Annotated in this window: 97 protein-coding genes, 2 pseudogenes and 1 riboswitch (1 of these 100 running past the window's edge); of the genes and pseudogenes, 51 read left to right on the top strand and 48 right to left on the bottom strand. The window is 72.7% G+C overall.

The window, feature by feature from the left end; genetic code table 11:
- Positions 1 to 324, top strand: partial view of a hypothetical protein gene (locus ACFVFQ_RS00995; RefSeq protein WP_383406371.1) — the end only. Its footprint begins 540 nt before the window's first position; only the last 324 of its 864 coding nucleotides appear in the window; its start codon lies beyond the left edge, outside the window; the stop codon is at positions 322 to 324.
- Here the strand turns inward: ACFVFQ_RS00995 and ACFVFQ_RS00990 are convergent.
- From ACFVFQ_RS00990 to ACFVFQ_RS00980, 3 genes are all read right to left on the bottom strand, one after another.
- A complete protein-coding gene (locus ACFVFQ_RS00990) occupies positions 314 to 970 on the bottom strand; it encodes a DUF4328 domain-containing protein (protein WP_383406368.1) in 657 nt (218 codons plus the stop codon). The genes ACFVFQ_RS00995 and ACFVFQ_RS00990 overlap by 11 nt on opposite strands.
- 197 nt (positions 971 to 1,167) lie before the next feature.
- Positions 1,168 to 1,899 carry a ScbR family autoregulator-binding transcription factor gene (locus ACFVFQ_RS00985; RefSeq protein WP_383406365.1) on the bottom strand — a complete coding sequence of 244 codons (732 nt, stop codon included), beginning with the start codon at positions 1,897 to 1,899 and terminating at the stop codon, positions 1,168 to 1,170.
- A 903-nt stretch (positions 1,900 to 2,802) separates the two neighbouring features.
- A complete protein-coding gene (locus tag ACFVFQ_RS00980) occupies positions 2,803 to 3,432 on the bottom strand; it encodes a hypothetical protein (protein WP_383406362.1) in 630 nt (209 codons plus the stop codon).
- A gap of 420 nt (positions 3,433 to 3,852) precedes the next feature.
- Between ACFVFQ_RS00980 and ACFVFQ_RS00975 the strand changes: the two genes are divergently transcribed.
- Complete coding sequence (locus ACFVFQ_RS00975) at positions 3,853 to 4,617, top strand: helix-turn-helix domain-containing protein (RefSeq protein ID WP_383406359.1); 765 nt, start codon at positions 3,853 to 3,855, stop codon at positions 4,615 to 4,617.
- 48 nt (positions 4,618 to 4,665) lie between these two features.
- Here ACFVFQ_RS00975 and ACFVFQ_RS00970 read toward each other — a convergent pair whose 3' ends face one another.
- Together ACFVFQ_RS00970 and ACFVFQ_RS00965 are read right to left on the bottom strand one after the other, a co-directional pair.
- The gene (locus tag ACFVFQ_RS00970; protein ID WP_383406356.1) at positions 4,666 to 5,310 is read right to left on the bottom strand and encodes a ScbR family autoregulator-binding transcription factor; all 645 of its coding nucleotides are present in this window, start codon (positions 5,308 to 5,310) and stop codon (positions 4,666 to 4,668) included.
- Positions 5,311 to 5,589: 279 nt separating this feature from the next.
- The gene (locus tag ACFVFQ_RS00965) at positions 5,590 to 6,807 is read right to left on the bottom strand and encodes a cytochrome P450 (RefSeq protein WP_383406353.1); all 1,218 of its coding nucleotides are present in this window, start codon (positions 6,805 to 6,807) and stop codon (positions 5,590 to 5,592) included.
- Between the two features lie 407 nt (positions 6,808 to 7,214).
- Here ACFVFQ_RS00965 and ACFVFQ_RS00960 point away from each other — a divergent pair, with 407 nt between their 5' ends.
- Positions 7,215 to 7,925: an SDR family oxidoreductase gene (locus ACFVFQ_RS00960; RefSeq protein ID WP_383406350.1), complete on the top strand. Its 711-nt coding sequence runs from the start codon at positions 7,215 to 7,217 to the stop codon at positions 7,923 to 7,925.
- Between the two features lie 104 nt (positions 7,926 to 8,029).
- On the opposite strand, the gene ACFVFQ_RS00955 is transcribed toward ACFVFQ_RS00960, so the two are convergent.
- Positions 8,030 to 8,692, bottom strand: coding sequence for a helix-turn-helix transcriptional regulator (locus tag ACFVFQ_RS00955; protein ID WP_383406347.1), 663 nt, complete (start codon positions 8,690 to 8,692; stop codon positions 8,030 to 8,032).
- 225 nt (positions 8,693 to 8,917) lie between these two features.
- On the opposite strand from ACFVFQ_RS00955, the gene ACFVFQ_RS00950 reads away from it, so the two are divergent.
- From ACFVFQ_RS00950 to ACFVFQ_RS00940, 3 genes are all read left to right on the top strand, one after another.
- Entirely contained in the window at positions 8,918 to 10,789 is a 1,872-nt protein-coding gene (locus ACFVFQ_RS00950; RefSeq protein ID WP_383406344.1) for a helix-turn-helix domain-containing protein, read from the top strand.
- Between the two features lie 52 nt (positions 10,790 to 10,841).
- A complete protein-coding gene (locus ACFVFQ_RS00945; protein ID WP_383406341.1) occupies positions 10,842 to 12,197 on the top strand; it encodes an MFS transporter in 1,356 nt (451 codons plus the stop codon).
- Between the two features lie 97 nt (positions 12,198 to 12,294).
- A complete protein-coding gene (locus ACFVFQ_RS00940) occupies positions 12,295 to 13,323 on the top strand; it encodes a S66 peptidase family protein (RefSeq protein WP_383406338.1) in 1,029 nt (342 codons plus the stop codon).
- 58 nt (positions 13,324 to 13,381) lie between these two features.
- On the opposite strand, the gene ACFVFQ_RS00935 is transcribed toward ACFVFQ_RS00940, so the two are convergent.
- Both ACFVFQ_RS00935 and ACFVFQ_RS00930 read right to left on the bottom strand, forming a co-directional pair.
- Positions 13,382 to 13,729 (bottom strand): DUF1330 domain-containing protein, encoded by a 348-nt coding sequence (locus tag ACFVFQ_RS00935; protein WP_383406335.1) that lies wholly within the window; start codon positions 13,727 to 13,729, stop codon positions 13,382 to 13,384.
- Between the two features lie 125 nt (positions 13,730 to 13,854).
- Positions 13,855 to 14,373, bottom strand: a complete 519-nt coding sequence (locus ACFVFQ_RS00930; protein WP_383406332.1) for a GNAT family N-acetyltransferase — start codon at positions 14,371 to 14,373, stop codon at positions 13,855 to 13,857.
- Between the two features lie 172 nt (positions 14,374 to 14,545).
- Between ACFVFQ_RS00930 and ACFVFQ_RS00925 the strand changes: the two genes are divergently transcribed.
- Both ACFVFQ_RS00925 and ACFVFQ_RS00920 read left to right on the top strand, forming a co-directional pair.
- Positions 14,546 to 15,310: a MerR family transcriptional regulator gene (locus tag ACFVFQ_RS00925; protein WP_383406330.1), complete on the top strand. Its 765-nt coding sequence runs from the start codon at positions 14,546 to 14,548 to the stop codon at positions 15,308 to 15,310.
- A gap of 53 nt (positions 15,311 to 15,363) precedes the next feature.
- Positions 15,364 to 15,609: a hypothetical protein gene (locus ACFVFQ_RS00920; RefSeq protein ID WP_383406325.1), complete on the top strand. Its 246-nt coding sequence runs from the start codon at positions 15,364 to 15,366 to the stop codon at positions 15,607 to 15,609.
- A 123-nt stretch (positions 15,610 to 15,732) separates the two neighbouring features.
- Here ACFVFQ_RS00920 and ACFVFQ_RS00915 read toward each other — a convergent pair whose 3' ends face one another.
- Positions 15,733 to 16,440 carry a hypothetical protein gene (locus ACFVFQ_RS00915; protein WP_383406322.1) on the bottom strand — a complete coding sequence of 236 codons (708 nt, stop codon included), beginning with the start codon at positions 16,438 to 16,440 and terminating at the stop codon, positions 15,733 to 15,735.
- A 389-nt stretch (positions 16,441 to 16,829) separates the two neighbouring features.
- On the opposite strand from ACFVFQ_RS00915, the gene ACFVFQ_RS00910 reads away from it, so the two are divergent.
- Together ACFVFQ_RS00910 and ACFVFQ_RS00905 are read left to right on the top strand one after the other, a co-directional pair.
- Complete coding sequence (locus ACFVFQ_RS00910; RefSeq protein WP_383406319.1) at positions 16,830 to 17,027, top strand: antitoxin; 198 nt, start codon at positions 16,830 to 16,832, stop codon at positions 17,025 to 17,027.
- 256 nt (positions 17,028 to 17,283) lie between these two features.
- Positions 17,284 to 18,330, top strand: a pseudogene (locus ACFVFQ_RS00905) (chitinase); the annotation flags it as partial.
- A gap of 75 nt (positions 18,331 to 18,405) precedes the next feature.
- On the opposite strand, the gene ACFVFQ_RS00900 reads toward ACFVFQ_RS00905, so the two are convergent.
- The 5 genes from ACFVFQ_RS00900 to ACFVFQ_RS00880 are packed head-to-tail and all read right to left on the bottom strand — an operon-like array spanning position 18,406 to position 23,840.
- Positions 18,406 to 19,626 carry an MFS transporter gene (locus ACFVFQ_RS00900; RefSeq protein WP_383406998.1) on the bottom strand — a complete coding sequence of 407 codons (1,221 nt, stop codon included), beginning with the start codon at positions 19,624 to 19,626 and terminating at the stop codon, positions 18,406 to 18,408.
- Positions 19,626 to 20,231, bottom strand: a complete 606-nt coding sequence (locus tag ACFVFQ_RS00895; RefSeq protein WP_383406316.1) for a GNAT family N-acetyltransferase — start codon at positions 20,229 to 20,231, stop codon at positions 19,626 to 19,628. The genes ACFVFQ_RS00900 and ACFVFQ_RS00895 overlap by 1 nt, the downstream gene beginning before the upstream one ends.
- On the bottom strand, positions 20,222 to 21,466 hold the full coding sequence (locus tag ACFVFQ_RS00890) for a type III PLP-dependent enzyme (protein ID WP_383406313.1): 1,245 nt from the start codon (positions 21,464 to 21,466) through the stop codon (positions 20,222 to 20,224). The genes ACFVFQ_RS00895 and ACFVFQ_RS00890 overlap by 10 nt, the downstream gene beginning before the upstream one ends.
- Positions 21,463 to 22,794, bottom strand: coding sequence for a DUF6271 family protein (locus ACFVFQ_RS00885; RefSeq protein WP_383406310.1), 1,332 nt, complete (start codon positions 22,792 to 22,794; stop codon positions 21,463 to 21,465). The genes ACFVFQ_RS00890 and ACFVFQ_RS00885 overlap by 4 nt, the downstream gene beginning before the upstream one ends.
- Entirely contained in the window at positions 22,776 to 23,840 is a 1,065-nt protein-coding gene (locus ACFVFQ_RS00880; protein ID WP_383406307.1) for a phytanoyl-CoA dioxygenase family protein, read from the bottom strand. Before ACFVFQ_RS00880 ends, ACFVFQ_RS00885 begins: the two co-directional genes overlap by 19 nt.
- Before the next feature lie 435 nt (positions 23,841 to 24,275).
- Between ACFVFQ_RS00880 and ACFVFQ_RS00875 the strand changes: the two genes are divergently transcribed.
- Positions 24,276 to 25,814: a glycoside hydrolase family 3 N-terminal domain-containing protein gene (locus ACFVFQ_RS00875; protein ID WP_383406304.1), complete on the top strand. Its 1,539-nt coding sequence runs from the start codon at positions 24,276 to 24,278 to the stop codon at positions 25,812 to 25,814.
- Positions 25,815 to 25,912: 98 nt separating this feature from the next.
- On the opposite strand, the gene ACFVFQ_RS00870 is transcribed toward ACFVFQ_RS00875, so the two are convergent.
- The 3 genes from ACFVFQ_RS00870 to ACFVFQ_RS00860 all read right to left on the bottom strand — a co-directional run bounded on the left by ACFVFQ_RS00870 (position 25,913) and on the right by ACFVFQ_RS00860 (position 29,630).
- On the bottom strand, positions 25,913 to 26,449 hold the full coding sequence (locus ACFVFQ_RS00870; RefSeq protein ID WP_383406301.1) for a hypothetical protein: 537 nt from the start codon (positions 26,447 to 26,449) through the stop codon (positions 25,913 to 25,915).
- Positions 26,446 to 27,999, bottom strand: a complete 1,554-nt coding sequence (locus tag ACFVFQ_RS00865) for a divalent metal cation transporter (RefSeq protein ID WP_383406995.1) — start codon at positions 27,997 to 27,999, stop codon at positions 26,446 to 26,448. Before ACFVFQ_RS00865 ends, ACFVFQ_RS00870 begins: the two co-directional genes overlap by 4 nt.
- Before the next feature lie 296 nt (positions 28,000 to 28,295).
- Entirely contained in the window at positions 28,296 to 29,630 is a 1,335-nt protein-coding gene (locus tag ACFVFQ_RS00860; protein ID WP_383406298.1) for a magnesium transporter MgtE N-terminal domain-containing protein, read from the bottom strand.
- 551 nt (positions 29,631 to 30,181) lie between these two features.
- Here ACFVFQ_RS00860 and ACFVFQ_RS00855 point away from each other — a divergent pair.
- Both ACFVFQ_RS00855 and ACFVFQ_RS00850 read left to right on the top strand, forming a co-directional pair.
- Positions 30,182 to 31,867 carry an ABC transporter permease gene (locus tag ACFVFQ_RS00855; protein WP_383406992.1) on the top strand — a complete coding sequence of 562 codons (1,686 nt, stop codon included), beginning with the start codon at positions 30,182 to 30,184 and terminating at the stop codon, positions 31,865 to 31,867.
- 53 nt (positions 31,868 to 31,920) lie between these two features.
- A complete protein-coding gene (locus tag ACFVFQ_RS00850) occupies positions 31,921 to 33,312 on the top strand; it encodes a nitrate/sulfonate/bicarbonate ABC transporter ATP-binding protein (RefSeq protein WP_383406293.1) in 1,392 nt (463 codons plus the stop codon).
- A gap of 9 nt (positions 33,313 to 33,321) precedes the next feature.
- On the opposite strand, the gene ACFVFQ_RS00845 is transcribed toward ACFVFQ_RS00850, so the two are convergent.
- The 5 genes from ACFVFQ_RS00845 to ACFVFQ_RS00825 form a co-directional block, all read right to left on the bottom strand.
- Positions 33,322 to 33,747, bottom strand: a complete 426-nt coding sequence (locus ACFVFQ_RS00845; RefSeq protein WP_383406290.1) for an ArsR/SmtB family transcription factor — start codon at positions 33,745 to 33,747, stop codon at positions 33,322 to 33,324.
- 169 nt (positions 33,748 to 33,916) lie between these two features.
- Positions 33,917 to 34,393 (bottom strand): winged helix-turn-helix domain-containing protein, encoded by a 477-nt coding sequence (locus ACFVFQ_RS00840; RefSeq protein WP_383406287.1) that lies wholly within the window; start codon positions 34,391 to 34,393, stop codon positions 33,917 to 33,919.
- Positions 34,394 to 34,449: 56 nt separating this feature from the next.
- Positions 34,450 to 34,734 carry a hypothetical protein gene (locus ACFVFQ_RS00835; RefSeq protein ID WP_383406284.1) on the bottom strand — a complete coding sequence of 95 codons (285 nt, stop codon included), beginning with the start codon at positions 34,732 to 34,734 and terminating at the stop codon, positions 34,450 to 34,452.
- 100 nt (positions 34,735 to 34,834) lie between these two features.
- Positions 34,835 to 35,173, bottom strand: coding sequence for a hypothetical protein (locus tag ACFVFQ_RS00830; protein WP_383406281.1), 339 nt, complete (start codon positions 35,171 to 35,173; stop codon positions 34,835 to 34,837).
- Between the two features lie 97 nt (positions 35,174 to 35,270).
- Positions 35,271 to 35,486 (bottom strand): hypothetical protein, encoded by a 216-nt coding sequence (locus tag ACFVFQ_RS00825; RefSeq protein WP_383406278.1) that lies wholly within the window; start codon positions 35,484 to 35,486, stop codon positions 35,271 to 35,273.
- 228 nt (positions 35,487 to 35,714) lie between these two features.
- Positions 35,715 to 35,888, bottom strand: a riboswitch (M-box (ykoK) riboswitch).
- Positions 35,889 to 36,281: 393 nt separating this feature from the next.
- Between ACFVFQ_RS00825 and ACFVFQ_RS00820 the strand changes: the two genes are divergently transcribed.
- The gene (locus ACFVFQ_RS00820) at positions 36,282 to 39,032 is read left to right on the top strand and encodes a SpoIIE family protein phosphatase (protein ID WP_383406275.1); all 2,751 of its coding nucleotides are present in this window, start codon (positions 36,282 to 36,284) and stop codon (positions 39,030 to 39,032) included.
- A 31-nt stretch (positions 39,033 to 39,063) separates the two neighbouring features.
- Here the strand turns inward: ACFVFQ_RS00820 and ACFVFQ_RS00815 are convergent, their stop codons facing one another.
- Positions 39,064 to 40,245: a serine hydrolase domain-containing protein gene (locus ACFVFQ_RS00815; protein WP_383406272.1), complete on the bottom strand. Its 1,182-nt coding sequence runs from the start codon at positions 40,243 to 40,245 to the stop codon at positions 39,064 to 39,066.
- A gap of 391 nt (positions 40,246 to 40,636) precedes the next feature.
- Here ACFVFQ_RS00815 and ACFVFQ_RS00810 point away from each other — a divergent pair, with 391 nt between their 5' ends.
- Together ACFVFQ_RS00810 and ACFVFQ_RS00805 are read left to right on the top strand one after the other, a co-directional pair.
- Complete coding sequence (locus ACFVFQ_RS00810) at positions 40,637 to 41,428, top strand: SDR family NAD(P)-dependent oxidoreductase (protein ID WP_383406269.1); 792 nt, start codon at positions 40,637 to 40,639, stop codon at positions 41,426 to 41,428.
- Positions 41,429 to 41,605: 177 nt separating this feature from the next.
- The gene (locus tag ACFVFQ_RS00805) at positions 41,606 to 42,559 is read left to right on the top strand and encodes an IS481 family transposase (RefSeq protein WP_383406266.1); all 954 of its coding nucleotides are present in this window, start codon (positions 41,606 to 41,608) and stop codon (positions 42,557 to 42,559) included.
- 27 nt (positions 42,560 to 42,586) lie between these two features.
- Here ACFVFQ_RS00805 and ACFVFQ_RS00800 read toward each other — a convergent pair whose 3' ends face one another.
- The 3 genes and pseudogenes from ACFVFQ_RS00800 to ACFVFQ_RS00790 form a co-directional block, all read right to left on the bottom strand.
- The gene (locus ACFVFQ_RS00800) at positions 42,587 to 42,778 is read right to left on the bottom strand and encodes a hypothetical protein (protein WP_383406989.1); all 192 of its coding nucleotides are present in this window, start codon (positions 42,776 to 42,778) and stop codon (positions 42,587 to 42,589) included.
- A 101-nt stretch (positions 42,779 to 42,879) separates the two neighbouring features.
- A pseudogene (locus ACFVFQ_RS00795) lies at positions 42,880 to 43,170 on the bottom strand (RimK family alpha-L-glutamate ligase); the annotation flags it as partial.
- Positions 43,171 to 43,668: 498 nt separating this feature from the next.
- Positions 43,669 to 44,835, bottom strand: a complete 1,167-nt coding sequence (locus ACFVFQ_RS00790; protein ID WP_383406263.1) for an acyl-CoA dehydrogenase family protein — start codon at positions 44,833 to 44,835, stop codon at positions 43,669 to 43,671.
- A 166-nt stretch (positions 44,836 to 45,001) separates the two neighbouring features.
- On the opposite strand from ACFVFQ_RS00790, the gene ACFVFQ_RS00785 reads away from it, so the two are divergent.
- Entirely contained in the window at positions 45,002 to 45,874 is an 873-nt protein-coding gene (locus ACFVFQ_RS00785; protein WP_383406260.1) for a hypothetical protein, read from the top strand.
- 54 nt (positions 45,875 to 45,928) lie between these two features.
- Here ACFVFQ_RS00785 and ACFVFQ_RS00780 read toward each other — a convergent pair whose 3' ends face one another.
- Positions 45,929 to 47,737: a hypothetical protein gene (locus tag ACFVFQ_RS00780; protein ID WP_383406257.1), complete on the bottom strand. Its 1,809-nt coding sequence runs from the start codon at positions 47,735 to 47,737 to the stop codon at positions 45,929 to 45,931.
- Positions 47,738 to 48,041: 304 nt separating this feature from the next.
- Here ACFVFQ_RS00780 and ACFVFQ_RS00775 point away from each other — a divergent pair, with 304 nt between their 5' ends.
- From ACFVFQ_RS00775 to ACFVFQ_RS00765, 3 genes are read left to right on the top strand one after another with little or no spacing between them, the layout of a single operon-like run.
- On the top strand, positions 48,042 to 49,079 hold the full coding sequence (locus ACFVFQ_RS00775) for an NAD-dependent epimerase/dehydratase family protein (protein WP_383406254.1): 1,038 nt from the start codon (positions 48,042 to 48,044) through the stop codon (positions 49,077 to 49,079).
- A gap of 7 nt (positions 49,080 to 49,086) precedes the next feature.
- Positions 49,087 to 49,581 (top strand): NUDIX domain-containing protein, encoded by a 495-nt coding sequence (locus ACFVFQ_RS00770; protein WP_383406251.1) that lies wholly within the window; start codon positions 49,087 to 49,089, stop codon positions 49,579 to 49,581.
- A complete protein-coding gene (locus ACFVFQ_RS00765; RefSeq protein ID WP_383406246.1) occupies positions 49,578 to 50,642 on the top strand; it encodes a mevalonate kinase in 1,065 nt (354 codons plus the stop codon). The genes ACFVFQ_RS00770 and ACFVFQ_RS00765 overlap by 4 nt, the downstream gene beginning before the upstream one ends.
- Here the strand turns inward: ACFVFQ_RS00765 and ACFVFQ_RS00760 are convergent.
- The 4 genes from ACFVFQ_RS00760 to ACFVFQ_RS00745 all read right to left on the bottom strand — a co-directional run bounded on the left by ACFVFQ_RS00760 (position 50,635) and on the right by ACFVFQ_RS00745 (position 54,996).
- Entirely contained in the window at positions 50,635 to 51,747 is a 1,113-nt protein-coding gene (locus ACFVFQ_RS00760; RefSeq protein ID WP_383406242.1) for a radical SAM protein, read from the bottom strand. The two genes, ACFVFQ_RS00765 and ACFVFQ_RS00760, sit on opposite strands and share 8 nt — an antisense overlap.
- A gap of 143 nt (positions 51,748 to 51,890) precedes the next feature.
- Positions 51,891 to 52,739, bottom strand: a complete 849-nt coding sequence (locus ACFVFQ_RS00755; protein ID WP_383406239.1) for a carbohydrate ABC transporter permease — start codon at positions 52,737 to 52,739, stop codon at positions 51,891 to 51,893.
- Positions 52,736 to 53,698: a carbohydrate ABC transporter permease gene (locus tag ACFVFQ_RS00750; RefSeq protein ID WP_383406236.1), complete on the bottom strand. Its 963-nt coding sequence runs from the start codon at positions 53,696 to 53,698 to the stop codon at positions 52,736 to 52,738. The genes ACFVFQ_RS00755 and ACFVFQ_RS00750 overlap by 4 nt, the downstream gene beginning before the upstream one ends.
- A 5-nt stretch (positions 53,699 to 53,703) precedes the next feature.
- Entirely contained in the window at positions 53,704 to 54,996 is a 1,293-nt protein-coding gene (locus tag ACFVFQ_RS00745; RefSeq protein ID WP_383406233.1) for an extracellular solute-binding protein, read from the bottom strand.
- A 295-nt stretch (positions 54,997 to 55,291) separates the two neighbouring features.
- Here ACFVFQ_RS00745 and ACFVFQ_RS00740 point away from each other — a divergent pair, with 295 nt between their 5' ends.
- Together ACFVFQ_RS00740 and ACFVFQ_RS00735 are read left to right on the top strand one after the other, a co-directional pair.
- Positions 55,292 to 56,455 carry a serine/threonine protein kinase gene (locus tag ACFVFQ_RS00740; RefSeq protein WP_383406230.1) on the top strand — a complete coding sequence of 388 codons (1,164 nt, stop codon included), beginning with the start codon at positions 55,292 to 55,294 and terminating at the stop codon, positions 56,453 to 56,455.
- 6 nt (positions 56,456 to 56,461) lie between these two features.
- On the top strand, positions 56,462 to 57,193 hold the full coding sequence (locus tag ACFVFQ_RS00735; protein ID WP_383406227.1) for an HAD family hydrolase: 732 nt from the start codon (positions 56,462 to 56,464) through the stop codon (positions 57,191 to 57,193).
- On the opposite strand, the gene ACFVFQ_RS00730 is transcribed toward ACFVFQ_RS00735, so the two are convergent.
- On the bottom strand, positions 57,177 to 58,652 hold the full coding sequence (locus ACFVFQ_RS00730) for a N,N-dimethylformamidase beta subunit family domain-containing protein (protein WP_383406224.1): 1,476 nt from the start codon (positions 58,650 to 58,652) through the stop codon (positions 57,177 to 57,179). The genes ACFVFQ_RS00735 and ACFVFQ_RS00730 overlap by 17 nt on opposite strands.
- 194 nt (positions 58,653 to 58,846) lie before the next feature.
- Here ACFVFQ_RS00730 and ACFVFQ_RS00725 point away from each other — a divergent pair, with 194 nt between their 5' ends.
- Both ACFVFQ_RS00725 and ACFVFQ_RS00720 read left to right on the top strand, forming a co-directional pair.
- Positions 58,847 to 59,719: a class I SAM-dependent methyltransferase gene (locus ACFVFQ_RS00725; RefSeq protein ID WP_383406219.1), complete on the top strand. Its 873-nt coding sequence runs from the start codon at positions 58,847 to 58,849 to the stop codon at positions 59,717 to 59,719.
- Positions 59,716 to 60,489, top strand: coding sequence for a GNAT family N-acetyltransferase (locus ACFVFQ_RS00720; protein ID WP_383406216.1), 774 nt, complete (start codon positions 59,716 to 59,718; stop codon positions 60,487 to 60,489). The genes ACFVFQ_RS00725 and ACFVFQ_RS00720 overlap by 4 nt, the downstream gene beginning before the upstream one ends.
- An 86-nt stretch (positions 60,490 to 60,575) precedes the next feature.
- On the opposite strand, the gene ACFVFQ_RS00715 is transcribed toward ACFVFQ_RS00720, so the two are convergent.
- Both ACFVFQ_RS00715 and ACFVFQ_RS00710 read right to left on the bottom strand, forming a co-directional pair.
- A complete protein-coding gene (locus tag ACFVFQ_RS00715; protein WP_383406213.1) occupies positions 60,576 to 61,709 on the bottom strand; it encodes a hypothetical protein in 1,134 nt (377 codons plus the stop codon).
- A gap of 123 nt (positions 61,710 to 61,832) precedes the next feature.
- A complete protein-coding gene (locus ACFVFQ_RS00710; protein WP_383406210.1) occupies positions 61,833 to 62,717 on the bottom strand; it encodes a hypothetical protein in 885 nt (294 codons plus the stop codon).
- Between the two features lie 166 nt (positions 62,718 to 62,883).
- On the opposite strand from ACFVFQ_RS00710, the gene ACFVFQ_RS00705 reads away from it, so the two are divergent.
- On the top strand, positions 62,884 to 63,396 hold the full coding sequence (locus tag ACFVFQ_RS00705; protein WP_383406206.1) for a hypothetical protein: 513 nt from the start codon (positions 62,884 to 62,886) through the stop codon (positions 63,394 to 63,396).
- Between the two features lie 104 nt (positions 63,397 to 63,500).
- Positions 63,501 to 65,156, top strand: a complete 1,656-nt coding sequence (locus ACFVFQ_RS00700) for a multicopper oxidase family protein (protein WP_383406203.1) — start codon at positions 63,501 to 63,503, stop codon at positions 65,154 to 65,156.
- Between the two features lie 63 nt (positions 65,157 to 65,219).
- On the opposite strand, the gene ACFVFQ_RS00695 is transcribed toward ACFVFQ_RS00700, so the two are convergent.
- Positions 65,220 to 66,833 (bottom strand): FAD-dependent monooxygenase, encoded by a 1,614-nt coding sequence (locus ACFVFQ_RS00695; protein ID WP_383406200.1) that lies wholly within the window; start codon positions 66,831 to 66,833, stop codon positions 65,220 to 65,222.
- Positions 66,834 to 66,938: 105 nt separating this feature from the next.
- Here ACFVFQ_RS00695 and ACFVFQ_RS00690 point away from each other — a divergent pair, with 105 nt between their 5' ends.
- Positions 66,939 to 67,430 carry a MerR family transcriptional regulator gene (locus tag ACFVFQ_RS00690; protein ID WP_383406198.1) on the top strand — a complete coding sequence of 164 codons (492 nt, stop codon included), beginning with the start codon at positions 66,939 to 66,941 and terminating at the stop codon, positions 67,428 to 67,430.
- Here the strand turns inward: ACFVFQ_RS00690 and ACFVFQ_RS00685 are convergent.
- Positions 67,360 to 67,872, bottom strand: a complete 513-nt coding sequence (locus tag ACFVFQ_RS00685; protein WP_383406196.1) for a MarR family winged helix-turn-helix transcriptional regulator — start codon at positions 67,870 to 67,872, stop codon at positions 67,360 to 67,362. The genes ACFVFQ_RS00690 and ACFVFQ_RS00685 overlap by 71 nt on opposite strands.
- Before the next feature lie 128 nt (positions 67,873 to 68,000).
- Here ACFVFQ_RS00685 and ACFVFQ_RS00680 point away from each other — a divergent pair, with 128 nt between their 5' ends.
- From ACFVFQ_RS00680 to ACFVFQ_RS00670, 3 genes are all read left to right on the top strand, one after another.
- On the top strand, positions 68,001 to 69,689 hold the full coding sequence (locus ACFVFQ_RS00680; RefSeq protein ID WP_383406194.1) for an alpha-keto acid decarboxylase family protein: 1,689 nt from the start codon (positions 68,001 to 68,003) through the stop codon (positions 69,687 to 69,689).
- A 149-nt stretch (positions 69,690 to 69,838) separates the two neighbouring features.
- Positions 69,839 to 70,486: an RraA family protein gene (locus ACFVFQ_RS00675; protein ID WP_383406192.1), complete on the top strand. Its 648-nt coding sequence runs from the start codon at positions 69,839 to 69,841 to the stop codon at positions 70,484 to 70,486.
- A gap of 320 nt (positions 70,487 to 70,806) precedes the next feature.
- On the top strand, positions 70,807 to 71,853 hold the full coding sequence (locus tag ACFVFQ_RS00670; protein WP_383406189.1) for a methyltransferase: 1,047 nt from the start codon (positions 70,807 to 70,809) through the stop codon (positions 71,851 to 71,853).
- On the opposite strand, the gene ACFVFQ_RS00665 is transcribed toward ACFVFQ_RS00670, so the two are convergent.
- A complete protein-coding gene (locus ACFVFQ_RS00665; protein WP_383406186.1) occupies positions 71,850 to 74,693 on the bottom strand; it encodes an ATP-binding protein in 2,844 nt (947 codons plus the stop codon). The two genes, ACFVFQ_RS00670 and ACFVFQ_RS00665, sit on opposite strands and share 4 nt — an antisense overlap.
- 215 nt (positions 74,694 to 74,908) lie before the next feature.
- Here ACFVFQ_RS00665 and ACFVFQ_RS00660 point away from each other — a divergent pair, with 215 nt between their 5' ends.
- Positions 74,909 to 75,754: an alpha/beta fold hydrolase gene (locus ACFVFQ_RS00660; RefSeq protein ID WP_383406183.1), complete on the top strand. Its 846-nt coding sequence runs from the start codon at positions 74,909 to 74,911 to the stop codon at positions 75,752 to 75,754.
- A 169-nt stretch (positions 75,755 to 75,923) separates the two neighbouring features.
- Here ACFVFQ_RS00660 and ACFVFQ_RS00655 read toward each other — a convergent pair whose 3' ends face one another.
- Positions 75,924 to 78,065, bottom strand: a complete 2,142-nt coding sequence (locus ACFVFQ_RS00655) for an ArnT family glycosyltransferase (protein ID WP_383406181.1) — start codon at positions 78,063 to 78,065, stop codon at positions 75,924 to 75,926.
- Between the two features lie 270 nt (positions 78,066 to 78,335).
- On the opposite strand from ACFVFQ_RS00655, the gene ACFVFQ_RS00650 reads away from it, so the two are divergent.
- Complete coding sequence (locus ACFVFQ_RS00650) at positions 78,336 to 78,785, top strand: SRPBCC domain-containing protein (protein ID WP_383406178.1); 450 nt, start codon at positions 78,336 to 78,338, stop codon at positions 78,783 to 78,785.
- Positions 78,786 to 78,966: 181 nt separating this feature from the next.
- Positions 78,967 to 79,866, top strand: coding sequence for an RNA polymerase sigma factor SigF (locus ACFVFQ_RS00645; RefSeq protein ID WP_383406175.1), 900 nt, complete (start codon positions 78,967 to 78,969; stop codon positions 79,864 to 79,866).
- 9 nt (positions 79,867 to 79,875) lie between these two features.
- Here ACFVFQ_RS00645 and ACFVFQ_RS00640 read toward each other — a convergent pair whose 3' ends face one another.
- Entirely contained in the window at positions 79,876 to 81,249 is a 1,374-nt protein-coding gene (locus tag ACFVFQ_RS00640; protein WP_383406172.1) for a cryptochrome/photolyase family protein, read from the bottom strand.
- 206 nt (positions 81,250 to 81,455) lie between these two features.
- On the opposite strand from ACFVFQ_RS00640, the gene ACFVFQ_RS00635 reads away from it, so the two are divergent.
- The 3 genes from ACFVFQ_RS00635 to xylB are packed head-to-tail and all read left to right on the top strand — an operon-like array spanning position 81,456 to position 84,755.
- On the top strand, positions 81,456 to 82,253 hold the full coding sequence (locus ACFVFQ_RS00635) for a DeoR/GlpR family DNA-binding transcription regulator (RefSeq protein ID WP_383406169.1): 798 nt from the start codon (positions 81,456 to 81,458) through the stop codon (positions 82,251 to 82,253).
- A 59-nt stretch (positions 82,254 to 82,312) separates the two neighbouring features.
- Positions 82,313 to 83,311: a zinc-dependent alcohol dehydrogenase family protein gene (locus tag ACFVFQ_RS00630; RefSeq protein WP_383406166.1), complete on the top strand. Its 999-nt coding sequence runs from the start codon at positions 82,313 to 82,315 to the stop codon at positions 83,309 to 83,311.
- A gap of 43 nt (positions 83,312 to 83,354) precedes the next feature.
- Positions 83,355 to 84,755 carry a xylulokinase gene (gene xylB, locus ACFVFQ_RS00625; RefSeq protein ID WP_383406163.1) on the top strand — a complete coding sequence of 467 codons (1,401 nt, stop codon included), beginning with the start codon at positions 83,355 to 83,357 and terminating at the stop codon, positions 84,753 to 84,755.
- A gap of 25 nt (positions 84,756 to 84,780) precedes the next feature.
- On the opposite strand, the gene ACFVFQ_RS00620 is transcribed toward xylB, so the two are convergent.
- A complete protein-coding gene (locus tag ACFVFQ_RS00620; RefSeq protein WP_383406159.1) occupies positions 84,781 to 85,764 on the bottom strand; it encodes a helix-turn-helix transcriptional regulator in 984 nt (327 codons plus the stop codon).
- A gap of 107 nt (positions 85,765 to 85,871) precedes the next feature.
- Here ACFVFQ_RS00620 and ACFVFQ_RS00615 point away from each other — a divergent pair, with 107 nt between their 5' ends.
- Positions 85,872 to 86,279, top strand: a complete 408-nt coding sequence (locus ACFVFQ_RS00615) for a DUF3224 domain-containing protein (RefSeq protein ID WP_383406156.1) — start codon at positions 85,872 to 85,874, stop codon at positions 86,277 to 86,279.
- A gap of 54 nt (positions 86,280 to 86,333) precedes the next feature.
- On the opposite strand, the gene ACFVFQ_RS00610 is transcribed toward ACFVFQ_RS00615, so the two are convergent.
- Positions 86,334 to 87,248 (bottom strand): NAD(P)-dependent oxidoreductase, encoded by a 915-nt coding sequence (locus tag ACFVFQ_RS00610; RefSeq protein ID WP_383406153.1) that lies wholly within the window; start codon positions 87,246 to 87,248, stop codon positions 86,334 to 86,336.
- Positions 87,249 to 87,377: 129 nt separating this feature from the next.
- Between ACFVFQ_RS00610 and ACFVFQ_RS00605 the strand changes: the two genes are divergently transcribed.
- Positions 87,378 to 87,728, top strand: a complete 351-nt coding sequence (locus ACFVFQ_RS00605; RefSeq protein WP_383406150.1) for a winged helix-turn-helix transcriptional regulator — start codon at positions 87,378 to 87,380, stop codon at positions 87,726 to 87,728.
- Positions 87,729 to 87,872: 144 nt separating this feature from the next.
- On the opposite strand, the gene ACFVFQ_RS00600 is transcribed toward ACFVFQ_RS00605, so the two are convergent.
- From ACFVFQ_RS00600 to ACFVFQ_RS00585, 4 genes are all read right to left on the bottom strand, one after another.
- The gene (locus tag ACFVFQ_RS00600) at positions 87,873 to 89,675 is read right to left on the bottom strand and encodes a coagulation factor 5/8 type domain-containing protein (RefSeq protein WP_383406147.1); all 1,803 of its coding nucleotides are present in this window, start codon (positions 89,673 to 89,675) and stop codon (positions 87,873 to 87,875) included.
- Positions 89,676 to 89,909: 234 nt separating this feature from the next.
- Positions 89,910 to 90,461, bottom strand: coding sequence for a hypothetical protein (locus ACFVFQ_RS00595; RefSeq protein ID WP_383406144.1), 552 nt, complete (start codon positions 90,459 to 90,461; stop codon positions 89,910 to 89,912).
- A gap of 14 nt (positions 90,462 to 90,475) precedes the next feature.
- Entirely contained in the window at positions 90,476 to 91,096 is a 621-nt protein-coding gene (locus ACFVFQ_RS00590; protein ID WP_383406141.1) for an L-threonylcarbamoyladenylate synthase, read from the bottom strand.
- A gap of 76 nt (positions 91,097 to 91,172) precedes the next feature.
- Positions 91,173 to 92,021: an endo alpha-1,4 polygalactosaminidase gene (locus ACFVFQ_RS00585; protein WP_383406987.1), complete on the bottom strand. Its 849-nt coding sequence runs from the start codon at positions 92,019 to 92,021 to the stop codon at positions 91,173 to 91,175.
- A 244-nt stretch (positions 92,022 to 92,265) separates the two neighbouring features.
- On the opposite strand from ACFVFQ_RS00585, the gene ACFVFQ_RS00580 reads away from it, so the two are divergent.
- From ACFVFQ_RS00580 to thiI, 13 genes are all read left to right on the top strand, one after another.
- On the top strand, positions 92,266 to 93,030 hold the full coding sequence (locus ACFVFQ_RS00580) for a trypsin-like peptidase domain-containing protein (protein WP_383406138.1): 765 nt from the start codon (positions 92,266 to 92,268) through the stop codon (positions 93,028 to 93,030).
- Between the two features lie 170 nt (positions 93,031 to 93,200).
- Complete coding sequence (locus ACFVFQ_RS00575; RefSeq protein ID WP_383406135.1) at positions 93,201 to 94,433, top strand: chitinase; 1,233 nt, start codon at positions 93,201 to 93,203, stop codon at positions 94,431 to 94,433.
- A gap of 114 nt (positions 94,434 to 94,547) precedes the next feature.
- Complete coding sequence (locus tag ACFVFQ_RS00570; protein ID WP_383406132.1) at positions 94,548 to 95,492, top strand: ornithine cyclodeaminase family protein; 945 nt, start codon at positions 94,548 to 94,550, stop codon at positions 95,490 to 95,492.
- 183 nt (positions 95,493 to 95,675) lie between these two features.
- Positions 95,676 to 97,859, top strand: coding sequence for an FUSC family protein (locus ACFVFQ_RS00565; RefSeq protein WP_383406984.1), 2,184 nt, complete (start codon positions 95,676 to 95,678; stop codon positions 97,857 to 97,859).
- Positions 97,860 to 98,307: 448 nt separating this feature from the next.
- Positions 98,308 to 100,152 carry an asparagine synthase (glutamine-hydrolyzing) gene (asnB, locus tag ACFVFQ_RS00560; protein ID WP_383406129.1) on the top strand — a complete coding sequence of 615 codons (1,845 nt, stop codon included), beginning with the start codon at positions 98,308 to 98,310 and terminating at the stop codon, positions 100,150 to 100,152.
- A gap of 68 nt (positions 100,153 to 100,220) precedes the next feature.
- The gene (locus ACFVFQ_RS00555) at positions 100,221 to 100,649 is read left to right on the top strand and encodes a MarR family winged helix-turn-helix transcriptional regulator (protein ID WP_383406126.1); all 429 of its coding nucleotides are present in this window, start codon (positions 100,221 to 100,223) and stop codon (positions 100,647 to 100,649) included.
- 276 nt (positions 100,650 to 100,925) lie between these two features.
- Positions 100,926 to 101,936 carry a DUF1259 domain-containing protein gene (locus tag ACFVFQ_RS00550; RefSeq protein WP_383406124.1) on the top strand — a complete coding sequence of 337 codons (1,011 nt, stop codon included), beginning with the start codon at positions 100,926 to 100,928 and terminating at the stop codon, positions 101,934 to 101,936.
- Between the two features lie 124 nt (positions 101,937 to 102,060).
- Positions 102,061 to 102,963, top strand: a complete 903-nt coding sequence (locus ACFVFQ_RS00545) for an ornithine cyclodeaminase family protein (RefSeq protein ID WP_383406121.1) — start codon at positions 102,061 to 102,063, stop codon at positions 102,961 to 102,963.
- A gap of 244 nt (positions 102,964 to 103,207) precedes the next feature.
- Complete coding sequence (locus tag ACFVFQ_RS00540; protein WP_383406118.1) at positions 103,208 to 104,152, top strand: GNAT family N-acetyltransferase; 945 nt, start codon at positions 103,208 to 103,210, stop codon at positions 104,150 to 104,152.
- Between the two features lie 111 nt (positions 104,153 to 104,263).
- Positions 104,264 to 105,013: a class I SAM-dependent DNA methyltransferase gene (locus tag ACFVFQ_RS00535; protein WP_383406115.1), complete on the top strand. Its 750-nt coding sequence runs from the start codon at positions 104,264 to 104,266 to the stop codon at positions 105,011 to 105,013.
- Positions 105,014 to 105,264: 251 nt separating this feature from the next.
- The gene (locus ACFVFQ_RS00530) at positions 105,265 to 106,884 is read left to right on the top strand and encodes an ABC-F family ATP-binding cassette domain-containing protein (RefSeq protein ID WP_383406112.1); all 1,620 of its coding nucleotides are present in this window, start codon (positions 105,265 to 105,267) and stop codon (positions 106,882 to 106,884) included.
- A gap of 675 nt (positions 106,885 to 107,559) precedes the next feature.
- Entirely contained in the window at positions 107,560 to 108,462 is a 903-nt protein-coding gene (locus ACFVFQ_RS00525; protein WP_383406109.1) for a glycosyltransferase family 2 protein, read from the top strand.
- Positions 108,463 to 108,674: 212 nt separating this feature from the next.
- A complete protein-coding gene (gene thiI, locus ACFVFQ_RS00520; RefSeq protein ID WP_383406106.1) occupies positions 108,675 to 110,054 on the top strand; it encodes a tRNA uracil 4-sulfurtransferase ThiI in 1,380 nt (459 codons plus the stop codon).
- Here thiI and ACFVFQ_RS00515 read toward each other — a convergent pair.
- From ACFVFQ_RS00515 to ACFVFQ_RS00505, 3 genes are all read right to left on the bottom strand, one after another.
- A complete protein-coding gene (locus ACFVFQ_RS00515; protein ID WP_383406103.1) occupies positions 109,987 to 110,799 on the bottom strand; it encodes an ArsR/SmtB family transcription factor in 813 nt (270 codons plus the stop codon). The genes thiI and ACFVFQ_RS00515 overlap by 68 nt on opposite strands.
- 121 nt (positions 110,800 to 110,920) lie before the next feature.
- Positions 110,921 to 111,403 carry an Hsp20/alpha crystallin family protein gene (locus tag ACFVFQ_RS00510; protein WP_383406100.1) on the bottom strand — a complete coding sequence of 161 codons (483 nt, stop codon included), beginning with the start codon at positions 111,401 to 111,403 and terminating at the stop codon, positions 110,921 to 110,923.
- Positions 111,404 to 111,856: 453 nt separating this feature from the next.
- Complete coding sequence (locus ACFVFQ_RS00505) at positions 111,857 to 112,084, bottom strand: DUF1918 domain-containing protein (protein WP_383406097.1); 228 nt, start codon at positions 112,082 to 112,084, stop codon at positions 111,857 to 111,859.
- Positions 112,085 to 112,173: the final 89 nt, after the last annotated feature.

Here is a 112,173-nt window from a genome sequence, read left to right as displayed (position 1 = left end):
CACGCGCTGCCGCTGGCCTGGGGACTGGGACTCACCTTCGGCGGGCCGGCCCTGCTGTGGTTCGGATGCCTGACGCGCCGCTACGCCCCGGACAACCCTCCGCGCGACGTCCCGCTCCCCGACATTCTCCCGCCGACGGTCCTGGTGCTCGTCGCGGTGAGCACCGGGGCGATCGCCAACCAGGGCGACCCGGTGCCCGACACGTTGCAGCAGGTCGGCGTCATCGCGCTCGGGGGCCTGCTGCTCGCCCCGCTGCTCACCTGGTACGCGGCGCCCCGCCGGCGCAAGGCGGGGCGGCGGAAGGACCAGTTGCTCAGTCGTTGACGCGCCGCTGCTGCGCGGCGGTGAGGGCACGGACGACGAAGATGCCGGCCACCGCGGCCGCCACGGTGGCCGCGTCGCTGGCGAGGAGCCACTTGACGCCCGTGTAGGCGCGGTTGATGGTGTCGTCCCGGGAACCGCTGGCCGCCAGCCCGGCCCCGCACCAGAACGCGACGAGCCACAGACCCCACCACCAGTTCACGACGCGCGGCAGCCGCTTGCCCGGTGCGAGCGCGTGATGGGCATCGGCGATGATGCCCCGGGGCATCCACAGGTTCACGATGGGGATGATCCACCCCAGGTAGACCCACGGCCAGGCAAGGTGCGGCGGCCGACCGGAGAGCGTCTGGGCGTTGTCCCGGACCCGGAACAGCCACAGCAGGAACGCGACCGCGCAGAGCACGACGCACGCATCGCCGAGCGCGCTGACGAAGTGGTACGAGTCCTCCAGTGCGGTCAACGGGCGGTGCTGGCCGTTGCCTTGGTCCGGCGGCCCCGAGGCCGGCATCCCTGCCGCGGCGAGCCGGATTTCCCATATCGCCCGGACCACCCAGGCGATGCCCGCGAGGGCGAGCGTGACGACGGTGCAGTGAGCCGCGGTGCGGGTCGGCCGCAGGGACGAGGTTGCGGTGGGGGTGTGCGCATTCACCTCGCCATCCTGTCCGCTCGCGGGCCACGCACGCCAGTCGCGCCACCGCACCGCCTCAGGCCCGCACCAGCGCGAACGACGACGCCACCTCCGGCAGCGCTCCGACCCCGGACGCGAACGCCCTTACGGAGCAGGCTCGTTGCGCCGAACCACCCGGGGGGCCCTGTCGGTCGCCGGCCCACGAGGCGCCCGGTGGGTCAACCCGCCAGGCGGTGAACGACGGAGAGGACCGTGACCTGCTTCGACTGCCTGTGCTGCCGGGCCTCCCAGACCTGGCGTCCGCGATCGGGCCTGGTGTTGAGCAGCGGGATGATGCCGCTGATGGCGAGCGCGGGCAGCCAGGAGGCGTACATGTGCGCCGTCCACCGCTCCATGTTGGCGTGACTCACGTCGTCGGCACTGCCGTCGTCGCGGGCATGGCGTTCGTCCAGTGCCGGGCTGAGCGCCGCGATGCCGGCCCATGCCTGGGCGACCATTCGGCCGTAGTCCTCGATTTTGACGCCGGGGAGGAGCTCCTTCTGGCTGCGGGCGGCGGCCAGTTGGCGAGTGGTGTGCTGGATCCAGGCCGGCCAGGGAGTCCGCAGGCTCTGCTGCACCACGGGCTCCATGGAGAGGCGCAGCGCCGCACGCAGCAGCGTGTCACGGGGTAACCGGTAGGCGAGGACCATGCCGGTGTCGATCCACTCCTGCAGCTTCAACTCCTGGGGCTCGACCGCCCCGGTGAGGCCCGGTTTGGTCGCATCGAGAACTCCTTGTACGAGTGCGTCCTTGTTCTCGAAGTGGTAGTAGACGCCGCCTTTGGTGAGTTGTGACTTGCTGACGACGTCGTCGATGGAGGCCGAGTAGCCGCGTTCGTCGAACGCGGCGGCGGCCGCTTCGAGGACCTGCTGACGGGTTTTTCGTGCCCGGTCTTGCTTGAGGTGTGTCATCCGGTGTGGCTTCCTTCTTGCTCGTCAGCAGTTCCACGGTGAAGGCGCCCTGCGAGCTGCGACGGCCCGACTCAGAGCAGTTGAATGATGAATTTACCGAACGCGGGTGAGTTCCCCGTGACGTTAGAGCGAAAGGGGTCAAGAACCCGCCCATTTCCGACAGCGGGGCGAAGCGTGTCGGAAGGATCGTCGAGGGCGGCCGCGGGCGGGGCACAACGGCCGCGCCCTGCCCGTTTCGTCGGGCGGGCGGCGCATGCCCGCCCGAACCCCGCTCCGCCGAGGGCGCGTTGAGATTCCTGATGAGGTATCGGCGGAACTCCTCACCGGGGATACGGTGCAGGGCTCGCCGCGGGCCGCGGATTCGGACGTCCCCCACAAGTCGCCCCGCCACAAGCCGTTCTGCCGCATACCCGTCTGTCACATGCCACTCCGCCACACACCGCTCCCTCCCACCTCGCTCCATCGATTCCCCCACGAGCATCGAGACAACGGCACGCCTCACCGTTTCGTCGTTTCCCACTCCGTTGCACCGTTTTGTCGTTTTGCCGTTTCCGAAGGCAGCACCCGCACGCCACCGCGCGGCTGACACAACTACGAAGGCGATCAGTATGTTCCCGGTTGCTCCTTGCCGCTCTCGAATACTCCTTGCCGTTACGGGCGTTGTGGTGAGTGTGAGCGGGCGCGGATTGGCCGAAAGAGCGCCGACCGGGTGCCGTAAAGGGCAACGCCCGGCCAGCCGGCCGGGTCGGCGCTCCGCTCGGGGTGCGTCGCGCCGACGACGGAAGTGCAACCCAAGAACCAGCCCGAGGCAACCTCGAACCGGCCTGGGGACCAGGCGGATTGCACAGCGTGGAATGACGGCCCCGGGCGTTTCACAGCGTGGAATACGCGCGCCGTCCAGCGTCATCGAGGAGAGGCGTCGCCGGAGCGGAGGAACGCGATCTGCCGGATGCCTGGGTGGAGGGAGGTGACCAGGATTCTGCTGTTTTGGTCCGGAAATGTGTAGGAGGCGGAGCCGCGGTAGAGGGGGGCGATGGTGGGGTTCCGTAACGCGTCCGCGTGCAGTTGCCGGAGGTCGGGATCGTTCGGGTGCAGGGCGACGGCCTCGATGAGTTCGGCGGCCAGGGGAGCGTGCCATATCCCCGTGTCCGGGTGGCCGGTTCGCGCGGAATCGTCGAGCAGCAGCCGCCGCATCAGGTTCGTATGGGATGGCTGATCGGCCGTCAACGAGCCGAACGCCGCGACCCATTCCGCATTGTGGTCGAGGAGATTGAATGCGGTGTCGGTGAGGCAGGCGGCGTGCGGTTTCAGCACGTTTGCCCACCAGGCGTCCGCGTGGGGCGAGTTGGCGGACTTTGGGCCGGGAAGGGGATGCGGGTCACATCCCAGGGCCCGCCGGAAGAGGGCCACGCGGGCCCGCCAGGTCATTCCGAGCCGATCCGCGATCCGGTCAAGTTCCCCTGTCGTGAAGGGTTTTACCCCGTTCTCGCGTTGCCGGTACCACAGGGCCTCCCGACCGAAGAGGCGCGCCATGGTCCCCTGATCGACCCCGGTGACGGGGCGCCCCCGCCCATCGCTCCGCTCCTGCGGCCGCCAGCCGAATTCCGCGCGGTCCCCGAGCGCGCGATGAGCCCGAAGTAGGGCCCTGAGCAACGACTTTCGGTCTATGCCCGCCACACGACCTATGCGCTCCATCCGGCCTATGCGCTCCATCCGGCCTATGCGCTCCATCCGGCCTGTGCGGTCAGTCCGGTCTATGTGGTCCATGGCGAACGGCTTTCCCTGCGGGGTGGACGGCTGGCCGCGGACGAATTTAAGCGATGCGTTTCGCATCCCCAAATACCCGATGGGAAATTTTTCTGCATGGTCATCGCCCGACCTTCGCACGAGAATCGGTGCTCGGACGCGCAGCGCTGCGGGAGCGCCCGTCCGGCAACCTCAAGGGGGAACCACGTGCTCGACAACAGTCCTGACGGAGCGTCGGACAAAAGCGGCAAGGTCGTGCGTCGCGTCGTCGACGTCCTGCGGGCGTTGGAGCGGTTGCAGGGCGAGTTGGGGCGCCCGGTGTACTTGCGGGAGGTCGCCGCGGAGACCGGCCTGGCCAGCGCCACCGCCTGTCGCTATCTACAGTCCCTTGAGAAGACCGGCATCGTGGGCCGGCCGTCGGACGGTCCGCGCGGCACCTATTGGTTGGACCGGCCGCCCACACCGACGAACCCCCGGCCGGCCGTCCCCTCGCCGTGGGTTCGGGCGCGCCTGGTCGCACTCGGCAGCCGCACCGGGCAGATCGCGCTCCTCTACGCGCCCTACCACCTCGGCGAAACCCCGCAACGCATCTGCACGGACCAGGTCTGGGGCGTGCACGAGCCCCTCCAAGAGGCCCTGGACCCCGCCCCGCTCGGCGCCGATGGCCCGGGGTTGGTGATCGCCGCGGCGCTGCACGAACGCCTGGCGGGCGACCCCAGGGCGAGCGAGCTGCGGCGCATCCGCGAGCTCGGATACACCGTCGGCCCCGCCGCGTTCGGCGGGGGCCACTACGACACGATCGCCGCCCCGGTCTGGCGCGGACCGGCGGTGGCCGGCGCGGTGGCACTGATGCCGCTGCGCAGCCAGATGCGGTCGCCGCGCAAGCACGCGCGCTTCGTGAGCGCGGTCATGGAGACCGCCGGCGAGATGAGCAACCACCTCACCCGCCGGGCCCTCACCCGGGCCGCCTGACCGCGGACGCGCGCCGCCCCCAACGACCGCGAGGCGTCGCGTCCCGCCTCACGCACCAGTCCGGCTCAGCCGCTCGATCTGGAGCCGGAGGCGCGGGAGGACGTGCGGGGCCGCGACGGTCGGCAGCGTGTGCTCGAAGAAGACCGCCAACTGGTGCGGCAGACCTGCCCGATCGTGCCCCTCCGAGGAGACATCGGCGAGCAGCTGGATGCCGGCGAACGCGCCGACGTACATCTCGGCGACCTTGCGGATCCGCTCGGGGTTGTTGACCGACGGCAGCAGCTCGTGCCGTCGACCGGCCTCGACCAGCAGCGCCTCGACGTACTCGGTCCACAGGGACATCGCCTGCTTGCGGTCGAGTTGGTTGGAGCCCTCCTCCAACGTGAGGCGGGCCGCGGCCCGCTGCACCGCGTCGCGCTGCAGCCCCTCGACCAGCCGCTGGCCCTTCACGACGAGTTCGAGGAGCTTGACCTCCTGGGGCTCGACCGCGATGTCGCCGACGTGCTGTTGGAGCAGGGCGTCGGCGATCTCCTGCTTGGACTTGTAGTGGTGGTACAACGCGCCCTTGGTGACGCCCGCCGCCGTCAGGATCTGTTCGATCTTCGCCCCGTCGTAGCCGTGCTCGAAGAAGACTTGGGCGGCCGCTTCCATGATCTTGTACTTGGTCCGCTTCGACCGTTCTTGTTCCCCCACAGCTGGCCTCCCTTCGCCACCGAACCGTCGCGCTCCGTAAGGCGACAGAGTCAAACAGTCACGACCCGTTGTCGATCCTGTACCGAGCCGTATCGAACGAATCCGAAAAATACCGGCTGGTTTGAATCGTATACAGGTCGAGCCGCCAGTGGTGAGCGGGGCTGCGGTGGGCTGGTGCTACGGGTGGGAGGAACCCGGTCATCGGCGCGACGCCCCGGCCTGCGACAGCCGGCATCAACCACCCGTCACAGTGGTACCGACCACGCCCGTCCTGCCGGCTCAGCGGCCGAGCACGACGGGCAGCTCGCGCGTGGAGTTCGAGACCAGGGACGGGTTGGGCCGCAGGGCCGACTCCGGCACGGCCAACGCCAGGCGGGGGTAGCGGCGAAACAGCGCCGGCAGCGCAACGGATGCCTGTAGGCGAGCCAGCGCGGCCCCCGGACAGGCATGCGGCCCCGCCCCGAAGGACCGGTGGGGCGTCGTGTGTCCGATGTCGAACCGCCCGGCGTCCGGACCGTGCGCGGACGGGCAACGGCCCAGCGCGGTGTAGGGAACGATGATGGCGTCGCCGGCGGGGACGGTGGTGCCCGCGATCACGAGGTCGGTGCGGGCGTAGCGCGCCAGGAACTTCGCGACCGGCGAGTCCCACCGCAGCGTCTCCTCCACCACCGCCCGCCAGGTCGCCGCGTCGCCGCCGACCGCGAGCGCGCGTTGGGCGTCGTGCGTGAGCAGCGCCCGGACCGCGTTGACGAGCAGGCCGCAGGTGGTCTCGAAGCCCGCGGTGAGCAGGAGCCACAGCGTGTGCCGCAGTTCGTCCTCGGTGAGCTCCCCGCACCGCTGCCGGTGGATCAGGGCGGTGGTGAGGTCCTCGCCGGGGTGCGCGCGCCGGTGCGCCACCAGGGCGCCCATGAGCGGGGCTATGGCGTCCTGGGTTGCCCGTACCTCGTCGGGCGTCACCGTGTGGTCGAAGATGCTGGCGGTCATCGCCATCAGCCGGCCACGCAACTCCTCGGGCGCGCCGACCAGTTCACAGATCACCCGGAGCGGCAGCGGGCCGGCCAGGTGCGCCCGCAGATCGACCACGCCGGCGGAGTCCGCGTGCGCGGGCAGGCCGTCCAACAACGCGCCGACACTCGCGACGATGCGCGGCCGCATCCGCAGCACGCGTCCCGGTGTGAGGAAGCGCGTGACCGGGCGGCGCAGGCGTTGATGCTCCGGGCCGTCCGCCGTCACCATGTTGGTGACCTCCACCATGCCCCGCAGCGGCCAGCCCTCGGGGAGTTCGACCCGCCAGTCCGCCGGGTCCTTGCTGAGCTGTTGGGCCTGGTTGACCAGGAGGTCGGTGACGAGGTCCTGGTGGGTGACGACCCAGCCGACGACGCCGTCCGGGAGTTGGACCCGGACGACGGGCCCGGCGGCCCGCAGTCGGGCGTCCTCCCCGTGGTGGTCCGCTCCGGTGGGATCGAGTGCGAAGGCGGGCCGGTGCACACCAGTCATCTGTCGCTCCTCCACGTCCCTGCGCGCTCGTCGATAGCCGAGGGCCACTCCCGCCCGGGGAAAACCGGCCAGCCAACCTCCCGTTGCCCCGCTCCCCTCGGCTCAGCGCCCCACCCGGGGCCCCACCCCTCACACCCTCGCTCTCCTCATCCTTTCCCCCGCTCCTCCCCCGCATCCGGCGAACAATCAGCCCCGCGACGCGTCCGCCATAGTTGGCCTGAAAGTATCTACGTGACCGCCGCCGACGGGCCGCCGTCCGCACCGTCACGTTGCCGCAACGGCGAGGGGCCGCGGGGCAGTCGGCAGCCATGGGCTCGCGGCACCCACGAGCGGTCGCGTCGCCAGGCAACCGGCGAGGCACGCCCCGACCGCACCACCACCGAACATCCACACCAAGGAGCGCACCCATGTCCCGAACCGTTCTGGTGACCGGGGGAAACCGAGGCATCGGCAGAGCCATAGCCGAACGCCTGATGAAGGAGGGCGACCGCGTCGCGATCACCTTCCGCAAGGAGGACCCGGAAATACCCGGCGCCTACGCCGTGCAGTGCGATGTGACGGACAGCCACCAGGTCGACGCGGCCTTCGACGAGGTGGAGCGGGAGCTCGGCCCGGTCGAGGTCCTGATCGCCAACGCCGGCACGACCAGCGACAACCTGCTGCTCGACATGACCGACGAGCAGTTCCGTCAGGTCATGGACACCAACGTCTTCGGCGCCTTCGCGGCGGCGCGGCGGGCCCACCGGACCATGCCCAACGACGGCTCCATCATCGTGATCTCCTCGGCCATCGCCCCCTTCGGCGCCTTCGGTCAGGCCAACTACGCGGCCTCCAAGGGCGCGCTGGTCTCCCTCACCAGGTCGCTGATGCGGGAGTTCGCCGATCGGGGCATCCGCGCCAACGCCGTGATGCCCGGCCCGATCCACACCGACATGTTCTACGAGCTGAGCGAGGAACAGCGCGCGGCCGTGGTCTCGAAGGTGCCGCTCGGCCGCGCCGGGACCCCCGAGGAGATCGCCGGCGCGGTCGCCTTCCTCCGCTCGTCGGACGCCAGCTTCGTCAACGGCACGGTCCTCACGGTCGACGGCGGGGCCTTGGGGGGCATCGCGGCGCCCTGATGCGCGATGTCGTTGGCGGCCCAGCGGCGATGAGACGGGCCGCCAACGGCGCATTCCTGAACGCGCCTTGACTCCGCGTCATCTTACAGCCCGTCACCAACACCTCACGCATCGCCACCCACCCGGAGGTCCCACTGCGCGAGCGGGCGAGCGCACCCGGCGCACCCCAACCGCCGGAGCTCCCAGACCACCCAGTCCCGGCAGGGCGCCCGCAGCCCCTCCTCGACCGTGCTCAGCGCGCGCCGCATCTCCTCGGTTCCGGCCCCCGAGGGCACGGCGGAGAAGGCCGACGCCAGGCAGCGCGCGGTGAGCCGGACGGTATGCGGATTGGCGTCGGAAGCGGCGTCGCCGTCCAGCAGGGCGCTGATCGCGCGCAGCGCGGCGGCCCGCAACCCGGGGAGCGCATCGGGCGCTCCGCCCCCTCCCCCGTCGGCGAGGGCGAGGTCGCGCAACTCGTCCGGGAGCCGCAGGCCGACCAGGTCCGAGACGCGCGGGAAGGGGCGCCCCAAGCTGACCTTCCACAACCGGTCCAGGGTGCCTTCATCGCGAATGCCGCATATTTTCCCGAACGTCAGCAACAACTCCATCGACGGCGCTTTCAGGCCCCGTTCGACCCCTTCGTAGGTGCCACTCGAAACGCCGAGCAGATACGCCATGTCGGACTGGCTCAGGGACTTCTTGGTGTGCAGGAAGTCCGTCCAGAGGCCGTCCCTCAGCTCGTGCCGCCGAGCGCTGAGCTGTTGGACGTCGACGGACTTCCGCAGCATCGAAAAGAGGGACCGGCACGCCTCCCGACGGTCCTTTTCGGCCGAACTCACCGATTTCCACGCTCACTTCGCTCGACGACTCGAACATCATGGTAACGACCGTCTCCTCAACCGCCTCCGACGAAGCACAATGCCGCAATCCTCCTCTCTCCGAGCAGCCTGGGCATTTCCACATCCACCCGTCATGACAGATCGACTCGGTCATGACAGAAGGCACAGAGACTCATGACCGCACCCCATGACGCGGAGCGTCGGAGTGCCACGGCGCCGATCACCACGTCCGACCTGTTACGTCACCACCGCGAACTCCTCGGCTACACCCAGGAGGAATTCGCGCTCCAACACGGCTTCTCGATCCGTGCGTACAACGAAATGGAGAACGGCGGGAAGGTCAGCCTGAGCCATATGCGTGCGCTTCGGGACGCCCTCCAGATGGGGCCGCAGGCGCGGGCCCAGTTCTTTCGCCTGGTGACCGGCGATGCGCCGTCCCTCAAGGGCCTGAACATCTCGTCGGGCGTGGACCCCACCACCGCGAACTGGTGCGCTTCCCACCTCGTCGTCCAGGACGGTCCCGCGGTATTGCTGGACGGCGGCTGGAACGCCGTCCGTTTCAACGAGGCGTGGGCGGAGCTCTTCAGCGGGGCGGACGAGGTGGGCGAGGGGGCAGCCCATCCCCTCGACCATCCGCTCAACAACCCCATGCGCTTCTGCCTCTTCCACCCGGCGGCCCCCCGCATGCTCCTCGACTACGAGGAGAGTTGGCTGATCACCGCGATGTGTCAATTCGTGCACCATTTCCAGCTATACCCGCAGAATCACCAACTGCTGGAGATCCGACGGCGGATCGCCGCCGATGCCTACCTCCATGAGGTCTATCGGAACCGCGTGCGCGAGGAGTTCACCGAGCGCGGGGTGGGCTGCGTCATCGAACGGGACGTGGAGGAGCGGGCGTTGCTCGTCGACGGCCGCCGGCAGACCATTCTGTTCACGATCGTCATTCCCTGGCACGCTCGCGAGTACGGGTACCAGATGTTGACCCTGACCCCGGTAGACAACGACGAGTCACGGCGGCAGCGACAGCGTCAACCGGTGGAACACCACGCCCCTTCCCGGGCCCGCACCGCCTCCGACGCGATCCCGCCGGCACCCGCTCCCGGCGCCCCCGGTCCGGCGACAACCGCCAGCGAGGAAGCCATCCAACCGGCGGCGGAACGCGTCCAAACCGTCGGCGAGTTGCTGTTCCGCTACCGGTCCCGCCTCGGCGTTTCCCAGGAGGTCCTCTCCCGCCGGCCGGGCTTTCCGGTTTCACCGCGCACCTACCGGGATTGGGAAACCGGGCGGAGCCTGCCGCGCAAGAAATACCTCCCGGCCCTGGCGGCCGCGCTGCACATGCCCGATGCGGTGAAGGGTCTCCTGCATTTCCTCATCACCAGGGGCGACCCGCCGACTTCGGGCATTCGAGGCGGCCCGGCGATCGCGGCCCGCTCCCGACGGTGGGTGCGGGAACACGTCGACGATCGGCGACAGCCGGCACCCTTCGCCCTCATGGACGGCACGTGGGACGTCATCGCCTGCAACAACGCATATCGACGGCTCTTCGGCCATCTCCCGGAACCCGACCCCAACCATCCGGCCACCAACGGATTCCGCTATGTCATGTTCCACCCGGACGCCAGGGAAACCCTCGCCGGCTGGTACGAGGAGTGGATGATTCCGTGGATGGTCGAATTCGGGGCCACGCTGCTGCGCCACCACGACCGACTTCACCCCGAGCACGCCGCCCTCCTGGAAGAGGTCGAGTCATACCCGGAGTTGTGGGATGCCTATACGGGTCCGGTCCGTCGCGCACTCCAGGGAAGGGGGCGGGCGATCCGCTTCGAGGGCGACGGCGACGGCCGGGGCCTCTGGCTCCCGGGGCCCGACGGCGACCCCGCACACCGGGTGTACCAGCCCATCCGTCTGACCTCCGGAATACCGCTGCACGGCCTGTCGTACGGATACAACTTCGCCTGCCTGAGACCGTACGGCGAACCGACCGCGGGCCCCGGCAAGCCACCCGCCAAGCCCGGCCCGGCGCCTGCCGGGTGGGGCGCGTGACGGTCGTCCGAGCCCGTTCCGCGCGGCGCGCTTCGGGGACATGCTGAGGGGCATGACGACCTCCACTGACGCGTCGCACCGGGCAGCCCGCCGGCGCCTTTCCGTGCCCCGGGCGGTGGCCGCGGGCGCGATCGGCAACTTCATCGAGTGGTACGAGTTCGGCGTCTACGCCTACTTCGCCACCGTCATCGCGGCCGCCTTCTTCACGCCGCACGGCGGCGGCGCCACGGAAGCCCTGGTCAAAGCGTATGCGTCGTTCGCCTTGGCCTTCTTCTTCCGCCCCGTCGGAGCGTTCCTCCTCGGCCGGGCGGGCGACCGCTTCGGGCGGCGGCCGGTGTTGTTGGCCGCGGTGACGACGATGAGTTGCGCGACGGCGCTGATCGGTGTGTTGCCGACCTACGCCTCGGTGGGCGCCGCCGCGCCATGGTTGCTCACGGCGCTGCGGATCGTGCAGGGCCTGTCCGCCGGCGGGGAGTTCGGCGGTGCGGTCGCCCTGATGACCGAGAGCGCGCCGCCCGGCAAGCGGGGGCGGTACGGCGCCTGGCAGTCCCTCACCGTGGCCCTCGGACTGCTCGCCGGCGCCGGGGCGGCGACCTCGGTGACGACGCTCCTGACGGCTCCTCAACTGGCCTCATGGGGCTGGCGTTTGCCCTTCCTGGCCGCCCTCCCCATGGGCGCGATCGCCCTGTGGCTGCGCCTGCGCCTGGCGGAGTCCCCGGCTTTCCGCCGCGCGCAGGAGGCACGGGGACAGGAGCCCTGCGCCCCGGCCGTGGTCGCTGCATCGCCTCCGGCGGCGGCCAGGCAACGGCAGACACAGACGCCGTGGGCCGTCATCGTCGGGTGCGGACGGCTGATGGCCTGGGCGGCGGCCGGCTACACGTTCCTCGTGGTCCTGCCGTCCTACCTCCAGAACACGGTGGGTGCCAGTCCGCAACAGGCGCTACTGGCCACGGTCATCGCCAACCTGGGCTTCGCCGCCACCATCCTCCCGGCCGGCGCGCTCAGCGACCGGCTGGGCCGGCGGACCGTCACGGTCACCGGGGCGGTCCTGATCGCGGTGTCGGCGCTGCCCCTGCTCCACGTGGTGCAGGACCGGCACTCCCCGGCGTGGTTGGCGTACGGCGCGGTGGCTCTCGCGGGGGCCCTGGTCGGCCTGTTGGCCGGCCCGGGGCCGGCGATGCTGGCCGAGATGTTCCCCACGGCGGTGCGCTACACCGGCCTGGGCGTGGCCTACGCACTGGCGAACGCGGTCTTCTCCGGCTGCGCGGGCCTGCTCATCACGGAGTTGATCCGACGCACCGGCGACCCGGATGTCCCCGCCTACTACGTCCTGGTCACCTGCGGCCTGGGCGCCCTGGCCCTGGCGACCCTGCGGGGCGACGACCACCACAGGACACTGCGCGACTAGGCCAGTCACCGCCGGCCTCCCCACCCGCCCTCGCACAACCACCCAACGCACCATGTTTTCGGGAGCGTTGGCGCCCACACCGTGCCACAATCCCCCCATGTCGATCCGCTATCCGCAACCCCTGCGTCCGGGTGACCGCGTGGCCATCACGTCTCCTTCGAGCGGCGTCGCCCCGGAGATGCGGGCGCGCCTGGAGGTGGCGATCGAGTCGGTGCGGGCCCGTGGTTACGAGGTGGTGGTCGGTCGCTGCATGGACGGGGCGGGGCACCTCAGCGCCCCCGCGGCGGAGCGCGCGGCCGAGCTGACGGCGATGCTGACGGACCCCGCCGTCAAGGCGATCGTGCCGCCGTGGGGCGGGGAGACCGCCATCGATCTGCTGCCGTTGCTCGACTGGGACCGCCTCCGCACCGCCGAACCGACCTGGCTGGTGGGGTACTCCGACATGTCCACCCTCCTCACCCCGCTCACCCTCCTGACCGGCCTCGCGACCCTGCACGGCACCAATCTCATGGACACGCCCTACCAGGTGCCCGAGGGCCTGTTGTCGTGGCTGGACGTGGTGGGCGTACCGGAGGGGGGCCGGTTCGCCCAGAGCTCGCCGGGCCGCCATCGGGCCGGCGGCTGGGCCGACTTCCGCACCTTCCCGGACGTCACCACGTACGAGTTGGACGGCGTCGGCACCTGGACCCGACTGGATGCCGACGGCGACGTGGACGTCGAGGGTCGCCTCATCGGCGGCTGCATCGAAACGCTCTGCAACGTGGCCGGAACGCCCTACGGCGATGTCGCGACGTTCGCCCGCACCCACGCGCCCGAGGGGCTACTCGTCTACGTAGAGGCGTGCGAGGACGACGCGTTCACCATCTGCCGCAATCTGCACGGGATGCGTCTGGCCGGCTTCTTCGACTCCGCCAACGCCGTACTCATCGGCCGCACCACAGCGCCCGACCGGGGCTCCCTGACGCAGCACGAGGCCGTGTTGGACGCACTCGGCCCCCTCGGCATCCCCCTCCTCGCCGACGTCGAGTGCGGCCACGTCCCACCGCAGCTCTCCCTGGTCAACGGCGCCCGCGCCCGGGTCCTCCACAACGCGGACCGACAGGAGGTGGTGCAGTGGTTGGACTGAGGGGCTTGCGCTTGGGGAACGACCCCGCCCGGGTTCCGCGGCGGAGGGGAGCCGCGGCCTACCCGGTGGGCAGGGAGTCGCGGAGGGATTGGGCGGTGGTGGTCGCGTCGTAGGCGTCGGGGACGCCGGCGACCAGGATGATGTCGCCGGCAATGTGGCGCGAGCGTAGCGGGGCGATCTCCTGGTACTGGGGCGAGTCCCACCACGCGCGTGCCTGGGCGATGGTGGGGAAGCCGATCACCACGACGTTCCCGGGCCAGCTGCCCTCCTTCACCTCGTGTGGCATGGCGTGGACGAGGAAGCGGCCGCCGTAGGGCTCGAAGGTGCCGGTGATGCGCTCGATGTACTCGGCGATCTCCGGGTGCGGGGCGGCATCCCGGAGATGGGCTATGGCGTAGGCGGGCATGGCGCGTCCTTCCGGTCGGGCGGGAGCGGGGGAATCCTCCGTATGCCGGTGATCCTGGCAGGCGGGGTCGCGGGAAGGCGATTACCTGCCAGGTAAGTGGGAGGGGTGGGCGCGAACACCGGGCGTCAAGTGGGGAGTTGCGGTGCAGCCTTGCTCTCGTCCATGGGCGCGCGGCGCTTCATGGCGAATTCCAGTCGGCTGTCGCCCTCGCGTACGGGTTGGACGCGGCCGGTGCGTTGGAAGCCATGTCGGGCGTAGAGGCGCTCCGCGCGGTCGTTGCCCTGGGTGACCCAGAGTTCCAGGTGGACGATTCCGCCGGTGTCCGCCCCTCGCAGGGCCTCCCCCACCAGGCGGTTCGCGATCCCTCGGCCGCGGGCGGTGGGGGCGACCCACATGGACACCAACTGGGCGGTGCTGGGCCCGGTGGGGACGATGCCGACCAGTCCGCATGCCTGGCCGTCGTCCTCGGCGAGGAACTGGTCGCGCCCGGCCAGGCGCTGCCGCCACGTCTCCGCCGTGAAGGCTTGCTCGCGCTCCAGGGTGGAGCCGAACGCCTCGGGCGCATCGGCCAGGGCCGCCAGGCGAACGGCACGGTAGCGCGCCCAGTCACCGGGTTCGAGGGGCCGCACGGAGATCCTTCCCATGGGTCCAGACCTTGGCCCGCGCAACACGTCGCGCGCAAGGGGATGGGGGTCTGTCCGATGGGGCAGCAGAGCGCTGCTCGGACCGCCGGGTGAGCCCGTGGAGATCAGTCGGGCGCGCGGCCGCGGGCGGTGGACTTGAACCTCACGCGGCGTCAGGAGGCATCGTGGGGGCATGAGCTTCGAACAGACCTGGAAGGTCGGAGCGCTCGCCTCGGCGAGCGGTGTGACCGTCCGCACCCTGCACCACTGGGACCAGATCGGGCTGCTGAGCCCGTCCCGCCGCACGGCCTCCGGGCATCGCGAGTACACCGAGCAGGACGTGGCCCGCCTGTACCAGGTGCTCGCGCTGCGCCGCCTGGGGCTGGGGTTGGAGACCATCGCCACCTGCCTGGACGTCGGCGTGGACCCGGTGCGGTTGGTGGCCGAGCAACTCTCCGACGTCGAGGCCGCCCTCGCGGCCCTGGACGTCCTGCGGCAGCGGTTGACCCATATCCACGGGGAACTCACCGCGGCCCGCGCGCCGGAGGCCGCCACGTTGATCGGCGTGCTCCAGGCGATGCGGGGCACTGGCCCGGCCGCCGACCAGGCCCTGCGCCGGCACGTCGACGAGGACCAGCTCCGGGCGCTGGAGGACCGGGCCCGGGCCCTCGGGCCCGCCGCCCACTATCTGTTGGAGATCGAGTGGCCCGAGCTGTACCGCCGGGCCGAGGCGCTCCGCGTGGCCGGGACCGATCCGGGGGCACCGCAGGTGCAGCGCATCGTGGCCCGCATGGACGAGCTCGGCGCGCTGTTCAGCGGCGGCGATCAGACGCTGTCGGCCGCGGTCAAGGGTGCCTGGCAGCAGGAGCCGGCCGCGATGTCCGGCGACCCGGCCGCCTCGGCCGATGCCTGGCAGGAGCTGACCGCCTACCTCGACCGCGCCCGCGCCGCCTCCTGACCAACTCCCTACCCGTCCGACCGTTTCCCTCCGAGCCGTCCCGAGGACCCGTCATGCCCCGCGCCGTCCGCCTCCGTATCGCCCTGTCCGCCGCCCTGCCCACCCTCGTACCGGCCCTGGTCGTCCTCTCCGCGTTGGCGCTCGCCGGCGTGGTGACCTGGACGGTCGTCCCCTCGGTGGTGTTCGCCCTGGCCGTCCATTCACTCATCACGTTCGTCCGCCTCGGCCGCATCCCGGCGGGCACCGTGGCCACCACCGCCGGCACCGTCGACACCGACGGCCCCGGTGACCGGACTTGACGGAGGTCGCACGCGCCGGTCGGTGTCGACGAGGAGGTGCCATCGGCGTAGGGCGAGAGCCGCACCCGTGCCCGTATCCGCACCCGTGCCCGTTCTCGTCGGGTCCAAGGGCCGCGGGCTGGATCAGGGGCCTGCTTCCGCGGCCCCGTTCTGCCCCTCGTCCGCGCGGCGGCGGCGCAGGGTGACCACGAAGACGTGGCTGCTGACGGCCAACATCCAGAGCGGGAAGACGAGTTCGAGATGGCTCGTGGAGCCGACCGCGAACAGCAGCACCAGTCCCACCAGGTAGCCCAGCCAGGCCAGCCAGCGCGGGAAGACGCCCAGTCGGTGCCCGATGGTGGTGGTCGACACCACGAACACCGCGGCCATCCGCGTGGCGTAGTTGGTCAGCAACTCCAGGACCAGGTGGCGGCCGAACTGCCAGAGTCCCCGCTGTCCCGCGGAGGAGGCGGCGGACACGTCCGTAACGGCCAGCAGGCTGCCGGCCGTTGCCGCCATGACGAACAGCATCGCCACGAAGAGCACTCCGCTGCCCAGGAAGAGCGTGGCGAAGAACCGGTCCTCGGCCGCGCCGACGTAGTCCCGGACGACGCCCATGAACCACAGGAAGAAGATCCCGGCGAACGGCAGCAGGGCCAACGCCGCGTGCAGCGAGTCGCGCTGGGACGTCTGTCGGGTCCAGTCGGTGGCGTCCTGGGGGTGTTCAGGTACCGCCAGGTGCACCAGCAGGATGGCGGCGCCCAGCAGCAGTGCGGAGACGACGCCGGCCGCCGCCGCGGCGCGCGGCATCCGCACCGGCCGGTCCGCGGGCCGGTCGACCGGGCGCCTCATGCGCCACCGTCCGTGTGCCGGGCGGGCGGTGGGGTGGGGAGCCATGCCCGGTGTGGCCCCGGCGAGGGCGGTGCGCTCCGGTCGTCAAACGTTGCGTTGGGTGACATGCCGTCAGTTTTACGACGTGCGGTTCGGCGGCGTCGGGATTGGCCGCGGTCAGTCGAGTGAACCAGGGGGCACGCCTCGTGGACGACGGGAGGGGGTAGCCCGCCGCCCGTCATCGGCCGGCAGCGCGCCCCCGCGCCCCTCGCCACCGCCGCGCGCGCCGGTGGCGTTCCGTGCGTCGGGTGCGCGTCCACAGGCCGTCGCCGCCGCCCCTTCGTCCATGGGATCATGTCCTGACCAGGCAATTTCGCCGCCAGACAAGGCACCGAAGGAGACCAGCCCGGATGTTTGACGCCCTGAAGAACCTCAAGGAGAAGGCCGAGGAGATCGCCGAGGCGCACGGCGACAAGATCTCCGGTGGGCTGGAGAAGGTCGGCGGGTTCATCGACGACCGGACCGAGCACAAGCACAGCGACAAGATCGACACCGCCGTCGACAAGGCCCAGGACTTCGTCGAGAAGCTGGGCGACAAGAAGTCCTGACGCGCGGGCGGCCAACCGGTCCGGGCGCCACTGCGGTTGGGGCCCGGACCGCGGACGGGTGCGCGCCGTAGGGCGGGTGAGTGGTCCAACGCGCCGCGGGCGTGCTGGACAGCACCATGGTCCACCGCACCGCGGATTGGTCTAGTCCTGAATTGGTCCAGTCCATTGACATGCTCCTGACGTCCGGGTTATCCCAGAGTCAATACCGCTGCGCGCAAGGGGAATTGACGGTCCACCTCCGACCTCTGGGACTGACATGAGACGCAGGCGCTCCCTCCGCACCGCCCTCACCGCTACCGTCACCGCCGTCGCCACGGCCGGCCTGACCGCCCTGGGTGGTGGCGCCGCCCACGCGGCGACCCCGCTCCCGACCCATGTGTTCGCGCCCTACTTCGAGTCGTGGACGGGCGAGAGCCCCGCCGCGCTCTCCGCCCAGTCCGGTGCCAAGCACCTGACGATGGCGTTCCTCCAGACCGAGTCCAAGGGTTCCTGCACGCCCTACTGGAACGGGAGCACCGATACGCCGGTCTCCTCGTCCTCCTTCGGCAGCGACATCAAGACCATCCAGGGCAAGGGGGGCGATGTCATCCCCTCCTTCGGCGGCTACACCGCGGACACCACCGGCACCGAGATCGCGGACAGTTGTACCGACGTCCAGAAGATCGCCGCCGCCTACGAGAAGGTGATCACCACCTACGACGTGTCGCGGCTCGACATGGACATCGAGGCGGACTCATTGGACGACTCGGCCGCGGTCGACCGGCGAAACAAGGCCATCAAGCTGGTCGAGGACTGGGCGGCGAACAACGGGCGGAAGGTGGAGATCTCCTACACCCTTCCGACGACGACACAGGGCCCGGCCGACAGCGGAACCGCCCTGTTGCAGAACGCGGTCAGCAACGGTGCACGGGTGGACGTCGTCAACATCATGACGTTCGACTACTACGACAACGCCAGTCACGACATGGCCAACGACACCCAGACCGCCGCCCAGGGACTGTACGACCAGCTCAAGCAGCTCTACCCGGACAGGTCGCCGGCCCAGTTGTGGAGCATGGTCGGCATCATCGAGATGCCCGGCGTCGACGACTTCGGGCCGGCCGAGACGTTCAGCCTCGACAACGCCAGGCAGGTCTACAAGTGGGCGGTGGACAAGGGCATCAACACCCTGTCGTTCTGGGCCCTCCAGCGGGACAACGGCAGCTGCCCCGGCGGGGCGTCGGCCGACAACTGCTCCAGCATTCCGCAGCAGACCTGGGACTTCACCCATATCTTCGCGCCGTTCACCGGCGGCGGGACCGCGGGGCCAACGGCCTCCCGGTGACCGCGGCGGCCGCACGCCTCCGGGCGTGCGGCCGCACGGTGGCGCCGAGGGCCCCTACGGCGCCAACCGGGCCCCGTCGTGCGCCGGTTGGTCGGCGTTGACACCGGTGGGGGCCGCCGGTGGCGTCCAGCGGATGCGCGTGCCGCACAGCGAGACCACCAGCGCACAGGCGGCGACGGCGGCCATGCCCCAGACCAGTCCGGCGGCGTTGGCGAGGAAGCCGATGCAGGGTGGCCCGGCGAGCAGGCCGGTGGTGCCCATGGCGGCGACCAGCGTGAGCGCCTGGGGGCCCTGTCCGGCCGCGGCCACGTAGACGCAGGGGGTGACGGCCGCGATGCCCAGGCCGACGCAGGCGAACCCGATCAGGGCCGGCAGCACGCCGCCGCTCAACAGGGCGAGCGCCAGGCCCACTCCGGCCAACGCGCTGCCGACGCGGACGATCCTCCCGTCGCCCCAACGGCTGCGCCAACCATCGGCGAACAGCCGGGACAGCACCATCACGCCGGAGACGACGGCGATGCCCATGGGCGCCAGTTCCGCGGACGCCTGGGCGACGTCCCTGAGGTAGAGGGCCGACCAGTCGTTCATCGCGCCCTCGGTCACCGTGCCGAACGCCATGGCGCAGCACATCCACAGCGTCAGGCGCGAGGGCAACGCCCAGCGACGGGCGGTGCGTTGACGCTCCCGACTCGTCGCCGGTTGCCCGTCGGTGAGCAGCCCGGGCCGGGCGCAGCCGAGCAACAGCAGCAGCACCGCAGCGGCCGCCGCGAAGTGCACGACGACGGTCGTGGTCAGCGCGGTCACTCCGGAGGCCAACACGGCGGCGGCCAACGACCCGGCGCTGAACGTGGCGTGCAGCTTGGACATGGCGTTGCGCCCGTGCCTGGATTCGAGGGCGGCGCCCTGGGCGTTCATGGCGACGTTCAGGCAGCCCACGAGCAAGCCGTCGCCGCACATCACCACCAGCGCGGTCGGGTAGTTGGGCGCCGCGGCCAGCGCGAACAGCAGCAGGGTCAGGCAGAGCGCGGACCACAGCGCCAGGCGCCTGGCGCCCAGCCGGGTCATCAACAGCGTCACCAGCGGGAACGAGGCCGCCGCGCCGACGCCGGTGGCCATCAGCAACACGCCCACCTCCGCCGCGGACAGGCCGAGTTGGGCCTTGAGGGCGGGGAGCCGGGACGCCCAGGTGGCGTACTGGAACCCCAGAGTGAAGAACAGGGCCGCGATCGCCAACAGCGCGCGCAGGAATGGGTCGGGTATCCGGAACGCCGGCATCATGCCCCTTCTCGGAGGTCGGCCTCGTGGTCGTGTCCGTCGTTGTCGTTGTGGTGTGGTGTCGTTGGACTCGGCAGCGGTCGGGACATGTAGAGGGCGTGCGGGCCGTACGCGTCCGGGGTGACCACTGCGCGATGGGAGTGGAATCCGTTGGCCGCCCAGAAGGGTTCGCTGCCGGCGACGGCGATCAAGGAGATCTGCTCGTAGCCGTGGAGCGTCGCCATGGTCGTGAGGTGGTGCAGGAGGTGACTGGCCAGTCCCCGGCGGCGGAGCGGTTCGGCGATGACCAGGTCGTGCAGGTGGAGGTTGCGGGAGGAGAACGAGCGGCGTTCCGCGCGGGCCAGGTCCGGGGAGTGGAACGCCGGGTAGGGCAGGGCCAACAGGTAGCCCGCCAGCCGTCGTTGGAGGTCGAGGGCGAAGCAGGTGTCCGGCGAGGCGTGGGCGCGGGAGGCGAGTGCGGCCGGCTCCTCGGACAGTCCGAGGGCGGCGTAGGCACGGGACTCCAGCGCGGTGACGGCGTCCCAGTCGTCCGACGCGATGGGGCGGATGCGTGGGGTGGCGTGCAGGATCTCGGTGGCGTCGGTGGCGTCGCGATTCATCGGCATGCGCAGCACACCTCCGCGACCGGTTGGGGGTGTTGGCGGTGTCGTGGGGCGTGGTGCCTGGTGCCCGTGGCGTGGATCCAGGTATGTGGGGGCGGGCGGAAGCCGTTGAAGCCCCGGGTCAGATAGCTGAGGGCGTAGGCGCCGCAGGAGAGCACCCAGACCGGGTCGCCGGAGGCGAGGCCCGCAGGCACCTGGACCGGGCCGCGTTCGGGCGCGAAGGCGTCGTCGCTGTCGCAGGTGGGGCCCGCTACGAAGGCGGGGACGGTCGGGCCGGCCGGGTGCGTGGGGAAGACCATCTGGTACGTCAACTGGTCCATTTCGTAAAGGCCGTTGAACTTGCCTACGCCGAGGTACAGCCAGCGTTGTCGCTCGCCGTGGGGTTGCCGGCGGGTGGTGAGGCGGGTCACGTGGGTACGGATGGCGCCGTGGTCCGCGACGAGGTAGCGGCCCGGTTCGATGCGGAAGTCCAGGGGGTGTCCGCAGGCGTCGGTGAGGCGCGCCATGCCCTCGCGGATGACGGCGAAGATCTTGTCCAGCGGCGGGTCGAGGGGCCTCCCGCGCGCGTCCACGTAGCCGAGGGCCGGCAGGCCGCCGCCGAGGTTGACGTGGTCCACGCGGATGCCGCGCCGGTGCAGGGCGACCAGGGTCTCGGCGGTGAGGTCGAGGGCGCGGCGCCAGGCATCGGCCGTCATCTGTTGGGAACCGACGTGGAAGGAGAGCCCGGACGGGGCCAGTTGGGCGTCCCGGGCCGCGGCCAGGACGCGGACCGCGTCGGCTAAGGAGCAGCCGTGCTTGTGGGTCAGTCCCCACAGCGCGCCGCCGCCGTCGGTGGCCAGGCGGCAGAACACCCGGGCGCCCGGGGCGTGGGCGGCGAGGGCCGCGACGTCCTCCAGGCTGTCCGTGGCGAAGTCCCGCACGCCGAGCCGGTGCGCCTCGGCGATGTCCCGGTCGGACTTGACGGTGTTGCCGTAGTGGATCCGGTCGCGGGGGATGCCGGCGCCGAGTGCCTGGGCGATCTCGCGGGGACTGGCCGCGTCGGCGCCCGCGCCCCGCCGCGCCAGGCAGGCGAGGACGGCGTCCATCGGGCAGGACTTCAGGGCGAAGCGGACGGCGGCGCCGGGCAGTTCGCGTTGCAGGGTCGCGTGGTTCTCGGCGATGCCGGCCAGGTCGTAGACGATCTGGTCGTGGTCCGCGGCCGCCAGGGCGGCGCGCAGGGCGGGGTGGTCGGTGGTCATCGGCGGTCCCGGTCCGGCTGTTGGGTCAACGGGTACGGGCCGGTGGCACGGCTGGCGTCGATCAGCGCCGCCCATGCCTCGATGAGCAGGGCGAAGTCCGCCATGTCCTGCCCGGCCTCGTGGAGCAGGCGTTCCCGGCGCGGGGCGAGGGTGTCGGCGAACGCGGCGTATTTTCCGCCGAGTTGACGGTAGGAGGCGTCGAGGACGTCCAGTCGCTCGACGTTCTCGGTCCGGTCCAGTGCGGTGCTCTCGCGGACCAGCGCGGCGACGGCGGGGGCGCGTACCTGGTGGTGGTCGTCGAGGAGCGCGTCGCCCGCGGCGGCCATCCGGTCGTAGAGGAAGTTGAGGTAGAGCATGGAGAGGAGGAACTTGGCGAACCGGGTCTGGTAGGCGGGGAATCCGGGGTCGGTGCGGCGCTCGCCGGTGTAGAAGTTCACGATGTTGCGGTTGTGGAGGACGCCCGGCAGGCCGGCGTCGTGCACCAGGTGGATGAGGAAGTAGTCGCTGCCGATGGTGTTGGTGGCGGGCGGCAGCGGCACGCGCTCGTGCACCCGGTGGAAGCTGATGTTGCACATGTCCACCCGCATCGGGTCGACCAGGCCCAGGGTGGAGTGGTCGCGGGTGAACGGTTTTGTGCCGGCGCCCCGGAACGACTCGGCGACGAGTTCCCGCTTGGCCTGCTCCGTCCAGTGACCGGGTGCCCACAGGCCGACCACGTCGGCGTAGATCTGCGGGTCCAGGCGGTGGATCTCGGCGAGGTCCACGGAGGGTTCGCCGACGAAGGAACTGCCCACCATCGTCACGGGTTTGGGCGCGTGTCGCGGGTCCAGGGTGGTTGCGGAGACGTGGCGCGCCGCGTCTTTGGCGGGCCGGCCGAGGGAGCGGAGCTCGTGGTGGATGGGGAAGACCGGGGCGCCGTTGCTGGTCTGGTAGCGGCTGTCCGAGTCCCGGCGGTGGATTGACTGGCAGCCAAGGGCGGCGGCGATCAGGAACGCCCGGTTGGTGCAGGCGCCGTAGGAGGGCTCCGCCGGGAGCATGAGGTCCAGCATCAGGTCGGGCTTGGCGAGGTCGGCGTCCCGGATCACCCGGCGCAGGAAGGCGCGTTGGGCGGGTTCGTCGAGGTGGTGTGCGAGGACGTTCGGTGGACGGGGGGTTTCCCACACGGCCCGGGCGTGGGCGGCGAACGCCTCGCCGTCGCAGGAGTCCAGGACCAGCAGGTGGACCACGACGTCGAAGTGCTCGGCGGCGTACACGGCCTCCTCGCCGAGGGCCCTGATCGCCGGGGCGCAGGGCCGGTTGGTGGGCAGGGTCAGGCAGATGGTGCGCATGCGCCCGCCCCCATGAGTGCGGCGGCGTCCTGCCCGGTCCAGGAGTCGAGGCCGAGCAGCCTGGCGCCCAGTCCGTCGAGGACCGCCGGGCCGTAGCGGAGGGATTCGTGGCGCCTGGCGTCGCCGACCAGGGTGGCGTTCCAGTCCGGCGTCCGCCGGTGCCGCCAGGAGTCGATCCGGGAGGTGCGCAGTGCCTGGTGTTCTTCGAGGGCCGGCATCATGGAGAGGTACTGGACGGCGCGCACGCCGTCCCGGGAGGTGTTGGCCGCGACGCCGTGCGCCAGCAGGCCGTTCCAGATCAGCAGGTCGCCGGCGGCCAACTCGGGTCGGATGACGGGGAGTTCGTCGCGATCGAAGGCGGGGCGGAGCGGGTCCCGGTCGGCTGGTTGGCGCGCCTTCCACTGGTCGAACCGGCGGAACAGTTCGGGCGCGCACTGGAATCCGCCGCAGTCCGGGCGGGTGTCGTTCAGGGCGATGATGCCCTGGACGCGCTGCGGCGGCACGCCGAGGGTGGTGTCGATGTCCCAGTGGAGTTCGATGTCGAAGCCGCGCGCGGTCGGGGCGATGAGCGCGCGGTCGCGGTTGTGGATGTTGGGCGGGTTGAGGTTGAGCCGGTCCAGGGTGACCCACAGCTCCGGGCAGTCCCAGACATCGACGAACGCGTCGTAGACCCGCTGTGTCTGGCGGCTGTCCCAGAGGTACTGGTGGTGGTACGCCTCGACGAATCCGTAGATGTGCAGTTCCCGGTCGAGGTCCGAGCGGAAGGGGCGGTCCTGGTACCAGGTGTCGGGGCGGGCCGGGTCGAGTCCCTGGAAGTCCCAGGCGAAGTCCAGCAGTTGCCCGGCGGCGGAGGGCGGGATCGCCTCCTTGACCACGACATAGCCGTAGGTCTGCCAGAAGGCGAAGTCCGCCTCGGACAGCACCCGCAGCCCGCGCGTCTTGCGCAGTTGGTGCAGTGGGGTGCGGGCCAGGTAGGTCTCGCCGTCCGAGCTGAAGTAGGGGATATCGGAGGCGGCTCGGTAGAGGTATACGTCGGTCGCCGGCATGCAGCGCTCCAAGGTTTCGAGGGATTGCGGGCCGTGCGGATGCCTCTCGGGCGGGGCACCGGGCCGTGGCGGGTGCCCCGTTGGGCCGTCGGGCTGCTCGGGACGTCGCGGGGAGGGCGATCCGCTGGGCGGTGGATGTCGTGGCCGAAGGTGAGCGGGGTGCGCAGCAGGGTCCGGCGGGCCGGCTCGCCCGCCGGGGGCGATCAGACCCGCCCCGTATGCAACTTACGTCCCTTGCTTCACTCGCTCACCAACAAAGTGGACTAGACCAACTCGCGCTGTCAAGAGCGGAGTTGACGGCAGGGGCACGGATGCGACGAACACGGGACGGGGTGTCCGATCCCTTGACACTGCGGATTGGACTAGGCCAATATCCGCTGGTCTGTACCAACAACCTCTGATCGATGCCTCGCCCCACAACGGAAGGCCCCGTCGATGTCCTCCACCTCGCACCGCAAGGAGTTGCGACGACTCGCTCTCTCCGTCCTCCAACCGGGCTTCGTGGGCACCGAGGCGCCGGACTGGGTCCTGCGCGCCATCGGTGACGGCCTGTCATCCGTCGTGCTCTTCGCCCGGAACATCGCCTCGGCCGAGCAGGTCGCCCGCCTGACCGCTCAACTCCGCGCCGAGAACCCGGCATTGATCATCGCGATCGACGAGGAGGCCGGGGACGTCACCCGGCTCGAATCCGCGACCGGCGCCACCCGGCCCGGCAACCTCGCCCTCGGCACCGTCGACGACCCGGAACTGACCGAGGCCGTCGCCCGCGACCTGGGGCGCCAACTGCGCGCCGTCGGCGTGAGCCTGGACTACGCGCCCAGCGTGGACGTCAACTCCAACCCCGACAACCCCATCATCGGCGTCCGCTCGTTCGGCGCCGATCCCGCGCGGGTCTCCCGCCACGCCACGGCCTGGATCCGGGGCCTGCAGTCGGCCGGCGTGGCCGCCTGCGCCAAGCACTTCCCCGGGCACGGGGACGTCGCCGTCGACTCCCACCACGGCCTGCCCAGTTACGACGCCGGCCCGGACGAGATCGCCGCGCAGGCCCTGCCGCCCTTCCGGGCTGCGGTGGCGGCGGGCGTGGGCGCCGTGATGAGCGGCCACCTCCTGGTACCCGCCCACGACCCCGACCTCCCGGCCACCCTGAGCCCCCGGCTCCTGGGCGACCTGCTCCGCAAGGAGCTCGGCTTCGAGGGGCTGATCGTCACCGACGCCATCGAGATGGGCGCCGTCGCGGACCGCTACGGCATCGGCGGCGCCGCGGTCCGGGCCGTCGCCGCCGGCGCCGATGCGGTCTGCGTCGGCGGCGAGAGGGCCGACGAGGCCACCGTGGCTCGCCTGGTCGACGCGCTCACCACCGCCGCATCCGACGGCGAACGCGCCGCGGAGCGCCTCGAAGAGGCCGCCGAGCGGGTCCGGGCGTTCGCCGCGTGGTCGCGGATGCTGGGCCGGGGCATCCCGGTGGACCCCGTCAACGGCGACATCGGCTTCGTCGCCGCCCGCCGCGCCGTCCGGCTGCGCGGCGCCGCGGATGCCGTCCTCCCGCTGGCCGCTCCCCCGCACGTGGTGGAGCTGGTGCCCTCGACCAACCTCGCCATCGGCAAGGAGACGCCGTGGGGCGTCGGCGCACCGCTGCGGGAACGGCTGCCCGGCACCACCTTCGTCCGGGTGCCGCATCAGCAACTCCTGGACCGACCGGCGGTGTTGACCGACCATGCGCTGGCCCCCGCCGCCGGGCGCCCGCTGGTCGTCGTCGTCCGGGACGCCACCCGGCACGCGTGGATGGGCCGCGCGCTGGCCGAGCTCACCGCGGCCCGCCCGGATGCCGTCGTTGTCGAGATGGGCCTGCCGGGCGACTCGCTCCCCGGGGCCGTGCAGCTCCTCACGCACGGCGCGACGGCCGCCTCCGGCGTCGCCGCGGCGGAGGTGCTGGCGGGCGCTCGCCCGGGACGGGCCTCGACGGTCTCCGGTTAGCGGCGGCCGTGGGGGCGCGGGGTGCACGTCGGCTCCATAGCCAGCGACCGCGGCGCCGCTGCGTCCAACCACCCCTCGCCCGGGCCGGTTCGTCGGCTTCAGGCGTCGCACCGTTGGGCGGCGTCGGTGAGGACCTGGAGGACGGCCGGGGGCAGGCCCAGGTGGTGGCCGACCCAGGCGGGGTCGCGCCCGTGCTCCAGCAGGATCCAGGCGGTGTGCAGTTGCTCCAGGTCGGGGGCGCCGGGAGCGGCGAGCAGGGGGCGGAGTTCCTGGAGGGGGAAGCCCTCCAGGGCCGTCGCGTCGAACCAGCCCCCGGGCCCGGTCGTTGGGAGCGGAGGGTGGTGGACCTCGTGGGTGGGGGCGTGCCGCCACTGCCACAGGGCGCGGAAGAGCACCAGCGCTACGACCACGACGGCGACCAGCGCGCCGCAGAGGGCCGGTTGCACCTGCGGCGGCGCCAGGCGCAGCACGGTGAGCACGGCCGCTCCGCCGGCGATGACGACCAGCGCCGCGGTGAGCTCGGGGCTCCAACGGCGCGGCGCCGCCCGCTGGTTCGGCGGCGTCCGCGCGGGGCCGCCCCCCTCGGCGCGGGTGCCCGGGCGGTGGCGGAGGCGGGGTGCGGGCATGTCGTTCATCCGATCTGGATGGCCTTGACCAACAGCAGCAGGGCGGCGATCACCAGATAGCCGCGGAGCAGTCCCATGCCGAGCTTCAGGCCCGGCGACCAGACGACGGGTTCGAGCAGGGCGAGCGGCGGCATCCGCCAACTCTCGCGGTCGGCGCGGGAGAGCGCGGCGGCGGGCGGCCGTCGCCGGTGGGTGAGGCGGAGCCAGACGGCGGCGCCAAGGAGCCCGACGACGAGGGCGCCGGCCCCCCACAGGCCGACCTTCAGGGCGTTCAGGGACGGGAAGAGGGTGGTGGCGACGAGGATGCCGGAGAGCGCCAGCAGCACCACGATGATCAAAGCGGCCACCGCGTTGAGCCAGCGCGGGTTGGTCCACGGGCCCAGCACGGCGCGGTCGTTGCAGAGCAGCAGCAGGAAGGTGCTGGCCGAGGGCAGCAGCAGGCCGGCCAGGGCCTGGACGGCGGTGGTGATCAGGCCCAGGGGTGCGCCGGGCAACAGCACGACGGCGGCGGCGACCAGCACCATGCCGGTGTAGCTGGCGTAGAACGCCTTGGCCTCGCGGAAGCTGCGGTGCAGGGAGTGGCTGCGGTTGAAGACGTCGCCGAAGGCATAGCTGGTGGCCAGTGTGACGGCGGCCGCACCGATGATCGAGGCGTCCAGCAGCACGATGGCGAACAGTGCGCCCAGCACGCGGCTGTGCGCGCCCAGGGCGTTGGCGACGCCGAGCGCGTCGGTGAAGTGGCCGGCGGCGCCGGTGCCACGGACCGCGTAGTCGGCGACGATGACGAGGGCGAGGGCGCCGCCGACCACGAAGAGCGAGCCGAGGACGGTGTCGGCGCGCTCGTGGCCGATGAACCGCGGGGTGATGCGCTTGTCGATGATGTTGGACTGCTGGAAGAACAGTTGCCAGGGGGCCACCGTGGTGCCGACGATCGCGATGATCAGCAGGACCGCGAGCGGGGTGAAGCCGCCTTGGACACCGGGCACCACCAGGTGGTAGGCGGCGTCCCCGAAGCGCGGGTGGGACAGCAGGGCCAGCGGCACCAGCAGCAGGCTGACGGTGATGAAGGCCAGCATCGCCCGCTCCCAGCGGCGGAAGCTGCCGGTCGCGGTGATCCCCACCAGGAGGCAGGCGGAGACCGGCACCGCGACGTACTTGCTGATGCCGAAGTAGCCGAGGGCCAGGGAGACTCCGATGAACTCGGTGACGAGGGTGAGGACGTTCAGCACGAACAGGTCGATGACGCTGAACCAGCCCCAGAACCTGCCGAACCGCTCCATGATCAGCCGCGCGTGGCCGACCCCGGTGACGGCGCCGAGCCGCACCACCATCTCCTGATTGACGATCAGCACCGGGACGAGCAGCAGCAGGACCCACAGCAGGCTGTACCCGTGGTTCTGGCCGGCCTGGGCGTAAGTGGCGACGCCGCCCGCGTCGTTGTCGCCGACCATCACCACGAGTCCGGGGCCGACGATCGCCAGGAAGGTGAGCAGGCGGCGCTTGAGGCTGCGCCCGAGGTCGGCGTCGTCGGCACGGATGCGACCGAGGGCGCCTTCGATGTCGTTGTCGCGGGTGGGGCGCGGGGCGCGCGCGGTCGCGTGGGCGGGGGCGGCGGTGGGCGGGCGCGGCCGTCGGGACGCGTCGGCCCTGGTCCGGGTCGGCGGTGGGCGGGATGCGGGCGCGGGAGCGGGGCGGCCGGGGTGCGGGCCCGGGGCCGGGGCCGGGGCGCCGCGTTCGGGCGGTGGGGCCTGCGGCTTGGCGGGCGGGGGTGGTTCGGGCGCTTGGTGCGGTCCGGGCCGTGGGGCCGGTCCCGTCGGGCGCGGTGGCCGTTCGGGCCGCCGCGGCGTTCCGCCCGTCACGGCCGGTCCCGCTGCTGGGGCGCGATCGCGGTGCGGTGCACGGCCGGCGCCGGCGCCGGCTCCCGACGCCGCCAGTCCTCCGGCAGCATCGCTTCCAGGACGTCGTCGACGGTGATCAGGCCCAGCAGGACCTCGTCCTCGTCCACGACGGGCAGGGTGGTCAGGTTGTAGTCGGCCATCAGCAGCGCGACGTCCACCAGGTCGGTGTCGGGCCGCACCCGGACCGGATCGGGCTCGCTCACCTCGCCCAACGCCGCCTGCGGATCGGCCTGGAGCAGCTCCACCACGCGCACCGCGGCGACCAGCCGCCCCTCGTCGTCCGTCGCGTAGGCACTGGTCAGGGCCTCGGGTTGGAGGTGGCGGGAGGTGCGCAGCGCGGTGACGGCCGCGGCGACGCGGGTCCCTACGGGCAGCGCCAGGAAGTCCATCGCCATCAGCCCGCCCGCGGTGTCGGGGTTGAAGCCGAGCAGGGTCTTGACCTTGGTGCGCTGGGCCGGCGGCAGCAGTTCCAACACGCGGCGCCGGCGGGGCTGCGGCAGGTCCTCCAGCGCGTCGGCGGCGTCGTCGGCCCGCATCCGGCCGAGCACCGCGGCGATCTCCTGGTCGCTGCGGGTGCCGAGGAGCCGGGTGGCCCGCTCCTCCTCCAACTCCTCGAAGACGTCCGCCTCCAGCTCCGGGTCCTGGTGGACGCGGCCGAGGATCTCGCGCTCCTCGTCCTTGGAGGCGTCTTCGAGCAGATCGGCGATCTCCGCGGGGCGCAGACCGCGGATGCGGGCCGTCGGGCGGCGGACCAGGACGCTGCCGCGGTGTCCGATCAGCGGCTCGAAGCCCTTCCAGTCCCGGCAGCGGTGCTCGCGGCGGTGGCCGGCCAGGCGCCCCAACAGGCCGCGGGGGCGGCGGGTGTCGAGCCCGGAGAGCAGCCAACGGCCGTTGCGACGGGCCAGCTCGACGTCCCAGGCGCGCACCAGCCGGGCCTCGGCCACGTCGATCAGCCGGTGGCCGAGCACGTCGGCGCGCAGCAGCACCTCCCCCTCGCGGCGACGGAACGGCCGCAGGTCCAACTTGGCGCTCTCCAGCAGGACCTGGCCTCCCCCGTCGAACGATGTCAACTGCTCGACGGGGACGAACAGCTCGCGGCGGTCGACCCGGACGACCAACCCGGTCACCTCCGGGTAGTCGGTGCCGCGCAGCCGCACGATGACATCGGCCAGCCGCCCGAGCGTCCGCCCCTGGCGATCGGCGACGGGGCGCCGCACCAGCGCGGAGAGGCGCAGCGGCGCCGGCCGTTGCTCGGCGGGCGACGGTCTGGGGGAAAGGGGGCTGACGGCCATGGCTCTGCCCTGCCCTGGGTGCGGTCGGGGCGGCGTCGCCGCCGTTCGCGTCAACGGCACACCACGACGCCTCCCCCCTCCATCTTGCGAGGTGTCCGGGCCCGGCGCGAGACCTCTCGGTGCGGCACCGCCGCCGCGTGCACGCAGCGGCGTCCAGCGGTGACTCCCCGCTAGGGTCGGTCCGATGTCCCCCGCCCACTCCCTGCGTTTATTTGCTTACGAATGCAACAAGCGGCAGACTTTGCGCGGCATTTCCGTGGCACGCGCACGAGGAAGGGAGGCGGCCGTGAGCGGCGAACCTCATAGTCCCGGCTGCCTTCCGGGCAGCGTCTGAGCTGTCTGTCTGCCGTCTGTCCCGTTCTCCAACTCTTCGTCCGCGCAGCCGGCGCCGACGTGCTCGCGCACGCCGGTGAGCGCTCCGTCGTGACCCGGCTGTGCCATCGTCGGTCCGCAGACCGTCGTGCACCGGGGGGTGTCCCGTGACGTTTCCGTCGTTGTCCGCCGTGTCCCGCGCCTCGTTGCCCGCCCGGGTGGCCGGGCGGCTGGTCCGCATGCCGTGGATGGACGTGGCGGTGGCCGCGGCGGTGTTGGTGGGGATGTATCTGCTGCTGCGGGTCGGCGGCACGGGGACGCCGGTGTCGTTCGCCCCGTCCCATGTCGCCGCGGTGGACACCGATCCCGCGAAGCTGCCGTACTACGCGGCGCGCAGCCTGTTGCGGATGTTCGCCGCGCTGGCGGCCGCGGTCACCTTCGCCGTCGGCTACGCCTATGCCGCGGCGCGCAGTAGGCGGCTGGAGCGGGTGCTGATCCCGGCGTTGGACATTCTCCAGTCCATACCGGTGCTCGGCTTCCTGACGGTGGCGGTGACCGGATTCGTCTCGCTCTTCCCGGGCTCGGCCTTCGGCCTGGAGTGCGCCTCGGTCTTCGCGATCTTCACCTCGCAGGCGTGGAACATGGCCTTCGGCTTCTACCACGCGCTGATCACGCTGCCGCGCGAGTGGGACGAGGTCTCCCGCTCGCTCCGCTTCACCCGCTGGATGCGGTTCTGGCGGATCGAGTTGCCGTCCGGCGCGATCGGCCTGGTGTGGAACGGCATGATGAGCTTCGGCGGCGGCTGGTTCTTCCTGGTCGCGTCCGAGGGCATCAGCGTCGCCGGTCACAGCTACCCGCTGCCCGGCGTGGGCTCGTTCGCCGGCACCGCCATCGCCGACGGGGACGTGGGCAGGGTCGGCTGGGCGGTGGCCACCATGGCGGTCATGGTGACGGGGGTGAACTTCGTCTTCTGGCGCCCGCTGACCGCCTGGGCCGAGCGGTTCAAGAACGAGCAGTCCGAGGCCACCGACGTGCACCGCTCGCTGGTGCTGGACCTGCTGCGCCGCTCGCCCTGGCCGCGCCGGTGGGGCCGACTGCTGCGCCCAGTGGGCGAGTTGCTGGGCCGGGCGGGACGGCTCCTGGGCACCGACGATCCGCCGCTGGCCAACGGCCGGGCGGGGCGGCGCACCGGCGACGTGGTGTTCGCGGTGGTGGCCGGCGGGCTGCTCGTCTGGGGGCTGGCCGAGCTGCTGGGCTATCTCCACCACCGCACCGGCCTCGGGGTCTTCGTCGAGCCGCTGCTGTTGGGGCTGGCCACGCTGGCCCGCGTGGTGCTGCTGCTCGCGGTGGCCACCGTGGTGTGGGTGCCGATCGGCGTGAAGATCGGCTTCTCGCCGCGGCTGGCCCGGATCGCCCAACCGCTGGTCCAACTGCTGGCCAGCTTCCCCGCCAACTTCCTCTTCCCGCTGGCGACGTGGTTCTTCCTACGGACCGGGCTGTCCCTGAACGTCGGCGGGGTGCTGCTGATGGCGCTGGGCGCCCAGTGGTACATCCTCTTCAACACCATCGCGGGCGCCGCCGCGATCCCCGCCGACCTCCGCGAGGCCATGGACGACCTCGGCGTCCGCGGCTGGCAGCGCTGGCGCCGGCTGATCGTCCCGGGCATCTTCCCGTCCTATGTCACCGGCGCGCTCACCGCCTCCGGCGGCGCCTGGAACGCCTCGATCGTCTCCGAGGTCGTCACCTTCGGCGGCACCTCGCTGACCGCCACCGGCCTGGGCGCCTACGTCTTCCGGGCCACCGCCGAGGGCAACTACCCGCATCTGCTCGCCGGCGTCGCGGTGATGGCCGGCTATGTCATCGCCCTCAACCGGCTGCTGTGGCGCAGGCTCTACCGCCTCGCCGAGACCCGCTACGCGCTCTGACCCCCGTCCGACGAGACACCCGCCCGACGTAACCCGACGAAAGGAGCCGCGCCGTGGACCCGAGCACCCTCCGGGACGCACCCGCCCGCCCGACCGGCGACGAGGTCCTCCTCGCCGCCCGCGCCCTCACCAAGTCCTACGCCGGTGCCGGCGGCGAACTCCCCGTCCTGGCCGGCATCGACCTGGAGATCCGCACCGGCGAGATCGTCGCCCTGCTCGGCCGCTCCGGCTCCGGCAAGTCGACCCTGCTGCGCTGCCTGGCCGGCCTGATCCCGCCCAGCTCCGGCAGCGTGGTCTACCGGGGCGAGCCGCTGGCCGGCGCCAACCCGGGCAGCGCCATGGTCTTCCAGACGTTCGCCCTGCTGCCGTGGCTGACGGTGCAACAGAACGTCGAACTCGGCCTGGAGGCACGGGGGTTGCGGCGCGCCGAACGAGCCGCCGCGGCCCTCCAGGCGATCGACCTGATCGGGCTGGACGGCTTCGCTTCCGCCTACCCCAAGGAGCTGTCCGGCGGAATGCGGCAGCGCGTCGGCTTCGCCCGCGCACTGGTCGTCGAGCCCGATGTCTTGATGATGGACGAGCCGTTCTCCGCCCTCGACGTGCTCACCGCCGAGAACCTCCGTGGCGAGCTGCTGGAGCTGTGGGAGTCGGGCCAGTTCCCCACCCGCGCCGTCGTCCTGGTCACCCACAACATCGAGGAGGCCGTGCTGATGGCCGACCGCGTGGTCGTCCTCGACGCCCGGCCCGGCACGCTCAAGGCCGCCTTCGACATACCGTTGGCGCGCCCCCGCGACCGCGCCGCGCCCGAGTTCGACGCGTTGGTCGACCGGCTGTACCGGGTGATGACCGGCCGCGACAAGGAGCCGGGCCTCGCCCGCCTGGGCCGTCCCGAGACATGCGACGCCGGGCGCCGCACCCCGGCCAACACCCCGCTGCCGCACGCCAGCGTCGACGGACTGGCCGGCCTCGCCGAGATCCTGGCCCGGCGCGGCGACCGCTGCGACCTGGCCGACCTCGCCGACGAACTCGGGCTGGAGGTCGACGACTTGCTGCCCATGGTCGACGCCCTGGACCTGCTCGGCTTCGCCGTCGTCCACGGCGGCGAGCTCCAACTCACCCCGGAGGGCAGCGGGTTCGCCGGTGCGGACGTCCAGGACTCCAAGAAGATCTTCGCCCGCGCGGTGCTCGACTCGGCGCCCCTGGTCCGGCTGATCGTCACCAGTCTCCAGCGCCGGGACGGCACCCTGCGCGCCGGGTTCTTCCGCGATCTGCTGGCCCACCACTACACCGGCGAACAGATCGCCAGGCAGTTGGAGACCGCCACCGACTGGGGCCGCTACGCCGCGCTGTTCGGCTACGACGCCGGCCCGGAGCAGTACACCCTCGACGAGGGCGGCGCCGGCCTCGACGTCCGGTCGCCCGACGCACATTCCCCCACCGGCTGACCGGCCTCCTCAGCCGCCCGGCGCCGGCCGCGGGCGGAGCCGGCCGCGCACCGCGCCACGCGCCACCGCCGCCTCGCCGGCCGCCACGGCACCCGTCGCCGCCGTCGGGGCCGGGTCCGTCGCGCCGGCCGGCGGTGCCTGGGACGCCACCACGGCGCCCTCCAGCAGCGTGCGCACATGGTCGCCCGCGACGCGGTAGAAGATCCTGGTGCCCTCCCGGCGCGACACCACCAGCCCCGCCGCCCGCAGCCGCGCCAGATGCTGCGACACCGCCGCGACATGCGCCCCGACCAGCTCGGCCAACTGCCCCACGGCGTGCTCGCGTTGGGTCAACGCCCAGAGCACCTGGAAACGCGTGGTGTCGGCCACTGCCTTCAACACGGCAACGGCCTGCTCGAACCTCGGGTCCGCATCGGGTGGGGCTTGCGCATCCATGAAGGGAGTCTAACGACTGGCGGCCCCGAACGGCACGCACCGAATGCGCCCCGCACCGGCCGGGGCGGACCGCGCAACTCGGCCGGGCCAGCGGGGCGTTCCGGGGCGGGGCAGCCCGGCTCCGTCCCCGGCCACGGCGCGGGCACCGGGCGACGGCGGCGCAACGGTCTCATGCGGCGCCACCCGGGCCGCACACCTCCCCGCGGCTGGCCGGGGCCGCCGCCGGATCGAGGGCGTAACCGACCTGCCGGACGGTCCTGATGAGCGCCTGGTAGCCGGGCCCCAGCTTGCGCCGCAGCCGGGCCACATGGACGTCGACGGTGCGGGTGCCGCTGACGGCCTGATGCCCCCACAGCGTCGTCAGCAGATGACGCCGGGAGTGCACCCGCCGGGGGTGGGCGACGAAACGGGCCAACAGCTCGAACTCCATATAGGTCAGGACGAGAGCGCGCCCGCCCGCGCGGGCGGTGCGCTGCTCGGTGTCCACCGTCAGGCCGGCCACCCGGTGTCGCGGTCCGCTCGGGACGGGCCCCGCGTCGGCGGTGGCGGACCCACGGTCCGCGGCGTGCGCGGGTCCGGCGTCTTCCGGTATCCCGAATCGGCAGTTCCCACGGGCGTGGTGGAGGCGTGCGTAGCGCAGGGACATGGCGGTTCCTGATCTTCCGGGCAACGGTTGGGGAGGGAGTCGCTGGTGGGGCGCGTTCACACCTCGGGCCGCCAGTCGGCCTCCAGCCGGCGCCGGCCGTCGGGGCCGACGACGGAACGCCAGTGGGCGCGCGGGCGTCGGCGGGCGCGGTCCCCCGACGGCCGCCGCACGGTCGGCGGCTCCAACACGCGCAGGACGGGGCTGTCGACGGCGCCCCGGGCGAGCCGCTCGACGACCCCGCCCAGGACGGTCCTGACGGCGGGGGCGGACGGGACGGTCGGGGTGGTCGGGGCCGCGGGCGATCGCAGCGGACGGATGTGGATCACGGACAGAACGGACATGGCGCACTCACCTCCGTGCGGATGGCGGATGACGGAAGGGGGAAGGAGGAGAGGGAAGGGAGGGGTCAAGTCAGGGAAGAGTGGCGGGAGTTGGGTAACGTCAGACGCGGTCCCGCGGGGTGGCCGCCGCCTCGGTGAGGCGATCGGCCGCGGCGAGCGGGAGATCGGCGAAGTCGGCCAGCCAGTGGGCGTCGTGGCCCTGCCGGGCGAGGAGGTAGGCCAGGTGGACCCGCGGCTCGTAGCAGGTCTGCGGTCCCGGGCAGTCGGTGCAGTTGTCCGGCGTTTCCAGCAGGTAGGTGCGCTCGGTCCCGTCGTGCAGGGCCAGCCGGACCCGCGGGCAGCGGTGGCCGCGGACGGCGGGCCGGTCGCGGTGCCGGTCGGATTCGGTGCGGGGGCGCGGGAGTTGGTGCAGTCGGTTCGGTTGGTTCAGGAGGCGCATGACTGCCGCCCTCCCCTCTCTCGGTTCGGTGGAGGTGTGCATTGCTTGCCGGTACGGGTGCGGCTGACTGGCCGGCGTCCGGGGCCGCGGACGGCAGTCACGCCACCCCGGGCACCGCGGGCCACAACGCCCAATGCCCCAGGGCGAATTGAACGATGCGGACGGCGACCAGGATCGTCGCGGCCAGCAGACAGGCCCGCAGGGCCGTGCGACCCACCACGCGGCCGGTGGAGAGGGCCGCCGTGAGCAGGTGGCCGAACGGCCGCATCCGCCAGCCCTCCTTGCCCGTGCGGTCCACACGCACGGCCAGCACCCACCCCTTACGGCGCCGACGGGCCTCGGCCTGGCCGAGGGCGGGCGGGAGCGGGCGTGGGAAGAAGGGGTGTTACCGCGTGCCGGAGGTCAACGAGGACATGCGGATGCGGGGCCGACTGTGGCCCGGACTACTGCAATGGCCGTCCATGTCTCTCGCCTCCTCCCGACCGGGGCGCCCGCGGGCGCCATGACGGACACGGCAAAGGAGCGGACCGGCGCACGGGCCGGCTCACCCCTACTCGTCAGAGCTTTGGCACTCCACGGCGTAATCCCCTTGCCGGGGCAGCCACTTGGGGTCACCCCTTAACCCGGGGAGACCTGTCCTGAACCTGGGCGTCTCTCGACGTCGTGGGGTCAGTGGCCTGTGTCCGTGCAGACGCCTCACCGAACGAGGTGCCTTCGACGTTCTCGAACGCCCAGCAGCATACCGGTCTACTTGCGCATGGACGCAACTACTTGACCGAACCTTGACGGCGGACGCGTCGATGAACCCGGCGCGGCCACCCGGCGGTTGGGGCGAGGGGCACGGAAACTGTGCGCCGAATGCGCGGAGTTGAGCGACGCCTCAGCCCCTGTGAGCAGGCAGGACCCGCGGCTGCGCCAACCGCGCATCGCCCACCGGCCCCTCCCCCGCGCCCCCATCGGACCCGGCCCAGCCCCGCGCCTCGCCGGCCGAGACTCCCCCTCCCGCCGACTCCGGGGAGTGCGCAAGCCGACCCCCTCGATCACGTTCCGTAACAGACCGCCGCGCATCCATGGGCAGGCCCGCCCCGGGAGTGTTAGAAATAGCAGCATGGCCGCAGGGTCCGGCCGATATCGGCGCGCAACGGTACGGTCACTGACCGAACGACGCCCGCAGAGCGTCGCGGGGCAGGTCTTCCTGCTCCAACTCATCGTTGGTCTCCTCATCGTGCTGGGCGTACTCGCGGCACTGCTGCTGACCTCCCGGCACGACGCCGAGCAGGAGGCGCGCAACCGCTCGGTGGCCGTCGCGGAGACCTTCGCGCACTCCCCTGGCCTGCCGGCCGTGCTCCGTTCCCCGGACCCGACGAAGACCCTGCAACCCCTCACCGAGTCCGCCCGGAACCGCGCGGGGGTCGACTTCATCGTCGTGATGAACACCCACGGCATCCGCTACACCCACCCCAAGCCCCAGGACATCGGGAAACGCTTCGTCGGCGACATCCGGCCCTCGCTGGCCGGCAAGGTGGCGGTCGAGAGCGTGAACGGCCCGCTCGGGCACGAGGTGCAGGCCGTGGTCCCGGTGACCGACGCCCACGGCTCGGTGGTGGGCCTGGTGTCCGCGGGCATGAAGGTGGCGAGCGTCAGCCGCGCCATCGCCGCCCACCTACCGACGGTCTTCAGCATCAGCGCCGCGGCGCTGGTGATCGCCACCGCCGCCACCGGCGTCATCGCCACCAGGCTGCGACGCCAGACCCGCGGGCTGGGGTCGGTCGAGATGGGCCGCATGTACGAGCACCACGAGGCGGTGCTGCACGCCGTCCGGGAGGGCGTGGTCATCGTCAGCGGCGAGGGGCGGCTGCTGCTGGCCAACGACGAGGCCAGACGACTGCTGACGCTGCCCGAGGACGCCGAGGGGCAGGAGGTGGCCCGGCTGCCGGACCTCGCCCCGGGGCTGGCCGAGCTGCTGTCCTCGGGCCGCCTGGCCACCGACGAGATCCACCAGGCCGGCGGCCGGCTGCTGGCGGTGAACCAGCGGCCCACCGACCGGCACGCCGCCGGCATGGGAACGGTCGCCACCATCCGCGACTCCACGGAGCTGCGGCTGCTCTCCGGCCGGGCCGAGGTCGCCCACGAGCGGCTGCGGCTGCTGTACGAGGCCGGGGTGAGCGTCGGCACCACCCTGGACGTCGCACGCACCGCCGAGGAGCTGGCGGAGGTCGCGGTGCCGGGCTTCGCCGACTTCGTCACCGTCGACCTGGCGGCGCCCGTCCTGCACGGCGACGAGCCGGCCGTCGGCGGCGCCCACCAGATGCTGCGCGCCGCGACGCACGGCATCCGCCCCGACCACCCCTTCCGCCCCTCCGGCACCCCGCTCACGTTGGTGGGCGGCACCCCGCAGGCGCGCGGCATGGTCGGCGGACGCTCCGAGGTCGTGCCCGACCTGTCGACGGCCCGCGACTGGCACTTGCAGGACCCGGAGCAGGGCGACCGCATCATGGCGTACGGCGTCCACTCGCTGATCGCCACGCCGCTCAAGGCCCGCGGCAACATCCTGGGCGTGGCCAACTTCTGGCGCTCGGAACGCCCGGAGCCGTTCGACGACGAGGACCGGTCGCTGGCCGAGGAGCTGGTGGCGCGCGCCGCGCTGAGCATCGACAACGCCCGGCGGTACACCCGGGAGCACGCGCTGGCGGTGACCCTGCAGCGCAGTCTGCTGCCGCGCACCCTGCCCGAGCAGAGCGCGATGGAGGTGGCGCACCGCTATCTGCCCGCCCAGTCAGGGGTGAGCGGTGACTGGTTCGATCTGATCCCGCTGTCCGGGAGCCGGGTGGCGCTGGTGGTCGGCGATGTCGTCGGCCACGGGTTGCACGCCGCGGCCACCATGGGGCGGCTCCGCACCGCGGTGCACACCTTCTCCACCCTCGACCTCACCCCCGACGAGCTGCTGGGCCACGTCAACGACCTCGTCGAGCAGATCGACCAGGAGGAGGCGGACACCGGCAGCGGCACCGGCATCACCGGCGCCACCTGCCTGTACGCGATCTACGACCCGGTCACCCGACGCTGCGACATGGCGCGGGCCGGGCACCCGCCGCCGGCGCTCGTCCACCCCGACGGCACCGTGGAGTTCCCCGACCTGCCGGCCTGCCCGCCCCTGGGGCTGGGCGGCGTGCCCTTCGAGACCACGGAGCTGCGGCTGCCCGAGGGCACCCAGATCGTGCTCTACACCGACGGGCTGGTCGAGGAGCGCACCCGGGACTTCGACGAGGGCATGGAGCTACTGCGCGGGGCGCTGTCCCACCCGGGCCGGTCCCCGGAGCAGAACTGCCAGGCGGTGCTGGCCCGCCTGCTCCCGGACCGCCCGCGGGACGACGTGGCGCTGCTGATCGCCCGTACCCGGGTGCTCGGCCCGGACCGGGTCGCCGCGTGGGAGGTGCCCTTCGACCCCGCCGCGGTCGGGGAGATGCGCTCCCGGATTGCGGAGAAGCTGACCGAGTGGGACCTCGCCGAGGCCGTCTTCGCCATGGAGTTGGTGGTCAGCGAGCTGATCACCAACGCGATCCGCTACGGCTCACCGCCGGTGACCGCGCGGCTGCTGCGGGACCGCAGTCTGGTCTGCGAGGTGGCCGACGGCAGCAACACCTCGCCGCACCTGCGGTACGCGGCGATCACCGACGAGGGCGGCCGCGGTCTGTTCCTGGTGGCCCAGCTCACCGACCGCTGGGGCACCCGCTACACCCCGCAGGGCAAGGTCATCTGGGCCGAACAGCCGCTGCCGCCGACGGCCGACTCATCCGACGCGTCCGACGCGTCCGACGCGTCCGACGCGTCCGACGACGAGGGCGCCGGTGCGCCCTAGGGTCTGACCGATGGGTCAGGGCCAGTGGTGCTCACCGGCACAAGGCGGTGTTCAGGAGTGCCTGGGCGTGGTCGGGGGCGTCCTTGGTGGGTGTGGGGTCGGCGGTGACGGCGACCGTGAGGGCGCGGCCGTCGTCGGTGGCGCCCGAGCGGGTGCGGTAGCCGGGGATGTCGCCGCCGTGGCCCCACATCCGGCCGCCGCAGCTCAGCGGCGTGCTGATCACGCCGAGTCCGTACCGGGCGCCGGGCCACAGGCCGGCGGCGGCCGGGACCGTGGTGCGCATCTGGGCGAGCTGCGCGGGAGCCAGCAGCTCGCCGCCGAACAGCGCGGTGAAGAACCGGTTCAAGTCGCCCGGGGTGGAGACGAGTTGCCCGGCCGCCCACGCCCAGCCGGGGTCCAGCTCCGTGACGTCCGTCAACGGCCCGCCGGGGCGCTTGGGGAAGTACCCCTCGGGGTGGGGCGCTCGGATCCGCTCGTCTCCGACGCCCGGGAAGTAGGTGTGGTGCAGCCCGATACGGTCGATGACCCGCCGGGTGATCTGTTCGGCCAGTGGGCGGCCGGTGACCTTCTCGACGAGCAGGCCGGCCAGCACGTAGTTGGTGTTGCTGTAGGACCAACGGGTCCCGGGGGCGAAGAGCGGCTTGTGCGCCAGCGCCAGGTCGAGCAGCGTGCGGGGTTGGAGGTAGCGGTGGCGGTAGGCGGGGAAGTCGCCCAGGAAATCGACGTAGTTGGGCAGTCCGCTGGTGTGTTGGAGGAGCTGGCGCACCGTGATGCGGCGCCCGTCGTTGCCCTTGCCCCGCACCAGTCCCGGCAGGTAGCGCTCGATGGGCGCGTCCAGTGCGACCTTGCCCTCGCCGACGAGTTGGAGCACGACCGTGGCGGTGAACGGCTTGGTGTTGCTGCCCACCCGCACCTGTCCGTCGAGGGGCACTTTCGCCCCGGTCCGCAGGTCGGCGACGCCGGCGGTGTAGTGGTGGGTGCGCCCGTTCCGGTCCCTGGTGGCGGCCAGCGCGGCGGGGAACCGGTCGTCGTGCACCAGGCGTTGGAGCCCCTGCCGCACGGTGTCGCCGGTGCCGTGCTCCTGCACCGCGGTCGCGGGCCGTACCGCGCCCACGGCCAACGAGGCGGCCAACACCGCGACCATCACCCCCAGCCGACATCCCGTCGTGGGAGCAACTCCACGGCGCACGGCCCGATGAGAACGCTCGGTCATGGCAAACCCTCCTGGCGCACGCGGCGGCCACTGCGGAAATCCGGACCCTCCCAGAGTGCGCGACGCGGTCCCGCCGCTCCATCCGGGCAGCCGGCGCATACGAGGTGGGGTTAGCCGCACCCCCAGGGTCTCTCCGTGGGGCGCACGACCGGGGGTGTCCCGTGAGTCCATGCGCCCCGTTTAGGCCCGCCGGCACGGCGGGTACGTTTCGTTACGCACGGCATCTCACGAGGTCTCAGGAGTTCCGCCTCCGGAGCCCGGCTCAGGAGTCCGCCCCAGGTGGGCGGCGCATCTCGGCGCGCGAGTCGCGACGCGGGCCTCGGCGCGGGGCCAGGAGCGGACCGCGGCGACCAACTGTGCGTTTTCTACGGGGAGATGAGGGGAGATCACCTTGGCTGACCGACCCTATCCGTACCGCACCGCGCTGATCACCGGCGCTTCCAGCGGCATCGGCACGGCCCTGGCCCGGCGTCTGGCGGCCCAGGGCGTCTCCCTGGTGCTCGTCGCCCGGCGGGCGGAGCGCTTGCGGGAGCTCGCGGAGGAGCTGCACCGCGCGCACGGCGTCGAAGTGGAGGCGTTGCCCGCGGACCTGACCGACCCCGAGCAGCTCCAACGGGTGGAGGCCCGCCTCACCGACTCGGACAGGCCGATCGAACTCCTGGTCAACAACGCCGGTTCCGGCGCGGCCGGGGTCTTCGGCAACCTCCCGGTGGACGGCGAGGAGGCCACGGTGCGGCTCAACAGCCAGGCACCGGTGCGGCTCACCCGGGCCGTCCTGCCACGCCTGCGCATGGCGGGCCACGGCGGCGTCCTCAACGTCTCGTCCCTCACGGGCCAGTTGCCCTCGCCCTCGCTCACCACCTACGCCGCGACCAAGGCGTTCCTCACCCACTTCTCGCAGAACCTCGCCGTCGAGAACCGCGGCACGGGGGTCCATGTCACCGCGCTGGTGCCGGGCCTGACCAAGACCGACTACTTCGCCTCGAACGACTTCGGGCCCACGCCGCTGCCGAAGTTCCTGTGGCTGGGCGCGGACCAGGTCGCCGCCGCCGGCTTGAAGGCCGTCGCGGCCGGCAGTCGGCGTTGTGTCCCCGGGGCTCCCTACAAGCTCGCGAGCGCGCTGCTCTCCTGCACCCCGCCGCCGCTCAAGCGGGCCCTGGGGCGGTACGTGTGGCGTCGGTGACGGTGCGGGCGGCCGGCGCCCCGGCCTACGCGGCCCTGACCCATCGGACAGACCCTAGGTGTTCTGTCCGGGGAGGTTGTGGACGGGTGAGCCAGGTCTCGGCTGACGGCTCTTGAATGGGTGAGGGCCTTCCGGTTCGGTGTGGATTGCGACGTCTACACCGACAGAAAGGCCCTCATGGCCCACCGTAATGCACCCCTGACCGAGACCGGCCGTCTGCGGCTGGCCCGATGCGTCGTTGAGGACGGCTGGCCGCTGCGCCGGGCCGCGGAGCGGTTCCAGGTCTCGCCGACCACGGCCCAGCGGTGGGCCAACCGCTACCGGACGTTCGGCAAGGCGGGCATGGCCGACCGCTCAAGCCGCCCCCACCAAAGCCCTCGGCGCACACCGACCCACACCGAGCGGCGGATCATCAAAATCCGTCTCCTGCGCCGGTGGGGACCAGCCCGCATCGCCCACCTGCTCCGCCTCGTACCCTCGACCGTGCACCGCGTGCTGACCCGCTTCGGCCTGGCTCGCCTCACCCACCTCGACCGCGCCAGCGGCCGCCCCATACGCCGCTACGAACGCGACAGGCCAGGAGAGTTGGTACACGTGGACATCAAGAAGCTGGGCAACATCCCCGACGGCGGCGGCCACAAGACGCTCGGCCGGCAGGCAGGCCGCAAAACCCGCTCCGGCGCCGGCTACAGCTACATCCACACCGCCGTCGACGACCACTCCCGCCTGGCCTACAGCGAGATCCACACCGACGAGAAGAAAGAGACTGCCACCGGCTTCTGGCAACGGGCCCAGGAGTACTTCACCTCCTGCGGGATCACCGTCGAGCGGGTCCTGACCGACAACGGCGCCTGCTACACCTCTCGCCTGTGGCGCGACGCCCTGGCGGCCGCCAAGATCACCCACAAACGAACCCGGCCCTACCGACCACAGACCAATGGCAAGGTCGAACGGCTCAACCGCACCCTGCTCGACGAATGGGCCTACGCCCGCCCCTACCGCACCGAACAGGAACGACGCGACACCTTCCCCACATGGCTACACACCTACAATCACCACCGCGGACACACCGCACTAGGCGGCCAACCACCCGCCAGCCGCGTCCCCAACCTCACAGGGCAATACACCTAGGGCGCCCCAGACACCCGAACCGCCGCCCTATGCCTCGGCGTTGCTGCCGGTCAGCAGCCTTTCGACGTAGGCGGTGAGGGCGGGCAGCACCGTGGTCATCCGGGGGCGCCAGCCGGGGACGGCGTTGACCTCGCAGAGGGTGTGACCGCCATCGGCGGTGAAGAGCAGGTCGACCCCGGCGACGCTGAGGCCGAGCGCCGCGGCGGCGCGGACCGCCAGGGCCTCGGCTTCGGGGTAGCGGCCCAGGCAGAGTTCCGCGGCGGCCCCCGGGCGAGGTTGGAGGCCAGGGAGCCGTCCTGGGAGCTGCGGATCTGGGCCGCGACCGGCTCGCCGTCCACGATGAACACCCGCAGGTCCCGCCCGTGGGAGGGGGCGACGTATTCCTGGAGGATCAGCGGCACGTCCTCGGCCAGGCTGCCCGCCACCGCCCGCAGCAGGTCGGTGTCCGGGGCCAGGAACACCCCTCTTCCGTTGCGCCCGTTGACCGACTTCACCACGCACGGCGCCGCCACCTCGGGGCTGCGTACCACGCCGGTGAACGGTGCCGTGGCGTACGACAGGGAGTCGGGCACCGGCAGTCCGGCCGCGGCCAGTTCCTGCAACTGCGACATCTTGTTGCCGCACCGCTGATGGGAGTCGGCCGAGTTGACCAGTACCGAGCCCATCCGTTCCAGGTGCCTCAGCAGGATGAACTCGCGGTGCTGGGTCATGGTGCCCGGTGTCTGTCGCACCAGGACGACCTTGGGCGGCGCAACGTCCTGGCCCGCCAGGTTCTGGAGCATCAAGTGGCCGTCCCGCACGCCGAAGAGGAGTTCGTCGGAGTGCCAGACGGCGAAGCGCGGGCCGTACGCCTCCTTCAGCGTCGCGGCCAACACACGGGTGGCCTTCATCAGGGGTACCGGGTGCTCCCGTACCAACACCCACACCTCGGCAGGCGCTTCGATCGCCGACGGCATCCCAGGCTCCTCTCCCCGGCCTCGGCGCCGGCGCGTCCGACGCCCTGGCGATCCTAGAGGGTGCGGTCGGGCGTCCGCGCCCAGGCCGAGGACGGTCCGCAACAGGTCAGCCGGGTCGCAGGGGTCTGTGCCAGGCATCCGGGCCGGGGGCGGTCAGGTGTCCAGGCCGCCGCGGCGCACCAACTGCCGGGCGATGACGTTGCGTTGGATCTCGTTGGTGCCCTCGCCCACGATCATCAGCGGGGCGTCGCGGAAGTAGCGCTCCACGTCGAACTCGGTGGAGTAGCCGTAACCGCCGTGGATGCGCACCGCGTTGACGGCGATCTCCAGGGCCACTTCGGAGGCGAACAGCTTGGCCATCCCGGCCTCCATGTCCACTCGCCGGCCGGCATCGGCCTCGCGGGCCGCGTACAGGGTGAGCTGGCGGGCCGCGGTCAGCGAAGTGGCCATGTCGGCGAGGTAGTTGCCGATGGACTGGTGCTGCCAGATCGGCTTGCCGAAGGACTCCCGCTGCTGGGCGTAGGCCAGGGCGTCCTCCAGGGCGGCCCGGCCGACGCCGAGCGCACGGGCGGCGACCTGGAGCCGACCGGTCTCCAGGCCCCTCATCATCTGTGCGAACCCCTCCCCCTCGACGCCGCCCAACACGGCGTCGGCCGGCGCCCGGTAGTCCTCGAAGACCAGCTCGCAGCTCTCCACCCCCTTGTAGCCCAGCTTGGGCAGGTCGCGGGAGACGGTGAGCCCGGGGCCGGGTTCGACGAGGAGGACGGAGATGCCGCGGTGCGCGGGCTCGGCATGCGGGTCGGTCTTGCAGAGCAGGGCGATGAGGTGGGAGTGCCGGGAGTTGGTGATCCAGGTCTTCGTCCCGTTGATGAGGTAGCCGTCGCCGTCCTTGCGGGCGAGGGTGCGGAGGGCCTGGAGGTCGGAGCCGCCGCCCGGTTCGGTCAGGGCCATGGTCGCGCGGATCTCGCCGGTGGCCATCCGCGGCAGGTAGTGCCGCCGTTGCCGCTCGGTGCCGTAGTGCAGCAGCAGCTTGGCGACCACGGTGTGGCCGCCCATCGCGCCGGCCAAACTCATCCAGCCGCGGGCGAGTTCCTCGGTGACCAGGACGTAGCAGGGGGTGGAGACCCGGGTGCCGCCGTACTCCTCGGGGACGGCCAGGCCGAAGACGCCGAGCCGCTTCATCCGCTCGATCAGGGCCTCGGGGTAGGTGTTGGCGTGCTCCAGTTCCCGGACGACGGGCTTGACGTCCTTGGTGACGAAGTCGCGCACCGTGCGGACGACGGACCGCTCGTCCTCGGGGAGTGCGTCGAGGGTGCTCATGGGGGTGCTCCTCGTCAACGGGCGGTGGGCAACGGGCATGGGAGGCCGGGCGGGTGGGGCGTCGCCGGGCACGGGGTGGATGGTGGAGGGTGGATGGTGGCCTGGTCGGATATCCGCCCCGTACGGTTGATCACCAGCGTGCCGTGCCCCGTGGAAGGACGCAACGATGCCCCCTGCCCCGTCCCCGTTCGGCCCCGCCCTCGATGCCTGGCGGCCGGAGCCCGTCACCACCAAGGACCCGCTGCCGCCCGGGCCGGTCGAGGCTGTCTCGACGCTCCTGGATCTGCCCGAACCGGCCGCCACCAGCGGCGATCCGCTGCCGCCGCTGTGGCAGTGGTTCTACTTCCTGCACTGGCCCGCCCAGCGTGCGCTCGGTGCCGACGGGCACCCGCACGACGAGCGCTTCCTGCCGCCCGTCCCGGACCGGCAGCGGATGTTCGCCGGCGGGCGCTGCGAGGTCGTCGAGCCGCTGCGCCTGGGCCAACCCGCCACCTGCGTCGGCAGTCTGGGCGCGGTGACGCCCAAGCGGGGCCGCACCGGCGAGCTGCTGTTCGTCACCGAGCGCCGGGAGTACCGCCAGGACGGGCGCCGCTGTCTGGTCGAGGAGCAGGACTACGTCTACCGTTCGGGCCGCACCGCCGACCCGGAGCTCCCCACCACGCTCGACGAGCGGACCGCCGCCACGGCCGAGGACCCCTGGCAGCTGTCCCTCCAGCCCGACCCGACGCTGCTGTTCCGCTTCAGCGCACTGACCGCCAACACCCATCGCATCCACTACGACGCGCCCTACTGCCGGGCCGCGGAGGGGTATCCGGGCCTGGTCGTGCACGGCCCGCTGCTGGCCCTGCTGATGCTGGAACTCGTCCGCCGCAACGCCCCCGAACGCCGGGTGCGCACGCTGGCGTACCGGCTGCGGCACCCGGTCTTCGGGGGCGAGCGACTGCTGGCGGCCGGCGCCGCCTTCGACGGGCGGGCCGGCCTGCGCATCGCCACCCACCGCGAGGCGAGCCACGCGACCGGCGAGGTGACGTTCGGCTGAGCGGCCGGGGCCGGTCGCCTGGCCGTCCCCGGCCGCTCATATCCCTCCTACCTCTCATACCTCCAGGGCGTCGTGGATGCCCTCGTAGGCGAGCCACTGGGCGTGGGTGTGCAGCCCGTAGTGGAGGTCGGTGGTGGGCTTCCAACCGGGCGGGGGCGCGGGCCAGTTGAGGGGGTCAGGCGTGGCGCGGGGGGTGGTCGGTTCCGATGGGGTGAGGGGGACCGGGCGGACGGCGGTGCGGACCGCCTCGGCCAGTTCGGCGGCGGTGAGCGGGGCGTCCGCCAGTGCGGTCACCGGGTCCGTGGGCGGGGTGTGGAGCAGCGCGGACAGGGCGGTGACCAGGTCGCGGGTGTGCAGGGGGCGCAGCGTCCCGGTGGGGTCGTCGAGGGTCAGCGGTTGGCTGCGCAGGGCGTCCCAGACCAGGCGGCCGATGCGCGAGTCGGGCGGGCAGCCGGGGCCGTAGAGGTCGCCCAGGAGGAGGGTGAAGTCCGTTTTGTTGTCGGGGAGTTGGAGGGTGAGGGTGGCGGGTTGGTTGCGGGCGGTCAGGTCCAGGAGGGCGGTGGTGGGGCGGTCGGGCGGGAGGTGGGTGAGGAGGGTGACGGGGTGTCCGGCGTCCCGCAGGCCGCGGACCAGGTGTTCGCCGAGCGGGGTGTCGGCGCCCAGGATGGCGACGTGGGGGTGGTCGGTGCGCGGGGGGTCGGTCGGGCGGGGGTCGGCCGGGCGCGCGGCGGCCCGGCGGGGCCGGCCAAGGCGCCCGGCCGCCTCGTGGCCCGCCTCCAGGCCGGCGGTGGTGATCCGGGCCAGCTCGTCCCGCTGTGCGGCGATCCGGTCCTCGCCCTGGGCGTAACTGACGCCGCCGGGGCCGACGGTGGCGAGCGCCTCGGCGAGCACGGCGGGGTCCGGCGCGGGGGCCGGGGCGGCGTCGTCGCCGGGGGCCGGATCGCAGCGGAGGCCGTCCCTGCGGTGGACGAAGCCCATCGTGAAGGCGGTGAGCCAGGCACCCTCGGCCGCCTCGGGTGTGGTGACTTCGGCCATTCGCACGATGGCTGGTTGCCGCCTGTCGACACGGACGCCGGAGCCCTCCAGGTACTGCGCGCAGTCGAGGTGCAACCAGTGTCCGGAACCGGCCCGTTGACTCCCTTGGGGCGCGGGTCCGTTCGACGGGTCGTCGGCGCGTACCGCGCACTGCGCCACGCCCTGCTTGAAGAACGGGAGGACCCGCAGCCCGGTGACTCGGGCGGTCTCGCGGCCGGGGGCGTCGTGCGGCAGAAAGCACACCGAACGGCGCGGCCCGCGGAAGGCATTGCCGGAGATGCTGCCGTGGTCCTCGTGTTCGGCGAGACTGGGCACCGAAACATACGCCGGGATTTTCTGCGCCCTCAAGTAGCGGTTCATCAGGATGTCATCGGGCCAGCCGTCGAGATGGCGGCGGCCGAAAGCGGCGAATCCGGCGGCGACTTCCCTGGGGAGAATGATGGCCACGCAGGGAAAGTACTCATTGACCGCGCCGACCCACCGGGCCCCGGTCAGGGCGCCGAATCGCACCGCGGCACCGTTTCGGGAGTCCCAGAGCGCGAAGAGCGCGAGGGCGGCGTCCGGCATCGCGGAAATCGCCTGCTGGGCGCGGGCGAAGAAGGTATCCGAGAGGATCATGTCGTCCTGGACGACGAGTTGGTGGGTGGCACCCTCCTCGATTGCCTCCCATGCGCACAACGCGGTCCGCAATACGGACGGTTTGCCGGCCGGGTCGGGGTCCATGACGACGCGCAGGGCGCCCGGTGGTGCGGAACGGGCGAGCCGTTCCGCGGCCGCGCGGCGTTTGGGATGGGTCATCACGGCCCCGCTCAGCCGATATCGCGTCATCAATTCCTCCGGTTCTCCGCTTTTCCGGCCCGTCGGTCTTTTGCGCCGCAGCCGGTCGATCCGGCCACGTGAATCCGGACAGTACGGCGGCCCGCAGGCGCCCCGCAAGACTGCCGAAATGGCGCTCTGGCCATGCTGATTGGCGCCGGACATGCTGACCGCCGGCCCATCTGCGGTCGGCTCGTGCTCCGTTATGCGAAGAGAGGGATCGATGCCCGGAACGCTGAACGGAAACAGGAACGTCGGGGGGAACGGCAATGCGAGCGGTAATGCCCTTGGCGGTGCGGGGAGTCCGGTGCCCGGGGTGTTGACGGAATCGGTATCGGCGCGGCTGGAGAAACTCCGGGATTCCCGGGTGGTGGTGACCGGCGGCGCCGGGCTCGTCGGCAGCCGGCTGGTGCGGCTGCTGCGCCGGGCGGAGGCCGAGGTGACGATACTGGACCGGCTGGACGCCTATCCGGACGAGGTGCACGGCACGCTGTTCGGGGTCGACGGTCTCGGGGCGGATCTGGTGGTCGGGGACATCTGCGACCGCGCCGCGGTGCGCCGGGTGTTGGCCGGCGCCGACTACGTGGTGCACGCCGCGGCCTATGCCGACGTGGCCGCCTGCACCCGCCGGCCCGACATCGCCTTCCGGGCCAACGTCGAGGGCACCCAGGTGGTGTTGGAGGAGGTCGCGGCCTCCGAAGTGCGGCGGCTGGTGCTGATCTCGTCGGCGGCGGTGTACGGGAACGGCGATCCCGGCGTGCGGGGGCCGCAGGTGTTCCGGGAGGACCAGCGGCTGCTGCCGGTGTCGGTGTACGCCAACTCCAAGCTGTGGGCGGAGTACCAGACCCGGCTGCTGCTGAGCGGCGCGGGCTCCCCCGAGTACGCGGTGCTGCGCTACTTCTCCGTCTACGGCGATCCGCAGGTGCCCAAGCCGGGCAGCCACTCCTGGATGGTGCCCTGGCTGTCGATGCAGGCCCAACTGGGGCGTCCGCTGCGGCTCAACGGGGGCGGGGTGCAGGTGCGGGACCTGGTCCACGTCGAGGACGTGGCGGCGGCCACCGCGCTGGCGCTGGTGGAGGAGGGGATGGCGGGGGCGACCGTCAACGTCGGTACGGGCGTGCCGACTTCGGTCCGCGAGGTCGGGCAGCTGATCGCCCGGCACTTCCCGCGGGTGCACTTCCTGACCACGCCGCTGCCGGAGGGCGACCCGTTGGGCGGCTACGCGGACACCGAGCAGTGCCGCGAACTGCTGCGCTGGGCACCGGGGATCGATGTGCGGGCGGGCGTGGAGCGGTATGTGCGCTGGCTGACGAAGACCCCGCAGGCGGTGCCGGGTTGGCTGAGCGAAGGGTGACGCGCGGGTGAGCTATGTCGGCTCGTACCTCTGGGAGGTGCGGCGGGCGGTAGGCAGCCGCCGGTTGCTGGTGCCCGGTGCCCAGGTGCTGCTGCTCGACGCGGCCGGTCGGGGGCTGTTCCAGCGGCGGGCGGACACCGGGGTGTGGGAACTGCCGGCCGGGGCCTGCGAGGAGGGCGATGACTTCGTCGGGACGGCGCGGCGGGAGGTGGCGGAGGAGACCGGGCTGCGGGTGGGCCGGGACGCCCTGGAGGCGTTCGGCTCGCTGTCGGACCCCGGGGTGCACACCCTGACCTATCCCAACGGGGATGTGACCCACTGCTTCGCGCTGTGTTTCGTGGCCCGCCGCTGGTCCGGGGAGCTCGCGCCGGGCCGGGACGAGGTGTCCAAGGTGCGGTTCCGGGCGCTCGGGGAGCCGCCACGGCCGCTGCATCCACCCACCGCTGTGGTCCTGGAGATGTTCCGGGAGTTCAGCTCGACCGGAAGGTTCCAGGCCCGATGAGCGGAGCGACGAGGATGTCGGGGGCCGAGGGCATGGCGGTGGCCGCGGGGCATGCGGTGGTGCCGTGTCGGGCCTGTCTGTCCGGGGAGGACCTGGACTGGTTGGGCGGCCGGTCGGTCAGCCTGGCGCTGGACCTGCCGACGTCGGTGACGGTCCACCCGCCCCAAGTCCGGCCGCCCGGTGCCGCGGTGCCGGGCGGCGGCGGTGCCGGGGACTGGGCGGGCGAGGTGTGGGCGTTCCTGCGCCGCCGGCTGCCCGGGCTCGGCCCGCGGCCGCCGGCGGTGTCCACGGTCAGCCGGGCGCCGGCGGCCAGCGGCCTGTCGTCGTCGACGGCGCTGATCGTGGCGCTGTTCCGGGCGTTCGCCCAGGCCGCGCTGCCGGCCGGCGAGGGCGCCGGGGGCTGGCCGGTCCCCGCGCGGACGCTGGCCCAGTGGGCGTACGAGTTCGAGTTCGCGGTCTTCAACGGCGGGGGCATGGACCATCTCGCGGTCATCGCGGGCGGGTTGCTGCTGCTCGACGGGCGGACCACCGGGCTGCCCGAGATCCGGCACCGGGTCGACTTCCCCGAGGAGTGGGCCGTCGTGGTGCTCGACTCGGGCACCCGGAAGGACACCGGCGACCACATCCGGTCGGTCCGCGCCCAACTCGCCGCCGAAGACGCCCGCCTGGCCGCGTACCGGGAGCGGACCGACGCCGCGTCCGGCGCGGTGTGGGAGGCGGTGCGGGGCCGGGATCTGGCCGCCCTGGGCGCGGCGATGAGCGAGGCGCACAGCGCGATGCGGGACCTGCAACGGATGTCCACGCCGCTGTTGGAGGAGCTGCGGTCGCTGGCGCTGCGCTCCGCCGGACTGCCGCTGAAGGTGAGCGGGGCCGGCGGGGGCGGGGCGCTGGTCGGCGTCTGTCCGGCCATCGAGCGGGCCGAGGTGGTGGCGCGGCTGCGGCGGGCACTCGGCCCGGTGCACCCGGGGGCCCGGGTGATCGGGGCCCGGGCCGCGGCGGGCCTGGCTCCTGGGCTCGCCGCGGCACCGGCCCCCAACAGGCCGGCTCCCGCGCCTAGATGAACGGGTCGTAGTCCGTGCCGGGCTCCGGCGCGGACACGGTGCCCGCCGTCGCTTCGGCCCCGATTCCGTCGAGTTCGAGGTTGGAGCGGTGGCGGGCGCAGTGGAAGCGGCAGTCCCGGCTCGGGTCGACGATGCCGCGGTCGGAGGTGCGCCAGATCTCCGGGAGGCGCTCGGTCACCGCGTCGCCGATCCGGGCCCCGGCGTTGCCCCGGTGGTACGAGCAGACGTAGACGCCCGACGGGGTCACCAGGGTGCGCAGCTCGGCGACCCGGCAGCGGTGGTAGTCCTTCTCCTGGACGGGGCCGACGCGGTTGCGCAGGGACGTCAGCGTCGAGGAGTTGACGATCTCGAAGCCGTCGCCGGCGAGCGCGGCGGCCTTGCCGAGCTGCTCCTCCACGGAGGCGAGGAGGTCGTCCGGCACCTGGATGATGTGGTGCCCGTCGTCGAACATCGCCTTGGTCTCGAAGTAGTCGCAGCCGATGTCGTGGGCGAGTTCGGCGGCCCGCAGGACCTCGTGGTGGTTGCTGACGACGGTGCCGTCCGGCTCCTGGCGGGTCATGACGAGGAACGAGTAGCCCAGTGCGCCGCGCTTGGCCTCGGCCAGCAGCCGCATGTTGCCGATGACCTTGTCGAAGACGCTGCGGCCCTTGCGGTCGGGGCGGAAGCGGCGGTACGTGGCGCTGGTGCCGGCGTCCACGGAGACCCGTACCCAGGAGGCGTAGGCGGCGAGTTCGGCCAGGTTCTGCTTGATCAGGGTGCCGTTGGTGACCACGCCGATCGCGATGCCGGCCTCGCCGAGGATGCGCAGCACCTGGCGGGTGCCCCGGTGGGCGAGCGGTTCCCCGCCGCCTATCAGGACCACCGCCCGGACCTCCATCTCCACCAGTTCGGCGGCGAGTTCGGCGAGCCGTTCGGGGGTGAAGCGGCCCTGGTTGAGCAGCTTTCCGCTGATGCACTCGGGGCAGGCCAGATCGCAGAAGGTGGTCGGGTCCAGGTCGACGACGAGGGGGCCGCTGGAGCGGGGGCCGGTGGCGGCTTCGAGGATCCGGGGCCAGCCGGACGGCTGGTACAGCTTGGACACCAGGTCGAGACGGTCGAACGTCACGTGTTCTCCTGCTTGGTCGGAGGTTCCGTATCCCGGCGGGACGTCGGTCCGCGGGTCGAGCGCGTGCGACATGGCTGTGGGCGGCGGGCCCGGGGTGCGACGCCAAGTGCCTCAGGGGCGGCCGGCGGCCGGTCTTCGGCGGTTCACCCCTTGACCGCGCCGGTGGTCAGGCCGGCGGCGATGCGCCGTTGGACGAGGGCGAAGAAGACCGCCACCGGGAGCGCGGTGAGGGTGGCGCCGGCCATCAGGCCCCCGTAGTCGGTGCCGAAGCTGGTCTGGAAGGACATCAGCCAGATACTGAGGGTCTGTTTGTCGTTGCTGGACAGCAGGACATAGGCCAGGACGTACTCGTTCCACGCCTGGACCAGCGCGTAGATGGAGGTCGCCACCAGCCCGGGCGCGAGCAGCGGCAGCACGACCCGGCGGAAGGCGCCCAGGCGGGTGCAGCCGTCGGTCATCGCGGCCTCCTCCAACTCGGCCGGGACGGCGGCGATGAAGCCGCGCAGCAGCCAGACCGTGAACGGCAGCGTGAAGACGAGGTAGGTGAGGATCACGCCGGCCAGGCTGTCGGTGAGTCCGGCGTCGCTGAGCAGCAGGTAGACGGGGATGATCAGGCCGGCGAGCGGGATCATCTGGACGCCGAGGATGACCAGGACCAGCGCCTTGCGGCCGGCGAAGGCGAAGCGGGCCAGGGCGAACGCCGCGAGGGTGCCGATGAGCAGGGAGATCAGCACGGTGCCGGCGCCGATCAGCACGCTGGCGCGGACGTTGGCCCAGAACGTGGGGGTGGCCAGGGCCCGGCGGAAGTGTTCGAGGGTGAGGTGGTCGGGCCAGAAGTGTGGTGGGTCGGCGTGGATTTCGGTGGCCGGGCGGAAGGCGGTGAGCAGCATCCAGTAGAGCGGGAAGGCCAGCAGCGCGCTGAGCGCGAGCCCGAGGGCGTTGGCGGCCGCGCGGCGGCGGCGCGGGGCCCTGGTGCCGGGGGCGGTGGTCATTCGGCCGCTCCCAGGTGGAGGAGTTGGCGGACGTAGACGACGGCGCCGACCAGCAGCATCAGGACGGTGAGGACGGCGATGGCGGCGCCGACGCTGTAGCGGTTGACGGCGAAGGACTCGATGAACGAGTAGACGCCCAACAGGTAGTAGTCCTTCTCGGGTTGGCCGCCGCGCATCAGCCAGATCTGGTTGAAGACCCCGAAGTCCCAGATGGCGCCGAGCGAGGTGACCAGGACCGCGGTCGGTTTGATCACCGGCCAGGTGACGTACCGGAAGAGCTGGCCGGGGCGGGCGCCGTCGACCAGCGCCGCCTCCTCCAGTTCGGCGGGGACCTGGCTGAGGGCGGCGTGCAGGGTGAGGGCGGCGAACGGGACGGCGCCCCACACCACCACGCCGGTGATCACCGCGAAGCCCTGCCAGGGGTCGTCGAACCAGTTGTGCTTGCTGAAGTCCAGCCCCGGCAGCAGGCTGAGCAACCAGTTGACGACGCCGTAGTCGGCGTCCGACAGCCAGCGGAAGATGGACGCGGCCACCATGACGGGCATGGCCCAGACGGCCACCAGGACTCCGGTCATCGTCGTCCGCACCCAGGGCGCCACCCGTCGCATCAGGAGCGCCACCAGCAGCGACAGCGCCATGGTGGCGGTCACGCAGGCGACGGTGAACAGGGCGGTGCGGCCGACGACGGTCCAGAAGAAGCCGTCGGTCAGGATCGAGCGGTAGTTGGCGAGCCCGGCCCAGGGGGGTGCGGCCCCGGAGAACAGTTCGCGGCGGGTCATGTCCCGGAAGGACAGCAGCACCAGGTCGACGAGCGGGTAGCCGAGGACCGCGGCCAGCGCCAGCACGGTCGGGGCGATCAGCAGGTAGGGCAGCGCCCGCCGCCGGAGAGTGTGCCGCGCGCGGGGTGCCCGGTCGGCCCGGCCGCGCCGCGGTGGGCGCGGATTCTGCACGGTCGGCACGGCGCTCAGTGCTCGTTGATCACGGCGTCGATGCGGCGGTCCGCGGCCCGCGCGGCGTCCGCCACCGACTGCTTCCCGGTGGCGATGTCCTGGAGCATCTCCGGAAGGACGTTGGACTTCTCAACGGCGGTCCAGCCGGGGGCGGTTGGGGTCACCCAGCCGCGTTCGGCGGCCCGGGCGGCCGGGCCGTTGATGCCGTCGGCGGCCACCTCGTGGAGCTGGGCGGTGTTGTTGGGCAGGGTGTCGGCGGCGATCAGGCGGCGCTGCGAGGTGCGGTCGGTGAAGAGCCTGATCCAGTCCTGGGCCAGGTCCTGGTTGCCGGACTTGGCGGGGATGGCCAGGGTGGAGCCGCCCAGGAACGGCGGCAACGGTTTGCCGGAGGGGCCGGGGAAGGCGAACGTGGCGAACTTCCCGTGCAGCGCGGGGTTTCCGCCCGACGTGCTGTCGGTGGCGGCCTTGGCCTCCCAGGTGTTGCCGTAGAACATGCCGACCTTGCCCTGGCCGACGACGGCCGGCTCGTCGCCGTTGTCCTTGGAGCGGTCGCCCGTGTAGTAGGCGTCGAGGAGGTTCTTCCACTGCGTCAGCCCGGCGAGGGAGCGGGGGGCGGAGAGCGCGCCGTGCCAGCGGCCGTCCTTGCGCACCGCGATGTCACCGCCGGCGTCCTTGACGAAGGCCATCGCCGCGTACCAGTAGCGGCCCGGCATGTAGAAGGCGGAGAAATTCTTGTCGGCGCTGCCGAATTTTGCCTTCAATTTGTCGAGGTCGGTGCGGAGTTCGGGATAACTGCGCGGCGGTTGGTGCACGCCGACCTGGGCCAGGAGGTCGGTGCGGTAGATTCCGACGCGGGCGCCCACGTAATAGGGCACGCAGTACGTTTTCCCGCCGTCCTGGCAGGCGTCGCGGAGCGCCGGGAGCCATTCCTTGGAATGGTCGAATTTCGCCGGATCCACGGCGCTGAAGGCCCCGTTGACGAGGTAATTGGTGGTCTCACTGTTGCCCATTTCCACCACATCGGGCACTTTCCGGCCGGCCAGCGCGGCGTCGATCTTCTGGTTCTTGGTCGTCCACTGCTGGTACTGCACGGTGACCTTGATCTTCGGATAGGTCTTCCGGAAGCGGGCGTTGACCTCGGACACCAGATCCGGCCAGCTCTCCTGGGCGTCCACGGTCAGCCAGACCGTCAACTCGCCCGTCCGCTTCGCGGCCGCGACCGGCGTACCGCCGCCGCAGCCGGTCACCGCGCCGAGCACGGCTATCGCCCCCAGGCCCGCCGTTATCCGGGAGATGCGTTCGGCCATGATCTCCTCCGTCGGGTTGTCGGAACCGGCTGTATCTACCCCGGGTACCTCGGCTTTCACCCCGAGGGCCCTTTCCGGCCAGAAAATCCGGCGGCCGGAAGTGAGCCATGACGGAATCCGCGAACAACCACCCGGCAGGCCGGACCATATGCCGATCTTGAGTTGGCATCGGTAAAGCCGCCGGCGGTTTGACGCAAAAGACGCGCTGCGCCAATGATCGGCTCTTGACGGTGCCGCCCCCGCTGCCTCAGTTTTGCTCGGGTGTCTCCCACGTCCCCTATCGAAGGGTTTGCACGTGACTGAGTACGGCACGACGACCGCAGATCAGGCCACCCGCCCGGTGAAGGTCAACTCCTGGAACGGCTGGGATCCGCTGCGGCACGTCGTCGTCGGACGCGCCGACAACGCGGTGGTGCAGGCTCCCGAGCCCGCGATCCGGCGGGACTTCCCCGAGGACGGCTTCCCGCTCGGCACCTACGGCCCGATGCCGGCCGACATGACCGCCGAGGCCAACGAGCAACTCGACGACTTCGCCGAGCTGTTGCGGCGCCGCGGCATCCGCGTGGACCGGCCCACCCCCGTCGACTTCGACCAGCGCGTGAGCACCCCGGACTGGACGCAGGAGACCATGTCCGGCTGTATGCCGCCCCGGGACCTGCTGCTGACCGTCGGCAACGAGATCCTCGAAGCCACCATGTCCTACCGCAGCCGCTGGTTCGAGTACCTCTGCTACCGGCCGCTCCTCCAGGAGCTCTTCCGCGCCGACCCGCGGATGCGCTGGGAGGCCGCCCCCAAGCCCCGGCTGACCGACGCCTCCTACCACGCCGGGTTCTGGGACACCTACAACACCCTGCCCACCGAGGTGCAGTTGGCCCGGGTGCGCGACTACGACCTGGTACTGACCGAGGAGGAGCCGCTGTTCGACGCGGCCGACATCGCGCGCTTCGGCAAGGACCTCTTCGTCCAACTGTCGTTCGTCACCAACCGCAGCGGCTACCAGTGGCTCCGGCGCCACTTCCCCGACCACCGGGTGCACGCGGTGACCTCCACCAACACCCACCCGCTGCACATCGACGCCACCTGGGTGCCGCTCCGTCCCGGACTGGTGCTGCACTGCGGCGAGCGGCTCGCGGACCCCGAGCTGATGGAGTTCTTCCGGCGCAACGACTGGGAGATCATCGAGGCGGTGCAGCCGGCCAGTTGGGACCACCCGCCGAAGCTGTCGTTCTGCAGCCCGTGGCTGGCCGGCAACATGCTCAACCTCGACCAGAACACCCTGTGCATCGAGGAGAAGGAGGTCGCGCTCGCCGACCAACTGGCCGGCTACGGCTTCGAGATCGTGCCGGTGCCGTTCCGCGCGGTGGGCCCGTTCGGCGGCGGACTGCACTGCGCCACCGTCGACATCGAACGGGACGGGAAGCTGGAGGACTACTTCCCGCACCGCTACGGACGGTACTGAGGCCCGGTGCCGGCCCCAACTCCCGCCGGCCGGAGCGCCGTCCGGGGCGTGATCCTCGACTTCTACGGGACGCTGGTGCGGCTGGTGGAGCCGCTGCCGCCCAGTCACCGGTCGCTGTTCCTGAGGCGGGGCCTGGCCGAGGCCGCGGACAGGTGGGGCGACCAGTGGGCCGTCGGCCCCCGGGAGGGCGAGGAGCACGCCGCCCACTCCGTCAGCCAACAGACCTACCATGACTGGGAGTTGGACCGACTGCGGCGCCGGGCGCTGTCCTGCGGCGTCCCTGCTTCCGAGGCCGGCCCGCTCGCCGTCGAACTGGACCGGGCGATGAAGGACCTGCGCCTGGCGCCGTTCGGCGACGTCCCGGCGGCGCTGGCCGGGCTGCGCGCCCGGGGCCTGACGGTGGCGGTCTGTTCCAACTGGTACTGGGACCTGGAGGGCGCGCTCGCGGACGTCGGACTGGCCGGGCTGGTCGATGTCGTGGTCACCTCGGCCCGGGCCGGCGCCCGCAAACCGCACCCGCTGATCTACCGGACGGTGCTGGAGCGCTGCGGGCTCCGCCCCGAACAGGCCCTGTTCGTCGGCGACATGTGGGAACCGGACGTGGCGGGGCCGTTGGCCCTCGGAATGCGCGCGGTGCACCTGTGGCGGCCGGACCGGGCCGTGGTGGGCACGGCCCCGCCGTTGCCTGACGGGGCCGCGCGCATCCCCTCACTGGCCGCGCTCAGCGCTCTGCTGTGACGGGGGTGACGGGACCGGGCGCGGAGAGCCGGTCCAGGACGTTGCGGGTGACGCGGACGACGCCGGCGTCCAGTTCCCGGCCGCAGACCACCGGCCAGTCGGTGGTCCCGGCCGTGAAGACCGTGCCACCGGCGGTGTAGAGCCCCATGGTTGCCGCGCGCGGGCTGGTGATCGCCGCTTCGCGCGCCGGGCAGTTCCAGTGCCCCCATTTCAGGTGGTGGAAGTCATCGTGCACCGGATCGAGGAGGTAGAGCCCCAGGATGAGGAAGGACTCCGGTGTGCCGTCCACACCGGTGGCGTGCGCCACGCCGGCCGCGTCCCGGGCGAAGGCCGCGCCATCGCACTCGTAGCCGATCAGCGGTGTGCCGGCCCCCAGGGCGTCGGCCGGCCCGCCGTCGGCGCCGTCGCGCAGCCCGGTGCCCTCGTACACCCAGTGGTCGGCGTGCTGGACGCGGTAGCCCTCGCGCGGGCGGTCGCCGGGCCAATCCCCCGGCCACATCCCGCCGTTGCGGAAGCTGACGCCGGTGAGGGCGTTCTCGGGCTCGCCGACGCCGTCGGGCGGCGCGGGCCACCACTGGTCGGTCGCCGGGAGGTGCGGGTACTCCGCACCGACATGGTGGTCGGTGTCGGAGACGAACGCGGTGTTGCCGTCCACCGGGTGGATGCGCCACCAGCAGGTGTTGGCGCTGAGGAACGCCACGTTGCCGCCGCCGGCGACGAACCCCGCGACGTGGTCGCGCATCGCCGCGCTCCAGTATTCGTCGTGCCCGACGCTGAGCAACAGCCGGTAGGGGGCGAGCAGTTCGGGGTCCTCATGGAGGTCGAGGTCGGTGCAGTAGTCGACGTGGTAACCGCTGCGTTCCAGCCAGGCGATGAACGGGGCGTCCCAGTAGGCAAGGTCGATGACGCCGCCGGGGCGGTGCAGGCTGAGGCGGTGGCCGCGCGGTTCCTGGGGACCGGCCGGTTGGTAGACGGGGTTGTCGTAGAGGCTGCCGGCCCGTTGGGCGTCGGCCCGGTCGGCGCGGTTGTAGGCGTGCCGGGTGTAGGTCGACTTCTTGTAGAGGATGCGGGCCCCGGTCGCGCCGGGCCGGGCCGGACGGACGACGAAGAACTCCCGCTCGAAACCCTCGATTTCACCGTCGTCCAGCATGGGGACGTGTTGACCGTCGCCCTCGATGAAATGGGCGAGGTAGATTCCCGGCGGCCAGTCGCCGGGGACGGTGTGGTGGTGGGGCGGCCAATTCCAGTCCACGGCCGGGGAGGCATGGTCCGGGACGCCGTCCGGGTGGGGTGGCGCGGCGGCCCATTTCCCCGGATACGGCCCGGACTCCGCCATGAACGACAGCTCCCGCCCCAAACGGTAGTAACGGACCCGGAATTCCGCGGCGTCCGTCGACACATGAAAGGTCAGGCGTCGACCGGCCGGCACGCTCTCACGATCCAGATATCCCTCGATCACCGCGCCAGGCTAGGCGGGCGCACGAGGGCCCGACAACCGAACTTCCGGCCAAGGAACAAGGAACCAAGTGACAAATGAAGCAAGGAAGCAAGGAGGCTAGGAGGCAAGGAGTCGAGCAGCGAAGTATCCGGGGAACCACGTAACCACGTAGCCACGTTGCCGCTCGCCGCGTGGCCAAGGAAGCGAGGAATGAAATGGACAGGGAATTCCGGGTGCGCGAACTCATGCTGGGCGTCGAGGGATTGGCGCTGCTGCGCCATGCGCTGGACGCCGACGAGAATTTCCTCAAGGCCCGCTTGGAGGAGATCACGGCCCTGGTGACCGGCGAGGGGATGGCGCTGCCGGACGGCGGGACGCCGGTCGGCGAGCTGGACGCGGCGGCCGGCTACGCCTCCTGGGCGGCCCGCTACGACTCGCTGCCCAGCGCGTACATCGAGGTCGAAGAGCCGGTCGTGCACGGGCTGTTGGACCGCGGCCCGGTGGGCACCGCGCTGGACGTGGCCTGCGGTACCGGGCGGCAGAGCGCCGCGCTGGCCGCCCGCGGATACCACACCATAGGCGTCGACCAGTCGTCGGAAATGCTGGCCCGGGCCGCCGACAAGGTGCCCGGCGCGGAATTTAGGCGCGGTCGCCTGGAAAGCCTCCCGCTCGACGACGGAAGCGTCGATCTGGCGCTCTGCTCGCTGGCCCTGACGCATCTTCCGGACGTCTCCCGCGGGATTGCCGAACTGGCCCGGGTGGTACGCCCGGGCGGCCGGATCATCGTCTCCGACCTGCATCCGTTCGTCGTCGCCCTCCAGGGGCAGTGCGTGTTCGTCGACGGCAGCGAACGGCTGGCGTTCGTCCGCAACCACGTCCATCTGCCCGGCAGTTATCTCGACGGCTTCCGTTCCGCCGGACTGACCGTGCGGGAATGCCGCGAACCGGTCTTCAACGGCCGGTTGGCACCGGGGGGTTATGAGGAGGCCATCGCGGACGCCGCCCGGGCCGCCTGGGACGGAATGCCGTTGGTGGTCGTCTGGGACGTCGAGAAGCCCGCCGGAACCGTCCGGGAGGTCACCGCATGAGCCTTCGGTTCGTGCACCATTCCGAGCGCCCGGAATTGTGGGACCGGATCACCCGGGAATTCGCCGGGGTGGTCCCCGAATACAACCTGCACGGTGACATCAACGCCGGTTTCTGGCAGCGGCTGTTCAGCGACTTCCCCGACCACCAGTTCCTGCTCCACGACACCGCCACGGACACCGTCCTGGGCACCGGCCGCACGCTGCCCCGCACCTGGGACGGCACCCCCGAGGGGCTGGGCACCGGCCTCGACGCCTCCATCGAGGCGGCCTTTTGCGACCTCGACGCCGGGGCCGCGCCCGACGCGCTGTGTGCCCTGGGCATCGAGATCGCCCCGGCCCACCAGGGCCGCGGGCACTCCGCCCGGCTCCTGGCGCACATGGCCGACATGGCCCGCGCGGCCGGCCTGTCCCATGTGATCGTCCCGGTCCGCCCCACCTGGAAGGACCGCTACCCGCTCGTCCCCATCGACCGCTACGCCACCTGGGTCCGCGACGACGGCGCCCCGTTCGACCCGTGGATCCGCGCCCAGGTGCGCCAGGGCGGCACCGTCGCCGCGGCGGTGACCGAGTCGTCCCGCATCACCGGCACCCTCGCCGAGTGGGAGGCGTGGACCGGGATGTCCTTCCCCGACGACGGCCGCTATGTCTTCCCCGGCGGCCTCGCCCCGCTCGACATCGACCACGCCCGCGACCGCGGCGCGTACTGGGAACCCTGCGTCTGGATCACCCACGACGTCCGGACCAACCCACCAGCATCGACCGGGGCTTAGGCCCAGTCGTCAAACTCCCGCCTGCCGTCCGACGGATCGTGACCGGGCTCCTAGTGCCTACCCGACCCTGACCCATCGGACAAGTCCTAGCGCGACCCGGCCCGGGACCTCCGCGCCGGGCCGAGCAGGAGGTCGCCCCGGCGCACCGCGCTGTCGGCGTACGCGGTCAGCAGCGCGGTGTGTTCCGGGGTCACCTCGGGCCGGCGTTCGGGCGGGAGTCCGGCCGGGCCGACCGTGGACAGCGCGGCGGCCCGGACCCGGGCCGCGGCCGCGCCGGCCGGCCCGGAACCCGGCGGCGGTGCCTGGTGCCGGCGGGCGGCCTCCTTCGCCTGGCGGCCCAACAGCAGGCAGTGGATCCACAGTTCGTCCGCGAAGGCGGCACCGAACAGCCGGCCCACCTCCGCCGCGGCGTCCTCGGGGCGGTGCCGCCGCGCCACGTCCCGCACCTGGCCCTCGGTCAGGTCGGTGTCCGGCAGCGCCTCGGTCCACCGCAGGTGCCGGCGCGGATCGGCGTCGCGCTCGTGCCCCACCGGCCGCAGATACCCCTCGCCGTACCGCATGTACGGCAACCAGCCCCACTCCTCCAGCACCCAGCCGCGCTCCAGCAGCGGGCGCGCGTCCGCGACCCCGACCGGGCACACCGCGAGCCGAATCCCCTGCGCGGCATGGCCGTTGATGCTGCTCGTCCCGATGTGCTCCACCACGCTCGGCACCGCCAGCAGCGCGGAGCGCCCGGTGGTGCGCAGGAACGCGGCCATCACCTCGTCGTCGTGGCGCTCGCCGGTGTCCGCGGCGAACGAGCGGAACGCGTCCGCCGTGCCCACCGGCAGACAGATGGCCAGCGTCGGCGCGAACTCCTCCGGGACCGCGCGCACCCAGCCGGCGCCGGCCAGCGCCGCCAGGCGGGCCGCGGCGCCGTTCCGGGCGTGCCAGTTGGTGTAGAAGATCAGCGCCTCGTCCGGGAACCGCGCCACCGATCCGGCCACCAGCGCCAGCAGTTCCGGCGGCCCGGCCACGTCGTCCTGGACGACCAGATGGTGGTCGGCGCCCGCCGCCCGGGCCGCCCAGGCCACCAGCGCGGTACGCAGCGCCGACGGCGGCCCGTCCGGGTCCGGGTCGCGCGCCAGCCCGTCAAGGCCCAACCGGGCGGCCAGTGCCGCCGCTTGGGCCTCGCGCACCGGGTGCGTCATCACGGCCGAACTCAGGGACGTGGTGCTCACCGGGCCACCCACTCCTCATGTCGCGCGGTCATCGCCGTCGGGCCGCCTCATCGTGGCAGATCGCCGCGGTCCGCCCGGCCCGCCGGCGGAGAGTGGCCGAATTCATGCGCTCGCGGCGGGAGTTCACCCACCAGCCAGCGCGAGGCCGGGGAGCAGCAGCAGGCCGCCGCACTCGCACCGGACGTCCGCGACCCGTAGGTGCGCCGGGTTCCACACCCCGCGGGCCCGCAGTTCCGCGACCGCCAGCGCCGCGGCCGCGGTCGCGCCGTCGGCGCCGAGGTCGTGGAAGTCCCGCTGCCACCAGCCCCGCAGCGGCCCCCGCCACCCCCTGGCCCGCAGCTCCGGCTCCGGGGTGCCCCCGGGGACGCCCCGGTCGTCCACCAGCAGCAGCACGCCCTCGTCGGCCGAGCACAGCACCGACAGGGTGGCCGGGGGCCGGTCGCCCCTCTCACGGGGGACGAGGGCGAAGCCCGCCTGGTCCGCGCCGATCTGACCCGGCAGTTGCTCCCACCAGGCGCGCAACAGCGCCGTCAGGGACCCCTCCAACCACCGCCAGTCCCCGGCCACCGGTCCCGAGGGGAAGTGCAGTGGCGGGGTGCCGGTGCCGCGGTAGAGCTGCCAGAGGTACGGCAGTTGACGGTGGTAGGCGGTGGCGTCGGTGCGTCCGGCCGGCCGGAAGTGCGCCGCCTCGGCCGCCTCCAGCTCCGCAGTGGGCCGTACCGCGAGGCGCAGCCCCTCGGCGTCGCCGTCCAGCAGCACCGTGTGGCGCTCGTCGCGCCAGCGGACGACCGGCCCGGCGGCGGCCCCGCCGTACAGCGTCGGCGGCCCGATCCGCCCGGTCGCCGCCGCCAGGACCTCGCGCAGCGCCACCGTGCGCGCGCCGACCGAACGGTCCTCGCCATAGGCGCGCACGGTGCGGGGCGGGTGCCGGAGGTCGTGTGCGGACGGCCGCGCGAAGAGCCGCTCGGCCAGGTCCGCCACGCCCTCACTCGCCCACGATGCAGGCATATGTCAACTTTGCTCCGGTTCGCGGGGACGGCAAGGCGGGTGGCCGGGCAGCGCCCTTCGACGGTGCGGACGCCGGTCGCGTCGCCGATAGCCCTAGGGGGTATGGTCGGGTCGCGAGGAGGCGCCGGAGTTCCGCGCCGACCTGCACGGAAGGGAGGGGATCGGGGTGAGCATGCCGTTGCCGCAGGGGACGCGGGGCGGGACGCGACGCCGCGCCGCGCGACCGCGTCGGTCCCCGTCCGGCCGCCGCCGACCTGCGGTCCTGCTCGCCCTCCTGTGGCTGGTCGTCGCCGTGGTCTCGCACCACAGCCTGCCCGGCACCACGCCACAGATGGCATCGTCGATGTCCCATCCCGCGGCCATGTCCCATCCCTCGGCCATGGCACAGGCCGCGGCGCAGCCGATGGCCGCCGCGCCCCGGCTCGATCGCGCCGATCCCGGACCCGACCACGCGCACTCCGGCCATCCCCGGATCAGCCACGCCGAGTCCGAGCACGCCGACCACGGCGGCGCCCACTGCTCGTCCTACGACGTCCGGTCCGAACAGTTCCTCCCCCCGCCACCGCTCCTCGGCCACACCCGCGCGCCCGAGTGCGCGACCACCGCGCCGCGCGGGCCCCACCAGACCAGCGGGCTCTCCCCGCCCGACCCGGCCACCCTCTCCGTCCTGCGCATATAGGCCGTCGGCCCTCCCCCACGGCCAACTCCCCCACGGTGCCTGGGCGTCGCGCCCTCTCGCGCGCGCACGCCGCACCGCGCACCCCTGCGTAAGGACACCTCCAGATGAATACGCTCAACCGACGCTCCGTCCTGCTGGCCGGACTGGGCGCGGCAGGCGCCGGCCTGCTCGCGGCCTGCTCCGACGCCCCCCGGGCCGCCGGCCCCACCCTGCTCAGCCCGTCCGCGCCGGCGGTGGCCACGGCCGAGGAGAAGCGCCGGCGCGCCGGCGGCAAGGAACGCCGGGTCCGCCTCACCGCGACCGCCGGCACCGTGGACCTCGGCGCCGACAAGACGGTCCGGACCTGGAGCTTCGATGGACAACTGCCCGGCAAGGAGATCCGCCTGACCGCCGGCGACACCCTGGTCGCCGACCTCGCCAACCACCTGCCGACGAGCACCTCGGTCCACTGGCACGGCCTCGCCCTGCGCAACGACATGGACGGCGTGCCGCCGGTCACCCAACGCGCCGTGGCCCCCGGCGGCTCCTTCAGCTACCGGTTCCTCACCGACACCCCGGGCACCTACTGGTTCCACCCGCACGTCGGCGTCCAGTTGGACCGCGGTCTGTACGGCCCGTTGATCGTCGAGGACCCGCACGAGCCGCTGGGCTACGACGACGAGTGGGTCGTGGTGCTCGACGACTGGCTGGACGGCGTCACCGGCACCCCGGACCAGGCACTCGCCACCCTGCGCCGCGGCATGGGCGGCTCCCCGTCCCACGGCGACAAGGGCCACGACGCCAAGGACCACGGCGGCGGGGACAACAAGGGCGCGCACGGCGGCATGGACGGCATGTCTGGAATGTCCGGCATGGGCGGCGACATGGACATGGGCGACAAGGGCTCGGGGATGGACGGCATGTCCGGCATGGACATGGACGACCCGTTCATGCTCATGGGGGCGACCAGTAAGCTGCTGGGCGGCGACGCCGGCGATGTGAAGTACCCGCACTACCTGGTCAACGGGCGGGTCCCGGCCGCGCCGGCCACGTACCGCGGCAAGCCCGGCCGGAAACTGCGGCTGCGGATCATCAACGCCGGTGGCGACACCGCGTTCCGGGTCGCGCTCGGCGGCCACCGACTGACGGTCACCCACACCGACGGCTACCCGGTCGAACACCAGCCGGCCGACGCCCTGTTGCTCGGCCCGGGCGAGCGCTACGACGCTGTGGTCACGCTGGACGACGGCGTCTTCCCGCTCGTCGCGGTGGCCGAGGGCAAGGGCGCGGCCGGCCTGGCCCTGGTGCGCACCGGCTCCGGCGACGCCCCGTCCGCCGACGTCCGCCCCAAGGAGCTCAACGGCCGGATACCGACCGCGGCTTCGCTGCGCGCGGCCGACGAGGTCCGGCTCAAGCCCCGCACGCCCGACGTCACCCACCGCATCGAGCTGACCGGCTCGATGGCGAAGTACGACTGGGCGCTCAACGGCCGGCCGTTCGACATGAACCACGCGGACGCCCACCCCTACGCGGTGGAGTCCGGCCAGCGGGTCCGCCTCCAGTACCGCAACACCACCGATATGTGGCACCCCATGCACGTGCACGGGCACACCCCCCAACTCGGCGCGTCCGGCCCGCGGAAGGACACGGTGATCGTCCTCCCCGGCGCCACGGTCACCTGCGACTTCGACGCGGACAACCCGGGCCGGTGGCTGCTGCACTGCCACAACGCGTACCACGGTGAGAGCGGCATGATGGGGCTGGTCGGCTACCGCGGCTGACCCGACGGGCGGTACGGGGAGCCGTGCCGCCCCACCCCGGGTCCGGCCCCTCGGGGCCGCGGGTCAGCCGGCGTGCAGCGCCGCGCGCAGCGACCGTCCGGCATCGGTGGTGCCGCACCAGGCCACGAAGCCGTCGGGGCGCACCAGCACGGCGTCGCCGTCCAGGCCGAGTTGGCGGGCGGGCGCGTCGTCGAGTTGCCGGACGTGCGGGGTCGGGCCCGGGCCCGCGGCCGCCAGCGTCCGCCACCGCGCACCCTCGGCCGCGGTGAACAGCGTCCACCGCGAGCCGATCAGGTCGAGCGTGGAACGACGGGCGCCGTCGGGGGAGTTCAGCCAGCGGTGCGGGAAGCGGTGGCCGAGCCGGACGGCGTCGTCCAACGGGTCGGGCAGCCGCTCCTCGGTGGCGTGCGGCGGATAGCCGTAGCACAGCATGCCGCGCAGATAGTCGACGGCGAGCCGGTCGTAGAGGTCGTTGGGGTCGCCGGACAGGGACTGGTAGCCCTGGTGCAGGCCGCGGGAGACGGCCAGGGATGCCCGGGCGGCGGCCCGGCGTTCGGGCTCGTAGGTGTCCAGGAGCGTCGGTGCGCACCTCCCGTGCAGGACGTCGGCCAGCTTCCAGGCGAGGTTGTGGCCGTCCTGGATGCCGGTGTTCATGCCCAGGCCGCCGGCCGAGCTCTGGACGTGGGCGGCGTCGCCGGCGAGGAAGACCCGGCCGCGGCGGAAGGCGGCGGCGAGTCCGGTGGCGGCCTCCCAGGCGTGCACGGCGTGGAGTTGGATCGGGATCGTCGGGTCGCCGATGGCGGCGCGCAGCAGCCCGAGGGTGGCGTCGGGCGTCAACTCGGCCGGCCCGTCGGCGGGTTTGCCGGGGTAGTCCATGAGGTGCGAGGACCACTGGTCGCGGCCGTTCTTCGACATCAGGGTGGCGCGCACGGCGTCGTTGCGGACGAAGCACAGATGGGTGCCCCACTGGGCCATCGCGGTCCCCAGGTCGGCCCGGAAGAAGGCGGTGTTGAGGTGGGCGATGGGTGCCCGGTCGGGCATCTCGATGCCCAGCAGTCGGCGCACCTCGCTCTTCGCTCCGTCGGCACCGATGAGATAGCTCGCGGTGATCTCCCGCTCCTCGCCGGTCTCGACGTCGACGAGCCGCGCGCGCACCCGATCGCGCTGGGCGGTCAGGCCGACCAGCCGCACGCCGAAGCCAACCCGGCCGCCCCGCCTGGTCAGTTCCGCCCGGGCCAGCCGCTGCACCTGATCGTGCGTCAGCACGCGGCGCACCGGAACCGGCGTGCAGCGCGCCAACCAGGCGGCGTACCGCGGCGGCAGTCCCCCGTGGTGCCTGGTGGCGCCCAGCCCGCTGTCCTTGAACACCCATTGCACCGGCTCGCCCCCGTCCCACCCCGCGCGCTCCGTCGCGGGCCCCAGGCCCACCGATCGGAACAGCTCCAGGGTGCGCAGACTGGTACTCGCCCGCGGCACCGTCGCCATGGGGTACCGCTTGTCGATGACCAGCGCCTCAACTCCCCAGTGGGCGAGGAACATTCCCGTCGACAGTCCCACCGGCCCGGCCCCCACCACCAACACCGGCACGTCCGGGCCCTCGCGGTCGGGGCGCTTCCCCCGCTCCCCCACCGCGCCGGGCATCCCCCACACCACTCGTTCCGCACCTCGTGCACCCATGACAGGCTCCCTCCGCGACTCCACGGCTCCGCGACTCCGCGACTCCTTGACGATCGGTAGCCACCACGCTCCCCGCTCAAGTCGACTTGAGCGCAACATGAGTTCATGACAGACGCGCTCTACTCGATCAGTCAGGCCGCCCGTTGCTTCGGCCTACCGGTGTCCACGTTGCGCTACTACGACGAGTTGGGGGTGCTGCCGGCGGCCGGGCGGCGGGGGAACGTGCGGTACTACGGCCGCGGGGAGCTGCGCCGGCTCGCCCTCGTCCTACGGCTGCACCACCGGGGCCTGGTGAGCCTGGCCGACACCGCGGTGCTGGTCAGCGACGCGCCGGCCGATGACCAGCCCTCGGGGCGCGAGGTGTTGACCGCCTCGATCGCGGCGATCAAGGACCGGATCGCGCATCTTCAGGCTGCCCAGGGCCTGTTGGAGCACCTGCTGACCTGCCCGAAGGCCGATCCGGTCCGGGAGTGCGCCCCGCTGCGGGCGGAGCTCGACCGGGACGTGGCGGAGGGGTTGGCGGGGCTCAGCGCGCCCGACGGCTGCCCGTCCCGCCGTGCGGCGCCTGCCGTTCGCGCTCGGCGACCGCCGCGGTGAACGTCGACCAGTCGGCGCCGGCCAGCGGGGCGAGGACGGCGCGCCAGCCGTCGGCGGCGGCCGGGCCGGCCTGTTGGAGGGCGGAGTGGAACAGGTCGCGCTGCCGGGCGTGCAGGGTGCGTTCGAGGGCGGCGCCGCGGTCGGTGAGGTGGAGTTCCTTGCGGCGGCGGTCGCCTGCGCCGGGGGCGACGCGGACCAGGTCCTCGGCGATCAGCCGGCGGAGCGGGGCGTTGATGGCCTGCTTGGTGAGGTCGAGGGTGTCGCAGAGTTCGCCGACACTCATGCCGGGTGCGTAGGCGAGGAAGGTGAGGATGCGGTGGTGGGCGCGGCCCATGCCGTGCTCGGCGAGGGCCTCGTCGGCGGCGCCGGTGAAGGCGCGGTAGGCGAAGTAGAAGAGCGTGAAGTCGCGGTCGTAGACGTCCGGGCGAGAAGGGTCAAGCATGTTGACATATTACCCGGCGCCCCGCTACGCTCACCATTAAGGTCAAGGACCTTGACCTATTTTTGAGTCGTATTGCGGCCGGGCCCCGATCGGCGCTCCCGGCACATCGCTGAACGCAAGAAAGGCCGGTGACCGCGGTGTCGGACATCACCGTTGGCGCATACCTCCTCCGCCGTCTGCGCGAGCTGGACATCGAGCACGTCTTCGGCGTGCCGGGCGACTACAACCTCGGCTTCCTGGACCTGGTCGTCGACTTCCCCGGGCTGGAGTGGATCGGCACCTGCAACGAACTCGACGCCGGCTACGCGGCCGACGGCTACGGCCGGCTCCGCGGCGCGGCCGCCGTGGTGACCACCTTCGGCGTCGGCGAGCTCTCTGCCGTCAACGCGATAGCGGGCTCCTACGCCGAGTCCGTCCCGGTCCTGGCGATCACGGGGATGCCCGCGACCGCGGTGGCGGCGGCCGGCACGCCCGTGCACCACACCCTCATGGACGGCGAGTACGACCACTTCGGCCGGATGTTCGCGGAGGTCACCGTGGCCCGCGCCACGCTCACCGCCCAGAACGCCCCCGCCGAGATCGACCGGGTGCTGACCGCCCTGCGCCGGCACCGCAAGCCCGTCCACCTCAACCTCCCCACCGACGTGGTGCTGGCCAAGGTCCCCGAGCCCGCCGCGCCGCTGCCCGCCGCCGACGCCCCGACCGACCCCGCGCTGCTCGCCGCCTTCCGCGCCGCCGCCGCGCGCCTGCTCGACGACGCCCGCACCGTGACGGTGCTCGCGGGCCACGAGGCGGACCGGCACGGGCTGCGCGCGCCGCTCGCCGACCTGCTGGCGGCCGCCCCGGTGCGCGCCGCCGTCTACTCCACCGGCAAGGGCCTGGTGGACGAGGGCGCGCCGGGCTTCGCGGGCGTCTACACCGGCGAGTTCAGCGCCAAGCCGGCGCGGGTGGCGGTGGAGGACGCCGACTGTCTGGTCCTGGCCGGCGCCCCCGTCACCGACACCGTGACCGGCGGATTCAGCCACCGCTTCCCCGCCGGCCGCACCATCGAGCTGCGCCCCGGCCGGGCCACCGTCGGCGGCGCGGAGTTCGCCGGCGTGACGATGACCGACGCCCTCGCGGCCCTCGCCGAACTGGTCAGCGGCCTGGGCCTGCCCGAGCCCGCGGGCTACGGCGAGTCCCCCGTGCCCGCGGCGCGGCCGGACCGCGGCGCGCTGGACGGCCCGCTCACCCAGGACGCGCTCTGGGCCGCCGTGGGCGACTTCCTGCCGGCCGGCGACGTGCTCGTGGCCGAGCAGGGCACCGCGTTCTTCGGCGCCCAGGAGCTCCCGCTGCCGCGCGACGCCCGCTTCGTCGGCCAGCCGATGTGGGGCTCGATCGGCTACACCCTCCCGGCCACTCTCGGCACTCAACTCGCCGCCCCCGACCGGCGGTCGGTCCTCGTCATCGGCGACGGCTCGCTCCAACTGACCGCCCAGGAGCTGGGCTCGATGGCCCGCTACGGCCTGGCGCCGGTGGTCGTCGTCCTCAACAACGACGGCTACACCGTCGAGCGCGCCATCCACGGCGCCACCGCCCCGTACAACGACATCGCCGCGTGGAACTACACCGCGCTGCCGGCCGCGTTCGGCGCCGGTGACCACTGCGTCACCCGGCGGGTGACGACCGTCGCGGAGCTGCTCGACGCGTTCCGGCTGGCCGCCGCCACTCCGGACCGGATGGTGCTGATCGAGGCCGTGCTACCGCGCGACGACGCCCCCGAGCTGCTCACCGCCCTGGCCGGCCGCTTCGCGGCGCAGAACGACTACGGGGAGTGAGACGGGGGCAGGGGTAGGGGGCCGGTACCGGCCCCCGCCCGCCGGGCTGCGGGCCCGTCGCCCGCCAACTCGCCGCCCGGCAACCACTGTCAGTGGCCGGTGCTAGCGTGCCTCACAGGTCGACGATCGCCAGATCGCCAGGAGGAGAGATGTCCGACGCCACCGGCTCCCCGCCCCAAGCACCGCACCCCTTCGGGGAGTTCTCGCCGACCACCCTCGCGGACGTGCTGGGCCGCGCGCAGGTGATGGACATCGGCATCCGCCCCCTGTGGCCGTCGATACCGCGGGTCGCCGGGCCCGCGTTCACGGTGCACTGCCCGCCCGGTGACAACCTCATGCTGCACGCCGCGATCCACCGCGCGGCACCGGGCTCGGTGCTCGTCGTCGACTCGGGCGACCTCAACTACGCGCTGGCCGGCGGCAATGTCTGCGCCGTCGCCCAACGCCGGGGCATCGCCGGCTTCGTGGCCGACGGGCTGATCCGCGACCTGGCCGAGGTCCGCGCGAGCGGCTTCCCGGTCTTCGCCCGCGGGGTCATCCCCATACCCGGGAGCAAGAAGGCCGTTGCGCCGCTCAACGTCCCGGTGCAGTGCGGCGGCGTGACGGTCTCCGCAGGGGACGTGGTGGTCGCGGACGAGGAGGGCGTCGTCGTGGTGCCCGGGGACCGGCGGGACGAGGTGTTGGCCGCGGCCCGTGCGAAACAAGCCAAGGAGGACCGCGAGTCGCTCGATGACTGGGCGACGGCGCACCGCGCCCGCATCGACGCGGCCCTGCGTGCGGGCGGTTACGAGGGGTGAGCGGGCGAGCCGCGGGGGCGTCGCGCGACCGCGGGTCGGGCCGACCCCAACGCCCGTGGCGCGACCAGGTCTTGCCGGGCGCCACGCTCTGCGACATTCTCGAATCCCCGTTGGTGACGGGGGCGGTCCTGCCTCCTGGACACCGCCGCCGACCGAGCACACGGTTACCGCCGCGGAGCCCGGGCCGGCGCGTCCAGAAGCCCTAGGCCGGAAGGCCGACACGAAGATCCGTTCATGGGCGGTGCCTGCGGTGGGACGGCGCGGCAAGAGTGGGTGGGGCATCCGTCCGACCCACTGACCGAACTGCCCGGAGGCTGACGGTGGACACCCAGAACCCGATCGACCACCCCGACCTGTCCGACGCCGCGGCCCATGCGGCGGCGGCCCACCTGATCGAACAGTCGCTGGGGCACCTGTACTCCGCGGCGTTGCGGACGGCCGTCCTCCATCACCTGGCCGACCATGTGGCGGGCGGCCCCCGCACCGCCAGCGAACTCGCCCGCCGCACCGGCACCGACGCCGGCGCCCTTAGGCGCACGCTGCGTTACCTCGCCACCCGCGGGGTCTTCCGCGAGGACGACAACGGGGCCTTCCACCTCACGCCGGCCGGGCAGTTCCTGCGCACCGGGGTGCCCGGCTCGCTGCGGGACGCGGTGCTGATGCTCACCGACGACATCTTCGTCCGCTCCTCGGGGGCGCTCGACGAAACCGTGCGGACCGGTGCTCCCGCCTTCCCGAAGGTCTTCGGCGCCCCGTTCTTCGAGTACCTCCGGGGCGACGACGCGACCCGGGAGCTCTTCGACACCGGCATGGCCGCGTTCTCCGAGCCGCTCGACGACCTGGTGGCGGGCGCCTACCCGTTCCCGGAGCACGGCATCGTGGTCGACGTCGGCGGCGGGCGGGGCGGGCTGCTGCGGCAGGTCCTGCTGCGGCACCCGGGCCTGTCCGGGGTGCTGTTCGACCAGGCCCCCGCGCTGCGCGAACACGTCCTGGAGGGCGTGGAGTTGGCCGGGCGGTGGCGCGCCGAACCGGGGGACTTCTTCACGGCCGTGCCGGACGGCGGCGACGTCTACGTGCTCAAGCATGTGCTGCACGACTGGGACGACGGGGCGGCGGTGCGCATCCTGAGCGCCTGCCGGCGCGGCCTGGCCCCCGAGGGGAAGGTCCTGGTCGTCGACTCGGTGCCGGAGCCGGGCAACGACCCGCACCCGGGCAAGACCCTGGACGTGGCGATGATGACGCTGGTGACGGGCAGGGCGCGCGGGCCGAAGGACCTGGACGTCCTCTTCGCCCGGGCCGGTCTGCGCCGCTCCCGGATGCTGCCGACGCCCACCTTCGCCTCGATAGTGGAGGCGGTAGCGGCCTAACTACCGCCCGCCCCACACCCGTTCAGCCCCGCCACGGGTGCCGCCGACGACGACGGCGGTGGCACCGACCGCGGTGACATCGGACCGACCTCCCCGGGACCCGCCGGAACCGGCACCTCTGCCTCCGGTGCGTCCGCCCCCGGTACCCCGGCCTGCGCGGCGACCGCCCCCGGACCACCCGTAACCCCGACGCCCGCATCCCCGGCGCCCTCCTCCCCAACACCCGCCTCCGGAACGTCCACTTCCGGGGCCGCCGGCAGGGAGACGACCATGGTGAGCCCGCCGCCGGGGGTCTCCTCCGGGGTCAGCGTGCCGCCCATCGCCTCCGTGAGGCCGCGGGAGAGCGCCAGGCCGAGCCCGAGGCCGGTGGTGTTGTCGGTGTCGCCGAGCCGCTGGAACGGCTCGAACGCCCGCTCCCGGTCGGGGAGTTGGATACCGGGCCCGCGGTCGATGATGCGCAGCTCGACGCGGCCGGCGAGCGCGCTGGCGCCGATCGTGACCGGCCGGCCGGCGGGCGAGTGCCGGACCGCGTTGGACACCAGGTTGGCGATGACCCGCTCCAACAGGGGCGGGTCCGCGAGCACATCGGGGGCGTGCTCCAGCCCGTGGGACACCACCCGCCCGGGCGCCTGCGGCGGCGATCCCGGCAGGGTGTCCAGCGCGACCGGCAACACCTCGGTGAACGCGACGGGTTCCAGGTGCAGGGTCAGCGCCCCGGCCTGGAGTCTGCTGAGGTCCAGCAGGTTGTCGACCAGGCGGCTGAGCTTGGCGAGGGATTCCTCGGCGGTGGCGAGGAGTTCCTCCCGGTCCTCGGGCGAGAAGTCCACCTCGCTGCTGCGCAACGAGCTGATTGCCGCCCAGCTTCCGGCCAGCGGCGTGCGCAGGTCGTGGCCGACCGCGGCGAGCAGCGCGGTGCGCATCCGGTTGGCCGCCTTGACCGGTTCGACCTCGGCGGCGGCCTCGGCGAGCCGGGCGCGCTCGACGGCCGCGGTCAGATGCGCGGCGAAGGCGGTGAGCACCCGGTGTTCGGAGGCCGGCAGACGGCGCCCGACCAGCACCAGCGCGCTGTCGTCCCCTATGGGGACCTCGGTCCGGTGGTCCACACCCGGATCGCCGGCGGCACCCACCGCATGCACCACCGCACCGACGCCCTCGACGCCCCCGCCGTCCCCGACTGCCGCCGGCCGCCACGGCTCCGACGCGTCGGCGCGCGGCCGCAGTTCGATGCGGTCCATGCCGAAGGTCTCGCGGGTGCGCTCCAACAGCTCGGGCACCGCCCGGTCCCCGCGCAGGATGCCACCGGCCAACGAGGTCAGCGTCTCGGCCTCCGCGGTCGCCCGGGCCGCCCGCCGCCCCAGGCGCAGCGAACGGTCCACGATCGCGGCGACGGTCACCGCGACGGTGGTGAACGCGGCCTGCGCGACCACGATGTTGGCCTCGGCGAAGGTGAACTCCCCGACCGGCGGGATGAAGTAGTAGTTCAACAGCAGCGACGTCGTCACCGAGGCGAGCAGCGCGGAGACCACCCCGCCGATGCAGGCCACGCCCAGCACCGTCAGCAGGAACAGCAGCGCCTCGCTGGTGAGGTTGAGCGACAGCGGCGCCGAGACGCCGCGCAGCACCAGGGTCAGCAGGAGGGGCAGCACGAGTCCGGCGATCGGGCCGGCCACCCGGCGGGTGCGCGGCAGGCCGCTGCCGGGGATGACCCAGGTGCGGCCGTGGCCGACGTACTCGTGGCTGACGGTGTGCACGTCGATGTCCCCGGACCGTTCGACGACGGTCTCCCCCACGCCGCGCGGGGCCAACAACCGCCGCAGCCGGCCCCGTCGGCTGGCGCCGACGACGAGTTGGGTGGCGTTCTGGGCGCCGGCAAAGTCCAGCAGCGCGGCCGGGACGTCGTCGCCGACCACCGCGTGGTAGGTGCCGCCCAGGCTCTCGGTGAGCCGCCGTTGGCCGGCCAGCGCGGCGGGCGAGGCGCCGGCCAGGCCGTCGCTGCGGGTGATGTGGACGGCCAGCAGGTCGCCGGCGGAGCGGTTCACGATCCGGGCGGCGCGGCGGATCAGGGTGGTGCCCTCCGGCCCGCCGGTGAGCGCCACCACCACCCGCTCGCGGGTCTCCCACACCGGCCCGATCCGGTGCTCGTTGCGGTACTTGCGCAGCGCCTCGTCCACCCGGCCCGCGACCCACAAGAGCGCCAACTCGCGCAGCGCGCTGAGGTTTCCCGGCCGGAAGTAGTGCGACAGCGCGGCGTCGACCTTCTCCGGCGGATAGATGTTGCCGTGCGCCATCCGGCGCCGCAGGCCCTCGGCCGGCAGGTCGACCAGCTCGATCTGGTCGGCGCGGCGCACCACTTCGTCGGGCACGGTCTCGTACTGCGGCACCCCGGTGATCTTCTCCACGACGTCGGTGAGCGACTCCAGGTGTTGGATGTTGAGGGTGGCCACCACGTCGATGCCGGCGTCGAGCAGCTCCTCGATGTCCTGCCAGCGCTTGGTGTTCCGGCAGCCGGGCGGGTTGGTGTGGGCCAGTTCGTCGATCAGCACCACCTCGGGGTGCCGCTTGAGCACCTGGTCCAGGTCGAGTTCGGCGAACTCCACGCCGCGGTGCCGGCGGACGGTCCGCGGCAACAGGGTCAGCCCCTGGAGCATCGCCTCGGTGGCGGGCCGGCCGTGGCACTCGGCGAAGGCCACCACCACGTCCGTGCCGCGCGCCGTCCGTCGACGCCCCTCGTCCAACATCCGGTAGGTCTTGCCCACCCCGGGGGCGGCCCCGAGAAAGACCTTCAGCCGACCGGGACACCGCCGCCCCGGCCCCGCGGTCCCCTCGCTGCCCCACTTCATGACGCACTCCCTTCCGGTACGACAGCGCGCCGGGCGGCGTCGCGGGAAGTGCCTCCCCGCGGTCTGTCACCGGCCGGCGCGCGGACCTCGTCGTTCGAGTCCTGCGAGCATCGTCACCGGCCGCCCGTGCGAACCGCGGCGCGCGGCACGGACGTTGACGCAACTCTGACCCGACGGGGCGGCGGAAGATCGGGGCGGCGGGCGATACTCGATGGATGACCTCCCTTTACCGCAGCGCATCGGGCCGGGAGCGCGTCCGGCGCTGGTGCCTGGACCAACTGGATGCCTGGCCGGTGCCGCACGAGCGGGCGACCGTCACCGCCCAGGGAGCCCTCACCCACGTCGTCACGGCCGGCTCCGGCGCCCCGACGGTGGTGTGCGTGCCGGGTACCAACTTCTGCGCCGCCGCGAGCCTGCCGCTGGCCACGGCCCTGGTAGCGGCGGGCCACACGGTCGCCCTCCTCGACGTCCCGGGGCAGCCCGGCCTGAGTACGGGCGAACGGCAGCTCGCCGGCGGCCGGTTGGCGTGGTACGGCGCCTGGCTGGACGAGGCGCTCGACGAGCTCGCCGCCGGGCCGGTGACGGTGCTGGGCCACTCCTTCGGCGCCGCCATCGCACTGTCCGCCGCCTCCTGGTCCGTCGACCAGCTCGTGCTGCTCTCCCCCGGCGGGCTGACCCGACTGCGCCTGACGCCGGGCGTGTTGGCCGCATCCGCCGCCTGGTTCCTCCGCCCCGGGCCCAGGCACAGCGACCGGCTGCTGCGCGCCATGCACGCGCCGGGCCACCGCCCGCGCCCGGAACTGGTGGAGTGGATGACCCTGGTCGCCCGCCACACTCGTTCCTCCGGCGCGCCGGGCCTGGCCACCCTGCCCGCGCGCCCGGTACCCCGCCGGGTCGTCACCGGTGCGCACGACACCTTCCTCCCGCCGCGCCGCCTCGGACCGGCGGTGCGCGTCGCCCTCGACACGGACCTGGAGGTCCTTCCGGACGCCGGCCACCTCCTGCTGGACGAGCAACCCGCCTACGCCGCCTCGCTGGTGGACGAGCCGGTCGGGGGGTGAACCGGTTGGTGGGTGAACCGGTCGGTGGACGAGTGCCTGCCTGTGCTGCCTGTGCTGCCTGTGCTGTCTGTGGTGGGGGCGGGCCGCGGGTGCCTGGTTGCGTGGGACCGCGCCCGCCGACTACGGGACGGCGCGGATTGGCCGGTCGAAGCCGAGGCAGAGCGGCCGGTCAGCCTCGCGCACCGGGTTCCGCCCCTACGGACGCCGGCGCGCACCGGTAGAGCCGGTACGCCTGCCCCGTAACGGGGGTGCAATGCCCGCGCACCCAGGGGCCGATGGCGCGGCCCGGTGCGGTCGCCGGGCCGCCGAGGACGACGTACCGGAGCTGCCCGGTGGCGACGAGGTGCCGGAAGCCGGTGGCGGTGGGCGTGGGCGCGGTGCCGGTGAAGCCGCCCATGGGGAGCACCGGGGCGCCGGCGTGGAGGATGTACGGGGAGGCGGTGCGCCAACTGGTCGTGGCGAACAGGAAGGTGGCGCCGTCCCGGTGGGCGCGGGCGTAGTCGAGGAGCCGCCGTTGGGCGGGGCTGAGCGCCGTCCCGTCGTAGGCCCGGTCGGCGGCTTGGTGGCCCTTGTGGTCCTTGTGGCCGCCCTTGGCCGGCGGCTTCGGGGGGTGGGCCACGGCGCGGTGCCGGTTGACCACGGGCCCGGTGGAGCCCATGCCGGAGTGACCGTAGGCGGGGTCGAGGACCGACGAGGCCCAGGCGGCGGACGGCAGCAGCATGGCCACCAGCCCGGCGCCGAGACCGACAAGTGCCGTCCGCCGCCGGGCCGTTCGACCACCGGGGCCGGGCCCGGAGCCGGCAACAGGCCCGGAGCCGGTCGCCACCCCGGAACCAGCGGCCGGTCCACCCGCAGCAGCCTTTCGCGGACGGGCGGCCGAGCGCCCCCGCGCCAACAGCGCCAGCGCGACCAGCGCCAGGGCGAGTGCCGTCGGCGCCAGCCACGGCAGGAAGTCGGGGAACAGCTCCGCTATCGCCGCCGACCAGGCCACCGTGCCCAGCACGGCGGTAGGCAATGCCCAGGCCCGCGACCGGCCGCCGCGCAGCCAGCCGCGCCAGAACTGCACCGTCCCGGCGCCGAAGAGCGCCGCCAACGGGACGGCCAGCACGCCCAGGTAGTAGGTATGGCCGCCGATCGCCCCGGCGCTGAACACCAGGAAGTACGTGACCAGCCACACCCCCCACAGCACGAAGCCGGCCCGCAGCGGATCCGTCCGCGGCCGGCCGCGCCGCCACACCAGCCCGCACACGGTGGCGAGCGCCGCGGTCGGGTAGAGCCAGCCGATCTGCGAGACGATCGACGGGGCGAACATCTTGATCCACTGCGCGGCGGTCGGCCGGGCGTGGCCGGTCGGTGGCGCCGGGGCGGTGCCGGCCATGGTCGACACCGCGACGCTCCCGGTGTCCGCCGCGTTGACGTGGAGGTTGGAGAAGCGGTTGACGAAGTTGTAGCCGACGACCTGGCTGACCGCGGAGTTGTTGGTCGTCCCGTCGACGAACGGGCGGTCCTGGGCGGGGGTGAAGGTCACCAGCAACACCCACGACGCGGACACCGCCAGGCACAGCGCGCCCGCGGCGGACAGGTGCGCCAGCCGCCGCCGGAGCGTGGCCGGCGCGGACAGCAGGTAGAGCAGGCCGAGCGCCGGCAGCACCCCCCACGCCTCCAACATCTTCGCCTGGAAGCCCAGGCCGACCCAGGCACCGGCCGCCAGCAGCGGACGCAGCCGCGCCTCGCGGGCCGCGCGCAGTGCGGCCTCGGCGGCCAGCAGGACGCAGAGGGTGAACGCCGGGTCCTCGACCTCGGTGCGGAACAGGCCGGCGACCGCCGGGGTGAGCGCGAAGGCCCCGGCCGCCAACAGCGCCGCGTTCTCGCCCGCCCAGCGCCGCACCGCGCGGTACAGGACCGCGACGCTGAGCACGCCCTCGATCACCTGCGGCAGGGTCAGCGCCCACGGATGGAAGCCGAAGATCCGCACGGAGAGCGCCTGCGGCCACAGGAAGCCCGGCAGCTTGTCGATGGTGATGGAGTTGCCGGGGTCGAAGGAGCCGAAGAGGAACCCCCACCAACTCTCCGACATGCTGCGCGCGGTCTCGGAGTAGAACGCGTGGAACGCGCTGTGGTGGATGTCCCAGGCGAACAGCACCGCGGCCACCACGAGGATCGCCAGCAGCACCGGCCTGGCGTGCGCCGGCCGCGGCTTGGGGGCCGGCCGCGCCGCCCTGGCTCGCGCCAGCAGTCGGCCGGCGCCCGCGGGCCCGGTCGGCGTGGCTATCGCCGGGGGTGCGCTCCTCGCTGAGGTGGTGCTGGCCATGGACGGTCCTCCCTGGTGGAACTCACCGGTCGATGTGCCAGATGACCGTCCGGCCGCCCCGGCTCCGCCCGCCGCCGACTGTTCAACGGACGTTCAGCTCGCGGGCCGCCCGTTCAACTCGTCAGCCCACGGTTCACCTGGCGGCCCCGCGGACCCCGCACCCCAACTCCCGCATCTCAACTCCCGTACCTCGACTCCCGTACCTCGACTCCCCCAGCAAGACAAAACATCCCTTACTACACCTCCCTCCCCTTCCACTACATTCCCCCCATGACCAACGAACCCCTGCGCTTCCCCGACCTCGCCGCCCGTCCCCACCAGCTCTCCGTGGACCGCCTGATGAGCGCCCCGCCCGCCGCGCTGTACCGGGCCTGGACCGAACGGTTCGACGAGTGGTTCGCCGCCCCCGGCTCGGTGTTGATGGCGGGCCGGGTGAACACCCCGTTCTTCTTCGAGACCGAACACGAGGGGAACCGCCACCCGCACTACGGCCGCTTCCTGCGACTCGATCCGGACCGGCTGGTGCAGCTCACCTGGGTCACGGGCGACGGCGGTACGCAGGGCGCGGAGACCGTGGTCACCGTCGAGCTCGCCGCCGAGGGCACCGGGACCCGGCTGCGGCTCTCGCACGCCGGTTTCGCCGACGAGGCAGCGCGCGACCGGCACCAACAGGCGTGGCCGTACGTCCTGGAGCAGCTCGACCGGCGCACCGCGCCCTGATCCGGCCCGGGTCCGTCGATCGACTCGATGGCCGAAATCGTTCGCGCACCACACCAGTTGACGCCAAGTCAAGCTCCAGGACGCCAAAATGAGGATCCGAAGACGGATCCGACGTTTTGACTCGCGAACGAAGGGCAGGCGCGCCTTACCGGACCATGATCCAAATTATGGGAGGGCAGTCATGACGACGGCAGTTACCACGCACCCCGGAACGCGACACGGCCAGGGCCACCTCCAGGGCCACCGGACCGTCCGCTCCGGCACCGGCGGACTGCCGCACGTCCCGGAGGCGTCCAAGATCGCACCGAAGGACGCCAAGGCGCTGTCGCGGCCGTTCTTCGCGCGGATGGCGGAGCTGGAGGAGGGCACCCACGAGTACCAGTACGTGCGCAACACCCTCGTCGAGATGAACCTCTCCCTGGTCCGGTACTCCGCCGCGCGGTTCCGCAACCGCGGCGGGGACCCCGGGGAGATGGAGGACATCGTCCAGGTCGGCACCATCGGGCTGATCAAGGCGATCGACCGCTTCGACCCGTCCCGCGAGGTCGAGTTCACCACCTTCGCGGTGCCGTACATCGTGGGCGAGATCAAGCGGTTCTTCCGGGACGCCACGTGGGCGGTCCATGTGCCGCGCCGTTTACAGGAGTTGCGGATCGAGATCGCGCAGGCCAAGGAGCGGCTGTTCGCCCGCCTCGACCGCGACCCCACCGTCGCCGAGCTCGCCGCCCACCTCGGGCGCTCCGAGGAGGAGGTGATCGACGGCCTGATCGCCGGCAACGGCTACACCGCGGGCTCGTTGGACCAGCCCACCGACCCGGCCGAGGACGAGGCGACCCACTCCCTCGCCGACGCCCTGGGCGACGAGGACCCGCGGCTCCAACTCGCCGAGGATCTCCATGCGTTGACGCCCCTGGTGCAGAAGCTGGACCGCCGCGACCGTCGGATCCTGGCCCTGCGGTTCGTCCAGGAGAAGACCCAGTCGGAGATCGGCCGGGAGCTGGGCGTTTCCCAGATGCACGTCTCCCGCCTGCTCACCCGCATCCTGACCAAACTGCGGACGGGGCTGGTCGAACAACCCTGACGCCGCCCGTCAGGCCCGGCCGCGGGCCCGCTTGAACCGGGCCAGTCCGTCGGCGAGTTGGACCACGGGCGCGGGGTAGTCATAGCCGGCGCGCTCGTCGTCCGGCAGTCGCCACGGCTCGTGGACGGCGGGCCCGGCGAGCCCGGCGAGCTCGGGCACCCAGCGGCGGACGTACGCGCCGTCCGGGTCGTACCGCTTGGCCTGGAGGAGCGGGTTGAGCACCCGGTTGGGGCGGGTGTCGGTGCCGGTGCCGGCCACCCACTGCCAGTTGAGCTGGTTGTTGGCAAGGTCACCGTCCACCAGCAGGTCCAGGAAGTGCTGGGCGCCCACCCGCCAGTCCACGTAGAGGGTCTTGGTGAGGAAGCTGGCGGTGAGCAGCCGGCCGCGGTTGTGCATCCAGCCCTCGTACCGCAGTTGGCGCATGGCCGCGTCGACCACCGGGTAACCGGTGCGGCCCGCCTTCCAGTCGGCGATGTCGTCGGCGGCCGATTCCGCGGTGCGCCATTGGTCGTGCCGCGTGCGGTAGTCGGCGGTGGACGCCTCGGGCCGGGCGGCCAGGACCTGGTGATGGAAGTCCCGCCAGGCGAGTTGCCGGACGAACGCCTCGGCGCCGGGGCCGCCGCGCTCGCGCGCCCGGTGGACCAGTTCGACGGGCGAGAGGGTGCCGAAGTGCAGGTGCGGGGAGAGCCGGGAGGTGGCGTCGCCGGCGAGGTCGTCGTGGCGGTCGGCATAGTCCGCCGCCCCACCGCGCAGCCAGGCGGTCAGCCGCTTCCGGCCCGTCGCCTCGCCGCCCGCCGCGAGCCCCGCCGAGGCCCCGGGCACCCCTCGGGACGTCGGAATGTCCCGGGAGCCGAGGTGCGCGGGGACCGGAACGTCGCGGGGCGCCGCCAGGACGTCGCGCAGCCGCTGCCGAGACCAGTGCCGGAAGTAGGGCGTGAAGACCGCGAAGTGGTCCGAGGCCGCCGGGGTGAGCGCACCGGGCGGTACCGCGGTGAGCACCGCGTCGTGGACGAGAAGCCGGCGTCCCTCGGCCGTCAGCGCGCGGCGTAGCCGCTCCTCGCGGCGCGCGGCGTAGCCACTGACGCCGGCCGCCAGATGCACCTCGACGGCGCCCGTCTCGGTAGCGACCCGGCACACCTGGTCGACGACGTCCCCGGCCCGGACCACCAGACGGCCGCCGCGGTCGCGCAGCCCGGCGTCGAGCTGCGTCAGGCAATCGGCGAGGAACGCCCGCCGGTTGGGCGCGGCGAACCCGGCCGCGGCGATGCCCTCGTCGAGGACGAACAGCGGGACCACCGCGTCGGCGGAGCGCAGCGCCGCGCGCAACGGTGGATGGTCGTGCAGCCGCAGGTCGGAGGTGTAGAGGACGACGGCGACGGTCATGCGTCAACTCCCTTGCTCAGGAGCGGCGTCGCTCCGCACGCCGCCGGGCCCCCGCGCCCATCACATCTGCTCCGCGGGCCCGTTCAGCCGCACCACGCCGCCGGCCTCCCTCAAGCCCCCCTCGGACTTCACACAAAGTGTGTGATGTTCTAGGGTGAGCGCACTGTGCGACGGTCGCCGGGAGAGGGAGAGGGGGTGCGCCCGCGATGAGCGCGAGCCGTGGTTCCGAGGCCGAGGTGGAGGAGCGTCGGCAGGCGGTGCTGCGCCTGGTGGCGCGGGAGGGCGAGATCCGCATCGCCGCGCTCGCCGAGCGGATGCGGGTCAGCGTGATGACCATGCACCGCGACCTGGACAGCCTCCACCGGCGGCAACTGCTGCGGAAGGGCCGGGGGGTGGCCACCGCCTTCCCCGACGTCACCATGGAGAGCGCGCTGCGCTTCCGGGAGCACGCCAACGCCGACATCAAGGACGCGCTGGCGGGCGCCCTGGTGGCCGAGGTGTCGCCGGGCGACACGGTGTTGCTCGACTGCGGCTCCACGCTCTTCCCGCTGGCCCGCCGGCTCGCCGCCGTCGACGGGGTCCGGGTGATCACCAACTCGCTGCGGATCACCGCCCTGTTGGCCGGCACCCCGGTCGAGGTCACGGTGCTCGGCGACCGCTACTACGAGGACTTCGCGTCCTGCGCCGGCCCGCAGGCCCGGCGCCAGCTGACGGAGCTGCGCGCCGACGTCGCCTTCGTCACCGCCACGTCGATCCGCCACGGCCGACTGTTCCACCCGGTGCGCGCCTACGCCGAGTCCAAGCACGCCTACCTTGCGGCCGCCGACCGGGCCGTACTCGCCGTCGACCACAGCAAGTTCGGCCGCACCGCGACCCACCCGTACGGCGATGCCGGCGGCTACGACCTGATGGTCACCGACGCCGCGACCCCGCCGGACGAGCTCCGGGCCGTCCAAGACCTCGGCGTAGAGGTCCGCACGGTGACCCCCGCTCCCCGCGCCTGAGCCCGGCACCGCCCACGGCCCAGCCCCAGGCCCCACCCTCCCCGAGAAAGGCCCCTGCCATGCGCGCCGTCGTCATCCACACCCCCGGGCACTACGAGGTCACCACCGTCCCCGACCCGACGCCGGGCCCGGGCGAGGTCGTCGTCGCGCCCGTCGCGGTCGGGATCTGCGGGACCGATGTGCACATCGTCGAGGGGGAGTTCGCGCCCACGCCGTATCCGATCGTGCCCGGCCATGAGTTCACCGGTGAGGTCGTGGCGCTGGGGGCGGGGGTGACCGGAGTGCGGACCGGGGAGCGGGTGGCCGTCGACCCGTCGCTGTTCTGCGGCGCCTGTCACTACTGTGCCAACGGCCGCGGCAACCTGTGCGAGAACTGGGGCGCGATCGGCGACACCGTGGACGGCGCGATGGCCGAGTACGTCAAGGTCCCGGCCGCCAACTGCTACCGGCTGCCGGAGGCGGTCGGCCTCGCGCAGGGCACCCTGATCGAGCCGCTGTCCTGCGCGGTGCGCGGCTTCGACGTGCTGCCGCGCCGGCTCGGCGACCACTACCTCATCTACGGGGCCGGCACCATGGGCCTGATGATGCTCCAACTCGCCCGGGCCGCCGGCGCGGCGTCCCTCTCCGTCGTCGACCTCAACACCGACCGGCTGCGGATCGCCGAGCGGCTGGGCGCGGACGCCACCGCGGTCGGCGCCGCGGAACTGGACCGTCCGCAGGGCTGGGAGACCGTCATCGACTGCACCGGCGTCATCCCGGTCATCGAGGACGGGCTGGGCCGGGTCCGACGCGGCGGGACGTTCCAGCAGTTCGGCGTCGCGCCGTCCGCCGCCACCGCGTCCTTCTCGCCGTTCCGCGTCTACAACGACGAGATCACCATCGTCGGGTCGATGGCCGTGCTGCACAGCTTCGGGCGGGCCGTGGACCTGATGGCGAAGGGGGTCATCGACGCCGACACGATGCTCACCCACAGCTATGACCTGGCCGAGTTCGGCACCGCACTGGAGACGTTCCGCAGCGGCGCCGGGCGCAAGATCCAGCTGCGACCGCAGCGCTGAACCCCCCTCCCTCCTCGTCCCGTTGCCCGGAGGCGCCACCGTCATGCCCACCGTTGCCGGGGTGGACTCCTCCACCCAGTCCTGCAAGGTCGTCGTCTGCGACGCCGATACCGGGACGGTCCTCCACCGGGGGCGCGCCGCCCACCCCGAGGGCACCGAGGTCCCGCCCGAGGCATGGTGGCGGGCGCTACTGGCCGCGGGCGGGGGCCTGTTGGAGCAGGTGGACGCGGTCGCGGTGGCGGGCCAGCAGCACGGACTGGTGGCCCTGGGCGAGGACGGCCGGCCGGTGCGGGACGCGCTGCTGTGGAACGACACCCGCTCGGCGCGGGCGGCCGCGGACCTCGTTACGGAGCTCGGCGGGCCGCGGGCGTGGGCCGCGGCGGTCGGCACCGTGCCGGTCGCCGCGCTGACGGTCGCCAAGCTGCGCTGGCTGGCCGAGCACGAACCGCGGCAAGCGGACCGCACCGCACGGGTGTTGCTGCCGCACGACTGGCTGACCTGGCGGCTGTGCGGCGGGCCCGGCAGCGGCGCCGAACCGGTCACCGACCGCGGCGACGCCTCCGGCACCGGCTACTGGTCCCCCGCCGACGGCGCCTACCGGCACGACCTGCTCGCCCTCGCCCTCGGCGGCCGCACCCCCCAACTCCCGCGCGTCCTGGGTCCGTACGGGGCGGCCGGCCGCACCGCGCACGGCGCCCTGGTGGCGGCCGGGACCGGCGACAACATGGGAGCCGCGCTGGGCCTGGGCCTCGGGCCGGGCGACGTGGTGATCTCCCTGGGCACCAGCGGCACCGCGTTCGCCCGCTCCGAACGTCCCACCGCCGACCCCACCGGTGCCGTCGCCGGTTACGCGGACGCCACCGGCCGCTTCCTGCCCCTGGTGTGCACCCTCAACGCCGCCCGGGTGCTGGGCTCCACCGCCAGGATGCTCGGCGTCGGCCTCGACGACCTGGACCAGCTGGCCCGCAGCGCCGAGCCGGGCTCCGGCGGGCTGGTGCTGCTCCCCTACTTCGGCGGCGAGCGCACCCCCAACCTGCCCGAGGCGGCCGGGAGTCTGCAGGGGCTCAGGCACGACAACGCGACGCCGCCGAACCTCGCCCGCGCGGCCGTCGAGGGGATGCTGGGCAACATGGCGGAGGCGCTGGACCGGCTGCGCGCCCAGGGCGTCGAGGCCCGCCGGGTCCTGATCATCGGCGGGGCGGCCCGGTCGCCGGTGGTCGGCGAGATCGCCGCCGGGATCTTCGGCGTGCCAGTGACCGTGCCCGAACCCGAGGAGTACGTGGCCCTCGGCGCCGCCCGCCAGGCCGCCTGGGCGCTGGCCGGCACCCCCGAACCGCCGCCCTGGCCGCGCGCCTTCGCCCACGAGGTGCCCGCCCCGGTCGACGCCGCCCCGGGACGCCGGATCCGCGAGGCGTACGCGGCGGCCCGGGCGGCGATGTACTGAGCGGAGCAGCGGTGCGCAGGGCACGTCATGCAACGGGCGCGGCCCCTGTCCGGTAGCGCTCCGTCAGGACGGCGACCGCGTCGGCGACGGCCCGGCGCAGCGCGGGCGGGCCGAGCACCTCCGCCTCCGCGCCCAGCCTGAGCAGATCGCCGACGGCCACTTCGGGCCCCTCGACGGGGAGTTCCACCAGGGTCCAGCCGTCCGCGGCCGGCTCCCCGGCCTCCTCCAGGGCGCGCCGGCCGGCGGCGCCGAAGTACATCGGCAGCAGCCGCCGCGCCCGCGGCGAGATCCGCAGCCGCGCCACGTCCTGGTGCAGCGCGGCCTCCAGGCGGCGGGCGGACTGGGCCCAGTAGGCGGCCAGATCGAAGCCGGTCGGCCGCGCGAACGTCTCGTCCGTGACCTGCACCGCCAGGAACCGCGCGATCCGGTACGTCCGCACCGCCTCGTCCACGAGGGCCACCAGGTACCAGATGCCGCCCTTGAGGACGATGCCGAGCGGGCGCAGCTCCCGGTGGACCTCGCCGCGCCAGCGGCGGTAATGGGTGCGCAGCACCCGCTGCTCCCACACCGCCCGGGCGATCGGCGCCAGATGGGCCACCGGGTCGGCGTCCCGGAACCAGGCTGGCGCGTCGAGGTGGAAGCGGCCCTGGATCCGGCGGGTCCGCTCGGCGAGTGCGGCCGGGAGCGCCGCCTGGACCTTCAACTGGGCGGTCGCCAGCACCGCGTCGAGCCCCAGGTCGGCGGCCGGCCCGGGCGCCCCGGCGAGGAACAGCGCGCCGGCCTCGGCGTCGGTGAGCCCGGTCAGGCGGGTGCGGTAGCCGTCCATCAGGCGGTAGCCGCCGTCGGGGCCGCGGTCGGTGCGGACCGGGACGCCGGCCGCGCCGAGCGCCTCGACGTCCCGGTAGACGGTGCGGATGGACACCTCCAGTTCCGCGGCGAGTTGGGCGGCGGTCAGCCGTCCGCGGTTCTGGAGCAGCAGGAGCAGGGCGAGGAGCCGGTCGGCGCGCATCGGGCGATTGTCTCGCGTACCTGACAGGAGGTGTCAGGTACGGCCGACAGGCTGCCGGTATCCCGCACGCGAAACCGCCGTGCGGCCCGACGAGAGGACAGCCCGCCATGCCCGCGCAGACCACCGGCCGCATCAGCTACGCCAACTGGGAGGAGCACCCGGTCGGTTCGGCGGGGCCCGGCCCGCGCCTCGCCCATGCCGCCGTCACCAACGACTTCGCCGGCGGCATCGAGGCCGCCGGCACGACCTGCGAGTACAGCATCGTCTACACCTCGGACAAGACCGGCACGTTCACCGGCCTGGAGCTGCTGACCGGCCGGCTCGACGGGCGGGAGGGCAGCTTCGTCCTGGAGGAGCGCGGCGAGTTCGCCGCGGACGGCACGGTGCGCTGCACCTTCGAGGTCGTACCGGGCTCGGCCACCGGGGAGTTGGCCGGGTTGAGCGGATCGGGGAGCTTCGTCTACGCGCCCGGCGAGCCGTCGTTCCCGTACGACTTCGCCTACGTGTTGGGGTGAGCCCCGGTGACGGGCGGGCCGGCAGGAGCGCTCCCGCCGGCCCGCCCGTCCCCGTCAACCGCGGCCCAGCAGCTCCGCGATGCGGAGGAAGCCGTCCCCGCCGTGGCCCAGGCCGATGGCGCGGCGGGCCAGCCCCTCGGCGGACCGCAACACCCCGGTGTCGATGCCGTGCGCCTCGGACGCCCGGACGATGTGGGCCATCGCCGAGGCCGCCGAGGTCAGCGGGTTGCCCTCGCCGGAGTAGGTGCCACGGTCCACCTCCTGTGCGGTCTCGGCGAAGAGCGGCGGGAGGATCGCGCCGATGCCCTGGGCGAACGGCGCCAACTCCCCTGCGGTGATGCCCTCGGCCCGGGCCAGCGCCACGGCGTGCGCGTAGCCGGCCATCGCGGTCCAGAAGATGTCCAGCAGCGCGATGTCGTGGGCCGCGGCCCGGCCGATGTCCTCGCCGAGGTGGGTGTGGGTGCCGCCGAGCGCGTCCAGCACCGGTCGGTGCTCCTCGTAGAGCGCGAGGGGGCCGCTGTGCAGGAAGACCGCGTCCGGGGTGCCGATGGTGGTGGTCGGGGTCATGATCGCGCCGTCGAGGTAGCGGATGCCGTGGTCGGCGGCCCACTCGCCGGTGGCCCGGGCCTCGTCGGGGGTGCCGGCGGTCAGCACGACGACGGTGCGGCCCTTGAGCGCGTCGGCGACCTCGGGGCGGTGCAAAATGGCGGTCACCGCCGCGTAGTTGACCACGCAGACCACCGTCAGCTCGCTGGCGGCGACCGCCTCCGGTGCGGTCGGGGCACTGAGTGCGCCCCGCTCGACGAGGGCGGCGTCCCGGCCCGGCGTCCGGTTCCAGACCGTGGTGTGCAGCCCGGCGGCGAGGAACGTCTCGGCGAGCGTGCGGCCCATCGGCCCGAGGCCGAGCACGGTGACGGAGCGCGGGGCGGCGGGCGTGGCGGAGGTTGCGGGGGTCGTGGTGGTGGACATGTGGTTGATCTACTCCTTGAGGATCCGGAATCCGTCGGAATCCGGAAATACCGAGCTGATGAAGGTGATTGGTAAGAGAAGAAGGACGTAAAAAACGGAACGACGGCGAGTGGAAGGAACGGGGCGACGATGACGCGCGGCCGAGCCAGGGATCTGAACGTGTGTGGAACGACCGCGGCAATCGCGGTGATCGACGGCAAGTGGAAGACGCCGCTGCTGTGGCTGCTGGAGCCCGGACCGACCCGGCCCAGCGCGCTGCTCCGGCAGCTGCCCGGGCTCAGCGAGAAGGTGCTGACTCAGGCGCTCCGCGAGATGGCGGAGGACGGTTTGGTGCACCGTGAGGTGCACGACTCGCTGCCGCTGAAGACCGAGTACTCCCTGACCGCCTTCGGGCGCGACCTCGCCGCGGCCCTGGCGCCCCTCGATGCCTGGGGGCACCGCCGCCTGGAGCGGCTCGCCGAGGCGCAGAGAGCCTCCTGACGCGGCATCATCCCTGCTCACCCTCCGTTCCCGCCGCGCCGGCGGCCCCGATGGCCGCCGGTGATCAGCTTCTCCCGGTGGTGGGCCGCTGGCCAAGTACCCACAAAAAAGTGGGTATCGCGCGGCCCACCACCGCCCGTCCGGTCAGGGATAGGCGACCACGGTCGAGGGGGTGGTCGAGGTGCCCGAGGTCGGGGCGCCGGTGTCGTTGATGACGCGTTCGAACTGGCCCTTGCCGCCGAGCGAGACGACCAGCACGTCGTGGAACTTCACCCCGGGGGCTTTGGGGGCGGCGAAGCCGTGGTGTTGGACGATGCGGGGGTCGACGGTGTAGTTGCAGTAGCTGCCCAGTCCCCACGCCTCGTGGCTGGTGACGGAGTCGGCGACCTTGTAGGCGGCGTAGCCCTTGACGTTGCCGTCCTGGACGGCCGCCTGGTTGGGGGCGTCGTACGCCTTCTCGTTCTGGAGGAAGACGGTGCGGCCCCGTTGGCCGTACCACTGCACGTCGTACTTGTTGAAGTGCTCCACGAACAGGCCGGTGGCCAGGACGTCGTCGCCGTTGACGCGGATGCCGTAGTCGGCGCGGTTGGTCTCCCAGCCCACCCCGTCGCCATGGTCGGCGCGCCAGACCCAGGTGTGGTCGACGAGGGTGTGCCGGCTGTTGATCACCATGCTGGTGGTGGCCTTGCCGGGGCCCGCGCCGCCGATCCGGACGTAGACGTCCTGGACGGTGGTCGGGTTGGCGGAGTGGTCGGCACGGGCGCCGGGCGGGCCGATTTCCAGCAGGGTGGCGGAGTTGACCGGTCCGGCGTCGATGAGCAGGCCGGCCAGTCGGACGCCGTCGACGTCGGCGGTCTTCAGGGCGGTGACACCGTTGTCGGGGATCAGGGTGGCGTAACCAAGGCCCAGTACCACGGTGTTGGGCGCGGTCACCTGGATCGGTCGGTCGAGGTGGTAACTGCCGGGGGTGAACAGCAGGTGGAGTCCCTGGGCGAGCGCCTGGTTGAGGGTGGCGGCGGTGACCCCGGGCTTGGCGACGTAGAACCGCGACAACGGGAGCGCGGTGCCGCGCGGGGTGCCGTTGCCCCAGGTGACGCCGCGGGCGGCGGTGCGCAACTCCGGGAGGAAGACCCGGTATTCGTCGCCGTGGAGGTGGAGGAAGGGCTTCTCGCGGGAGGCGGGGGTGGTGTCGAGGACGGTGTAGGCCGGGTGGGGGAAGGTCTGCGCGGGGGCGCCCTCGACGCCCGAGAACACCATGTTCCAGACGCCGTTGGACCACCCGCCGACGGCGCTGTCGCGGCTGTACCACTGCTGTTGGGAGCGCGGCTCGACGGTGCCGTCGATGCGGCAGTCGGCGAGGTAGCCGCCGCTGGCCCAACCGTCGCCGGCGGGCGCGAGGTTGAGGTTGCCGCGGACGTGCATCCGGCGGAGCGGGGCGGCCTGGGAGACGGCCCAGCGGTTGGTGCCGTTGGTGGGGACGAGGGCGAGGTTCTCCGCGGAGCGCCAGAAGTTCTGGTCGGCGTTGCCGTGGAACCAGCCGGCGTCGACGGTGACATGGCCGTTGATGGTGGTGTCGTCGGGGGACAGTCCCAGGCCGGCTATGGAGGTGTAGAAGCCGAGTCGGGCGTGGAGTCCGTGGTAGGTGCCGGGCTTGAACAGCAGGGCGTAGCGCCCCTTGCCGAACTGGGCCTTCTCCTGTTTGTGGAAGACCTCGTCCAACGTGGCCTGGATGCCCGGCGTGGACGGGTCGAAGACCAGGACGTTGGGGCCGAGGTCGCCGCCGCCGGGCAGGGCGCGCGGGGGCCGGTGGGGCGGTGCGGCGGGGGGCGTTCTGAGGGGGCCGAGCCGGGCGGGTCCCGCGGCGGCCGCGGCGGCGGCGCCGAGGACGGTCCGGCGGCCGACGGTGGGCGGTTGTGGGGTGGGGGGTTCCTCTGATGCAGGGGTCATGGATGACCCTCCTGATTCAGGAAGTGAAGCCGTGGGGGGAGGGGAGCGCGCTCCCGCCGTCGCATGCTTCAGCCTCGTGAAGGGTGCGTCAAGAGGGCCTATCGGAGTTCGCCGACCGGCCACCGGACCACCGCCAACGTACGTGACGCTAAAGGGGGTTGATCCCGCTGTGCGGCTCCGTGCGGTGCGCTCGGGGCGCCCCGCCGCGTTCAAGAAGTGACCGGTCGGAAGGGCTCACTTCACCGTCTGGTCGCCGTCGGGCAGGTCCTGGACGGTGACCTCGGCGCGCGGCTGGCCGAGCCCGTCCGCCACCGCCCTGGCCAGCCCGTCCGGGTCGGGCTCGGTGGGCACCGGCACCTGCGCGCCCTCCGGGTAACTCTCGATCGCCCGGCTGAAGTAGCTGGGGTGCCAGGCACCGACCGCGCCCCGCACCTCCACGGCCCGCACCGCCCTGGCGCCGATCCGCTGCTTGACGGCGGCGAGGATCCGGTCCGACCGGTACTCCCCCGGCACCTGGAACAGGCTGGCGTGCGCGCCGATCAGCCCGCCGTCGGCCAGCCGGACGGTGACCGTCAGACAGCTGGTCACCGCGGGATAGAAGAGGGTGCCGCCGGGCCCGACCTCGCCGACCCGGCCCTCGGTGATCCGCAGCGCGGTCGCCGGGGACGCGGCGGGGGCGCTCGCCACCGCCGGCCCCGCCTGGGCCAACACCGCCCCGACCGCGCCGACCTGGAGCGTCAACAGGGCGACCACCACCGGTATCGCGCGGCCTCGTGCGCGTGCCATGGTTGCGCCGCCCCTCACTCGAACCGGGCCGGGTCGCCGGCGCCCCGCCGGACGATCTCCACCGTGCCGCCCGAGAAGTCGACGACGGTGGTGGGCTCGGTCCCGCAGTCACCGGAGTCGACCACCGCGTCGATGACGTGGTCGAGGCGCTCCTTGATCTCCCAGCCCTGGGTCAGCGGCTCCTCCTCATCGGGCAGCAGCAGGGTGCTGGAGAGCAGCGGCTCGCCGAGCTCGGTGAGGAGCGCCTGGGCGACGGTGTGGTCCGGGATGCGGACGCCGACGGTCTTCTTCTTCGGGTGCAGGAGCTGGCGCGGGACCTCCTTCGTCGCGGGGAGGATGAAGGTGTAGCGGCCGGGGGTCGCGGCCTTGATCGCGCGGAAGACGTCGTTGTCGATCTGCACGAACTGGCCGAGCTGCGCGAAGTTCTGGCACACCAGGGTGAAGTGGTGGCGATCGTCGAGGTTGCGGATCGACCGGATGCGGTCGATGCCCTCGCGGCTGCCGAGCTGGCAGCCGAGGGCGAAGCAGGAGTCGGTCGGGTAGGCGACGAGCGCGCCGGAGCGGATCGCTTCGGCGACCGTCCCGATGGTGCGGCGCTGGGGGTTGTCCGGATGGACGTCGAAGTACTTGGCCATTTTCGCGAGTCTAGGTGATGGGCGGGCCGGTCAGCGGCGCCGGCGCGGGCGGGGTCCGGCGGGTCCGGACGGTGGGTCAGCAGGTGCGGCGGAGGTAGCCGGCGTCGCCGGGCCGGCCGACGTCGCGGTCGCGCAGGACGAAGGAGAGCCGCTCGCCCCAGGCGCGACAGGCGGTGGTGAGGTCGGGGCGGCGGTACTCGATGTCGAAGACCCGGTCGTCGTAGGTCTTGGCGTAGGCGGGGCACTCCCGGTAGCGGGCGCACTCCTCGGTGACGGCGAAGTCGAAGCCGGCGCGGCGGGCTTCGGGGAGGAGGTCGGCGGTGTTCTTCTGCGCGGCGGCCAGTCCCCGGTCGTGGGCCCGTCGGGTCAACAGGGCGGCGAAGGCCAGCGCGTGGTCCTTGGTGAGCAGGTCCTGGGAGCGCTCGTAGGAGTCGAGGTTGTCCGGTTCGACCGCGTCGAAGCCGGCCGCGGCACAGCCGTCGATCCAGGGGCCGACGACGCCGAGCAGGGCGGTGCGCTTGGCGGCCGTGGAGATGTCGAGCAGCGGTTCGTGCCAGCCCTCGTCGATGACCGGGTCGCCGTCCCGGTCGCGCAACAGCAGGTCGGGGTGGTGCCGCTGCCACCAGCGCCGGGCGTCGGCGCCGGGCTGTGCCTGGAAGGCGTTGACGTAACAGATGGTGTAGCGGCCGGGCGCGGGCCGGGCGGTGCGGTCGCGGGAGACGACCTCGACGCCGTCGGCCGGGCGGTACGGGCCGCCGATCTGGTAGTCGAACGCGGCGCCCGCGGTGGGCAGTTCGACGCGGTGCCGGGCGTTGGCCGTCGGGGACGGGTGCCCCGCCTCCGTCGAAGCGGCCGGGGAGCAGCCGGCGAGCGGCAGGACGGCGAGCGCCAATGCGCAGACGGCGCGACGCAGCGGCGCGGGCATGCGGGACATGTACGACACGGGGGACACGACACGTCACCCTATGCGCCCGCACGACCGCCACCCGCCCCCGAACCCGTCGGGCACCCCAACTCCGCTCTCCACCACGGGAGTTCACCCCCTCGCCAAGTGACGCACTTCACATAGTCCAAAGTGGATTATCGGTCGCGCGGACACCCTCGCCCGCGCTTAGCTGGTCGGGTCAGACCTTCGACCAACTGAGCACCACCACACGGGGAGTGATCGCATGTTCCGCGTCTTACGCGCGCTCGGCGCCGCCGTCCTACTGGCGGGCCTGTCCCTCTCTGCGGCGCCGGCCGCGAGCGCGAGCACCGATGCGCGCACGGCCATCGGCGGCGGCAGCGGCATCATCTTCCGGATGCTGCCCAATCCCGAGCAGCACAAGAGCCTCTACGTCTGCACCCTCACGGCGGTCGGCCGGGACCGGGCCGGCAATCTGGTGGGCCTGACCAACGCCCACTGCTTCATCGACGAGAAGGGCAACAAGCTGGTCGGCGCGCCGGTCTACCTGGACGCCTCGCCCGCGGGAACGGCGGCCGCGCCCGCTCCGTTCACGAAGAGCGCCCCCGACCTGAAGACCGGCCAGATCGGCACGGTGACGTACGTCAGCACGCCCAACAACCTGCTCAGCAACGGCCCCAAGGGTCTGGACTACACGGTGATCCGGCTGGACGAGAAGCGGGTCAAGCCCACCAGCACGGTCGGCGGGGTGACCATCAAGTCGATCGGGGCGCCACCGGCCAACGGGACCCGGATGTGCAAGGAGGGCCACCGGACCGGCCTGACCTGCGGCATCAAGCTGGGCACGCACGGCATATGGTTCACCCACCTGATCTGGACCAACGGCGGCGACTCCGGCTCGCCGGTGGTCAACGGCCAGACGCTGGTCGGCAACGCCTGGGGCGCCCAGCACAGTTCGCCGATCCAGAGCATCATCAAGGAGATGGACGCGAACGGCGGCGTCGGCGCGGGTTTCCACCTGGCCAGCTGAACCCCGCTCACCCTCCAACTCGCCCTCCGCGCCGCCCGAGACCCCTCGGGCGGCGCTCGCGCGTATTGGTCCAGTCCAAAGTGTTGACGTGCTCACACCGAGGGTTCACGCTGTGGTCGATTGGTCTGGACCACCCCCTGGATCCCCCCGTCGGCTTCGCTGGAGGGCATGTGCCACCTCGTCAACTCTTCACCCTCGCCACGGCCGTCTCGGCGGCCGCGCTCGCGCTCGCCGCCGCCGGCACCGCGCTCGCCACCGGTCACCGCGCCGCCCCACCGGCCCCGTTGACCGCCCCCACGGCGCTGGGCGGCAACTGGTACGCGGCGGCGCCGTACCTCATGCCGCTCGACAACGACCCGCCGGACGCCGGCGCGGTGATGGACGCCACCGGCATCAAGGCGTTCCAACTCGCCTTCGTGCTCGCGCCCAACGGCGGCGGCTGCTCGCCGACTTGGGACGGCCTGCACCCGGTGGACGCGGACACCGCGGTGACCAAGGTGATCTCCGCGATCCGCGCGAAGGGCGGCGACGTCTCCGCCTCCATCGGCGGCTACAACGGCACCAAGCTGGGCCAGGCGTGCGGCACCCCCGAGGCGACCGCCGCCGCCTACCAACAGGTCATCGACAAGTACGGCCTGAAGGCCCTCGACTTCGACCTGGAGGAGCCGGAGTACGAGAACACCGCGGCCATCCACAACGAGATCGGCGCCGCCAAGATCCTCCAGCAGAAGAACCCCGGCCTCTACCTCTCCGTCACCACCGCCGGCACCGCCGACGGCACCGGCTGGTTCGGCAAGCAGATGCTGAACGAGGCCAAGTCCCAGTCCTTCACCCCGGACAACTTCTCCATCATGCCGTTCGACGGCGGCTTCGACGGCGCCGCCGCCCAGACCTCCGCGCTCACCCACTTCAACGCCGTGCTGCGCGCCACCTTCGGCTGGGACGAGGCCACCGCCTACGCCCACGAGGGCATCTCGCAGATGAACGGCCGCAGCGACACCGGGGAGTTCTTCACCCAGGCCGACTTCCAGACCGTGCTGGACTTCGCCACCTCCCACCACATGGCGCGCCTCACCAACTGGTCGGTCAACCGCGACCGCCAGTGCACCCCGCCGGACAACAACGGCCGGACGTCGGGGACCTGTAGCAGCGTGAAGCAGGACGCCTGGGACTTCACCAAGTTCTCGGTGAAGTTCGCCGGCGCCACCCCGCCCACCGCACCGCCCACCACCGCGCCCCCGGGCGGCAGTTGCTCCGCCACCCCCTACGCCGCGGGCACGGTGTACGTGGGCGGCGACACCGTCTCCTTCAACGGCCGCTCCTGGAAGGCCCGGTGGTGGACGCAGGGCGAGGCGCCCTCCACCGGTGGCTCCGGGGTCTGGCAGGACCTCGGCGCCTGTTGAGCCGCGGAGGGGAGGAGCACCCGACCGGACATCGACGCCCCTCCCCTCCGCACCCTCCCCCCGGTGCGTCGTAGATCACGCATCCGGGCCCTGGTCCGGGGCAGACTCGGCGGTATGAGCACCACACCCCCGGTCCCCCACCTGCCGCGGACCATCGACGAGACCCGTCTGCTGCACGCCCTCCCGATGGCCGCGGCCGTCGACGCGCTGCGCGCCGCACTGCGCGACGGCCCGGACCCGGAGGCCGATCCGCCGCGCACCATCGTGCCCGTCGAGCACGGCCAGTTGCTGCTGATGCCCGCGCACCGCAGCCGCTACGCGGGCGTCAAGGTCGCCACCGTCGCCCCCGACAACCCGGCCGCCGGACTCCCCCGCGTCCAGGGCCAGTACCTCCTCTTCGACGCCGCGACCCTCGCCCCGGTCGCCCTGCTCGACGGGATCGCGCTGACCACCGTGCGCACCTCGGCGGTCTCCGCCCTCGCCGTCGATCTGCTCGCCGCCCCCGACGCCGCCCACCTGGTGGTGTTCGGCACCGGCCCGCAGGCCCGCGGCCACCTCGACGCGTTCCGCGCGGTGCGCCCGCTCAGCCGGGTCACCGTCGTGGGCCGCACCCCCGCCAACGTCGAGCGCTTCGTCACCGACGTCCGCCGGGACACCGGCCTGACCGTCGAGGCCGGCGACCCGACCGCGGTCGCCGCCGCCGACCTGGTCGCCTGCTGCACCACCGCCCGCACCCCGCTGTTCGACGGCGCGCTGCTGCCGCCGGGCGCCACGGTGACCGCGGTCGGCTCCCACGAGCGCGGCAGCCGCGAGGTGGACGGCACCACCGTCCTGGGCAGCACGGTCGTGGTCGAGTCCCGGGCCGCCGCGGCCCGCGAGGCCGGCGACCTGATCCCGGAGTTGGAGAGCGGCCGGCTCGCGCCCGAAGCGATGCTGACGCTCGCCGGTCTGGCCACCGGCGCCGCCACCGCGGACCCGGACCGCCCGCGCCTTTTCAAGAGCGTCGGCATGGCCTGGGAGGACCTCGCGGTGGCCGGCGCCGCCTACGAGGCCACCTGACGGGACGGATCTCGTCCGCTTTCCCGGTCCTCGTGCAATGCTGGGGACGCCCGGCCGACGGCATGTGACCTCGGCCGATGCCAAGGATGGGGAGCGTACGGCAGCGTGAAGGCAGCGATACGACGGACCAGTACCGGCATCTGGGACCGCTTCGCGGCGTCCGACCCGGGACTGCTGCGGCTGATGGCGGGGTTGCGGACGGTGGGGGCGATCGTGCTGGCCCTCGTCGCCCTGGCGTTGCTCGGCACCAGCGTCTCGCTCATGGTCGCCGGCGCGATGACGGCGATGGTCGCCACCTTCGCCATCCGGGAGAAGGAGGTGCGCGGCCAGGCCGTGACCCTCGGCCTCGGGCTGCCGACGGCGCTGGCCGCGGTGTCGCTGGGGGCGCTGCTGCACAACCAGGTCATCACCGGTGATCTGTTCTTCATCGCGCTGATCTTCGGCGCCGCCTACGCCCGTCGGTTCGGCGACCGCGGCACGGCCCTGGGCCTGATCGGCTTTCAGGTCTACTTCATCTCGCTGTTCGTGCACGCCACGGTGGCGATGCTGCCGGAGCTGTATCTGACCCTGGCCGTCGCGTTCGTATGCAGCGCGGTGATCCGGTTCGCGGTCGTCCGGGACACCCCCGAGCACACCCTGAGCCGGCTGCGGGAGGCGTTCCGGGCCCGCCTGGCCCAGTTGGTCGCCACCCAGCGGAAGTTGGTGGACGCCGACCCCGAGGAGCTGGACGGCGTCCTGGACGACCTGCGGCGGCACACCGCCCGGCTGCACGAGACGGCGCTGATGATCCAGGGCCGCCTGGAGGAGGGCACCCGGGACGCGGCCACCGCGGCGCTGCTCCAACGCCGCATCGCGGACGCCGAGATCGCCGCCGAACGCCTGGGCATGACGCTGCTCAACGCCCGCAGTGCGGAACGCACCGACACCCTCACCCTGCACCTGCCGCACGCCCCGGTGCCGGCCGGCTCGAAGCCCCTGCAGTCCGAGGGCGACGCCGTGCCCACCCTGCGCCGGGACCTCGAAGCGCTGAGCCTGTTGGTGGCCCACCGCTCCCCCGGCGACCGCGGCACCGCGCTCGCCCACGTCCGCAACCGACTGCTCGGCTACCGCGACGAGGACGAACTGCCGCGCGGCTCCGGGGCGGTGCAGGACGCGTTCCGTGCGCTCGGCGAGGCCGCCCGCGCCGTGCTGGGTCTGCGGATCGCGCTGGACGGACCGCAGGACGAGTCCGACGACACCTCGGCGACCACCCGCTCGCGGGAGGAGCTCGACGCCGAGGACCTGTCGATCGTCGGCGCCGAGGAGGACGAGGAGGACGAGCGCACCGGGCTCCAGCGACCCACCACCCGGGCCGCGTTCCAGGTCGCGGCGGGCTCCGCACTGGCCATCGTCGGCGGGGAGTTCCTGTCCACCCAGCGCTGGTACTGGGCGGTCCTGACCTGCTGGGTGGTGTTCCTGAACACCGCCTCCACGGGCGAGATCCTGGTCAAGGGCTACCGCCGGCTGCTGGGCACGGTCCTCGGTGTGATCGCCGGTGTGGCGCTGGCCGGGCTGGTGGGCAACCACACCTGGACGGCGTTCGCGCTGGTGCTGCTCTGCGTCTTCGGGATGTTCTTCACCGCGCCGCTGTCCTACGCGCTGATGTCCTTCTTCGTCACCGCGATGCTCGGCCTGCTCTACACCCTGCTCAACACCTACAGCGTCGCGACGCTGGTGCTGCGCATCGAGGAGACCGCGCTGGGCGCGGCGTGCGGGATCATCGCCGCGGTGCTGGTGCTCCCGGTGCACACCGACCGGCGCACCGACGAGCACCTCGGCACCGTCCTGGACCGGCTCCAGGACGCGGTGTCGGCGGCGGTGACCCAGCTCTCCGGCGGCCCCGCTGAGGACCTGCTGACCCGGGCCCGCGATCTGGACACCGCCCTCAACGACCTGCGCGGCTCCACCCAGCCGCTGGTGCACCCCATCACCCCGCTGCGGGTGCGCCGGCAGACCGCGCGCTATCTGGTGGCGCTGCTGGAGACCTGCGCCTACCACGCGCGTTCGCTGGCGGCGACGGCCGAACTCCTGCCGGCCAGCCGGTCGGTGGCGGCCGATCCCCGGCTCGCCCGCGCCGGTCGGCGGATCGCGCGCAACATCGAACTGATCGCCGCGCGGGTGAACGACGAGCCGATCGACGGTGAGGTGGAGGCGGGGGCCAGCATCGCCTCGCTGCTGGAGGCGGACGGTTCGCCGGTGCCGCCGTCGCACACCGTCACCTTCCGGGTACTGCGGCACCTCCAGCGCCTCGACGAGGGCGTGGTGGGTATCGCCCGCGCCCTGGACGTACCGGTCGCCGGGCGGACGGGCCGCAAGAAGAGCGTCTGACGCGGGACCACCGGGCCGGCCGTGCGGAGCTCCGCGCGGCCGGCCCGATCCCGTTCCACAGCGCTCCCGTTCCGCTCCTTTCTGTCACTTCCCGGTAAAACCTTTCTCTCGTTCCCGTAGGCCGCCCGCTCCCTCGGCGGCGCCACCCGACGCCCGCCCCCGCGCCGAACCCGCAGCTCAGCACCGTCGCACCGGCCGCCCGCCGGGCCCACACCCGCGCCCCGGCGGGCCCCCGAGCTCCCCGCTCCGTGTTACGCCCTGGTTGACGCGACCGGCTTCCGAGGAACACTCTCGTTACATAGGTGCTCGATACAACTGACTCTGGTGAGACGGGTCGGGCGACCGTTCCTCGGCGTTGCCCGCCCCCTCCCGACCCCGGTCCGCCGCGGCCCGTCCCCGCGGTTCCGCGGCGCCGGCGGCCCCAGGGCTCGGAGTAGGAGGACAAGGCATGTGCGGCATCACCGGCTGGATTTCCTTCAACCGCGAACTGCGCGCCGAGCAGGCGACCGTGGACGCGATGACCGAGACGATGGCCTGCCGCGGGCCCGACGACCGCGGCACCTGGGTACAGGGACCCGCGGCACTCGGCCACCGGCGCCTGGCCATCATCGACCTGCCGGGCGGACGGCAGCCGATGACCGCCGAGCGCGCCGACGGCACCAAGGTCGTCCTGGTGTACTCCGGTGAGACCTACAACTACGGCGAGCTGCGCAGCGAACTGGTCGACAAGGGACACCGGTTCACCACCGACTCCGACACCGAAGTCGTGCTGCACGCCTACCTGGAGTGGGGCGAGGCGGTCGCCGAACGCCTCAACGGGATGTTCGCGTTCGCGGTCTGGGACGAGCAGCGCCAGCGGCTGGTGATGGTCCGCGACCGGATGGGCATCAAGCCGTTCTACTACTACCCCACCGCCGACGGCGTGCTGTTCGGCTCCGAGCCGAAGGCGATCCTGGCCAACCCGCTCGCCGAGCGGCGGGTCGGCCTGGACGGGCTGCGCGAGATGTTCGCCTTCGTCAAGACGCCGGGTCACGCGGTATGGGAGGGCATGCAGGAGGTCGAGCCGGGCACCGTGGTCACCGTCGACCGCGACGGGCTGCGCCGGCACGTCTACTGGGCGCTGCGCACCCGGGCCCACCAGGACGACCGCGAGACCTCCATCGGCCACGTCCGGACCCTGCTCGACGACATCGTCCGCCGCCAGTTGGTCTCCGACGTGCCGCGCTGCACCCTGCTGTCGGGCGGGCTGGACTCCTCGGCGATGACCGCGCTGGCGGCCCGTCAACTCGGCGAGGCGGGCGAGACGGTGCGCAGCTTCGCCGTCGACTTCGTCGGCCAGACCGAGAACTTCATCGCCGACGACCTCCGCGCCACCCCCGACACCCCCTTCGTGCACGACGTGGCGCGGCTCGCCCGCACCGAGCACCAGGACATCGTGCTGGACTCCGCCACCCTGGCCGACCTCGACGTCCGCGCCAAGATGATCCGGGCCCGCGACATACCCATGGGCCTGGGCGACATGGACTCCTCGCTGTACCTGCTGTTCAAGACGATCCGGCAGCACTCGACGGTGGCGCTGTCCGGCGAGTCGGCCGACGAGGTCTTCGGCGGGTACAAGCAGTTCTTCGACGAGGACGCCCGCAAGGCCAACACCTTCCCCTGGCTGGTGGGCTTCATCCAGCACTTCGGCGACGACGACCACATCCTCACCTCCGAGCTCAACGGCGCCCTGGAGCTGCCCTCCTACGTCCAGGACAACTACGACCGCGCCATCAAGGACGTCGAACGGCTCGACGGGGAGAGCGACTTCGAGTACCGGATGCGGAAGATCTGCTATCTGCACCTGACCCGCTTCGTGCGCATCCTGCTGGACCGCAAGGACCGGGCGAGCATGGCCGTCGGCCTGGAGGTGCGGGTCCCGTTCTGCGACCACCGCCTGGTGGAGTACGTCTACAACACCCCCTGGTCGCTGAAGTCCTTCGACGGGCGGGAGAAGAGCCTGCTGCGCGAGGCCACCGCCGACGTGCTGCCGCGCTCGGTGTACGACCGGGTGAAGAGCCCGTACCCGTCCACCCAGGACCCGCAGTACGCGGTCGCGCTCCAGCAGCACGCCAAGGACCTGTTGGCGCGCCCCTCGCACCAGATCTTCGACGTCGTGGACCGCAACTGGCTCCAGCGCGCGGCGGACCACAACGCGCCGCAGATCACCCAGGCGTCCCGGCGCGGCCTCGAACGCACCCTGGACCTGGCCCTCTGGTTGGAGATGTACTCCCCCACCATTACGCTCTCCTGATCCACGGCGGGGCCCCGACGGGCCCCGCCTCGGACCTGAAGTCCGGTACGGCAGGCGATGGGTGAGCGATGACGATCGGTGACGACGCGGCGCTGCAGCTGGTGGTCTCGCTGCACCGGCTCACCCGGAGCCTGCGCAGGTCCGCCACGGCAAGCAGCATCCAGCTCACGCACACCGCGGTGCTGGCGCTGTTGACCCAGCGCGGACCGTCCCGGATCGGGGAGATCGCGCAGTGGGTGCCGTGCTCCCAACCCACCGCCACCGCGGCCGTCCTCGGCCTGGAGTCCGCCGGCCTGGTGCGCCGGGAGGCGGACCCCAAGGACCGGCGCGCCAGCCGGGTCCTGCTCACCGAGCGGGGCGCGGCGGCGCTGGCGGAGGTGGCCCGCGGCGAGGCCCAGGTACTCGCCCGACGCCTGAGCGTGCTCCGCCCGGAGGAGGTCCGGCTGCTCGCCGAGGTGGAACCGGTGCTCCGCCGGCTCGCCGAGGCCGGGGACTGACGCGCAGCGCGCCCACCGGTGACGGCGGCTCAACAGCAAGCCCGCTGCGGCGCGTTGCCCGCCGATGCGCTGCGCTGGTCGGCGCGCGGCGGCCGCGCCGCCACGACCCACCTCCACGGGAACGGGCCTGCATGCACCGGCCCCCCGCCCTCGCCCACCCGCTCACCCATCCCGCTGGACCGCTTAGCCCACCTGGCCTCTCATGACGAGATGACGGGGCCTCAGGTCGGCGATGCTGCCACTCCTCATGGAGGTCCTCGTGGAGGTGCTCAGGTAATGGCTGGAGACAGACAGCAGACCACCGACCCGCGCGTGGGGTCCCCGCGGCGGCGCGTGCTGGCCGCGGCGGCGCTCGCCCCCGTACTGGCCGCGACGCCCGACCCCGCCCGCGCCCGCCCCGCCGCCGGCCCCGCCGAGCCGGCCACAGCGCACCAGCGGAAGCTGATCACCCCCGTCCACACCACCCTCGACGACTGGAAGGCCGTCGCCAAGGCGATGGGCCGCAGCGGCGACATGAAGCGCAAGGTGATGTTCCACATCGGGCTCCCCCGCCGGGACCTCCGGGTGGTCTCCCACCGCATCCACGTCAAACCGGCCCTCGCCCTGGGCTCGCACTGCTCCTTCGTCCGCTACACCGACCACAGCACCCTGCTGATGGGCGACATCGTGGTGACCGAGCACGAACTCCAGGACTTCGTCGACACGTTGCAGGAACACCGGATCGGGCTGACCGCCCTGCACAAGCACCTGCTGGCCCAGCATCCCGACGTCTGGTGGGTCCATGTGCACGCGCACGGCCACCACCCGGTGGCGCTGGCGCGCGGGCTGCGCGCCGCGTTCGACGGCACCGCGACCCCGCCGCCGGCCGCGTCCGACCCGGACGACGAGGTCGACCTGGACACCGCCCGGATCGACCGCGCCCTGGGCGTCAAGGGTTCCGTGGACGACGGGATCTACAAGTGCATCTTCGTCCGCCGCGAGAAGATCACCGACGGCCATATGGTGCTGCCCCCGGGCCTGGGCTCGACCAGTGCCCTCAACTTCCAGCCGCTGGGCCACGGGCGGGCCGCGATCAGCGCGGACTGCTGCATGGTGGCCGACGAGGTCCAGCACGTCCTCCGGGCGCTGCGACGGGCCGGCGCCAAGCTGGTGGAACTCCACAACCACGGGCTGACCGACCACCCCCGGCTGTTCTTCGTGCACTTCTGGGTGGTCGGCGACGCGGTCCGGCTCGCCCGCGCGCTGCGTCCCGCGTTGGACGCCACCAACGTCGTCCCGGCCGGCTGATCCGGCCGCCGGGCGTCCGCGGGCGACGGGCCAACGACCACGGTGCGGACGGCAGTTGCCGGCCCGGCGCCGGGCCGGCACAGTGCTGACCGTCGACTCCGGACCGCCCGAAGGGAACGCCCCGGTGACCGTGGCACTGCTCGATGACGACGATGTCCGCGCCCACTTGGACGCCCCGACGGCGGTCCGCGCGGTGCGCGGGGCGCTGCTGGCGGCACACCACGGCACTCTGGACGCGCCGCCCCGGGTCCGGGCCGGGTTCGGGGACGGCGACCTGGTGATCACCGCGGGGCGGCTGCGCTCCCAGGAGCTGTTCGGCTTCCGCGCCTACGACACCTTCGCCGGCGCGGAACAACTCGTCGCCGTATGGGGCACGACGGACGGCCGGCTGCGGGCCGTGGTGCACGGCGCCGAGCTGGGGCGGCGGCGGACCGGGGCGATCGGCGCGGTGGCGGTGGACGCGGCGGCCCGGCCCGGTCCGGTCCGGGTCGCGCTGGTCGGGGCCGGGCCGCAGGCGTGGGCGCAGCTCTGGGCCCTGGGCGCGGTGCGGGAGGTGACGGACGCCGTGGTGGTGGCCCGCCGCCGGGAGCGGGCCGCCGCCTTCGCCCACCGGGCGGCCGACGAACTCGGCGTCGCCGTCCGGCCGGTGGCCACGGTCGAGGAGGCGGTCACCGACCGGGACGTGGTGATCGTGGCAACCGGCAGCGCGGTGCCGGTGCTGGACGCCGACTGGCTCGCCCCGGGCACCCATCTGACCACTCTGGGCCCCAAGTCCACCACCCACCACGAGGTGCCCGCCGCCCTGGCCGACCGGGCCGGCGTGCTCCTCACCGACTCCCCCGCGCAGTCGGCCAGTTCCCCCGGCACGCCCCTCTTCCCCGCCGACCGGCTGATCCCTCTCGGCGCGGTCCTCGCCGGGGCGGCCCCCGCCCGCAACGGGCCCGACGACCTCACGGTCTTCAGTTCCGTCGGCCTGGCCGGCACCGAGGTCGCGGTCGCCGCGGCGCTGTGCGGGGCCGTGCCGTAGTGACCCGATCGCCCCGGCGCGCCAACTCCCGTCCCCGAAAAGGAGTTGCGCGGTTCTCCGTCGTGGGATTACCTCTACCTCTCCTTCCGATCCCCGGCCGCCAGGTGCCGCCGGGCCAGGCCGACATGACGAGAGGAGGGACGGGCCGATGACCGCCATGACCATCCCGCTCGTCCCCTCCCGGGGTTCCGACCAGAGCTGAACCCCGGGGCGGACGGGCACCTTCAAGGGAGTCCCCCCAACCGTGGCAACACCCGAACTGACGCTGCGTCCGCTCGCCGGACCGCACGAGCTCGACCTCTTCAACCGCCTGCCCTACCTCCTCAACGACGAGCTGGCGGACGACCTCGCCCAGGGCCGTCGACGACCCAAGTGGCTGTGGCTGGCACTTCGCGACGGCCGGCCGCTGGCCAGGCTCGCCTGGTGGAGCCGCCCGGGGGACGACGCCCCGGCCCTGCTGGACCTGCTCGACCTCGACGACGATCTCCCGGGCCACGAGCGGATCGACGTCGGCATCCGCCTGCTGCGCACCGCCATGGCCGCCACCCTCCCGCGCGGCGCCCGCCCGCCCGCGTACGGCCGTTACGTCCCGCCCGACTGGCGCGACACCCCGGCCACCCGGCAGGCCGTCGAGGACCGGATGACGGTCCTGGAGCGCGCCGGCGCCCGGCCGTTCGTCGAGCGGCTGCGCCTGGAGTGGCGCCCGGGGACACCGGTCCCCGCACCGACCGGGCGCCTCACCTTCACCCCGGCCCCGGACCCGGAGCGGCTGCTCACCCTGATGACCGGGGCGCTCGCCGGCACCCTGGACGCACACAGCCGCGCCGACCTGACCCGGATGTCCCCGCGCGCGGCCGCCGTCGCGCACTACGAGGGGGAGCTCGCCAACTACACCACCCCCAGGGACTGGTGGCGCGTCGCCGCCCTCCCCGGGGGCGCTCCGGTGGGCTTCGTCCTCCCCGCCCACAACGGCTACCACGCCATCGTCGCCTATATCGCCGTGCTGCCCGAACACCGCGGCCACGGCTACATCGACGAGCTGCTCGCCGAGGGCACCCGCGTCCTCGCCGCCCAGGGCGTCCCCCGCATCCGGGCCTCCACGGACCTGGGCAACTCCCCCATGGCGGCCGCCTTCCAGCGCGCCGGCTACGTCAACTTCGGCCGCGAGATCACCATGGTGTGGGACTGAGCGGACAGGGCCCGCGGGCTGTGCCGGCAGCGCCGCGCTCCGGTCCGCGGGCGCCCGAACCCGCCGGAAAATGCCGAGCGGTGGGCCCGGCCGGCGCAGTACGGTCCGGGCATGGTGGACGAGGACGGGTACTTCGGAGAGGGCGTCGCGGCACGGTACGACGCGGACGAGGCGGAGATGTTCGCGGCGGAGGCGGTGGATCCGGCGGTGACGCTGCTGGCCCGACTGGCCGGTCGGGGACGGGCGTTGGAGCTGGGCATCGGCACCGGACGGATCGCGTTGCCGCTGGCCCGCCGCGGGGTCCCGGTGCACGGCATCGACCTGTCCCGGGCGATGGTCGCCCGGCTGCGGGCCAAGCCGGGCGGCGACGACATCGACGTGACCATCGGCGACTTCGCCACGACGCGGGTGGCCGGGAGCTTCTCCGTCGCCTATCTGGTCTTCAACACGCTCATGAATCTGACGTCCCAACAGGCGCAGGTCGACTGCTTTTGCAACGTCGCGCACCACCTCGAACCGGGCGGCGCCTTCGTCATCGAGGTGATGGTCCCCGAGCTGCGCAAACTGCCGCCCGGGGCGCAGGCCGTCCCGTTCCAGATCGGCCCGACCCGCTGGGGCTACGACGTCTACGACGTGGCGACGCAGGCGTTGAGCTCCCACTACGTCGAGGTGGTCGACGGCCGCGGCCGCTTCGCCTCGACGCCCTTCCGGTACGTCTGGCCGGCGGAGCTCGATCTGATGGCGCAGCTCGCCGGGTTGCGGCTGCGCGAGCGGTGCGGCGGGTGGGCGGGCGAGCCGTTCACAAGCGAGAGCCAACGGCACGTGTCCGTCTGGGAGAAGCCCGTCCGCGCCGAGGGGTAAGGGGAGTTGACCGGTCGCCTCCCTCGTGCGCCCCGAGCCGGCCGGGAGACGTCACCGGCGCGAAAACCGATTGGCCGGCGGGCCCCGGACCGGGAAGAGTGCGGTGTGAGAGCGCCGCGCGGGACGCGGTCCCCCTCCCGATACAGCGACAAGCGGACGTGATCACGGTCGCTGGAGGGGGCGCCGACCGTCGCGCTGCGCTCGGTGCAGGGTTCCGAATTTCCGCAACGATTCCTCAGTTTGGGCCGATCATGGGGCATGTAGAAGTCGCGCACGTGGAGTACTACCTGCCGGACGGGCGGGTGTTGCTCGATGACGCCTCCTTCCGGGTGGGCGAGGGGGCCGTCGCCGCGCTCGTCGGGGCGAACGGCGCCGGCAAGACCACGCTGTTGCGGCTGATCTCGGGCGAGTTGAAGCCGCACGCCGGGTCGGTGACGGTCAGCGGGGGCCTGGGGGTGATGCCGCAGTTCGTCGGCTCGGTGCGGGACGAGCGGACGGTGCGCGATCTGCTGGTGTCGGTCGCACCGGAGCGGATCCGGCACGCGGCGCACGCCGTCGACGCGGCCGAACTCGCCCTCATGGAGCGGGACGACGAGGCGGCGCAGATGCGCTACGCCCAGGCGTTGAGCGACTGGGCGGAGGCGCGCGGCTACGAGGCCGAGACGGTGTGGGACATGTGCACCATGTCGGCGCTGGGCATTCCGTACGAGAAGGCGCAGTGGCGGGCGGTGCGGACGCTGTCCGGCGGCGAGCAGAAGCGGCTGGTGCTGGAGGCGTTGCTGCGCGGCCCCGACGGGGTGTTGCTGCTCGACGAGCCGGACAACTACCTGGACGTGCCGGGGAAGCAGTGGCTTGAGGAGCAGTTGCACCAGACCCGCAAGACGGTGCTGTTCGTCTCGCACGACCGGGAGTTGCTGGCGCGGTCCGCGCAGCGGATCGTGAGCGTGGAGCCCGGGCCGGCCGGCAGCGATGTCTGGGTGCACGGTGGCGGCTTCACGACGTACCACGCGGCGCGGGCGGAGCGGTTCGAGCGGTTCGAGGAGCTGCGGCGGCGGTGGGACGAGAAGCACGCCCAGTTGAAGCGCCTGGTAACCGACATGCGGCAGTACGCCTCGCGCAGCGACGAGATGGCCTCGCGGTACCACGCGGCGCAGACCCGGCTGCAGAAGTTCGAGGAGATCGGCCCGCCGCCGGAGCCGCCGCGGCCGCAGAAGATCACCATGCGGCTCAAGGGCGGCCGCACCGGAGTGCGCGCGGTCACCTGCCAACGGCTGGCGCTGACCGGCCTGATGAAGCCGTTCGACCTGGAGGTCTTCTACGGCGAGCGGGTTGCGGTGCTGGGCTCCAACGGGTCGGGGAAGTCGCACTTCCTGCGGCTGCTGGCGGGCGAGGAGGTGGCGCACACGGGGCAGTGGAAGCTGGGCGCCCGGGTGGTGCCGGGGCACTTCGCGCAGACCCATGCGCACCCCGAGCTGATGGGGCGCACGCTGGTCGACATCCTGTGGACCGAGCACGCGAAGAGCCGGGGGCCGGCGATGAGCGCGCTGCGCCGTTACGAGCTGGACCAGCAGGGGGACAAGCCGTTCGAGAAGCTGTCCGGCGGGCAGCAAGCCCGGTTCCAGATCCTGCTGTTGGAGATCGACGGCGCCACCGCGCTCCTGTTGGACGAGCCGACCGACAACCTCGACCTGGAGTCGGCCGAGGCGCTCCAGAAGGGCCTTGAGGCGTACGAGGGGACGGCGCTGGTGGTCACGCACGACCGCTGGTTCGCCCGGTCGTTCGACCGGTTCCTGGTCTTCGGGCAGGATGGCCGGGTCCGGGAGGTGCCGGAACCGGTGTGGGACGAGGGACGGGTGGAGCGCCACCGCTAGGAGAGGGCCTTCATGTGGCTCTCCCAAGGGCTGTCCGATCCCGGCCATCTGGCCATCTGGCCATCGGACGGCCCCTAGGCCCTGTCGTCAAACTCCCGTCTGCCGTCCGGCGCCCGGCCCGCCCTTCGGGCGAACGACGGGAGTTTGACGACAGGACCTAGCGCACGCGGCGCGGGAGAGGAAATCCGCCGCCACCCTCGGGGCGGAGTCTCGGCCGTGTTCGGACCGGATTCCGATGCGCCGTTCGGGCGGCCGGACTCCGGACGAACAGGGCGCGCCCAGAAGGGCGTTCGGGGCCCGACGGCCGCCCCCGTGCAACACCCGTCCCAGAGCCATGCACCCACCTCAGCATCCCCACCCCTGCCACCGCGAGGGGTGGCGCGCGGCCGGCGGAACGCCGGTTGGGCGCTCTACTGCACCGGAACATTCCCGTCAAGATGGTGAATTCGGGCCCGAAAGTGGGCAGTTGACCCTCGTCTTGACGCGGTGATTGACTTCCCGCATCACCCGGCGCCGCTCCGCGCCCGCGGCCCACAGGCCAGAAAGGGATCACCGGGTCCGTCGGGATCCGCGGGCACCGTCACGGCTCCGGGTGAGCTGTGGTCACGCATGCCCTTCAACAGGCTGCCGCCCGTCGAGGATCGAGGCCCATCGGAGCGTGAGGATCACCGTCGCATGAGAATAAGCGTCGTCGTCCCCGCCTACCGCGCCCGGGACGCGCTGGAGTTGTGTCTGCTGGCCCTGGCCCGCCAATCACTCGACGCCGCGCACTCGGCCGAGGTGATCGTGGTGGACGACGGCTCCGCGGACGGCACGGACCGGATGGTGGCCACGCTGCCGGCCGGCCTCGACGTCCGTTACGTGTACGAGCCGCGCTCCCCCGCGTCCGGCCGGGCGCGGGCCCGCAACCTCGGGCTGGCGCACGCGACGGGCGACCTCGTCGTGCTGCTCGACGCGGACCAGGTGGTGGCGCCGACGTTCCTCGCCGAGCACGCCCGGGCCCATGCCGAGGGCGATGACCTGGTGGTCGTCGGCCGGCGGTTCCAGTTGGGGGACGGTCCGGTCGACCGGGAGCGGCTGCGGTACGAGTTCAGCTTCGAGGCGCTGCCGCCGGTGGTGCGGGGCGACGAACGGGAGCCGGTGCTGGAGGCGTTCGCCTGCGAGCTGGCCGGGCTGGAGACCGCCTGGCACTACGTGTGGGCGTGCAACGCCTCGGTGCGGCGCGGTCATCTGGTGGCGGCCGGCGGGTTCGACGAGGCGTTCGTCGGCTGGGGGTTGGAGGACGCCGAGCTGGGCTACCGGCTCACCCGCCGCGGCCTGCGGCTCCGCTACGCCACCGAGCCGGCCGTCTACCACCTGCACCGGGAGTCGCCCCCCGCGGCCCGGCACGGGGAATGGCGGCGCAACCTCGCCCACTTCGCGAGCGTGCACGACGACGTGGTGGTACTGCTCCAGCGGGTCTTCGAGCCGGTCGTCGACCCGACCGGCCCGGGCCGGGGCCGGCACGAGTGCGCGCTCCGCTTCGAACTCGCCGCCCGCGCACTCGCCGGCCGCCTGCGCCCCGCCCCGACGGGCTGAGCCCAGACCACCGTCGCGCACCGGCCGCTCCCCGGCAGGACGACGCGGCGCGCGGCGCACCGACGGATTCCCCCTCCCCGCTCCCAAGGGCGGGCCGCTCGGCGTGCCTACTCTGGAAGTGCGGCGGTCCGCCCCGTCCTACGGGTGGGGCATCGGACGAGGGTCCAACGGGCCCGCGCTCCGGGCCGTACGACGCCACCCGAAGGAGAGTTGTGTCCGGCGCACCATCCCTTTCCACCACCGGGACGCGCGGCCCCGATCGTTCCTGCGTCCTGCTCAAGCACGGCGAGATCTTCCTCAAGGGGCGCAATCGCCGTCTGTTCACCGAGCGGTTGCACGACAACCTCCGGGTGGCGCTGCGCGGCATCGGCGGATCGACCTGGATCAAGATCGCGCAGAACGTCACGGTGCTGGGCGGCCAGGTGCCGCAGGAGGCACTGGTCGAACGGGCCCGCCGGGTGATCGGCTTCAACTCCGTCCAGCCGGCGATCCGGGTGGACAGCTCCTTGGACGCCATCACCGCGGCGGCGGTGCGGACGCTCTCCGCGGTGGTCGCCCAGCGGCCGGTGGCCAGCTTCGCGGTGCGGGTCAAGCGCCGGGACAAGGCGTTCCCGATGACGTCGTCACGGCTGGAGGCCCACCTGGGGGCCCGGATCCAAGAGGCCCTGGACGGGCTGCCGGTGGACCTCTCCCACCCCGGCGTCCGGCTGGCCGTCGAGATCGACCACAAGGAGACCTATCTGTCCTGGGCCCGGTATCCGGGCCAGGGCGGGCTGCCGGTCGGGGCCAGCGGGCGGGCCCTGGCGCTGCTGTCGGGCGGCTACGACTCGCCGGTGGCCGCCTACCGCGCCATGCGTCGCGGTCTGGCCTGCGACTTCGTCCACTTCACGGGCGCGCCCTACACCAACGCGTCCTCGACGTACAAGGCGTACGCGCTGGCCCGGGAGCTCAACCGCTACCAGCCGCCGGGCCGGCTCCACGTCATCGCCCTCGGGCGTGCGCAGCGGCAGTTGGCGGTGGCCGGCGCGGGCCGGCTCCAGGTGGTCGCCCAGCGGCGGCTGATGGTCCGGGCCGCCTCGGCGCTGGCCGGCCGGATCGGAGCGCAGGCGCTGGTCACCGGGGACAGCCTGGGCCAGGTGGCCAGCCAGACGCTGGCGAACCTCGCGGCCGTGGACGAGGCCGCCGCGCTCCCCGTCGTCCGGCCCCTGGTCGGCTGGGAGAAGCAGGAGATCATCGACGAGGCCCGCGCCATCGGCACCGCGGACGTCTCCGTACTCCCGGACGAGGACTGCTGCCGGCTGCTCGCCCCGCCCCAGGTCAGCACCCGGGCCGCGCTGCCCCAACTGCACGCGCTGGAACGCCGCCTGGACCTCGACGAGCTGATCGCGGAACTGCTGGCCGGCGCCCAGATCATGCGGCCGGAGGCGGACGGTGAGGAGGACGGGGATAACGGAGACGGTGCCGGCGGCACGGAGGGCGCCGGGGCGGGGGCCCAAGTCGGCCAGGAACCGCCGGGGTTGTGGGTCAGGACTGAGGCTGGGTCTGGGGCTCGGGCTCCGGAAGCAGTTCGCCCGTCTCCAACAGGGTCTTGAGGTTGGACAACAGGGCGGGCCAGCCGTGCTGGACCATGCCGCGGGCCGTGGAGTCGGCGGCGAAGCCGTCATGGACGACGGTGAGCTTCACCATGTCGCCGAGCGGCTCGATCTCGAACGTCACCTTGGAGCGCGGCTCGGCCGCCAACTCGGCCTGGACGCCCTCGGCGACGCCCATCCGCCGGGCCCACTCCGGGGTGAAGGTGTGCCAGGTGTAGGACAGCCTCCGGTACGGGCTGGACTCCAGGACGACCTGCTCGGGGTGGGCGGTGGCGGCCCCGCCCTCGTTCCAGGTCATGGCCGACCCGGCGCGCCAGTCCGTGTCGAACTCCACGCCCCAGTAGCGGCTGGTGAAGGACGGGTCGGTGAGGGCCTGCCAGAGCCGCTCCGGCGTGGTCCGGATGTAGGTGGTGTAGACGAACGCGTTGCTGTCCATGGGGGGTGTCTCCAGTGCGTGTGTGAGGTCGGCGAGGGCGCGTGCCCGGTCGCGGTCGTAGTGGCTGATCCAGCGGTCGGCGAGGGCGTTGATCGGCTCGGCGTTGAGGTAGTGCAGCTTCTCCCGGCCGCGCCGGAGCGTGGTGATCAGGTTGGCCGCCTCCAGCACGGCCAGGTGCTTGCTCACCGACTGCCGGGTCATCTCCAGCTCCGCGCACAGCTCCCGCAGGGTCTGTCCGTTGCGGGCGTTGAGGCTGTCCAGCAACCGGCGGCGCCCCGCATCGGCCAGCGCTTTGAAGACCTCGTCCATGGCCCGCATCTCTCCTGCCCCGCCTCTTTATGCAACCTGTTGACTGCATAAAAAGTTAGGCAGCCGTTTGGCTGCATGTCAATCGGGACGGGCGCCCCCAGGGGACGGCGGGTGGGGACGGCTACTCCGTGATCTCGATCCGGCGGGGGGTCGCGGGCTCGGCCTTGGGGAGGGTCACGGTCAGCACCCCGTCGGTCAGGTTCGCCGTGACCTCGTCGGCCCTGACGTCGACGGGCAACGCCGCCCGGTACTCGAACCGGCCGGTCCGGCGGGTCGTCCGGCGCAGCACGCCCTCGCTCCCGCACTCCTTGCACTCGCCGGCGATGCGCAGTTCCCGATTGCCGATTTCGACGTCGACGTCCTCGCGCCGCACGCCGGGCAGTTCAGCCTCGACGACGTAGGCGTCTTCCGCCTCGTGCAGGTCCGAAAGCGGCGCCCACTGGGTCGGCCCGCCGCGCGCGGTGGCGCCGCCGGCGGACTCCAGCAGGCGGGCCATCCGCTGGTACAGGTCGTCGAACTCCGAGGCGATCGGCTCGCCCCAGCCCGACGGCGGCGGGAACTGTTCCAGGAAGCTGCCGGAACGGCGTCGCGCGGGCATGTTCATCGCGGTCACCTCCGCGGGACGAGGGTGGTCGGCCGCTGCGCGTGGCGCGGGCGGGCCTGTTTCCCATGCTGCGCGTCCCGGTGCGGGCCGGCGACTGCGGCGGGCGGGGCGCCGCTTCAGCCGAAGAGGCCGGGCACCCGGATCGTCCGCACCGGCCGCTTGGGCTTCGGCTCCTGGCGCGGCGGCAGCCGTCCGCCCGGCAACTCGTCGGCCCGCGGCGGCCTGCCGCCACCGCTCGGCGCACTCCCGGAACCGCCAGAGCCGCCAGAACTCCCAAAATCCCCGGTGGAGTTGGGTGAGCCGTCGGTGGCGTCGGACGCACCGACGCGCCCCGGCTTCCCGGGGCCGCCCGGGTTCCCGCCGCTCCGGCCGGACCTCCCGACCCGCCCCGGGTTACCGCTTCCCATAGCCCCAGCGCGCCGCCGACGCGCCGCCGCTCGGCGTCCCATCGGGCTACACCGCGTGCCGGGGCGCGTCGGTCCGCGCGGGGCGCGCCCCGGCGGTGCCTTCGGTGACGCAGCCCGGTCCGGGGAAGATCTCCGTCTCGTGACCGTCCTCGTAGCGGACCCGGTACGGGGGTTCGCCGTTGCGGCCGAGCACCTCGATCACCGTGGCCCGGTGTTCCGGGCTGCCCACCGCGCGTCCGGTGATGCGCAGTACGTCTCCCTTGTGCGCCTGCATCGCCGCTCACCCTTCCCTGCGCTGCCGTGACTGTCCGCGCACGCCGTTTCGGGCGTGCGCCGCGCCTCCTTCCAGTGTGCGTGCGTCGC

This window comes from Streptomyces sp. NPDC057743 (genome assembly GCF_042798755.1).
Taxonomy (GTDB): domain Bacteria; phylum Actinomycetota; class Actinomycetes; order Streptomycetales; family Streptomycetaceae; genus Streptomyces.
This window is presented reverse-complemented; position numbering and strand designations above follow the sequence as displayed.

Excerpts from the sequence above, each read along its gene's own strand:
- ACFVFQ_RS00985 (WP_383406365.1), bottom strand. The coding sequence starts at position 1,899 with ATGACACACCTCAAGCAAGACCGGGCACGAAAAACCCGTCAGCAGGTC.
- ACFVFQ_RS00980 (WP_383406362.1), bottom strand. The coding sequence starts at position 3,432 with ATGGCGCGCCTCTTCGGTCGGGAGGCCCTGTGGTACCGGCAACGCGAG.
- ACFVFQ_RS00965 (WP_383406353.1), bottom strand. The coding sequence starts at position 6,807 with ATGACTGGTGTGCACCGGCCCGCCTTCGCACTCGATCCCACCGGAGCG.
- ACFVFQ_RS00960 (WP_383406350.1), top strand. The coding sequence starts at position 7,215 with ATGTCCCGAACCGTTCTGGTGACCGGGGGAAACCGAGGCATCGGCAGA.
- ACFVFQ_RS00955 (WP_383406347.1), bottom strand. The coding sequence starts at position 8,692 with ATGCTGCGGAAGTCCGTCGACGTCCAACAGCTCAGCGCTCGGCGGCAC.
- ACFVFQ_RS00950 (WP_383406344.1), top strand. The coding sequence starts at position 8,918 with ATGACCGCACCCCATGACGCGGAGCGTCGGAGTGCCACGGCGCCGATC.
- ACFVFQ_RS00945 (WP_383406341.1), top strand. The coding sequence starts at position 10,842 with ATGACGACCTCCACTGACGCGTCGCACCGGGCAGCCCGCCGGCGCCTT.
- ACFVFQ_RS00940 (WP_383406338.1), top strand. The coding sequence starts at position 12,295 with ATGTCGATCCGCTATCCGCAACCCCTGCGTCCGGGTGACCGCGTGGCC.
- ACFVFQ_RS00935 (WP_383406335.1), bottom strand. The coding sequence starts at position 13,729 with ATGCCCGCCTACGCCATAGCCCATCTCCGGGATGCCGCCCCGCACCCG.
- ACFVFQ_RS00930 (WP_383406332.1), bottom strand. The coding sequence starts at position 14,373 with ATGGGAAGGATCTCCGTGCGGCCCCTCGAACCCGGTGACTGGGCGCGC.
- ACFVFQ_RS00925 (WP_383406330.1), top strand. The coding sequence starts at position 14,546 with ATGAGCTTCGAACAGACCTGGAAGGTCGGAGCGCTCGCCTCGGCGAGC.
- ACFVFQ_RS00920 (WP_383406325.1), top strand. The coding sequence starts at position 15,364 with ATGCCCCGCGCCGTCCGCCTCCGTATCGCCCTGTCCGCCGCCCTGCCC.
- ACFVFQ_RS00915 (WP_383406322.1), bottom strand. The coding sequence starts at position 16,440 with ATGAGGCGCCCGGTCGACCGGCCCGCGGACCGGCCGGTGCGGATGCCG.
- ACFVFQ_RS00910 (WP_383406319.1), top strand. The coding sequence starts at position 16,830 with ATGTTTGACGCCCTGAAGAACCTCAAGGAGAAGGCCGAGGAGATCGCC.
- ACFVFQ_RS00900 (WP_383406998.1), bottom strand. The coding sequence starts at position 19,626 with ATGCCGGCGTTCCGGATACCCGACCCATTCCTGCGCGCGCTGTTGGCG.
- ACFVFQ_RS00895 (WP_383406316.1), bottom strand. The coding sequence starts at position 20,231 with ATGCCGATGAATCGCGACGCCACCGACGCCACCGAGATCCTGCACGCC.
- ACFVFQ_RS00890 (WP_383406313.1), bottom strand. The coding sequence starts at position 21,466 with ATGACCACCGACCACCCCGCCCTGCGCGCCGCCCTGGCGGCCGCGGAC.
- ACFVFQ_RS00885 (WP_383406310.1), bottom strand. The coding sequence starts at position 22,794 with ATGCGCACCATCTGCCTGACCCTGCCCACCAACCGGCCCTGCGCCCCG.
- ACFVFQ_RS00880 (WP_383406307.1), bottom strand. The coding sequence starts at position 23,840 with ATGCCGGCGACCGACGTATACCTCTACCGAGCCGCCTCCGATATCCCC.
- ACFVFQ_RS00875 (WP_383406304.1), top strand. The coding sequence starts at position 24,276 with ATGTCCTCCACCTCGCACCGCAAGGAGTTGCGACGACTCGCTCTCTCC.
- ACFVFQ_RS00870 (WP_383406301.1), bottom strand. The coding sequence starts at position 26,449 with ATGAACGACATGCCCGCACCCCGCCTCCGCCACCGCCCGGGCACCCGC.
- ACFVFQ_RS00860 (WP_383406298.1), bottom strand. The coding sequence starts at position 29,630 with ATGGCCGTCAGCCCCCTTTCCCCCAGACCGTCGCCCGCCGAGCAACGG.
- ACFVFQ_RS00855 (WP_383406992.1), top strand. The coding sequence starts at position 30,182 with ATGCCGTGGATGGACGTGGCGGTGGCCGCGGCGGTGTTGGTGGGGATG.
- ACFVFQ_RS00845 (WP_383406290.1), bottom strand. The coding sequence starts at position 33,747 with ATGGATGCGCAAGCCCCACCCGATGCGGACCCGAGGTTCGAGCAGGCC.
- ACFVFQ_RS00840 (WP_383406287.1), bottom strand. The coding sequence starts at position 34,393 with ATGTCCCTGCGCTACGCACGCCTCCACCACGCCCGTGGGAACTGCCGA.
- ACFVFQ_RS00835 (WP_383406284.1), bottom strand. The coding sequence starts at position 34,734 with ATGTCCGTTCTGTCCGTGATCCACATCCGTCCGCTGCGATCGCCCGCG.
- ACFVFQ_RS00830 (WP_383406281.1), bottom strand. The coding sequence starts at position 35,173 with ATGCGCCTCCTGAACCAACCGAACCGACTGCACCAACTCCCGCGCCCC.
- ACFVFQ_RS00820 (WP_383406275.1), top strand. The coding sequence starts at position 36,282 with ATGGCCGCAGGGTCCGGCCGATATCGGCGCGCAACGGTACGGTCACTG.
- ACFVFQ_RS00815 (WP_383406272.1), bottom strand. The coding sequence starts at position 40,245 with ATGACCGAGCGTTCTCATCGGGCCGTGCGCCGTGGAGTTGCTCCCACG.
- ACFVFQ_RS00805 (WP_383406266.1), top strand. The coding sequence starts at position 41,606 with ATGGCCCACCGTAATGCACCCCTGACCGAGACCGGCCGTCTGCGGCTG.
- ACFVFQ_RS00790 (WP_383406263.1), bottom strand. The coding sequence starts at position 44,835 with ATGAGCACCCTCGACGCACTCCCCGAGGACGAGCGGTCCGTCGTCCGC.
- ACFVFQ_RS00785 (WP_383406260.1), top strand. The coding sequence starts at position 45,002 with ATGCCCCCTGCCCCGTCCCCGTTCGGCCCCGCCCTCGATGCCTGGCGG.
- ACFVFQ_RS00780 (WP_383406257.1), bottom strand. The coding sequence starts at position 47,737 with ATGACGCGATATCGGCTGAGCGGGGCCGTGATGACCCATCCCAAACGC.
- ACFVFQ_RS00765 (WP_383406246.1), top strand. The coding sequence starts at position 49,578 with ATGAGCGGAGCGACGAGGATGTCGGGGGCCGAGGGCATGGCGGTGGCC.
- ACFVFQ_RS00755 (WP_383406239.1), bottom strand. The coding sequence starts at position 52,739 with ATGACCACCGCCCCCGGCACCAGGGCCCCGCGCCGCCGCCGCGCGGCC.
- ACFVFQ_RS00745 (WP_383406233.1), bottom strand. The coding sequence starts at position 54,996 with ATGGCCGAACGCATCTCCCGGATAACGGCGGGCCTGGGGGCGATAGCC.
- ACFVFQ_RS00725 (WP_383406219.1), top strand. The coding sequence starts at position 58,847 with ATGGACAGGGAATTCCGGGTGCGCGAACTCATGCTGGGCGTCGAGGGA.
- ACFVFQ_RS00720 (WP_383406216.1), top strand. The coding sequence starts at position 59,716 with ATGAGCCTTCGGTTCGTGCACCATTCCGAGCGCCCGGAATTGTGGGAC.
- ACFVFQ_RS00710 (WP_383406210.1), bottom strand. The coding sequence starts at position 62,717 with ATGCCTGCATCGTGGGCGAGTGAGGGCGTGGCGGACCTGGCCGAGCGG.
- ACFVFQ_RS00700 (WP_383406203.1), top strand. The coding sequence starts at position 63,501 with ATGAATACGCTCAACCGACGCTCCGTCCTGCTGGCCGGACTGGGCGCG.
- ACFVFQ_RS00695 (WP_383406200.1), bottom strand. The coding sequence starts at position 66,833 with ATGGGTGCACGAGGTGCGGAACGAGTGGTGTGGGGGATGCCCGGCGCG.
- ACFVFQ_RS00690 (WP_383406198.1), top strand. The coding sequence starts at position 66,939 with ATGACAGACGCGCTCTACTCGATCAGTCAGGCCGCCCGTTGCTTCGGC.
- ACFVFQ_RS00685 (WP_383406196.1), bottom strand. The coding sequence starts at position 67,872 with ATGCTTGACCCTTCTCGCCCGGACGTCTACGACCGCGACTTCACGCTC.
- ACFVFQ_RS00675 (WP_383406192.1), top strand. The coding sequence starts at position 69,839 with ATGTCCGACGCCACCGGCTCCCCGCCCCAAGCACCGCACCCCTTCGGG.
- ACFVFQ_RS00665 (WP_383406186.1), bottom strand. The coding sequence starts at position 74,693 with ATGAAGTGGGGCAGCGAGGGGACCGCGGGGCCGGGGCGGCGGTGTCCC.
- ACFVFQ_RS00660 (WP_383406183.1), top strand. The coding sequence starts at position 74,909 with ATGACCTCCCTTTACCGCAGCGCATCGGGCCGGGAGCGCGTCCGGCGC.
- ACFVFQ_RS00655 (WP_383406181.1), bottom strand. The coding sequence starts at position 78,065 with ATGGCCAGCACCACCTCAGCGAGGAGCGCACCCCCGGCGATAGCCACG.
- ACFVFQ_RS00650 (WP_383406178.1), top strand. The coding sequence starts at position 78,336 with ATGACCAACGAACCCCTGCGCTTCCCCGACCTCGCCGCCCGTCCCCAC.
- ACFVFQ_RS00645 (WP_383406175.1), top strand. The coding sequence starts at position 78,967 with ATGACGACGGCAGTTACCACGCACCCCGGAACGCGACACGGCCAGGGC.
- ACFVFQ_RS00640 (WP_383406172.1), bottom strand. The coding sequence starts at position 81,249 with ATGACCGTCGCCGTCGTCCTCTACACCTCCGACCTGCGGCTGCACGAC.
- ACFVFQ_RS00635 (WP_383406169.1), top strand. The coding sequence starts at position 81,456 with ATGAGCGCGAGCCGTGGTTCCGAGGCCGAGGTGGAGGAGCGTCGGCAG.
- ACFVFQ_RS00630 (WP_383406166.1), top strand. The coding sequence starts at position 82,313 with ATGCGCGCCGTCGTCATCCACACCCCCGGGCACTACGAGGTCACCACC.
- xylB (WP_383406163.1), top strand. The coding sequence starts at position 83,355 with ATGCCCACCGTTGCCGGGGTGGACTCCTCCACCCAGTCCTGCAAGGTC.
- ACFVFQ_RS00620 (WP_383406159.1), bottom strand. The coding sequence starts at position 85,764 with ATGCGCGCCGACCGGCTCCTCGCCCTGCTCCTGCTGCTCCAGAACCGC.
- ACFVFQ_RS00615 (WP_383406156.1), top strand. The coding sequence starts at position 85,872 with ATGCCCGCGCAGACCACCGGCCGCATCAGCTACGCCAACTGGGAGGAG.
- ACFVFQ_RS00610 (WP_383406153.1), bottom strand. The coding sequence starts at position 87,248 with ATGTCCACCACCACGACCCCCGCAACCTCCGCCACGCCCGCCGCCCCG.
- ACFVFQ_RS00605 (WP_383406150.1), top strand. The coding sequence starts at position 87,378 with ATGACGCGCGGCCGAGCCAGGGATCTGAACGTGTGTGGAACGACCGCG.
- ACFVFQ_RS00600 (WP_383406147.1), bottom strand. The coding sequence starts at position 89,675 with ATGACCCCTGCATCAGAGGAACCCCCCACCCCACAACCGCCCACCGTC.
- ACFVFQ_RS00595 (WP_383406144.1), bottom strand. The coding sequence starts at position 90,461 with ATGGCACGCGCACGAGGCCGCGCGATACCGGTGGTGGTCGCCCTGTTG.
- ACFVFQ_RS00590 (WP_383406141.1), bottom strand. The coding sequence starts at position 91,096 with ATGGCCAAGTACTTCGACGTCCATCCGGACAACCCCCAGCGCCGCACC.
- ACFVFQ_RS00585 (WP_383406987.1), bottom strand. The coding sequence starts at position 92,021 with ATGCCCGCGCCGCTGCGTCGCGCCGTCTGCGCATTGGCGCTCGCCGTC.
- ACFVFQ_RS00580 (WP_383406138.1), top strand. The coding sequence starts at position 92,266 with ATGTTCCGCGTCTTACGCGCGCTCGGCGCCGCCGTCCTACTGGCGGGC.
- ACFVFQ_RS00570 (WP_383406132.1), top strand. The coding sequence starts at position 94,548 with ATGAGCACCACACCCCCGGTCCCCCACCTGCCGCGGACCATCGACGAG.
- ACFVFQ_RS00565 (WP_383406984.1), top strand. The coding sequence starts at position 95,676 with ATGGCGGGGTTGCGGACGGTGGGGGCGATCGTGCTGGCCCTCGTCGCC.
- asnB (WP_383406129.1), top strand. The coding sequence starts at position 98,308 with ATGTGCGGCATCACCGGCTGGATTTCCTTCAACCGCGAACTGCGCGCC.
- ACFVFQ_RS00555 (WP_383406126.1), top strand. The coding sequence starts at position 100,221 with ATGACGATCGGTGACGACGCGGCGCTGCAGCTGGTGGTCTCGCTGCAC.
- ACFVFQ_RS00550 (WP_383406124.1), top strand. The coding sequence starts at position 100,926 with ATGGCTGGAGACAGACAGCAGACCACCGACCCGCGCGTGGGGTCCCCG.
- ACFVFQ_RS00535 (WP_383406115.1), top strand. The coding sequence starts at position 104,264 with ATGGTGGACGAGGACGGGTACTTCGGAGAGGGCGTCGCGGCACGGTAC.
- ACFVFQ_RS00530 (WP_383406112.1), top strand. The coding sequence starts at position 105,265 with ATGGGGCATGTAGAAGTCGCGCACGTGGAGTACTACCTGCCGGACGGG.
- ACFVFQ_RS00525 (WP_383406109.1), top strand. The coding sequence starts at position 107,560 with ATGAGAATAAGCGTCGTCGTCCCCGCCTACCGCGCCCGGGACGCGCTG.
- ACFVFQ_RS00515 (WP_383406103.1), bottom strand. The coding sequence starts at position 110,799 with ATGGACGAGGTCTTCAAAGCGCTGGCCGATGCGGGGCGCCGCCGGTTG.
- ACFVFQ_RS00510 (WP_383406100.1), bottom strand. The coding sequence starts at position 111,403 with ATGAACATGCCCGCGCGACGCCGTTCCGGCAGCTTCCTGGAACAGTTC.
- ACFVFQ_RS00505 (WP_383406097.1), bottom strand. The coding sequence starts at position 112,084 with ATGCAGGCGCACAAGGGAGACGTACTGCGCATCACCGGACGCGCGGTG.